Annotated in this window: 100 protein-coding genes and 1 pseudogene (1 of these 101 only partly in view); 72 read left to right on the top strand and 29 right to left on the bottom strand. The window is 68.9% G+C overall.

Annotated features, from left to right (window positions below; translation table 11 throughout):
* Positions 1-123: 123 nt before the first annotated feature.
* From cobT to cobS, 3 genes are read left to right on the top strand one after another with little or no spacing between them, the layout of a single operon-like run.
* Positions 124-1,194, top strand: a complete 1,071-nt coding sequence (gene cobT, locus AC06E6_RS09545; RefSeq protein ID WP_478061101.1) for a nicotinate-nucleotide--dimethylbenzimidazole phosphoribosyltransferase — start codon at positions 124-126, stop codon at positions 1,192-1,194.
* The gene (locus AC06E6_RS09540) at positions 1,191-1,775 is read left to right on the top strand and encodes a histidine phosphatase family protein (RefSeq protein WP_104937959.1); all 585 of its coding nucleotides are present in this window, start codon (positions 1,191-1,193) and stop codon (positions 1,773-1,775) included. The genes cobT and AC06E6_RS09540 overlap by 4 nt, the downstream gene beginning before the upstream one ends.
* On the top strand, positions 1,772-2,515 hold the full coding sequence (gene cobS / locus AC06E6_RS09535; protein WP_478061100.1) for an adenosylcobinamide-GDP ribazoletransferase: 744 nt from the start codon (positions 1,772-1,774) through the stop codon (positions 2,513-2,515). Before AC06E6_RS09540 ends, cobS begins: the two co-directional genes overlap by 4 nt.
* Positions 2,516-2,533: 18 nt before the next feature.
* Here the strand turns inward: cobS and AC06E6_RS09530 are convergent, their stop codons facing one another.
* From AC06E6_RS09530 to queD, 4 genes are all read right to left on the bottom strand, one after another.
* Positions 2,534-2,908: a TfoX/Sxy family protein gene (locus tag AC06E6_RS09530; RefSeq protein ID WP_104937961.1), complete on the bottom strand. Its 375-nt coding sequence runs from the start codon at positions 2,906-2,908 to the stop codon at positions 2,534-2,536.
* Complete coding sequence (locus tag AC06E6_RS09525) at positions 2,905-3,387, bottom strand: GAF domain-containing protein (protein WP_104937962.1); 483 nt, start codon at positions 3,385-3,387, stop codon at positions 2,905-2,907. The genes AC06E6_RS09530 and AC06E6_RS09525 overlap by 4 nt, the downstream gene beginning before the upstream one ends.
* Before the next feature lie 168 nt (positions 3,388-3,555).
* Positions 3,556-3,924, bottom strand: a complete 369-nt coding sequence (locus AC06E6_RS09520) for a phasin family protein (RefSeq protein ID WP_478061099.1) — start codon at positions 3,922-3,924, stop codon at positions 3,556-3,558.
* Between the two features lie 91 nt (positions 3,925-4,015).
* Positions 4,016-4,372 carry a 6-carboxytetrahydropterin synthase QueD gene (gene queD / locus AC06E6_RS09515; protein ID WP_293762350.1) on the bottom strand — a complete coding sequence of 119 codons (357 nt, stop codon included), beginning with the start codon at positions 4,370-4,372 and terminating at the stop codon, positions 4,016-4,018.
* A gap of 176 nt (positions 4,373-4,548) precedes the next feature.
* Here queD and AC06E6_RS09510 point away from each other — a divergent pair, with 176 nt between their 5' ends.
* Both AC06E6_RS09510 and AC06E6_RS09505 read left to right on the top strand, forming a co-directional pair.
* Positions 4,549-7,182 (top strand): TonB-dependent receptor plug domain-containing protein, encoded by a 2,634-nt coding sequence (locus tag AC06E6_RS09510; RefSeq protein WP_478061097.1) that lies wholly within the window; start codon positions 4,549-4,551, stop codon positions 7,180-7,182.
* A gap of 118 nt (positions 7,183-7,300) precedes the next feature.
* Positions 7,301-9,865, top strand: a complete 2,565-nt coding sequence (locus tag AC06E6_RS09505; protein ID WP_478061096.1) for a M14 family zinc carboxypeptidase — start codon at positions 7,301-7,303, stop codon at positions 9,863-9,865.
* A gap of 94 nt (positions 9,866-9,959) precedes the next feature.
* Here the strand turns inward: AC06E6_RS09505 and AC06E6_RS09500 are convergent, their stop codons facing one another.
* Complete coding sequence (locus tag AC06E6_RS09500; protein ID WP_161615289.1) at positions 9,960-11,354, bottom strand: DEAD/DEAH box helicase; 1,395 nt, start codon at positions 11,352-11,354, stop codon at positions 9,960-9,962.
* Between the two features lie 479 nt (positions 11,355-11,833).
* On the opposite strand from AC06E6_RS09500, the gene AC06E6_RS09495 reads away from it, so the two are divergent.
* Both AC06E6_RS09495 and maiA read left to right on the top strand, forming a co-directional pair.
* Positions 11,834-12,823: a fumarylacetoacetate hydrolase family protein gene (locus AC06E6_RS09495; RefSeq protein WP_313256486.1), complete on the top strand. Its 990-nt coding sequence runs from the start codon at positions 11,834-11,836 to the stop codon at positions 12,821-12,823.
* A gap of 143 nt (positions 12,824-12,966) precedes the next feature.
* Positions 12,967-13,623, top strand: coding sequence for a maleylacetoacetate isomerase (gene maiA, locus AC06E6_RS09490; RefSeq protein ID WP_313249395.1), 657 nt, complete (start codon positions 12,967-12,969; stop codon positions 13,621-13,623).
* A gap of 81 nt (positions 13,624-13,704) precedes the next feature.
* Here the strand turns inward: maiA and AC06E6_RS09485 are convergent, their stop codons facing one another.
* Positions 13,705-14,835, bottom strand: coding sequence for a PilT/PilU family type 4a pilus ATPase (locus tag AC06E6_RS09485; protein WP_054662659.1), 1,131 nt, complete (start codon positions 14,833-14,835; stop codon positions 13,705-13,707).
* A 93-nt stretch (positions 14,836-14,928) separates the two neighbouring features.
* Between AC06E6_RS09485 and AC06E6_RS09480 the strand changes: the two genes are divergently transcribed.
* The 7 genes from AC06E6_RS09480 to AC06E6_RS09450 all read left to right on the top strand — a co-directional run bounded on the left by AC06E6_RS09480 (position 14,929) and on the right by AC06E6_RS09450 (position 21,510).
* A complete protein-coding gene (locus AC06E6_RS09480; RefSeq protein WP_104937970.1) occupies positions 14,929-15,315 on the top strand; it encodes a DUF4398 domain-containing protein in 387 nt (128 codons plus the stop codon).
* Positions 15,315-16,196 (top strand): OmpA family protein, encoded by an 882-nt coding sequence (locus AC06E6_RS09475; protein WP_243351301.1) that lies wholly within the window; start codon positions 15,315-15,317, stop codon positions 16,194-16,196. The genes AC06E6_RS09480 and AC06E6_RS09475 overlap by 1 nt, the downstream gene beginning before the upstream one ends.
* Positions 16,197-16,589: 393 nt before the next feature.
* On the top strand, positions 16,590-16,808 hold the full coding sequence (locus AC06E6_RS09470; protein ID WP_478061092.1) for an HP1242/YdcH family protein: 219 nt from the start codon (positions 16,590-16,592) through the stop codon (positions 16,806-16,808).
* Positions 16,809-16,994: 186 nt separating this feature from the next.
* Positions 16,995-18,365 carry a pyridoxal-phosphate dependent enzyme gene (locus tag AC06E6_RS09465; RefSeq protein ID WP_240213371.1) on the top strand — a complete coding sequence of 457 codons (1,371 nt, stop codon included), beginning with the start codon at positions 16,995-16,997 and terminating at the stop codon, positions 18,363-18,365.
* A gap of 70 nt (positions 18,366-18,435) precedes the next feature.
* Positions 18,436-19,623: a cystathionine gamma-synthase gene (locus tag AC06E6_RS09460; RefSeq protein WP_478061090.1), complete on the top strand. Its 1,188-nt coding sequence runs from the start codon at positions 18,436-18,438 to the stop codon at positions 19,621-19,623.
* The gene (locus AC06E6_RS09455) at positions 19,616-20,527 is read left to right on the top strand and encodes a GDP-mannose 4,6-dehydratase (protein ID WP_313228697.1); all 912 of its coding nucleotides are present in this window, start codon (positions 19,616-19,618) and stop codon (positions 20,525-20,527) included. Before AC06E6_RS09460 ends, AC06E6_RS09455 begins: the two co-directional genes overlap by 8 nt.
* 2 nt (positions 20,528-20,529) lie before the next feature.
* Complete coding sequence (locus tag AC06E6_RS09450) at positions 20,530-21,510, top strand: GDP-mannose 4,6-dehydratase (RefSeq protein ID WP_240213388.1); 981 nt, start codon at positions 20,530-20,532, stop codon at positions 21,508-21,510.
* A gap of 209 nt (positions 21,511-21,719) precedes the next feature.
* On the opposite strand, the gene AC06E6_RS09445 is transcribed toward AC06E6_RS09450, so the two are convergent.
* From AC06E6_RS09445 to AC06E6_RS09430, 4 genes are read right to left on the bottom strand one after another with little or no spacing between them, the layout of a single operon-like run.
* Entirely contained in the window at positions 21,720-22,883 is a 1,164-nt protein-coding gene (locus AC06E6_RS09445; protein WP_240213368.1) for a glycosyltransferase, read from the bottom strand.
* 4 nt (positions 22,884-22,887) lie between these two features.
* Entirely contained in the window at positions 22,888-27,252 is a 4,365-nt protein-coding gene (locus tag AC06E6_RS09440) for a glycoside hydrolase family 99-like domain-containing protein (RefSeq protein WP_478061087.1), read from the bottom strand.
* Positions 27,249-28,610 (bottom strand): ABC transporter ATP-binding protein, encoded by a 1,362-nt coding sequence (locus tag AC06E6_RS09435; protein ID WP_240213366.1) that lies wholly within the window; start codon positions 28,608-28,610, stop codon positions 27,249-27,251. The genes AC06E6_RS09440 and AC06E6_RS09435 overlap by 4 nt, the downstream gene beginning before the upstream one ends.
* Positions 28,600-29,436, bottom strand: a complete 837-nt coding sequence (locus AC06E6_RS09430; RefSeq protein WP_240213365.1) for an ABC transporter permease — start codon at positions 29,434-29,436, stop codon at positions 28,600-28,602. The genes AC06E6_RS09435 and AC06E6_RS09430 overlap by 11 nt, the downstream gene beginning before the upstream one ends.
* A 116-nt stretch (positions 29,437-29,552) precedes the next feature.
* On the opposite strand from AC06E6_RS09430, the gene AC06E6_RS09425 reads away from it, so the two are divergent.
* From AC06E6_RS09425 to AC06E6_RS09405, 5 genes are all read left to right on the top strand, one after another.
* Positions 29,553-30,431, top strand: coding sequence for a class I SAM-dependent methyltransferase (locus AC06E6_RS09425; RefSeq protein ID WP_240213364.1), 879 nt, complete (start codon positions 29,553-29,555; stop codon positions 30,429-30,431).
* A gap of 59 nt (positions 30,432-30,490) precedes the next feature.
* Positions 30,491-31,381 (top strand): phytanoyl-CoA dioxygenase family protein, encoded by an 891-nt coding sequence (locus AC06E6_RS09420; protein ID WP_240213363.1) that lies wholly within the window; start codon positions 30,491-30,493, stop codon positions 31,379-31,381.
* Positions 31,382-31,421: 40 nt separating this feature from the next.
* Positions 31,422-31,949, top strand: a complete 528-nt coding sequence (locus AC06E6_RS09415) for a hypothetical protein (RefSeq protein ID WP_240213362.1) — start codon at positions 31,422-31,424, stop codon at positions 31,947-31,949.
* Between the two features lie 83 nt (positions 31,950-32,032).
* Positions 32,033-33,796 (top strand): hypothetical protein, encoded by a 1,764-nt coding sequence (locus AC06E6_RS09410; protein ID WP_478061085.1) that lies wholly within the window; start codon positions 32,033-32,035, stop codon positions 33,794-33,796.
* 85 nt (positions 33,797-33,881) lie between these two features.
* Complete coding sequence (locus AC06E6_RS09405) at positions 33,882-34,898, top strand: glycosyltransferase family 2 protein (protein WP_240213360.1); 1,017 nt, start codon at positions 33,882-33,884, stop codon at positions 34,896-34,898.
* Between the two features lie 303 nt (positions 34,899-35,201).
* On the opposite strand, the gene AC06E6_RS09400 is transcribed toward AC06E6_RS09405, so the two are convergent.
* Positions 35,202-36,137 carry an electron transfer flavoprotein subunit alpha/FixB family protein gene (locus tag AC06E6_RS09400; RefSeq protein WP_104940103.1) on the bottom strand — a complete coding sequence of 312 codons (936 nt, stop codon included), beginning with the start codon at positions 36,135-36,137 and terminating at the stop codon, positions 35,202-35,204.
* A gap of 81 nt (positions 36,138-36,218) precedes the next feature.
* Positions 36,219-36,965 carry an electron transfer flavoprotein subunit beta/FixA family protein gene (locus AC06E6_RS09395; RefSeq protein WP_240213359.1) on the bottom strand — a complete coding sequence of 249 codons (747 nt, stop codon included), beginning with the start codon at positions 36,963-36,965 and terminating at the stop codon, positions 36,219-36,221.
* Between the two features lie 302 nt (positions 36,966-37,267).
* Here AC06E6_RS09395 and rfbB point away from each other — a divergent pair, with 302 nt between their 5' ends.
* From rfbB to rfbD, 4 genes are read left to right on the top strand one after another with little or no spacing between them, the layout of a single operon-like run.
* On the top strand, positions 37,268-38,323 hold the full coding sequence (gene rfbB, locus AC06E6_RS09390) for a dTDP-glucose 4,6-dehydratase (protein WP_478061083.1): 1,056 nt from the start codon (positions 37,268-37,270) through the stop codon (positions 38,321-38,323).
* 13 nt (positions 38,324-38,336) lie between these two features.
* Positions 38,337-39,224, top strand: coding sequence for a glucose-1-phosphate thymidylyltransferase RfbA (gene rfbA, locus AC06E6_RS09385; protein ID WP_054662763.1), 888 nt, complete (start codon positions 38,337-38,339; stop codon positions 39,222-39,224).
* Positions 39,221-39,778, top strand: a complete 558-nt coding sequence (rfbC, locus tag AC06E6_RS09380; RefSeq protein ID WP_226050717.1) for a dTDP-4-dehydrorhamnose 3,5-epimerase — start codon at positions 39,221-39,223, stop codon at positions 39,776-39,778. Before rfbA ends, rfbC begins: the two co-directional genes overlap by 4 nt.
* Entirely contained in the window at positions 39,775-40,674 is a 900-nt protein-coding gene (gene rfbD / locus AC06E6_RS09375; RefSeq protein ID WP_243351320.1) for a dTDP-4-dehydrorhamnose reductase, read from the top strand. Before rfbC ends, rfbD begins: the two co-directional genes overlap by 4 nt.
* A 67-nt stretch (positions 40,675-40,741) precedes the next feature.
* Here rfbD and AC06E6_RS09370 read toward each other — a convergent pair whose 3' ends face one another.
* Complete coding sequence (locus AC06E6_RS09370) at positions 40,742-42,145, bottom strand: mannose-1-phosphate guanylyltransferase/mannose-6-phosphate isomerase (RefSeq protein ID WP_478061080.1); 1,404 nt, start codon at positions 42,143-42,145, stop codon at positions 40,742-40,744.
* 9 nt (positions 42,146-42,154) lie between these two features.
* Positions 42,155-43,501: a phosphohexomutase domain-containing protein gene (locus tag AC06E6_RS09365; RefSeq protein WP_478061079.1), complete on the bottom strand. Its 1,347-nt coding sequence runs from the start codon at positions 43,499-43,501 to the stop codon at positions 42,155-42,157.
* 146 nt (positions 43,502-43,647) lie between these two features.
* On the opposite strand from AC06E6_RS09365, the gene AC06E6_RS09360 reads away from it, so the two are divergent.
* The gene (locus AC06E6_RS09360; protein ID WP_054662778.1) at positions 43,648-44,382 is read left to right on the top strand and encodes a CoA transferase subunit A; all 735 of its coding nucleotides are present in this window, start codon (positions 43,648-43,650) and stop codon (positions 44,380-44,382) included.
* A 1-nt stretch (position 44,383) separates the two neighbouring features.
* On the top strand, positions 44,384-45,016 hold the full coding sequence (locus AC06E6_RS09355; protein ID WP_056930892.1) for a CoA transferase subunit B: 633 nt from the start codon (positions 44,384-44,386) through the stop codon (positions 45,014-45,016).
* Positions 45,017-45,051: 35 nt separating this feature from the next.
* Here AC06E6_RS09355 and AC06E6_RS09350 read toward each other — a convergent pair whose 3' ends face one another.
* Positions 45,052-47,121 carry a glycoside hydrolase family 99-like domain-containing protein gene (locus AC06E6_RS09350; RefSeq protein WP_478061078.1) on the bottom strand — a complete coding sequence of 690 codons (2,070 nt, stop codon included), beginning with the start codon at positions 47,119-47,121 and terminating at the stop codon, positions 45,052-45,054.
* 210 nt (positions 47,122-47,331) lie between these two features.
* On the opposite strand from AC06E6_RS09350, the gene AC06E6_RS09345 reads away from it, so the two are divergent.
* From AC06E6_RS09345 to hemC, 5 genes are all read left to right on the top strand, one after another.
* Complete coding sequence (locus tag AC06E6_RS09345; RefSeq protein ID WP_056930894.1) at positions 47,332-47,637, top strand: DUF3817 domain-containing protein; 306 nt, start codon at positions 47,332-47,334, stop codon at positions 47,635-47,637.
* A gap of 294 nt (positions 47,638-47,931) precedes the next feature.
* The gene (gene mdoH, locus AC06E6_RS09340) at positions 47,932-49,842 is read left to right on the top strand and encodes a glucans biosynthesis glucosyltransferase MdoH (RefSeq protein ID WP_478061076.1); all 1,911 of its coding nucleotides are present in this window, start codon (positions 47,932-47,934) and stop codon (positions 49,840-49,842) included.
* A 904-nt stretch (positions 49,843-50,746) separates the two neighbouring features.
* Positions 50,747-51,412 carry an alpha/beta hydrolase gene (locus AC06E6_RS09335; RefSeq protein ID WP_277434063.1) on the top strand — a complete coding sequence of 222 codons (666 nt, stop codon included), beginning with the start codon at positions 50,747-50,749 and terminating at the stop codon, positions 51,410-51,412.
* A 96-nt stretch (positions 51,413-51,508) separates the two neighbouring features.
* Positions 51,509-52,234, top strand: a complete 726-nt coding sequence (locus AC06E6_RS09330; protein WP_478061074.1) for a LytR/AlgR family response regulator transcription factor — start codon at positions 51,509-51,511, stop codon at positions 52,232-52,234.
* Between the two features lie 22 nt (positions 52,235-52,256).
* Positions 52,257-53,165 carry a hydroxymethylbilane synthase gene (gene hemC, locus AC06E6_RS09325; protein ID WP_478061073.1) on the top strand — a complete coding sequence of 303 codons (909 nt, stop codon included), beginning with the start codon at positions 52,257-52,259 and terminating at the stop codon, positions 53,163-53,165.
* Between the two features lie 78 nt (positions 53,166-53,243).
* On the opposite strand, the gene AC06E6_RS09320 is transcribed toward hemC, so the two are convergent.
* Positions 53,244-54,020, bottom strand: coding sequence for a DUF481 domain-containing protein (locus AC06E6_RS09320; protein WP_054662799.1), 777 nt, complete (start codon positions 54,018-54,020; stop codon positions 53,244-53,246).
* Positions 54,021-54,190: 170 nt separating this feature from the next.
* Between AC06E6_RS09320 and AC06E6_RS09315 the strand changes: the two genes are divergently transcribed.
* Together AC06E6_RS09315 and AC06E6_RS09310 are read left to right on the top strand one after the other, a co-directional pair.
* Positions 54,191-55,156 (top strand): helix-turn-helix transcriptional regulator, encoded by a 966-nt coding sequence (locus AC06E6_RS09315; RefSeq protein WP_054662802.1) that lies wholly within the window; start codon positions 54,191-54,193, stop codon positions 55,154-55,156.
* Positions 55,157-55,255: 99 nt separating this feature from the next.
* Positions 55,256-56,722 carry a UbiD family decarboxylase gene (locus AC06E6_RS09310; RefSeq protein WP_478061071.1) on the top strand — a complete coding sequence of 489 codons (1,467 nt, stop codon included), beginning with the start codon at positions 55,256-55,258 and terminating at the stop codon, positions 56,720-56,722.
* Here the strand turns inward: AC06E6_RS09310 and AC06E6_RS09305 are convergent, their stop codons facing one another.
* A complete protein-coding gene (locus AC06E6_RS09305) occupies positions 56,723-57,202 on the bottom strand; it encodes a DnrO protein (protein WP_478061070.1) in 480 nt (159 codons plus the stop codon).
* A 172-nt stretch (positions 57,203-57,374) separates the two neighbouring features.
* On the opposite strand from AC06E6_RS09305, the gene ubiU reads away from it, so the two are divergent.
* A complete protein-coding gene (gene ubiU / locus AC06E6_RS09300; RefSeq protein WP_240213335.1) occupies positions 57,375-58,373 on the top strand; it encodes a ubiquinone anaerobic biosynthesis protein UbiU in 999 nt (332 codons plus the stop codon).
* Between the two features lie 10 nt (positions 58,374-58,383).
* Positions 58,384-59,256 carry a U32 family peptidase gene (locus tag AC06E6_RS09295; RefSeq protein ID WP_240213334.1) on the top strand — a complete coding sequence of 291 codons (873 nt, stop codon included), beginning with the start codon at positions 58,384-58,386 and terminating at the stop codon, positions 59,254-59,256.
* Between the two features lie 214 nt (positions 59,257-59,470).
* Here the strand turns inward: AC06E6_RS09295 and AC06E6_RS09290 are convergent, their stop codons facing one another.
* From AC06E6_RS09290 to AC06E6_RS09270, 5 genes are all read right to left on the bottom strand, one after another.
* On the bottom strand, positions 59,471-60,889 hold the full coding sequence (locus tag AC06E6_RS09290; protein ID WP_478061068.1) for an L-aspartate oxidase: 1,419 nt from the start codon (positions 60,887-60,889) through the stop codon (positions 59,471-59,473).
* On the bottom strand, positions 60,886-61,914 hold the full coding sequence (nadA, locus tag AC06E6_RS09285; protein WP_240213332.1) for a quinolinate synthase NadA: 1,029 nt from the start codon (positions 61,912-61,914) through the stop codon (positions 60,886-60,888). The genes AC06E6_RS09290 and nadA overlap by 4 nt, the downstream gene beginning before the upstream one ends.
* Before the next feature lie 67 nt (positions 61,915-61,981).
* On the bottom strand, positions 61,982-62,836 hold the full coding sequence (ubiT, locus tag AC06E6_RS09280) for a ubiquinone anaerobic biosynthesis accessory factor UbiT (RefSeq protein WP_478061066.1): 855 nt from the start codon (positions 62,834-62,836) through the stop codon (positions 61,982-61,984).
* Positions 62,829-63,272 carry a putative zinc-binding protein gene (locus AC06E6_RS09275; protein WP_240213330.1) on the bottom strand — a complete coding sequence of 148 codons (444 nt, stop codon included), beginning with the start codon at positions 63,270-63,272 and terminating at the stop codon, positions 62,829-62,831. Before AC06E6_RS09275 ends, ubiT begins: the two co-directional genes overlap by 8 nt.
* A 142-nt stretch (positions 63,273-63,414) precedes the next feature.
* Complete coding sequence (locus AC06E6_RS09270; protein WP_312348874.1) at positions 63,415-64,014, bottom strand: lipocalin family protein; 600 nt, start codon at positions 64,012-64,014, stop codon at positions 63,415-63,417.
* Between the two features lie 131 nt (positions 64,015-64,145).
* On the opposite strand from AC06E6_RS09270, the gene AC06E6_RS09265 reads away from it, so the two are divergent.
* From AC06E6_RS09265 to AC06E6_RS09255, 3 genes are all read left to right on the top strand, one after another.
* Positions 64,146-64,454 carry a hypothetical protein gene (locus AC06E6_RS09265; RefSeq protein ID WP_240213328.1) on the top strand — a complete coding sequence of 103 codons (309 nt, stop codon included), beginning with the start codon at positions 64,146-64,148 and terminating at the stop codon, positions 64,452-64,454.
* A 68-nt stretch (positions 64,455-64,522) separates the two neighbouring features.
* Complete coding sequence (locus tag AC06E6_RS09260; protein ID WP_240213327.1) at positions 64,523-66,622, top strand: prolyl oligopeptidase family serine peptidase; 2,100 nt, start codon at positions 64,523-64,525, stop codon at positions 66,620-66,622.
* Positions 66,623-66,801: 179 nt separating this feature from the next.
* The gene (locus AC06E6_RS09255; RefSeq protein WP_161615300.1) at positions 66,802-67,539 is read left to right on the top strand and encodes a tetratricopeptide repeat protein; all 738 of its coding nucleotides are present in this window, start codon (positions 66,802-66,804) and stop codon (positions 67,537-67,539) included.
* Between the two features lie 79 nt (positions 67,540-67,618).
* Here the strand turns inward: AC06E6_RS09255 and AC06E6_RS09250 are convergent, their stop codons facing one another.
* On the bottom strand, positions 67,619-68,842 hold the full coding sequence (locus AC06E6_RS09250) for a pyridoxal phosphate-dependent aminotransferase (RefSeq protein WP_478061064.1): 1,224 nt from the start codon (positions 68,840-68,842) through the stop codon (positions 67,619-67,621).
* Positions 68,843-68,949: 107 nt separating this feature from the next.
* Between AC06E6_RS09250 and AC06E6_RS09245 the strand changes: the two genes are divergently transcribed.
* The 7 genes and pseudogenes from AC06E6_RS09245 to AC06E6_RS09215 form a co-directional block, all read left to right on the top strand.
* Entirely contained in the window at positions 68,950-71,058 is a 2,109-nt protein-coding gene (locus AC06E6_RS09245; RefSeq protein ID WP_478061062.1) for a S9 family peptidase, read from the top strand.
* A 14-nt stretch (positions 71,059-71,072) separates the two neighbouring features.
* Positions 71,073-71,477: a YbaN family protein gene (locus AC06E6_RS09240; RefSeq protein ID WP_478061060.1), complete on the top strand. Its 405-nt coding sequence runs from the start codon at positions 71,073-71,075 to the stop codon at positions 71,475-71,477.
* 55 nt (positions 71,478-71,532) lie between these two features.
* Positions 71,533-71,733 (top strand): LPS translocon maturation chaperone LptM, encoded by a 201-nt coding sequence (lptM, locus tag AC06E6_RS09235; protein ID WP_240213320.1) that lies wholly within the window; start codon positions 71,533-71,535, stop codon positions 71,731-71,733.
* Positions 71,726-72,577, top strand: coding sequence for a diaminopimelate epimerase (dapF, locus tag AC06E6_RS09230; RefSeq protein WP_478061058.1), 852 nt, complete (start codon positions 71,726-71,728; stop codon positions 72,575-72,577). The genes lptM and dapF overlap by 8 nt, the downstream gene beginning before the upstream one ends.
* Entirely contained in the window at positions 72,574-73,251 is a 678-nt protein-coding gene (locus AC06E6_RS09225) for a DUF484 family protein (RefSeq protein WP_161615304.1), read from the top strand. Before dapF ends, AC06E6_RS09225 begins: the two co-directional genes overlap by 4 nt.
* 13 nt (positions 73,252-73,264) lie before the next feature.
* Entirely contained in the window at positions 73,265-74,155 is an 891-nt protein-coding gene (xerC, locus tag AC06E6_RS09220; protein WP_478061056.1) for a tyrosine recombinase XerC, read from the top strand.
* 101 nt (positions 74,156-74,256) lie between these two features.
* Positions 74,257-74,697, top strand: a pseudogene (locus tag AC06E6_RS09215) (DUF1203 domain-containing protein); the annotation flags it as partial.
* Between the two features lie 44 nt (positions 74,698-74,741).
* Here AC06E6_RS09215 and AC06E6_RS09210 read toward each other — a convergent pair.
* Complete coding sequence (locus tag AC06E6_RS09210) at positions 74,742-75,191, bottom strand: CopD family copper resistance protein (RefSeq protein WP_478061054.1); 450 nt, start codon at positions 75,189-75,191, stop codon at positions 74,742-74,744.
* Positions 75,192-75,332: 141 nt separating this feature from the next.
* Here AC06E6_RS09210 and hslV point away from each other — a divergent pair, with 141 nt between their 5' ends.
* Both hslV and hslU read left to right on the top strand, forming a co-directional pair.
* Positions 75,333-75,884 carry an ATP-dependent protease subunit HslV gene (gene hslV, locus AC06E6_RS09205; protein ID WP_104938016.1) on the top strand — a complete coding sequence of 184 codons (552 nt, stop codon included), beginning with the start codon at positions 75,333-75,335 and terminating at the stop codon, positions 75,882-75,884.
* 131 nt (positions 75,885-76,015) lie between these two features.
* Positions 76,016-77,389, top strand: a complete 1,374-nt coding sequence (hslU, locus tag AC06E6_RS09200) for an ATP-dependent protease ATPase subunit HslU (protein WP_202626506.1) — start codon at positions 76,016-76,018, stop codon at positions 77,387-77,389.
* Positions 77,390-77,461: 72 nt separating this feature from the next.
* On the opposite strand, the gene AC06E6_RS09195 is transcribed toward hslU, so the two are convergent.
* Positions 77,462-78,133, bottom strand: a complete 672-nt coding sequence (locus AC06E6_RS09195; RefSeq protein WP_161615307.1) for a TetR family transcriptional regulator — start codon at positions 78,131-78,133, stop codon at positions 77,462-77,464.
* A gap of 214 nt (positions 78,134-78,347) precedes the next feature.
* Between AC06E6_RS09195 and AC06E6_RS09190 the strand changes: the two genes are divergently transcribed.
* Together AC06E6_RS09190 and smeE are read left to right on the top strand one after the other, a co-directional pair.
* A complete protein-coding gene (locus AC06E6_RS09190; protein WP_161615308.1) occupies positions 78,348-79,520 on the top strand; it encodes an efflux RND transporter periplasmic adaptor subunit in 1,173 nt (390 codons plus the stop codon).
* Between the two features lie 12 nt (positions 79,521-79,532).
* Complete coding sequence (gene smeE, locus AC06E6_RS09185) at positions 79,533-82,679, top strand: multidrug efflux RND transporter permease subunit SmeE (protein ID WP_313249321.1); 3,147 nt, start codon at positions 79,533-79,535, stop codon at positions 82,677-82,679.
* Positions 82,680-82,758: 79 nt separating this feature from the next.
* Here smeE and AC06E6_RS09180 read toward each other — a convergent pair whose 3' ends face one another.
* Positions 82,759-83,010 (bottom strand): hypothetical protein, encoded by a 252-nt coding sequence (locus tag AC06E6_RS09180; protein WP_161615312.1) that lies wholly within the window; start codon positions 83,008-83,010, stop codon positions 82,759-82,761.
* Positions 83,011-83,191: 181 nt separating this feature from the next.
* Positions 83,192-83,644, bottom strand: coding sequence for a nucleoside deaminase (locus AC06E6_RS09175; RefSeq protein WP_240213311.1), 453 nt, complete (start codon positions 83,642-83,644; stop codon positions 83,192-83,194).
* A 92-nt stretch (positions 83,645-83,736) separates the two neighbouring features.
* On the opposite strand from AC06E6_RS09175, the gene ubiE reads away from it, so the two are divergent.
* The 5 genes from ubiE to AC06E6_RS09150 all read left to right on the top strand — a co-directional run bounded on the left by ubiE (position 83,737) and on the right by AC06E6_RS09150 (position 88,221).
* The gene (gene ubiE / locus AC06E6_RS09170; protein WP_054662867.1) at positions 83,737-84,501 is read left to right on the top strand and encodes a bifunctional demethylmenaquinone methyltransferase/2-methoxy-6-polyprenyl-1,4-benzoquinol methylase UbiE; all 765 of its coding nucleotides are present in this window, start codon (positions 83,737-83,739) and stop codon (positions 84,499-84,501) included.
* Between the two features lie 114 nt (positions 84,502-84,615).
* On the top strand, positions 84,616-86,550 hold the full coding sequence (locus AC06E6_RS09165; protein WP_478061052.1) for a M1 family metallopeptidase: 1,935 nt from the start codon (positions 84,616-84,618) through the stop codon (positions 86,548-86,550).
* Between the two features lie 164 nt (positions 86,551-86,714).
* A complete protein-coding gene (locus AC06E6_RS09160; protein WP_478061051.1) occupies positions 86,715-87,455 on the top strand; it encodes a hypothetical protein in 741 nt (246 codons plus the stop codon).
* A 68-nt stretch (positions 87,456-87,523) separates the two neighbouring features.
* A complete protein-coding gene (locus AC06E6_RS09155) occupies positions 87,524-87,982 on the top strand; it encodes a hypothetical protein (protein ID WP_478061050.1) in 459 nt (152 codons plus the stop codon).
* On the top strand, positions 87,982-88,221 hold the full coding sequence (locus tag AC06E6_RS09150; RefSeq protein ID WP_313249313.1) for a hypothetical protein: 240 nt from the start codon (positions 87,982-87,984) through the stop codon (positions 88,219-88,221). Before AC06E6_RS09155 ends, AC06E6_RS09150 begins: the two co-directional genes overlap by 1 nt.
* Before the next feature lie 592 nt (positions 88,222-88,813).
* Here AC06E6_RS09150 and AC06E6_RS09145 read toward each other — a convergent pair.
* Positions 88,814-89,746: a carbohydrate kinase family protein gene (locus AC06E6_RS09145; RefSeq protein ID WP_478061048.1), complete on the bottom strand. Its 933-nt coding sequence runs from the start codon at positions 89,744-89,746 to the stop codon at positions 88,814-88,816.
* A gap of 275 nt (positions 89,747-90,021) precedes the next feature.
* On the opposite strand from AC06E6_RS09145, the gene AC06E6_RS09140 reads away from it, so the two are divergent.
* The 8 genes from AC06E6_RS09140 to AC06E6_RS09105 all read left to right on the top strand — a co-directional run bounded on the left by AC06E6_RS09140 (position 90,022) and on the right by AC06E6_RS09105 (position 100,142).
* Positions 90,022-91,068, top strand: a complete 1,047-nt coding sequence (locus AC06E6_RS09140) for a rod shape-determining protein (RefSeq protein WP_054662886.1) — start codon at positions 90,022-90,024, stop codon at positions 91,066-91,068.
* A 126-nt stretch (positions 91,069-91,194) separates the two neighbouring features.
* Entirely contained in the window at positions 91,195-92,301 is a 1,107-nt protein-coding gene (mreC, locus tag AC06E6_RS09135; RefSeq protein ID WP_478061046.1) for a rod shape-determining protein MreC, read from the top strand.
* Positions 92,298-92,783: a rod shape-determining protein MreD gene (mreD, locus tag AC06E6_RS09130; RefSeq protein WP_161615648.1), complete on the top strand. Its 486-nt coding sequence runs from the start codon at positions 92,298-92,300 to the stop codon at positions 92,781-92,783. Before mreC ends, mreD begins: the two co-directional genes overlap by 4 nt.
* Before the next feature lie 3 nt (positions 92,784-92,786).
* Complete coding sequence (gene mrdA / locus AC06E6_RS09125; protein ID WP_478061044.1) at positions 92,787-94,799, top strand: penicillin-binding protein 2; 2,013 nt, start codon at positions 92,787-92,789, stop codon at positions 94,797-94,799.
* A complete protein-coding gene (gene rodA, locus AC06E6_RS09120) occupies positions 94,796-95,926 on the top strand; it encodes a rod shape-determining protein RodA (protein ID WP_104938028.1) in 1,131 nt (376 codons plus the stop codon). The genes mrdA and rodA overlap by 4 nt, the downstream gene beginning before the upstream one ends.
* Before the next feature lie 549 nt (positions 95,927-96,475).
* Positions 96,476-97,612: a lytic murein transglycosylase B gene (gene mltB, locus AC06E6_RS09115; RefSeq protein WP_313228803.1), complete on the top strand. Its 1,137-nt coding sequence runs from the start codon at positions 96,476-96,478 to the stop codon at positions 97,610-97,612.
* A complete protein-coding gene (locus AC06E6_RS09110) occupies positions 97,609-98,823 on the top strand; it encodes a septal ring lytic transglycosylase RlpA family protein (protein WP_313228806.1) in 1,215 nt (404 codons plus the stop codon). The genes mltB and AC06E6_RS09110 overlap by 4 nt, the downstream gene beginning before the upstream one ends.
* 119 nt (positions 98,824-98,942) lie before the next feature.
* Positions 98,943-100,142 carry a D-alanyl-D-alanine carboxypeptidase family protein gene (locus AC06E6_RS09105; RefSeq protein WP_104938031.1) on the top strand — a complete coding sequence of 400 codons (1,200 nt, stop codon included), beginning with the start codon at positions 98,943-98,945 and terminating at the stop codon, positions 100,140-100,142.
* A gap of 63 nt (positions 100,143-100,205) precedes the next feature.
* Here the strand turns inward: AC06E6_RS09105 and AC06E6_RS09100 are convergent, their stop codons facing one another.
* Positions 100,206-101,264 carry a lipid A deacylase LpxR family protein gene (locus AC06E6_RS09100; protein WP_478061040.1) on the bottom strand — a complete coding sequence of 353 codons (1,059 nt, stop codon included), beginning with the start codon at positions 101,262-101,264 and terminating at the stop codon, positions 100,206-100,208.
* Positions 101,265-101,567: 303 nt separating this feature from the next.
* Between AC06E6_RS09100 and AC06E6_RS09095 the strand changes: the two genes are divergently transcribed.
* The 11 genes from AC06E6_RS09095 to AC06E6_RS09045 all read left to right on the top strand — a co-directional run.
* On the top strand, positions 101,568-102,521 hold the full coding sequence (locus AC06E6_RS09095; protein ID WP_104938032.1) for a CsgG/HfaB family protein: 954 nt from the start codon (positions 101,568-101,570) through the stop codon (positions 102,519-102,521).
* A gap of 168 nt (positions 102,522-102,689) precedes the next feature.
* The gene (locus AC06E6_RS09090; RefSeq protein WP_104940108.1) at positions 102,690-102,968 is read left to right on the top strand and encodes a DUF493 family protein; all 279 of its coding nucleotides are present in this window, start codon (positions 102,690-102,692) and stop codon (positions 102,966-102,968) included.
* A 47-nt stretch (positions 102,969-103,015) separates the two neighbouring features.
* On the top strand, positions 103,016-103,666 hold the full coding sequence (gene lipB / locus AC06E6_RS09085) for a lipoyl(octanoyl) transferase LipB (protein ID WP_240213386.1): 651 nt from the start codon (positions 103,016-103,018) through the stop codon (positions 103,664-103,666).
* Positions 103,667-103,681: 15 nt separating this feature from the next.
* A complete protein-coding gene (gene lipA, locus AC06E6_RS09080) occupies positions 103,682-104,689 on the top strand; it encodes a lipoyl synthase (protein WP_161615593.1) in 1,008 nt (335 codons plus the stop codon).
* Between the two features lie 390 nt (positions 104,690-105,079).
* Entirely contained in the window at positions 105,080-107,254 is a 2,175-nt protein-coding gene (locus tag AC06E6_RS09075) for a carboxy terminal-processing peptidase (protein ID WP_240213302.1), read from the top strand.
* A 95-nt stretch (positions 107,255-107,349) separates the two neighbouring features.
* Positions 107,350-107,895, top strand: coding sequence for a DUF2242 domain-containing protein (locus AC06E6_RS09070; RefSeq protein ID WP_240213301.1), 546 nt, complete (start codon positions 107,350-107,352; stop codon positions 107,893-107,895).
* Entirely contained in the window at positions 107,892-109,157 is a 1,266-nt protein-coding gene (locus AC06E6_RS09065) for a hypothetical protein (protein WP_478061036.1), read from the top strand. The genes AC06E6_RS09070 and AC06E6_RS09065 overlap by 4 nt, the downstream gene beginning before the upstream one ends.
* Before the next feature lie 2 nt (positions 109,158-109,159).
* Positions 109,160-110,074, top strand: a complete 915-nt coding sequence (gene gnd / locus AC06E6_RS09060; RefSeq protein WP_240213300.1) for a phosphogluconate dehydrogenase (NAD(+)-dependent, decarboxylating) — start codon at positions 109,160-109,162, stop codon at positions 110,072-110,074.
* Positions 110,075-110,092: 18 nt separating this feature from the next.
* Positions 110,093-110,479 carry a BON domain-containing protein gene (locus AC06E6_RS09055; protein ID WP_478061035.1) on the top strand — a complete coding sequence of 129 codons (387 nt, stop codon included), beginning with the start codon at positions 110,093-110,095 and terminating at the stop codon, positions 110,477-110,479.
* A gap of 193 nt (positions 110,480-110,672) precedes the next feature.
* Positions 110,673-112,478, top strand: a complete 1,806-nt coding sequence (locus AC06E6_RS09050) for a sensor histidine kinase (protein WP_240213298.1) — start codon at positions 110,673-110,675, stop codon at positions 112,476-112,478.
* A gap of 11 nt (positions 112,479-112,489) precedes the next feature.
* Positions 112,490-112,837, top strand: partial view of a response regulator gene (locus tag AC06E6_RS09045; RefSeq protein ID WP_054662938.1) — the 5' portion only. 93 nt of this gene lie beyond the right edge of the window; only the first 348 of its 441 coding nucleotides appear in the window; its start codon is at positions 112,490-112,492; its stop codon lies beyond the right edge, outside the window.

The raw sequence follows: 112,837 nt of genomic DNA, 5'->3' as shown, positions 1-112,837 counted from the left end.
CCGCGGCGCTGCCCGGCGTGCCGCGCGATGGGCGGCCCACGGCGTCGTGGCGCCCGCCACGGCACATCGCGCCGGCGGCACGCGCCCTACAATGCGCGATTGCAACGCGGTATCGGAACACACGTGACAGACGCATGGTTCACCCGGGCCTGCCCGGCGCCCTCACAGCCGCACCGGCAGCACGCCATCGCCCGCCAGCGGCAACTGACCAAACCCGAGGGGGCGCTGGGGCGCCTAGAAACCCTCGCCATCGAACTGGCCGCGCTGCAGGGGCGCGAGCAGCCGCAGGCCACGCGCGTGCCGGTGCTGGTGTTCGCCGGCGACCATGGCATCGCCGCGCAGGGCGTGTCGGCGTATCCGGCCGAAGTGACGGTGCAGATGCTGCGCAACTTCGCCGCCGGTGGCGCCGCCATTGCGGTGCTGGCGCGGGAACTGGGCGTGCCGCTGCATGTCTGGGACGTCGGCAGCCTGGCCGATGCGCCGGTCAGTGGCGTGACCTGGGACAAGCCGCGTCGCGGCACCGACGATTTCAGTACCGGCCCGGCCATGGCGCCGGCTGACCTCGACGCGGCGTTCGCCGCCGGCCAGCGCGCGGTGGCCGCGGCCTGCGGAGAGGGTGCCGACCTGCTGCTGCTGGGCGAGATGGGTATCGGCAACACCACCTCGGCCAGTGCGCTTGCGGCGGTGCTGGGGCCGTTGCCGCTGGCCGAACTGGTGGGCGCCGGCACCGGCCTGGATGCGGCGCGGATCGCTCACAAGCAGGCCGTGACCGCGCAGGCGTTGGCCCTGCATGGCGCGTCCATCGCCGCCGCCGCCGACCCGGGCCGCGAAGCCATGCGCCGTGTCGGAGGGCTCGAGATCGCGGCGCTGGCCGCGGCCATGATCGCCGCCGCCCAGCGTGGCGTGCCGGTGCTGGTGGATGGCTTCATCGTTTCGGCCGCCGCGTTGGCGGCAGTGCGCATCAATCCGTCGCTGCGGCCGTGGCTGCTGTTCTCGCACCGCTCCGCCGAGCGCGGTCATGCGCGGGTATTGGAGCAACTGCAGGCCGACCCGCTGCTGCAGCTCGACCTGCGGCTGGGCGAGGGTTCCGGCGCGGCGCTGGCGCTGCCGCTGCTGCGCCTGGCCTGCGCGCTGCACAACGGCATGGCCACGTTCGCCGAAGCCGCGGTTGCCGAGCGGAGCGCGGCGCCGTGATCCTGGACCTGATGCGCCATGCCTCCACCGGACGCCAGGGACACCTGGACGGCCGCAGCGATCCGCCGCTGCTCGATGGCGCGGTGGACGCGCTGCTGCAGCGCCACGCCGACGGCCAGTGGAGCCGGGTGATCGCCTCGCCCCGGCGCCGTGCGCTGGATACCGCCACCGCGCTGCTTGCCGGCCGCGAACTGTTCTGCGAAATCCATCCGGACTGGGCCGAACTCGATTTCGGCGACTGGGACGGTCGCCATTACGATGAAATCCCCGCCGAACTGCTGGCCGGGCTGTACGACGCGCCGCATGCGGTGGTACCGCCCAACGGCGAGAGCTGGCAACAGTTCCAGCAGCGCATCGATGCCCAGTTGCAGCGGCTGCTGGACGAGGACGAGGGCGACGGGCCGGTGCTGGTGGTCAGCCACGCCGGGGTGCTGCGGTTGGCGGTGTCGCGCGTGTGCGGCATTCCGCTGGCGGCCCTGTGGGCGATGCGCATCGACTACGGCACCCGCGTGCGCCTGCGCGTGGAGCGCGCGCAGGACGGGCAGGTGTGGGGTGAGCTGCTGGAGCTGTGCCAGCCGTGAGCGTGCGCCGCCTGATCCTGGCCATCCAGTTCCTGACCCGGCTGCCGACGCCGCAGGTGAAGGACTTCCGCGACGACGACCTCAGCCGCGCCGCGGTGTATTACCCGCTGGTCGGCGGGATCATCGGCGCGCTGCTGGCCGCGCCGCTGTACCTGCTCGGCGACCGGCCCTGGCTCGCCGGCGTGCTTGCCTTGCTGGCGTGGGTGTGGGTGACCGGCGCGCTGCACCTGGATGGGCTGGGCGACGTCGCCGATGCCTTCGGTGCCGCGCACCGCGACCCGCAGCGTTTCCTCGAAGTGCTCAAGGATCCGCACCTGGGCGTGTTCGGCGTGGTCACCCTGGCGATGCAGCTGCTGCTCAAGTTCGTGTTGCTGTCCGAACTGTCCGCCAGCCCGCTGTGGTACGGCATCGTGCTGGTGCCGGCGTGGGCGCGCTGGGGCACGCTGTGGTGGAGCCGGTTGTTGCCGTCGCTGCACGCTGCGGGCATGGCCGAACGCTTTTCATGGCAGCTGAGCCTGCGCTCGATGTGGGCGTGGGCGCTGCTGCTGGCCGTGGTCACCGCCTTGGTGGCCTGGCCGCTGCTGCTGGCGCTGCCGCTGGTGGCGCTGGTCGCGGCCTGGTGGCGGCGCCGGCTGGGCGGTATTTCCGGCGACTGCCTCGGCGCCAGCGTCGAGGTCACCGAAAGCCTGCTGCTGCTGGCGCTGGTACTGCTGGGGGGAATCGCCTTGCCGGTGCCGTAGCGGCCCTGGCTGCGGGCATCAGTCCTCGCTGAAACGGATCTCGCCGACCTCGTCGTCGCCGTCGTCAGCGGCCGCGTGCGGCTGCATGTGGGTTTCGTGGACCGGACCGGCCATCTGCCCGGCACGCGTAGCCGGCAGGCCACCGGCCGCGGCTTCGTACTCGGAGACCAGTTGCTGGCGGCGGGCATCGGGCACGTCCTGCCAATGGCAGCCAACCAGCGCGCCTTCCAGCGAGTACAGCAGGTTGAGGCTGGGCTTGAAGCCGGCGCGGCGGACCTTGACGAAGGCGCCGACGGCGCCCACCGCGGCCAGGTCCTCGGCGCTGCGCAACCCGACCTGGCGCAGCCACGCCGCGCTCTTCGGGCCGATGTTGCGCAGCTTCAGCGCACTCACGCCAGCGCCTCGACGAACACCCGGGCGATGGCCTCCAGCCCCGCCTGGTCGTCGGCGTCGAAGCGCGAGGTGACCGGGCTGTCCAGGTCGAACACGCCGACCAGCGCACCGTCGTGGACCAGAGGCACCACCAGTTCCGAGCGCGAGGCCGAGTCACAGGCGATGTGGCCCGGGAACGCATCCACGTCGTCCACGCGCTGGGTCTGGCGGGTGCTGGCCGCCGCGCCGCACACGCCCTTGTGCAGCGGGATGCGCACGCAGGCCGGCAGGCCCTGGAACGGACCGACCACCAGTTCGGTGCCGTCGAAGAAATAGAAACCCACCCAATTGAGCTGCGGCAGCGCGTGGTACACCAGTGCCGACAGGTTGGCGGCATTGGCGGTGCGGTCGGTTTCGCCGTGGACCAGCGCGCGGGCCTGGGCCAGCAGCTGGGCGTACTGTTCCGGCTTGCTGCCGGTGAGCGTGGTGGAACTGAACATGGGGCGAAGTCTAACCGCTGCGCCCGATGTCCGCGCGGCACCGCCGCCGGCATCGCCCCGGGCGTGTGCACGGGGTGCTGAAAAAGAAAGACCCGGCAACGGGAGAGAGCGCGTTGCCGGGTCCGGACAGGGCGCGGGGGAGGGGGATCCGCGCGCTGTTGAGGGGAGTCAGCCGTTCCTGGCGCGCTGGCGCCTGCCGGTGCCCTTCTGGAAGGGCTGCCGTGCCAGTTCGGCCAGCGCCTGTCCGCTCTGCAGCCCGAGTCCGGCGATCTCCTGCCCGGCCGAGGCCAGCCGCTGCAGGTTCTCCCGGGCCACCTGCAGGCCCTTGGGCAGCAGCGCTGGCAGGTCGGCCTGCGGGGTGGGGCGGGCCAGTTCGTCGAGGAAACCGGCGGTCGCGCTGGCATTGCGCTCGAAGGTGCGCAGCTGCACCCCGAATGCGCTCTCCGCGGTCTCCAGTGCCAGCCGGTTGGCGCGATGCGCCAGCGCGGTGAACTGCCGGGTGTAAGCGCCGAAACCTTCGTCGAACCGGGCGGACATGCCGTGCTCCGTCGTTTGTTGCGACGCAGCATAACGTTCGCCATGGCGGCGTGGAAGTCCGGCGCCTGCGGCCGCCGGGGAATCGTTCAGCTCAGACGCCGCGGTAGCGGCAGCCGGAGGTGCAGGTCTCGTGCACGGTCACCGCGCTGAGCTGCGGCAGGGCGGGGCGCAGCCGGTCCCAGATCCACATCGCCAGGCGCTCGCTGGTGGGGTTCTCCAGCCCGGGGATGTCGTTGAGATAGTGATGGTCGAGCTGTTCGTAGAGTGGCTGGAAGGCGGCCTTGATGTCGCCGAAGTCCATTACCCAGCCGGACTCTGCACCGGGCTCGCCGCTCACTTCCAGGCGCACCCGGAACGAGTGCCCGTGCAGGCGCGCGCATTTGTGGCCGGCGGGGACGTTGGGCAGCCGGTGGGCGGCCTCGAGGGTGAAATCTTTGAAGATGTCCATGCCGCGATTGTAGCGCCCGGGCGGGAAATCCTTTGGTAGATTAATTCATCCTTTTATCAAGATGAAGGGATGTTGTTTCTTTTTCGTTATATGCGCATGAAGGGACGTAATTGGCCCGAATCGCGCCGGACTGGCTGAATGCGGGTTGCTTTCCTCCCCTTCGCTTCCGTATCCCGATGTCCAATTTCTCCCCGCTCGTGGTGGCCCTGGCCACCGCCTTGGCCGCGCCTTTGTCCGTCGCCGCCGAATCCGCCGATGCACCCGTCGGTCCCACCCTTTCCGCCGTGCAGGTCACCGGTTCCAACATCAAGCGCAGCGACACCGAAACCGCCAACCCGGTGCAGGTGATCGAACGCCAGCAGCTGGAGGAATCGGGCAAGGCCACGGTGGCCGACCTGCTGCGCTCGATCTCGGCCAATACCGGCAACGCCGCCAACGAAACCAGCAACAGTGGCTGGGCGTCCGGTTCGGCGGGCATCGGCCTGCGTGGCCTGTCGCAGAAGAACACGCTGGTGCTGCTCAATGGCCGCCGGCTGGCCAACTACGGCTTCCCGTCCGGCGGCCTGTCGGACACGTTCGTCAACCTCAATGCACTGCCGCTGGTGGCGGTGGAACGCATCGAAGTGCTCAAGGACGGCGCTTCTGCCGTGTACGGCTCCGATGCGGTGGCCGGCGTGGTCAACATCATCACCCGCCAGGGCTTCGAGGGCGCGGAGGTGGGCGCCAGCGGCGGTACCTCGGACGCCGGCGGCCTGGACCAGCAGAACGTCAAGTTTGTCGGCGGTATCGGCGACCTGGAGAACGATGGCTACACCCTCCTGGTGTCGCTGGAAGGCTACAACCGCGACCGGCTGGACCAGAACCAGCGTGACCTGACCCGCTCGGGCATCTACACCGACAAGGCCGGTGGGCGCTGGAACGGGTGGTCGGCGAAGGGTGCGCGCTTCCTGGTCAATGGCAGGTCCGTGCCGATGCTCGACGCTGCCGGCAACTGCCCGGAGGGCACCGTGCTCACCGCCAGCGCGCCGATCGATGGGCTGGCCGGCGACACCTGCGCCTTCAACCAGGCGCCGTACACCACCCTGATCCCCTCGACCAGGCGCTGGCAGGCCTACCTCAACGGCACGCTGCGCCTGAACGATTCGGTCGATGCCTTCGCCGAGGTGCTCTACAGCGACATCAAGGGCGTGTCCTGGTTCGGCTCCAGTCCATTCTTCACCCTGGAAAACGGGCGCTTCGCACTCAACGCCGATACCGGCCTTGCCGAGCCGGTGCGTTCCACCCTGCCGGCGGCCAGCCCCTACAACCCGTATGGCGTGGACGTGCCGATCGAGTACACCTTCTTCAATCTTGGCGGCACCATCAAGACCAACCGCTCGCAGGCCTATCGTGGTCTGGTCGGCCTGCGCGGGCAGGGTGAGAAATGGGACTGGGAAGTGGGCGCGTTCCAGGCGGCGAGCAAGGAGCGCGAAACGGTCTCCGGTGGCTTCGCCAACCGCTGGGCACTGTACGACGCGCTGGCCACGGGCAGCTACAACCTGCTCAAGCCGTCGGCCACCGATCCGGCGGTGCTCAAGGCCATCGGCCTGAGCACGTTGCGCCCGGCCGATTCGATCCTCAAGGGGCTGGACGCCAAGGTGTCCGGCACGTTGGGCGAAACCCGGGCGGGGCAGGTCGGCTTTGCCGCCGGCGTGGAATGGCGGCAGGAAAAGCTGGATTCGGACAATCCGTGGCAGATCGACGCCGGCCTGCAGGTACGCCCGGCCATCGCCGAGGTGCATGGCGAGCGCAAGGTCACCGCCGCCTATGCCGAAGTGAACGTGCCGCTGCATGGCACGCTGGAATTGCAGGCCGCCGCGCGCGTCGACCATTACAGCGATTTCGGCAATGCGTTCTCGCCCAAGCTGGGCCTGCGCTGGCAGCCTCTGGACGGGCTGCTGGTACGCGCCGCCGCTTCGCGCGGCTTCCGCGCGCCGTCGCTGTCGGAAAACTCGGCCTCGACCAACATCGCCTACGGCTCGGTGGTGGACCCGCACGACCCGGACGTGCCCGGCTCGCGCCAGACCCCGACCTTCTTCACCGTCGGCAACCGCACTCTCGACCCGGAGCGCACGCGCAGCTTCAATGCCGGCGTGGTGCTGTCGCCGTGGGCCAACACCAGCCTGAGCGTGGACTACTACCGCGTCAGGCTCGACAACCTGATCGGCAGCGGCAACACCACCACGCTGGTGGCCGAGAACGACCCGGCCAGCGTGCTGCGCGATGCGCGCGGCAAGCTGCTGGCCGTCTACAACCGCTACCAGAACCTGAGCGAGCTGCAGACCTCGGGCATCGACGTGGAACTGCGCCAGCGCTGGTCCAGCGCCAGTGCCGGCGATTTCGGCCTGTCCTCCGCGTTGACCTACGTCATCGACTACAGGCGCCCACAGGTGATTGACGGTCCGCTGGTGGATTACGCCGGTTCCAACCTCGGCCCATCGCTGCCGGACATCAAGGCCACCACCACCCTGGACTGGACCCTGGGTGACTGGCGCACGGCGCTGACCTGGTACTACACCGGGGGTTACGACCAGGAAGGCAGCGTCGCCGCCAAGGCCGTGCAGAAGGACGTGGCTAGCTACAGCCAGTTCGACCTGTACCTGGGCTACACCGGCATCGACAGGCTCTCGCTGTACGCCAAGGTGCAGAACATCGGCAATCGCCAGCCGCCGCACGATGCCACCTTCCCCGGCGTGCGCGCGCCGTACGACTTCAGCCAGTACGACCTGCGCGGGCGCTACTACACGGTGGGCTTCGACTACCGCTTCTGACCTTGAAGCCCCGCTCCTGTGCCAAGGAGCGGGGCCAGGCCCATCCATCGAATGGGCACCTCACGAAAAGTCCGCAACGGCGGCCCGTCGGCAGGCCGTGCAACGGGAGTTCCGATCCATGTCATTCCGTTTTCTCGCCCTGGCCCTGCTGCTGGCAATCGGTGCCATGCCCGTCTTCGCCCAGAACAGCTACTACTTTCCCGCCGCGCGGCAGTTCGATGCACGAGTGCCATCGCCGCAGCAGTTCCTTGGTTACGACATCGGCAGCCACTACACGCGGCATGACCGGCTGGTGGCGTACTTCAACGAACTGGCGCGCGTCTCCGACCGGGTCAGGGTGGAGGTGATCGGCCAGAGCTACGAACAGCGCCCGCTGCTGCTGGTGACCATTACCTCGCCGCGCAACCACGCACGCAGCGCGCAGATCGCCGCGCAGCGGCAGGCGCTGGTCGACCCTGCGCAACCGCTGCCCGGCGATGACGCGCCTTCGGTGGTGTGGCTGGGCTACAGCGTGCATGGCAATGAAACCTCCAGTGGAGAGGCGGCAATGCTCACCGCCTACTACCTTGCCGCCAACCAGGATGCCGAAACCGCGGTCTGGCTGGAGAATGCGGTGGTGGTGATCGACCCGGCGCAGAACCCGGACGGCCGCGACCGCGCCAGCAACTGGCACAACGCCTGGGGTTCGCGCCCGCCCTCGGCGGACCCCGCCGACAGGGAGCATGTCGAACCGTTCCCCACGGGGCGGGTCAATCACTACTTCACCGATCTCAACCGCGACTGGCTGGCGTTGGCGCAGGCCGACAGCTGGCCCAAGGTGGCGCAGTTCCATCGCTGGTACCCAAACATCCAGATCGACTTCCACGAGATGGGCAAGGACAGCACCTATTACTTCGAGCCCTCGCCGAAGAGCATGGAAAGCCCCCTGCTGCCCAGGTCCTCGTACGAGGCCAACCACTGGCTGGCGCGCTTCCACGCGCAGGCGCTGGACGCGCTGGGTTCGCTGTACTACACCGGCGAGAACTTCGACAACTTCTCGCCGATTTATGGCTCCACGTACCCGGACTTCCATGGCGCGGTCGGCGTGACCGTGGAGCAAGCCAGCTCGCGTGGACGTGTGCAGGAAACGGTGAACGGGCCGCTGCATTTCGACTTCACCATCCGCAACCAGGTGGCCACCGGCCTTGCCAGCGTGCGCGGCGCGGTGGAGGACCGCATGCGCCTGTTCGTCCTGCAGAAGGCGTTCTTCCGCAGTGCCCTGGCCCAGGCGGCCGCTTACCCGGTACGCGACTGGGTGTTCGGCGATGCCGCCGATGCGACCCTCACCCGCAGGCTGCTTGCCCTGTTGTTGCAGCACCGCATCCAGGTGCATGCGCTGGCGCGTGATGTCGAAGTCGATGGCAAGCGCTTCCACGCCGGTTCGGCCTATGTGGTGCCGGTGCGGCAGCCGCAGTTCCGTCTTGCCCATGCGATCTTCGAATTCACCCCGCCGGTGAAGGGGGATGTGTTCTACAGCGGCACCTCCTACGCGGTCGCGCCGGCCTATGGCCTGCGTTATGCCGCCAGTCGCGGGGCGTTGCCGACGGGCGTGAAAGTGGAAGCGGCGCCGGCGGCACAGGGCGGTATCCATGGCGGACGTGCCGGCTTCGCCTATGTGGCCGATGCGCGCGACTTCGGCAGTTACCGCCTGCTGGGTGGCCTGCTGCGGGACGGCGTGCGCGTGCGCACCGCGCACCAGCCGTTTACCGCCGCCACCGCTGCCGGTGAGGTGGCGTTCGGCCATGGCGCGGTGGTGATCCCGGTTGCCGGGCAGGCGCTGGATGCCAGGGCGTTGCAGGCCCGGGTGCTGGCGCGTGCGCAGGAGGCCGGCGTCACCGTGCATGCACTGGACAGCAGCCGTACCGCCAGTGGCATCGACCTGGGCAGCGACAACGTGCGTGTGCTGCGTGCACCGAGCATCGCGCTGGTGATGGGCGAGGGGGTCTCGGCCACCGAGATCGGCTCGGCCTGGTTTGCACTGGATACCGCGCTGGGCCTGCCTGCGAGCAAGCTCGATCCCGCACAACTGGCGAGCGTGGACCTGTCGCGCTACACCTCCATCGTGCTGTCCGCTGGCAGCTACGGCACGGTCGGCGAGGCGGGCGTGACGGCGCTCAAGCGCTGGATCGCCGCCGGCGGCTCGCTGGTGGTGTACGGCAGCGGCGCGCGCTGGGCGATCGACAAGGGCCTGGTCGAGGCCAAGCTGCGCGGGGACGGCAAGGGCGAGGAAGGCCAGCGGCTGGATTTCGGCACGGTGCGCGACGTGTTCGCGCTGGGCCGGGTCAGCGGCAACATCCTCAGTGCCGATATCGATCCCACCCATCCGCTGGGGTTCGGCGTGCAGCAGCGGCGGATCTGGGTGAACAAGGAGAGCGGGCTGGTGTTCGAGCCGGGGAAGAATGCTTTTCTCAATGTGGTCAACATCGACCGCCAGCCGGTGGTGAACGGCTACCTGTCCGATGCCAACCGCGCCCGCGTGGCCGGCTCCAGCTATCTGCAGGTGGTGCCGAGCGGCAGCGGCAACGTGGTGCTGTTCGCCGACGACCCGGCGCACCGCAAGTACTGGCATGGCACCGAGCGCCTGCTGCTCAATGCGCTGCTGCAGGGCAACCACCTCAACACGCCGAAACAGCGCGGGGAGTGACGCGGCGGGGAGGTTGGCGTCCAGAACACCGCAGCAAAGAAAAAGCCGACGCAGCGCGTCGGCTTTTCAGTTACCTCAAACCGGCAGCCCGGAATCAGGCCGTGGTACGGCTCTGCCCCCGGCCACCACCGCGCCGCTGGCCACCGCCGGGGTGTCCGTCGCGCCGCTGCTGGCCGCTGCCCGCATTGCGCTGGCCGCCCGGCTTCTGCTGGCCGCCGCGGCCACCACGCGGTGCATCGCCATTGGACCGGCGCGGGCCATGGCCGCCACTGCCACGGCGCGGCGGACGCTCGCCGCCGGGCTGCTCGGCCTTGCCCGGGGCGCTGTTGCCCCAGCGGATCGGCGTGTGCGGCTCGAAGCCCGGCACGTCGCGGATATCCATGTCGCGGTCCAGCAGGCGCACGATCTGGCGCAGGTACTTTGCATCCTCCTGCGCCACCAGCGAAACCGCCTGGCCGCTGGCGCCGTTGCGGCCGGTGCGGCCGATGCGGTGCACGTAATCCTCGGCCACCATCGGCAGGTCGTAGTTGATGACCTTGGGCAGCTCGTTGATGTCGATGCCGCGCGCGGCGATGTCGGTGGCCACCAGCACGGTGACGCGGCCGGCCTTGAAGTCGCCCAGTGCGCGCAGGCGCTGGCTCTGGCTCTTGTTGCCGTGGATCGCCGCGGTCTTGATGCCGGACTTGTCCAGGAACGTGGCCAGCTTGTCGCTGCCGTGCTTGGTCTTGGCGAACACCAGGGTCTGCTCGCGCGAATCGGCGCTCAACAGGTGCAGCAGCAGTTCGCGCTTGCGCCCGGCGTCGACCGGGTGCACGCGGTGGGCGATGGTCTCGGCCACGGTGTTGCGCGGGGTCACCATGACTTCGCGCGGATTGCGCATGAACTCCAGCGCCAGCTGCTTGATCGGGTCGGCGAAGGTGGCCGAGAACAGCAGGGTCTGCCGGTTCTGCTTGGGCAGCTTGGCCAGGATGCGCTTGATCGAGGGCAGGAAGCCCATGTCGAGCATGCGGTCGGCCTCGTCCAGCACCAGCACCTCGATGCCGGACAGATCGATGCTGCGCCGCTCCAGGTGGTCGATCAGGCGGCCCGGGCAGGCCACCAGCAGGTCCACGCCACGGCGCAGGACGTCCAACTGGTTGCCCATGCCGACGCCGCCGTAGATGCAGGTGCTGGGGATGCGCAGGTACTTGCTGTAGCCGCGCAGGCTGTCATGCACCTGGGTGGCCAGTTCGCGGGTGGGGGTCAGGATCAGCGCGCGCGGCCGGCGCGGGCCGCTGCGCACTTCCTGCGCCGAGGTGGCCAGGTGCTGCAGCAGCGGCAGGCCGAACGCGGCGGTCTTGCCGGTACCGGTCTGCGCGCCGGCCAGCAGGTCGTGGCCCTGCAGCACCAGGGGGATGGCCTGCTGCTGGATCGGGGTGGGGTTTTCGTAACCCTGCTCGGCGAGCGCGCGCAGCAGGAAGGGCGCAAGGCCCAGATCTTCGAACGACATGGAAACTCCGCAATATGGGGAAGCGCCGGCCCGGATGGGCCTGCGCTGCCGGTCGTGGCGACCGGTCGGCTCGGAGCGTTCCCGTAAAACCGCGCTGCGAGATCATGGGTGCGACCAGCGCAAGGCGCGCTGGCCGGAATGCGAGACGAAAGGCGTCGGAATGGGGGCGGGCGGGCGGACCGGGCGACGAGGCCTGCGGTCCTGCGCCGCCGGCGGTCCCGGAAGGGAAACGGACGGCCGCTGGCAGACCGCGATAGTCTAAGGGATGTTCGGGAACGGCACAAAAATCCCTGTTCAGGTACGGTCGGGTGACGCGGGCTCCCGGTCGGCCGGCAGGGCGCGGTACCGTCTCCGGTCGCGGCGGCGCCCTCGCGACGCGTGATCGGGTGGATTACCGGCGCCGCCTGCGCGGCGCTGGTCGCCGCCGGACTATTCGTTACAATCGAAACTTGTTTCCCGCCCCTGGACTGGACGCTCCGATGAAGCTTGGTTCCCTGAAGGAAGGTGGCCGCGACGGCACCCTGATCGTGGTCTCGCGTGACCTGGCCCGCGCCGTGCGCGCCACCGGCATCGCCGCCACCCTGCAGCAGGCGCTGGAGGACTGGTCCAACGTCGCGCCGCGGCTGAACGCGCTGTCCGAGTCGCTCAACCATGGCGATGCCGATGGCGTGTTCGACCTGGACATGCAGGCGCTGGCCGCGCCGCTGCCGCGCGCCTACGAGTTCGTCGATGGCAGCGCCTACCTGCCGCACGTGGCACGGGTACGCAAGGCGCGTGGCGCCGAGGTTCCGGAGACCTTCTACACCGATCCGCTGATGTACCAGGCGACCAGTGCCGGCTTCTACGGCCCGCGCGATGCGGTCAAGGTGGTCAGCGAGGACTACGGCATCGACCTGGAGGCCGAAATCGTGGTCATCACCGACGACGTGCCGATGGCGGTGACGCCGGAGCAGGCCGCCGGCCACATCCAGCTGGTCGGACTGGTCAACGACGTCAGCCTGCGCAACCTGATCCCGGCCGAACTGGCCAAGGGCTTCGGCTTCCTGCAGTCCAAGCCGCGTTCGGCACTGAGCCCGGTATTCGTCACCCCCGATGAGCTCGGCGAGGCGTGGCAGGGCAGCAAGGTCCACCTGCCGCTGGTGACCCACATCAACGGCGAATGGTTCGGCGCCCCGGAAGCCGGCGTGGACATGCAGTTCGATTTCGCCCAGCTGGTCGCGCACGCGGCCAAGACCCGTCCGCTGTCGGCCGGCGCCATCGTCGGCTCGGGCACCATCGCCAACGAGGACACCGCGCTGGGCGCGTCCTGCTTCGCCGAGCGCCGTACCGTGGAGACGCTGCGCGACGGCAAGCCGTCGACGCCGTTCATGCGCTTCGGCGACGTGGTGCGCATCGAAATGTTCGACCGCGCCGGCACCAGCATCTTCGGCGCCATCGAGCAGCGTATCGAGCAGGCCGCGCGGCCCTGACGGCGGCACGGCCCGTCGGTCCGCGGACAGACGCCCACGGCAGCGGCGGCGGCTTCCCGGCCGGCGGCACGATGGACCGACCGGCGGCGCGGGCGTTCCCGTCGCCGCCGGGTATGGTGGCCTGCAGGCACAAGGAAACGGACATGCAACAGGGATTGACGCTCTACAGCTACTGGCGCTCCAGCGCCGCCTATCGGGTACGCATCGGCCTGAACCTGAAAGGGCTGGAGTACGCGACCGTGCCGGTCCACCTGGTGCGCGACGGCGGCCAGCAGCACGCCCCGGCCTACGCCGCGCTCAACCCGCAGGAGCTGGTGCCGACGCTGTGCGATGGCGAACGCGTGCTGACCCAGTCGCTGGCGATCCTCGAGTACCTGGAAGAAACCCACCCGCAGCCGGCGCTGTTGCCGGCGGCAGCGGGCGACCGCGCGCGGGTGCGCGCGCTGGCGCAGCTGGTGGCCTGCGACATCCATCCGCTCAACAACCTGCGCGTGCTGCAGTTCTTCGACCAGGAATGGCACGTACCGCAGTCCGAGCGCGACGACTGGATCCTGCACTGGATGCGCACCGGCCTTTCGGCGCTGGAAACGACGCTGGCGGGCACGGCGCAGACCGGCCGCTTCTGCCATGGCGACGCGCCCGGGCTGGCCGATTGCTGCCTGGTGCCGCAGCTGTACAACGCGCGCCGCTTCCGCCTGGATCTGGATCCCTTCCCGACCCTGCGGCGGATCGAAGCCGCCTGCCTGGCGCTGCCGGCCTTCGATGCCGCCCGGCCGGAGAACCAGCCGGACGCGGCCTGACCCCGCCGCACGGCAACAGCGGAAGCACGAAAAAGCCCCGCCGCGGCGGGGCTTCGTGGAGGGCCAGTGCTGCGCCGCGCCTCAGAACCCGTGGGTGATCGACGCCGGTGCCGCCGCCGAGAAATCCGCATAGGGGTCGTGCTCGCCGCTGGCGCCCTCGGACAGCCGGAACTTGAGCGCCAGGCCATCGCGCGAATCGGCCGCGCGCAGCGCCTCCTCCTGCTCGATCACGCCCTCCTTGGCCAGCCGGAACAGGCACTGGTCGAAACTGTGCATGCCTTCCTCGAGCGACTGCTCCATGGCCTGCTTGATCTCGTGCACCTGGCCGCGGCGCAGCAGGTCGCGGATCATCGGCGTGTTGATCAGCACCTCGGTCGCGGGCCGGCGGCGGCCGTCGGTGCCCTTGACCAGGCGCTGGCTGATCACCGCGCGCAGGTTCAGCGACAGGTTCATCAGCACGTTGCGGTGCGCGCTCTCGGGGAAGAAGTTGAGGATGCGCTCGATGGTCTGGTCGGCGTTGTTGGAGTGCAGCGTGGCCAGGCACAGGTGGCCGGTCTCGGCGAAGGCGATGGCCGCCTCCATGGTCTCGGCGTCGAGGATCTCGCCGATCAGGATCACGTCCGGCGCCTCGCGCATCGCGTTCTTCAGCGCGTTGTGGAAGGCGTGGGTGTCCAGCCCGACCTCGCGCTGGTTGACGATGGACTGCTTGTGCCGGTGCAGGAATTCGATCGGATCCTCGATGGTGAGGATGTGCCCGGTGGTGGTGGCGTTGCGGTGGTCGATCATCGACGCCAGCGAGGTGGACTTGCCCGAACCGGTGGAGCCGACCACCAGCACCAGCCCGCGCGGGGTCATGATCACGTCCTTGAGCACGTCCGGCAGCTTCAGCTCCTCGATCGAGGGGATCCGGTTCTTGATCGCGCGGATGACCATGCCCACTTCGCCGCGCTGCTTGAATACGTTCACCCGGAAACGCCCCACATCGGCCAGTGCGATGGCCATGTTCAGCTCCAGGTCGCGCTCGAACTGCGGCACCTGGCCCTCGTCCATCAGCGAGTAGGCGATCTTCTTGACCATGCCCGGCGGCAGGCCGGTATTGCCCAGGGGGTACAGCTTGCCCTCGATCTTGATGTGCACCGGCGCCCCCGTGGTCAGGAACATGTCCGATGCGTTCTTTTCGGTCATCAGCTTCAGGAAATAGCCGATATCCATGGATGATTCCCCAGGCATTCGCCGCCCAACGTTGCAAGCACGCGGCGGCCTTGACGACAATGGCCGTGCTCACCTTTCCGCGACGGCTCCCCAATGAAACCTAGCTTCGCACACTTACGACGTCTCCTGTATGTGACCGCGTGCGCATCTGCGCTCTGCGCCAGCGCCATGGCGCAGGATCCGGCCGCGGCCGACCTGCTTGCCGCGCAGCAGGCGCTGGAACGCGCCGACCGCGCCGATGCCGACCAGTACGCGCCGGACACCATCGCCCTGGCGCGGCAGCAGCTGGAACAGGCCCAGCGCGCGGCCGGCGACCGCCGCGAGCGCAAGCAGGCGCCCCTGCTGGCGCAGCGTGCCGCGGTCGACGCCGACCTGGCGCGGGCCCAGAGCGAGGAGGCGGTGGCGCTGGCCATGCTCGCCCAGCGCAGGGCCGAGGTGGAGCGCCTGCAACGCCAGCTGGCGACCGGGGAGGGACACTGATGGGCATCCGCATCCTGCTCGTGGCCGGCCTGCTGGCCGCGCCGCTGCTCGTCGCCGCGGCCGAGGATCCGGCGGTGGCGATGTTGAACCAGCGCCTGGTCAGCCTGCAGGCCGACGCGCGCACCACCGACCTGGCGGCGTTGGAGCGCCTGCAGGCGCAGCAGGCGATCGCCGTGCTGGCCAAGGCCAAGCGCAAGGAACTGGACCAGGCGCGCTACCTGGCCGAGCGCCGGGTGGCGATCGCCGAGGCCAGCGCCCGTGCCGAAGCCGCCCGCCGCGAGGTCGACCAGCTCGAACGCACCCGCAGCGAGCTGCTGGTCGAGGCGAGTCGGCGCGAGGCCGCCCGTGCCCGCCAGGAGGCGGAGCGGCTGCGGGTGCAGGCGCAGATCCAGGCCGAGGAAGCCGAGCGCCTGCGCCAGGCGGCCGAGGCCGAGACCCTGGCCCGCCAGGACGCCGAAGCAGCGCTGACCAGCGTGGCCGGCAAGCAGGCCGCGCGGGTCAGCTCGGCCCAGCAGAACGCCGCCAAGCTGGCCCGCGAGGAAGCCGAACTGGTCTCCGGCAAGAAGCTGCCGCCGTCCAGGTTCGACAATCGCGGCGAGGTGTTCACCCTGGCCGGCGACGCCTTCGCCGCTGGCCAGGCGACCCCGTCGGCTGCCGCGCGCGACCAGCTCAAGGCATTGGCCGAGTACCTGAACATCGGCAAGAAGGGGCGGGTGACCATCGAGGGGTACGACAGCGCCAACGGGGTCGGCCAGCGCCGCGCGCAGGCGCTGAAGGACGCCCTGGTGGCGGCCGGTGTCGGCGCCAACCGCATCCAGGCCAGCGGCAAGAAGGCGGCCGCCACCCGCGCCCGCTCCGCCGAGGTGATCGTCGCGCCGTGATGTCCTGACGGCGCCGCCGGCACCCATGGAGTGGGGTCCCACCCCGCTCCGGCACTACTGCTTGTGGTCCCCCGGTATCCGCTACCGGCCACGGCGCGGCGCCGCCGTCGCCGCTGAATGTGCGCCCGTTGCTGAACCTTTTCAGACTCCATCCAGCGCGCTTGCCGGAACTATTTTTCAGGCGTAGGGTCAATTGTCCGGGCGGCATTTTCGTCGCCCGGACAGCGGAGGACCGGGCCAGTGCAACCGTGGCGCGAACCAGCAGCAGACAGCTTCCGGGCAGTGCGCCGGAATGCGGCCTCGGGTTCGGCCGTGCCCCGTCCGGACCTCCATCCCAGAGCGCCCCGTGCCGCAAGGCCGGGGCGTTCGTGTTTCCGCATGTAGGAGGTAGTCATGTTCGAAGGGCAGCCGCAGAGTGAGATCGACGCGTTGATCAAGGTCAACCCCGAGTTCAAGCAGCTCTATCAGCAGCACCAGAAGCTGAACAAGAAATGCATGGATGCGGAACTGGGAGTACTTCCCATCGACGATGTGACCCTGGGGCAGATGAAACGCGAAAAGCTGCTGGCCAAGCAGAAACTGCTGCGGATGTATGAAAACTGGCTCAACTGAACCTTCCCCACGCTGAAAACTTTCCGTCGCGGGCAAGGGCGGCCTCCTCGTCGGCCGCCCTTGCCCGCGTCGCTTGCGCAAAGGCGCGCTGGCAATGATCCAACAACCGATCGTCGCCTGACTTTCGCGCATATCCATCGGATAATCGGGCTCCGGCCGCGGCGCGGCGCGATCCCAAGCATATCGATGGCAATCCACTCCTCCGTACTCGAACTCATCGGGCGCACGCCGATCATCAAGGCCCAGCGCCTGGATGCCGGTGTCTGCGAGCTCTATCTCAAGCTCGAAAGCGCCAACCCGGGCGGCTCCATCAAGGACCGCATCGGCCTGTCGATGATCGAGGCGGCGGAGAAGCGCGGCGACCTCAGGCCGGGCGCGACACTGGTGGAAGGCACCGCCGGCAATACCGGGCTGGGCCTGGCGCTGGTGGCCCAGCAGAAGGGCTACAAGCTGATCCTGGTGGTCCCGGACAAGATGAGCCGGGAGAAGATCTTCAACCTCAAGGCGATGGGCGCCGAAGTGGTGCTGACCCGCTCGGACGTGGCCAAGGGCCACCCCGAGTACTACCAGGACCTGGCCAAGACCATCGCCGAGCGCACCCCGGGTGCCTATTTCGTCAACCAGTTCGGCAACCCCGACAATCCGGCCGCGCACGAATTCGGCACCGGCCCGGAGATCCTCGAACAGATGGACGGCGACCTGGACGCCATCGTGTTCGGCTGCGGCAGTTCCGGCACCATGACCGGGCTGTCGCGCGCCTTCGCCCGGCTGTCGCCGAAGACCGAACTGGTGCTGGCCGACCCGGTCGGCTCGATCCTGGCCGAGTACATCAACGAGGGCACGCTCAACGAGAAATCGGGCTCGTGGCTGGTGGAAGGCATCGGCGAGGATTTCCTGCCGTCGATCTCCGATTTCAGCCGGGTCAGCAAGGCCTATGCAATCAGCGACGCGGAGAGCTTCCACACCGCGCGCGAACTGCTGGGCAAGGAAGGCATCCTCGGCGGTTCCTCCACCGGCACCCTGCTGGCGGCGGCGCTGAAGTACTGCCGCGAGCAGACCACCCCGAAGAAGGTGCTGGTGCTGGTATGCGATACCGGCAACAAATACCTGTCGAAGATGTACAACGACTACTGGATGCTGGACAACGGTTTCCTCGAGCGCCCGCGCTACGGCGACCTGCGCGACCTGATCCTGCGCCCGTACAGCCAGCGCGACACCGTGGTGGTCGGCCCCAACGACCTGCTGACCACCGCCTACCAGCGCATGAAGCTGTACGACGTCTCGCAGCTGCCGGTGATGGATGGCGACCGCCTGGTCGGCATCATCGACGAGAGCGACGTGCTGCTGCATGTCTACGGCGACGAAGCGCGGTTCCGCGATCCGGTGGCCATCGCCATGGTCAGCAAGCTCGACCGGCTGGACGTGAAGTCGCCGATCGAGGCGCTGCTGCCGGTATTCGACCGTGGCCAGGTCGCCATCATCATGGACGGCAACGACTTCCTCGGCCTGATCACCCGCATCGACCTGCTGAACTACCTGCGGCGGCGGGTGCAGTGAGCGCGGCAGCCAGAACGGCCGGTTCAGGTCGTCCCCGTAGAATTTCCCCCCTTACCAGCCGGAAAGCACCATGACGGATCAGCATCCACGCGGCGATGGCGGCGAGCGCAGCCTGTCGCTCGCCACCCTGGCCATCCACGGCGGCCAGTCGCCGGACCCGAGTACCGGCGCGGTGATGCCGCCGATCTATGCGACCTCGACCTACGCGCAGTCCAGCCCGGGCGTGCACCAGGGCTTCGAATACTCGCGCACCCACAATCCCACCCGTTTCGCCTATGAGCGCTGCGTGGCCGCGCTCGAAGGCGGCAGCCGCGGCTACGCGTTCGCCTCGGGCATGGCCGCGACCTCGACGGTGATCGAGCTGCTCGATGCCGGCAGCCACGTGGTGGCGATGGATGACATCTACGGCGGCAGCTTCCGCCTGTTCGAGCGCGTGCGCCGGCGCACCGCAGGGCTGGATTTCAGCTTCGTCGACCTGACCGACCCGGCCGCGCTGGCGGCGGCGATCACGCCGAAGACGAAAATGGTGTGGATCGAGACGCCGACCAACCCGATGCTGAAGATCGTGGACATCGCCGCGGTCGCGGCCATCGCCCAGCGCCATGGGCTGATCGTGGTGGTCGACAACACCTTCGCCTCGCCGATGCTGCAGCGCCCGCTGCAGTTGGGTGCGGACATCGTGGTGCACTCGGCCACCAAGTACCTCAACGGCCACTCGGACATGGTCGGCGGCATGGTCGTGGTCGGCGACAACGCCGAACTGGCCGAGCAGATGGCCTTCCTGCAGAACTCGGTGGGTGGCGTGCAGGGCCCGTTCGACAGCTTCCTGGCGCTGCGCGGGCTGAAGACGCTGCCGCTGCGGATGAAGGCGCACTGCGCCAACGCACTGGCGCTGGCCCAATGGCTGGAAACGCACCCGGCCGTGGAGAAGGTCATCTATCCGGGCCTGGCGTCGCACCCGCAGCATGCGCTGGCGTCGGCGCAGACGAGCGGCTTCGGGGGCATCGTCTCGGTCGTGCTCAAGGGCGGCTTCGAGACGGCGAAGCGCTTCTGCGAGCGCACCCAGCTGTTCACCCTGGCCGAATCCCTCGGTGGCGTGGAAAGCCTGGTCAACCATCCCGCGGTAATGACCCATGCCTCGATCCCGCCGGTCCGTCGCCAACAGCTGGGCATCAGTGACGCGCTGGTGCGCCTGAGCGTCGGCGTGGAGGATGTGGAGGACCTGCGCGCGGATCTGGAGAATGCGCTTGATGCATGAGCTCAGCGGTCGTCGCGTTCTGGTGACGGGCGCCTCCGGCTTTGTCGGCAGGCATCTGATGGGGGCTGCGGCGTTCGCCGGCGTCGAGTTTGCGACCCTGCAGAACGTGGACATCCGCGATCGGTCGGCGCTGCAGGCCGAAGTGGCCTCGATCCGGCCCGATCATGTCATCCACCTGGCAGCGCAGAGCTTCGTACCCCGCTCCTTCGAGGATCCCGCCGGGACCCTTGAGATCAATCTCATGGGGACCCTGCATCTGCTGCAGGCGCTGGACAGCGTGGGCTTTTCCGGGCGCCTTCTCTATGTGAGCTCTGGCGACGTGTATGGAGCGGTGCATGAGTCGCAGTTGCCGGTGACGGAGCAGCACCCTCCGGCACCGAGGAATCCCTACGCGGTTTCCAAGCTGTCCGCGGAACTGCTGTGCCTGCAATGGCACCGATCCAACAGCCTGGATGTAGTGGTCGCGCGTCCGTTCAACCACGTTGGCCCCGGCCAGGACGCAGCCTTCGTGGTGCCGGCTCTCGCTGCCCAGGTGGTAGCCATTGCGCGCGGGCAGAGGGCGCCGGTCATCCGAGCGGGCGATATCGACGTGACCCGTGACTTCACCGACGTGCGGGATATCGTTGCCGGCTATGCCCGCCTGTTGGTCTCCGGTACCTCCGGGCGAACCTACCAGCTCTGCAGCGGCGTCGAGCGCAGCGTCCGTGGAATATTGGAACGGTTGCTCGCGTTGAAGGCAGTGGATGCGGAAATAGAGCAGGATCCTTCGAAATTCCGCCCGGCGGAGCAGCGCAGGATGGTGGCCGACAACACATGGGTGTCACGTGACACCGGCTGGCTCCCCGCCATTCCCTGGGAGAAGACGTTGCAAGACATTATTGAAGAAATGGAGAGCAGGACGTGATCATCCGCGGAAATTCGGCCCTAATTACGGGAATCACCGGCCAGGACGGTGCCTATCTGGCGAAGCTGTTGCTGGAGAAGGGGTACTCGGTCAGCGGGCTGCTGGCGCGGCGGAGCACCGATACGCTGTGGCGTCTCCGCGAACTGGGCATCGTCGACGACGTGAAGTTCATCGACGGTGACCTGACGGACCTCTCCTCGCTCATCCGGGCGATGCAGGTGTCGAATGCGCACGAGGTGTACAACCTGGGCGCGCAGAGCTTCGTCGGTACGTCCTGGCAGCAGCCGTTGCTGACCTCCGACGTGGATGGCCTCGGGGCGCTGAGGGTTCTCGAGGCGGTAAGGCTGGTCAATCCGCAGGCGCGCTTCTACCAGGCCTCGACGAGCGAGATGTTCGGGTTGATCCAGGCGGAGCGCCAGGACGAGGCGACCCCGTTCTATCCGCGCAGTCCTTACGGCGTGGCCAAGCTGATGGCGCATTGGGCAACCGTCAACTACCGCGAAAGCCATGGCATGCATGCGTCGAGCGGCATCCTCTTCAACCATGAATCCCCGCTGCGCGGCATTGAGTTCGTGACCCGCAAGGTGACCCATGCCGTGGCATCCATCAAGTTGGGACGCCAGAAGCAGCTGCGGCTCGGCAACATCGACGCCAAGCGCGACTGGGGATTCGCGGGCGACTATGTCGAGGCGATGTGGATGATGCTGCAGCAGGACGTACCGGACGACTACGTGGTGGCCACCGGCATCACCTCGACCGTCAGGGAGATGTGCCAGATCGCGTTTGCCCACGTCGGACTGAACATGGAGGATCATCTGGTCATCGACGAACAGTTCATGCGGCCGGCTGAAGTGGATGTCCTGCTCGGCAATCCGGCCAAGGCCCAGGCCCGGCTCGGGTGGAAAGCGACCACGTCGTTGCAGCAGCTGATCGAGATGATGGTCGAGGCGGACCTGCGCCGCATCGCCGATGGCCGTGGCTGAGATGTGTATACGGTCCCGGAAGGGCCCGGTGCCGCGAGCGGTCGCCGTTGGCGCCGACACTGCGGTCAACGCGGTGTCGGCCTGATCGGAATGCCAAAGGGGGATCGCATGATCCCCCTTTTTTTCGGCTCAGGCGCCAGCAGGCGCCTGCTCCCCCGGGCAGGCGAGGGGCATGGGTGCCGGTCGGCCGCGGCGATCCGCGAGCAGGATCAGCGTGCCGGGCCTGCCGACTGGCTGGCCCGCGCCACGAATCCACTCTGCAGCGTGTCGCGTATTTCCTGGATGCGCGTCCTGTAGCTCATGCCGACGGTACGATAGCTGACGCGCGCGCGGACGGTGCGCGATGCCCGTCTTCCGAGTTCACGTGCCCGATTCCTGTCCAGGTACAGCTCTGACATGAACCTGGCAGCCTGCTCCACATCCGCGTCTGCCCATACCTGGCCTGCCGCGAACGGGTATTCGCCATCCTTGACCGGCACGAGCGAGAAATCGGTGAGCAATGCCGACTGGGCATCCATGAAATCAAGGTTCCCCGAGTAACCGGTGCAGATCAGCGGCTTCCCCAGGTACATTGCCTCGGCAAGTCCGCGGCCATAGCCTTCGGAGCGATGAAGCGAGACGAAGCTGTCGCAGCAGCGCACAAGGTTCTTGATCTCGTTGTCGCTGATCGTCTTGTTGATGAAGGTCACCCTGCCGCGCAATGGGCTCAGCGTCTTCTGCAGTCGCTCAAACGCCGCCGGATCGGCTTCCGCGCCGTTGGTCTTGACGACCAGGTGTGAGTTGGCGGTGGGCAGCGCCGCACAGTGCTGGAGGAAAGCGTTCACCACCGCATCTGGATTCTTGCGCGCCGCGAACGAGCGGAAATCGAAGAAGAACAGGAACGCGAATGCGCTCTCCGGTATGCCGAAGTATCGACGGGAGAGCATCGACGAAAGCGTCACTTCGCACGCGACCGGAAGATGCCGGGTAGTTGCCCGGGTATGCCCGTTGATGGAATCGAATATGAACCTGGAAGGGCACCACACTTCGTCAAAGCGGTCGAGTGCGCCGATCCAGGGCTCCGGAAAGTGCGACAGTTCCCAGTTCGGATAGAGGATGTTGTAGGAGTCGGCCGGCAGCCTGAGCAGCGACAGCGCGCTGTCGACCTCGTCGGCGTTGAGGTGGAACACGTTGATCCGCCCCAGCTTGTCGGTAAGGGCGGGCGCGAACTCGCGTTCCGCGTCAGGCTCGGGCTTGAAGTGGCCATATACATCGAGCAGCAGCGGTGCCAGCGCGACGGAGCGGAATGCGCGATACGAACAGCGCAGGCTTTCGCCGCAACCGATGGGTGCGAAAGGGTGGCCAATCAGGACGATGTCGGATCCGTGGTTCATGTATTCAACCGGGGAAGGAGGTCTTGCGCTCGACCAGGTGCTCGGCTTCCAGCGCGTTCAGATGGGCCTGCAGGAAAGAGTGGCCGAAGCGCCTGTCGGGTTCCAGGTATGCGCCTTCGGCCCATTCGTTCCATGCGTTGATGAACACGATCTGCTCATCGCCGCTGTATTGCTGGCGGGTACGCTTGACCGACGTCTCAAGCCAAGCCTGGAACGCGCCCGGGCTGGAATGTTCGAAGCTGTAGCTGTTGTTCTGCCTGCGCGCGGTGTTGTCCCATCCCGGCATTACGCCCATGAATCGCTTGTAGGCAGGGAGCTCGCGGGTGGCATAGCGCACGGCCAGGTCGCGATAGTCCGCGACCGCACCGGCGAAGTTCTGATTGATGATCTCACCCGAAGGCTGGCGCGGCTCCGCCATGCCCTGCGGCGGGAACTCGACGGCGGCATCGCACCCCAGGTCTTCCGGGTGGATGCCGGCGCTGGCCAGTTCGAACGACTCCACCTGTGCCAGGTAGATCTCGCCAATGCCGTTCTCCCGGCAGTACTTGCGCCACAGCGAGGACGTGCGGGCAAAATCGGGGAAAAGCGTCACGCGATAGACCAACAGCAGCGGCTTGCCATTGATGCGGATGTAGCTGGGGCTGCGGAAATAGCGGGCCAGGTCCTCGATGACCGCCAGGTCGTCCTCGTCCGAATGCTGCTGGGCCATCAGCACGTCCTGCTCCTGCCCATCCCAGCGCCGGGTCCAGTTCTCGTTGGCCCAGCACAGGCAGAACGGGAAGTCCGGTTCGCCCGACGCCAACATCTGCTCGATCGGCCGCTCCAGCAGCCTGTGGCCCGCGAACCAGTAGTAATAGAAGCAGAAGCCGCCGATACCATAGCGGCGTGCCAACTCGGCCTGCTTGCTCATCACTTCCGGAACGCGGAGATCGTAGTAGCCGAGATCGGCGGGGATCCTGGGCTGGTCGTGGCCCACGTAGTTCGGGCGGGCCTTGGTGACATTGGTCCATTCGGTGAAGCCTTCGCCCCACCACAGGTCGTTCTCCGGAATCGGGTGGAACTGCGGAAGGTAGAAGGCGATGGTGCGGACCTGCTGCAACGCATCCAGCTCTTCGCGCCACTTCCCGCTGAAGACTCCAAGGTTGCGGGTGATGCAGCTGAGCTTGTAGTCACTGGGCAACGAGTCCGAAGTGACACTCAGATGGTGGACGACTTCCGCGGCTGCGCAGAACACGATCCGCCTGCCGTGCTTTCGCAACTGCATGCACAGGTCAGCATCCTCGCAGTACGCGGGCGCCAACTGGTCATCGAACCCGCCGAGCGCGACAAAGTCGTCGCGCCTAACCAGCAGGCACGCCCCGGAACAATAGTCCACGTCGCGGTCATACGAGTACGCCGGTCTGTCGGGCAGGCTGTTCAGGCCGATCATCTCTGCGGTCCCATCGGGGTGCAGGCGGGTTCCCGCGTCCTGCAGCCAGCCGCTGGGGTAGACGATCTTCGGGCCGACGGCGCCGATGCTGGGGTCGGAATCGAGGCAGGTCCACATCGCCTTGAGCCAGCCTGGCTTCACCTGCACATCGTTGTTGAGGAAGAGCAGGGTTCTGCCGCTTGCCTGTGCGGCGGCCCGGTTGCAGTTCCGCAGGAAGCCCAGGTTCTCCGTCTGCCGCACGAAACGAACGCCGGCAACGCGGGATACCGCGAGCGCGGATGCGTCGGTGGAAGCATCGTCGGCGACGATGATCTCGATCGTCGGCCCCGACGGATCGTGACATTCCGCGATCGATGCAAGGCATTCGAGCGTGCGTGCGGCATGGTTGTATGCCGGTATCACGATGCTGACGTCGGGCGACTCGACCGGGGCGGGCAGTTTCAGCTGTCCGGCGATCGTCTCCAGATCCCGGTTGCTGAATTCATGCATCTTGACGCTGGCCGGTTCACGGTCATGCCGTGCATGCAGTGCTTCGGCGATCCTGCGCTTGACGTCGCCATAGTCGCTCCATTCGGCCACGCCGTCCGCCACGTACAGGGCGGATGCCGCGCCGGGCGCATCCAGCATATGGGGTTGCGCAATGGGGGCGTATGCGTGGACATCTGCTCCATGGGTCGCGACATGGGCCTTCCAGCGCCTGTACGCGTTGGTCCGCGAGAACAGAATCGGGAAATTCTGGAACAGCGCGTTCTTGATCGCCAGCTTCAGGTGCATGGAAACCGGCAGCCTGCGATACAGCTTGCGGGCGCCGCCCGTCGCGCCTTGGACGGATGTGCGCAGCGAACGGCGGACAAACGCCTTCGTGGTCCTGAGCGGGCGGGTGATGCGCCAGCTTGCCGAGTTCCTGGTCGCCTCCAGTTCCGCTGCGACGCTTTGCCGTTCCGCCGCGACGCTCTCCAGCTCCTGTTGCAGTGCAGCTGCCGCGGCATTGGCCGTGAGCAACGCGGAGGACGCATCGGCAAGAGCCAGCGCCTGCTCCTGCAGCCGGCTGTTGCAGGATGCGAGCTCGCTATCGCGGAGCGCGACTGCATGCTCCACCTCCTCGGCTCTGCGTCGCAGGCAATCACGCTCGTCCTGCGCGCTCTCGAGATCGGCCTTGCGCCGTGCCAGTGTTTCAACCACATCGGCAGGCAGGCATGCCTGGTTGCCATGCAGGAGTGAGGTGATATCCGGCGTGGACGCGAGCACGTAGGCCTCATACTGTGCGAGCGTCAGCGGCCTGGCCAGCTTTCCACGGACCTCGCTCTCGAATGCGGCATCGAAGTCGAGGTAATCAAGAATGTCCGATGCCGTTACGACCATGCCCAGTTGCCGCAGGCAGGCCCGGAACAGCGTCGGTACATGCAGAAGCTCGGTTTCTGCCGGCTCCGCCACGCAGGTAACCGAGGCCAGGCTTACGTTGAAGGCGCGGAACATGAGGTAGCCCAGGCTTATGGGATGGCGCAGCTCCCATTCCTGGTCGAAGAAGACCCACTCGCCATCGGCGGCTTTGATCAGATTCCTGGGCACCGCGTCGATCAGGTTGCCCGGCAGTTGCGTGTGCAGCGAGATCCGCTCGCCAATGTCGTGCCCGGTGGCTTTGAGCTGCAGTGCATCCATCCACTGGCGCAGCCAGCCTGCCACGTCATCCACGTTCCAGCCATGCCGGCTCAGGACAAGGTCAAGCTCATCCACCCAATGCCTGCCGGGCACGTACGGCTCGCTGCGCACTGCATGGGAAAGCAGTGGCGACGCCATGCCCGGCGCATTCCCGGCCAATGGTTGCCTGCGGACCTCGATCGATCCGGACTGCTCCACGATGGTGGTGGCGGTGGCGTAGCGCGGCGTTCGTTCGACGGCATAGTGGTGCGCCAGGATGCCAGGCGAGAACCCGGCAAAGCGGGGGGCGCCCTCGGTCGCCTGCGCGAGCACCAGGAACGAGTTCGAAAGATCGGCGATCAGACCGTTGCGTTGCGCTACCGCAAAGGCCTGGCCAGTCGAGAACAGGAGCGGGTGGTTGAGCTGCCGGTCGCTGCGCGTGGCCTGCCCGGCAAGGGTGGCGCAATCGAAATGCGCGTGGTTGTCCCAACCCGCGGGAAGAACCAGATTGCTTGGAAGCTTGTAGTCGGGGAATGGCAATGCGAATTCGCAGGACGTGAAACCCGCGGCCAGGATGCGATCGGACAGCTCGCGACGACCGAACGTCACCACGCCATCGGGCGCGTAGTGATCCTGGATGCCCTCCATGGCGCGGCCCAGGTGGTCTTCGTGCATCCCGGCGAAATACTTCAGCCCCAGCTGGTTCTCGATCGCAACTATGAGCACCCCGCCTTCGCCCAGCAGCGACCTCGCCTTGCGCAGGGTGGTCGCGATGCCATCGGGTCCGGATGAATACTTGCGGGCATACTCCAGTACCCCGATCAAGGTCACCACATCGAACCGGGGTCCGTCCGGAAGTTCGTCGAAGCTGCTGTTGACGACGGTGACGTTGTCCATGTCACGGCAGCGGCTTGCGGCGATCGCCGCGCGTCGCTCGCTGCCTTCCAGTGCCAGCAACTCACAGCCCTGTTCGCCGAGGTATCGACTGATGGCCCCACAGCCGGCCCCGATCTCCAGGACTTTCCTGCCTCCAAGGACGGGCTGAAGAGGGCGCAGCAGGTTGGCGCGCACCGGACTCAGGTGGTAAGTGGATGCCCAGTCGGTCTGGTGCTCCGCCAGCTCCGCTGAAAACAGCGAGACATCATTACTGGTGGCGATGGCCCTGGCGATCCTGTTCTCGACCTCGTCGCCGTCGCTGTAGTCGAAGCTGGTGCCCGGTCCGCGCGACCATACTCCCGTGTCATCATTCCTGCGCAGGCCATTGCGGCTCAGGAAATCGGAGTAGTTGTTGTTGGTAGTCAAGACCGTAGTTCCTTGATGCTGAAAGTCATCGGTAGCTTGGTGAAGCCGAAGCACTCGTCGTCCGTGACGGTGAAGTGTATGGAGTCATAGCGCCGGTCGTGGGGGATGATCTCTTCGCCACTCCGGCTGGCCAGGCCGACCGATATGAAGTAATCACCTGGGCCAAGATTGCATTCGAAGTGGATATCCACCTGCATTTCCGTGCCTTCCGCGACCGAGCCGGGCAGGCCGGCGAAACGGCTCAGTTCCGAGTTCGTCCCGAAGACGGTGACACCGTCCTTCGACTTGATCGTCAGGCCCATGATCGGGCGGCTGATGGCACGTTCGAACGATATTCCAAGCAACAGCTGCAGCGAAGTACCCGCGGGAATGATCTGCGCTGCCTCGGTGCCATTGGCGAGCAGCCTGAAATCGGCGATGCATGCCGCACCGTCGCCCCACCTGAATTCATAGGGGTTGTAGTGGGGCTGGTCGACGTACCGGTTGCCCCGCGTTTCCGGCGCGGGGGTGCCGCCAGTGTGCGCTGGCGTCGTGGGTCGGGGTGCCTGTCCCGTCGCCGGCGTGGATGCCGGCGGCTTGCCGAACAACAGGTCCAGGTAAGTGTGGACCACGTCCTTTGGTTGCCCGCGCTGCCGCAGCCGCCCGCCTTCTATCAGGATGGCGTCATCGCAGTGGCTGACGATCTGTTCGGTGGAGTGGGATACGAACAGGATGGACGTTCCCGTTTCCTTCAGGGCCTCCAGCCGGGCAAAGCATTTGGACTGGAACTTCGCATCGCCTACGGCCAGTGCTTCGTCGACGATGAGTATCTCCGGGTCGACCTGCGCCTGCACCGCGAACGCAAGGCGAACCATCATGCCCGAGGAGTAGGTCTTGACCGGCCGGTTGACGAAATGGCCGATATCGGCGAACGCGAGGATGGAGTCCATCCGTGCATCGATCTCTTCCGGGGAAAGCCCCAGGATCGCGGCATTGAGCCGGGCATTCTCGATGCCGTTGAACTCGGGATTGAAGCCGGACCCCAGCTCCAGCAGTGCGGCGATTCTCCCGCTGACGTCGACCGTACCCTGGCTGGGTGCGAGCGTGCCGGCAATGATCTGCAGCAGTGTGGATTTCCCGGCGCCGTTGCGCCCGACAATGCCCGTGGTATGGCCGCGCATGACCTCGAAACTTATGTCGTCGAGCGCGGTGAACTCCTGGACCGCGGCCTGGTCGCCCGCCAGTTGCGGGAGCCCGAACGTCCTGAGCAGGTTGTTCGCACGGATGCCGAGCGCGTGAGTGAGGCGCTTTGCCGGGTTGGAGTACGCGCGGAATACCTTGCTGACGTGGTTGACGCGCAGTGCGATCTCAGAGGACATCTGCGAAGCCCCTGCGGGTGAACTGGAACCATACGAACCCGAGATAGCAGACGAGCGCGGACATTCCGGTGAATGCGATCAACTGTTGCCAATCCGGCTGCAGGCCGAGGATGAGTATCCGCCGGGTCTGCTCGACCAGAAAGGTCAGCGGATTGAGGTAGAAGAACGCACGGAACTTTTCCGGGATCGCGGTTATCGGGTAGAAGATGGGGGACAGGAACATCGTCACCATCAGCAGGTGCGCGATCAGCTGGCTGATGTCGCGGATGAAAACGCCCAGCGATGAGATGAACCAGGTGGCGCCGAGGGTAAGCAGCAGCAGGGGGATGGCGATGACCGGGAACAGCAGGGTGGTTGCCGGCGGCGCTCCCTTGGTCACCGTGAATACCAGCAGCAGCAGCGCGAGGCCAATCATGAGCTGGAACAATCCGCTGATGACCGCGACCGGTGCGGATATTTCAAGGGGAAATACGATCTTCTTGACCAGATTCGGGTTGCCGGTAATCAAGTGCGGCGCGCGTGACAGGGTCTCGGAGATGAATCCGAAGATTATCATTCCGGTGAACAGCATCAGTGCGAAATCCAGTGGGTGGTCCAGCCCGCCGCCCCAGCGCATGCGGAATATCTCGCTGAAAACGAATGTATAGATGGCGAGCATCAACAGCGGGTTTATCAGCGACCAGAAAACCCCAAGCACCGATCCCCGGTATTTGCTCTGTACCTCGCGCCTGGCCAACGCCCTGATCGTGGCGCGGTGATGCCAGATCGACGCGCAAAGCGCCAGCGGCGATATGGATGAGGCGGAAGTGGGTCCTGAACGGAGCATTAAGTTACTGTCCTAGGCTGGCGTAGCCGGCGTCTGTCCGGGCGGGCCTTGTATCGGCACGTGCAAACGGCCAATTATAGGCGAGAACCGCTTGCCCATCGTGCGAAGGAGATGTGATGCAGGTTGCAGATGAATCCATGCGCGGTTTCGATGGCATGTCATCGCTGGGTATCGCGATGGAGGCTCTGTCGCCGGTGGCGCACATGCTGGAGACGCGGGCACTGGATGAAGGGCGGGCGTTCGGCTTCTGCAGGGGATGTGGCATCTGGGGCTGGTTCTTCCAACCGGCCCAGGCGGAAGGGTGGTCGAACCTGTCCGAGGGCATGCTGTGCGCGTGCGGCCTGAACGGGAGGATGCGGGGTGTGCTTGGCGTCGTCGATGATGTGCTGGCCCGCATGCGGGGCGTGCCGCGGGCGGCAGTGTTCGAACGGCTCACCCCCCTGTTCGAAGCCCTGTTCCGGCGTGTTCCTGGCGTGACAGGAAGCGAATTCCTCGGCGACAAATGCCGCCCCGGGGAGCTGGTGGATCGTGGTGGCCGGCAGGTGCGCCACGAAAGCATGGATGACGCATCGTATGCGAGTGAGTCGCTGGAACTGGTGATGCACTTCGACGTCCTTGAGCACGTGCCCGATCCGCTGGCCGCGTTGCGCGAATGCCATCGGATTCTTGTGCCTGGCGGAAGGTTGGTCTTTTCCACACCGTTCTATGAGGGATTGAATGCATCCATCAGGCGGGCGCGGCTACGCGATGGTGTGCTGGTGCATGACCTGCCTGCTGCCTATCATGGCAATCCGGTCGACGAAGGAGGAGCCCTGGTCTTCATCCAGTTCGGGCAGGACCTGTTCGACATGGTGGCGGCATCGGGCTTTTGTCGCATTGAGGCGTGGTTGGCGTTCAATCCTGTCGAGGGGGTGTTCTCGAATGGGTGCCCTTACCCCGATGGGCATGCCTGGCCTGTGGTTTTCGTCGCCACCAAGCCAATGGCTGCGGCCTGAAGCCCCGGTGCGGCTCTCCGGGCTTTTCACTTCAACTGCAAGTTGATCAGGAGTGGGCAATGGAAGGATTGTGGCTGGATCAGGCGGATGCGGTCGCCCAGTTGCAGGGACGGGCGGCAGGAGACGTGCAGCTGGAGGCGATCGGTTCGCGCATGATCAAGGACGGGTTCGTGGTGCTTCCGTCGGCGATAGCGGGTACGGAATGCGACACGGTGGTCAGCGATTATCAGCGCTTCATCGACGATCTCGGCACCGAAGTGGAACGGCACAAGGATGCCGGCGGGCGCCTGCTGCGGGTGGTCAACTTTCATCTGTCCTCGGGCGCGGCCGCGAACATCGGGTGCAACCCGCGGTTGATGGCGATTCTTGATTTCCTGCTGGGGGACGAGGCCTCGGTCTATTCTTCGTTGTATTTCGAACATGGGAGCCAGCAGCCGATACACCGTGATTCCCCCTTCTTCGAAACGTTCCCGCGCAACCTTTTCTTCGGTGTGTGGGTTGCGCTCGAGGACATCTCGGTCGATGCGGGTCCGCTCATGTATGTTCCGGGAGGGCATCGTTTTGAGTGCGACCCTCACCGGATCTATGACGCCGTCGCGGCTCGCATGCCCGCAGCACAGCGTAGTGCGCTGATCAATGAAGCACTGGAGCAGTACTACGGTGAAGTGATCAGGGCCGCCTCCGGCGTTGGCGCACCGGCCGTGGTGGCACTGAAAAAGGGTGATGTCGCGATCTGGCATCCGCAGTTGCCCCACGGCGGGAGCCTGGCCACGGATCCTGGCCTTACCCGGCGGAGCATGGTTTTCCATTGTGTTCCGTCGTCGCGTCAGGTATATCAGCACGACGTTTTTTTCGCGCACCGCGGGCCGGCTCCGGCACCGCGCTACGGCTTTACCCGTGTCAACGGGAGGCATGTCGCGCTTTCAGGGGCGACGGCTTTCCAGCATTGACATGGCCCGATGTGAATCACCCGCCATCCAGAGAGTGAACATGAAGCGTTTCGTCTCCCTCGCCCTGCTTGCTCTCGTGGCTGCCTGCAGCCGTCCCGAGCCCGTTGCGTCCGGCGACCAGGCCAATGCCGACGCGGAAGGGAAACAGGGCCTGGTCGCCGAGGTTTCGTCCGGCATCGCGCCGATCCTCTCCAGCGCCTGCAACATCGAGGCGGTGGATGGTGTCGTCGTGCAGGACATGACTCCGATCGTGCTCAAGAACAGGCGCTTCGTGGTCGCGGGATGGCTGGTCGACGAAGCCGGTGCCGACGCGCCTGCCGCGCTGGTGATCCGCGTCGCGTCGCAGTCCGGCGATGGTCGCGTCTGGCAGCACGGGGTGGTGCCCACGATGGAGCGACCGGACGTCCAGCAGGCCCACGGCGGGGCCGCTGGCGCGCTGAAATCGGGCTTCTCCAGCGAGATCGATGCATCGGGCCTGGATGCCGGCACTTATCGCCTGACGCTCTCCTACGATCGCGGTGGACAGAAAGTCGTGTGTGACAATGGCCGGGCCGTGATTATCAAGTAACCGGTGCGGGCTTTTTTTCTCGAATGTGATCCAGCAGGTGCCCGGTTTCCGGGTTTCCGGCTTGCCGTCAGGTGGATTGTCCTATGAAGCATTTCTGGCGGCAGCCGCTGGTCACGCCGGTGCCTAAAGCGTTGCTGGTGGCGATGTTCGTTGCCTTCGTCATCCTGGTGGCCCGCGTGGTTTCGACCGAATCGCCGGTCATGGCCAGTGACGAGTATGCCTACTTCATGGGGGCGAAATACGCGGCTCAGGGACAGGAGCTGTATCGCTACGATCCGGCGATGCAGCCGATCGACAACAAGCTGTATCGGGTTCTTTTCGAGGCGTGGACACTGGTTTCGACCGAGCGCGTGGCACTCGTGGGGCGCCTGTGCAACGCGCTGCTGTTCGTCCTGTCATCATTGCTGGTGTTCTGGCTGGGCAGCAGGGTTTTTGACCGGAAAACCGCTGCCATCTCGTCCATAATCTACCTGCTGTTTCCATTCTCCTTCTATTCGACGCTTCTTCTCCCCGAGGTTGAATTCCAGGCGCTGGTCTATGCCGGGGTCGCACTGGCTCTGTGGGCGGCGGGGCGGGGGTCGGTCTGGGCGGTATTGCTTCCGGCGCTGGTGTCTGCGGCCGCCTATTTTGCCAAGCCGCACGCGGCGGCCCTTGTGGTCGGTACCGCCGCGTTCTTCATGGTGGCCGATCTGGCAGGCCAGGTCGGTAGCAGGTGGGCGGGGATCAGGTCGGGCATGGCGCGCGCGGCGCTCTACCTGGTCGCGACCGCCGGGCTTGTCTACATGGTGCGCCTGCTCGCCGGTGACGCCGGCGGTGGTGCGGGCGGGGTGGTTTCAAACTTCTATGCCTATTATCTGCAGCGGCTGTCCTCGCCGGCGTATCTGCTGAGCAATGCCTGGTCGATGCTGGACTATGTTGTCGGCCACGCGTGGGTGCTGATGCTGATGTTCGCGCCGGGCTGCCTGGTGATCGCCGGGGAGTGTTGGAGGGCGGCAAGGTCGCTGGCGACGGGGCGTAGCGAGGCGCCACTTGCCGGTGACGCGCTTCAGCGGAGGCGGTTGGCGGTATTCGTCGCGCTGCTGGGCATTGCGTTCCTGGCCATGATCGGCGCGTTCACCAATACCGCTTCGCAGGTGAGTGAATTCGAGAAGTACCGCCTCCACGGCCGCTACCTGGAGCCGTTGCTGCCGCTGCTGCTGCTGTTCTCGGTATGGGGCGTGTACGCCTCGCGAAGGTTGAAGGTGATGGGCACGGCGCTGCTGGTTTCGGTGCTCATGTTCTGCTTCTACCTGCGTTTCCAGTACCGCATCTATCCGTGGGACTATCCCGATATCTTCGTTTTCTTCACCTCGGGCCTGAAGCATTGGTCGCTTCCCGGGGTGAACAACTGGCTGATGTGGTTGGTGGTGCTCGCGGCAGTCGCTTTTTTTGTCTGCGCTCTCCGCGACAGGTTCGCGGCCAGATCCTACCTGGTCTACCTCGTGCTCCTGATGCTCGGCAGCCATGTGCAGATGGCCAACTGGCTGCGGCAGAGCGCACGGGACAACCGCGCGATGATCGAGGCCGGGGACATGCTTCGGGAGTGCCTGGTGGGCGCGCGGCCGGGAAGTGGCCTGGTCCTTGTCGACGATCGTTATGGCCGGTCTTCGTTCTTCCTCATGCAGTTCGCCAACCTGCAGCATGTCCGTAGCATAGGCAAGGCGGCCGATTTCGCTGGCGAGCTGCCACCGGGCGTCAACTGGATCATTGCCCCGTCCGACGTGCATGTCGCGCGGGAGGCGGCCGGGCGTTTCGATTTTGGCCCCCAGAGCCTCTATCGCTTCGACCAGGCGGGGGCGTGCCAATGACCGGAAGCGCCGATCTTGTCGCCGCGTAGAGCGGTGTTGGCGGAGAATCCCGGGTTGAGTGTCCATGCCCGCGGCGCGGACGGCCATGAATATGGGTAATTTCACTATGGAATCATTGGAGTCTGGCGACGTCATTGCGGTTGTCATCCCCTGCTACAAGGTGCGCAGGCACGTGTTGCAGGTGATCGATGCGATCGACGACCGGGTGAGTCTTGTCTATTGCGTCGACGACGCCTGCCCCGATGGCAGTGGTGATCTCATCGCGCGTGAATGCAACGATCCGCGGGTGACCGTGGTACGCCACGCGGTCAATCAGGGCGTTGGTGGAGCGATGCTCACCGGATACCAGCGTGCGGTGGCCGATGGCGCCACCATCGTGGTCAAGCTCGATGGCGACGGCCAGATGGACCCCGCGCTGCTGTACCAGTTCGTGCGTCCCATCATGCTGGGAGAGGCTGATTACACGAAGGGGAACAGGTTCTGGGATCTCGGCGAGATCCGGCAGATGCCGATGCTTCGCCGCATCGGAAACCTGGGGCTGTCCTTCATGTCAAAGGCGTCGACCGGCTACTGGGACGTGTTCGACCCCACCAACGGCTACACCGCCATTCATGCGCGGATAATAGAACGGCTTCCGGTCAATTCGATCAGCAGGCGCTACTTCTTTGAAACCGACATGCTGTTCCGCCTGAACACGATGCGGGCGGTGGTGGTGGATATACCGATGGACGCCAGGTACGGCGATGAGGAAAGCAGCCTGAAGATATCCCAGGTGGTGGGCGAATTTTCAGTGAAGCATGCCAAGAATTTCTTCAAGCGGATCGTGTACCGCTACTACCTGCGTGACCTTTCGGTTGCGTCGCTGGAGCTGGTGGCTGCCCTGGTGCTGCTGACCGGCGGGCTCGCCTACGGCGGTGTGCACTGGTGGATCTCCAGCCGTTCCGGTGTGGCGGCATCCACCGGTACCGTGGTCCTGCCGGCCTTGGCGATCATCAGTGGGCTCCAGTTTCTCCTGGCGTTCCTGGGGTATGACATCCAGACGGTACCCAAACGCCCGATCCATCGGTCGCTTTCCAGGCTGTCAGCAGTGTCCCGAACCTAGGGCGCAGCTCCTTCCGGCCGCTCCTGCAGGCGCCCGCTCCGGTTGGCTGCGCGGCGGCGGCCCAGGCGGGCGGCGGCCCCCATGTGGCGGTACTCGGGCACGATGCATGGTTGAGCCGGTGTCGTTGCGCTGATGCCGCTGTCAGGAGCGCCGGCAGCGAATGCACGGAGACGGCCGCCACATCTACGCGCGATGCCCTCGTCCGTGCGCAGACGGACCCAGCGACGCGAAAGTACAGGCGCCCGCGCGACCCGGCGGCATGACGGTGGCGGCAACCGCTTCCGGTTGCCGCCACGCGCGGCGTCAGAGCGCCGCTTCCAGCTCCGGCAGGAGGGTGAACAGGTCGCCCACCAGGCCGATGTCGGCCACTTCGAAGATCGGCGCGTCGCCGTCCTTGTTGATCGCCACGATGGTGCCGGCATCCTTGATGCCGGTCAGGTGCTGGATCGCGCCGGAGATGCCCACGGCGATGTACAGCTCGGGAGCGATGATCTTGCCGGTCTGGCCGACCTGCATGTCGCTGGGCACGTAGCCGGCATCGACCGCGGCACGCGAGGCACCGACGGCGGCACCGAGCTTGTCGGCCAGCTGGTAGATGACCTTGAAGTTCTCTTCCGAACCCACGCCGCGGCCACCGGATACCACGCGCTTGGCGCTCTGCAGGTCCGGGCGGTCGCTCTTGCCGGCGGCCAGGCCGACGAAGCGGGTGTGCGCGGGCAGCGCGACATCGACGCTGATCGCTTCGACCGGCGCGCTGTTGCCCCGCGCCGCTTCCGGCCACGAGGCGGCGCGCACGGTGGCCACGACCACCTGGTCGGCCGGCACCTCGACGGTGATGATGGCGTTGCCGGCGTAGATCGGGCGCTTGAAGGTATGCGGGCCGTCGACGGCCATCAGGTCGGAGACCTGGTTGACGCCCAGCAGCGCGGCCACCGCGGGCATCAGGTCCTTGCCGGTGGTGGTGGACGGGCCGAGCACGTGGCTGTAGCCGGCGGCGGCCTTGGCGATCTGCGGGGCCTGGACCTGGGCCACGGCGTGTTCGTTGGCCGGGTTGGCGAGGGTCAGCACCTTGCCGACGCCGGCGATCTGCGCGGCTTCGGCGGCGATGGCGGCCGGATCGGCGGCCAGCACCAGCACGTCGATGTCGCCGCCGATGGCGGCCGCGGCCGACACGGTCTTGGCGACGGCGCTGTTGAGCTTGCCGTCCAGGTGTTCGGCGATCACAAGAATTTTAGACATCGGAACTTCCTTCAAATGGGGCGCAAGGCTTCGGCATTGGAAAGTCCGGCCACGGATGGCCGGGCTCTTGATCAGGGATGATCACAAGAGCCCCTTCTGCTTGAGTGCGGCCACCAGTTCGGCGGCATCCTTCACCATCACGCCCTTGCTGCGCTTGGCCGGGGCGGCGTAATGGGTGGTCTTGAACGTATCGGCGGCTTCGACGCCCAGGTCGGTCAACTGCAGGGTCTCCAGCGGCTTGGCCTTGGCTTTCATGATGTCCGGCAGCTTGATGAAGCGCGGCTCGTTCAGGCGCAGGTCGGTGGTGATCACCGCCGGCAGGTCCACTTCCAGCGTTTCCAGGCCGGCGTCGACTTCACGGGTGACCGTGGCCTTGCCGTCGGCGATCTCCACCTTGGAGGCGAAGGTGGCCTGCGGGCGCGCCCACAGCGTGGCCAGCATCTGCCCGGTCTGGTTGGCGTCGTCGTCGATGGCCTGCTTGCCGAGGATGACCAGGTCCGGCTGTTCCTTTTCCACCAGCTTGAGCAGGGTGCGGGCGGCGGTCAGCGGCTGGATCGCCTGGTCGGTGACCACGTGGATGGCGCGGTTGGCGCCCATGGCCAGGCCGTTGCGCAGGTGCGCCTGGGCGTCGGCCGGGGCGATGGTGGCCACCACCACTTCGCTGGCGATGCCCTTGTCGCGCAGGCGCAGGGCTTCTTCCAGCGCGATTTCGTCGAACGGGTTGGGCGAAAGCTTGACGCCGTCGGTGACCACGCCGGAACCATCCGGCTTGACCTGAATGCGGACGTTGTAGTCCACCACGCGCTTGTACGCGACGAGGATTTTCATGTGCTGCGGGATCCTTCGGTTGCAGGGGGCCGGCGCCAGTGCCGGACAGATGAGGGCCCGATTCTAGCGGCTGGGGGAGTCCCGTGCGAATGCGTATGGATGTGCCCGCCCCGCGTTCCGCTGGGGCGGGGGCCATCATCGGCCGTGGGTCCATCGCCTGCCTGCACCCGGGCGCACGTGCATCGTCCGGCGTTCAGTGGCGGCAAAGCTGGCGCGGCAGGGCTGCCTGTATCCTGTGCCGCTTGGAGCAAGCCTCGGATCGCGGAGATCCGGGCGAATGGACGTCACAGGAGACAAGAATAGTGCCCACCTGGCTAGTGACCGGCGGTGCCGGCTTCATCGGCGGCAATTTCGTGCTGGAGGCGGTCGCCCGCGGCATCAAGGTCGTCAACCTCGATGCCCTCACCTACGCGGGAAACCTGCGCACCCTGGCGAGCCTGGAAGACAACCCGGCCCATGTTTTCGTCCAGGGCGACATCGGTGACCGCGCCCTGGTCGAGCGCCTGCTGGCCGAGCACCGGCCCGACGCGGTGCTGAACTTCGCCGCCGAGAGCCATGTCGACCGCTCGATCGACGGCCCCGGCGCCTTCATCCAGACCAACGTGGTCGGTACCCTGGGCCTGCTCGAAGCGGTGCGCGACTACTGGAAGGGGCTCCCGGCCACCGAGGCCGGGGCGTTCCGGTTCCTGCACGTGTCCACCGACGAGGTCTACGGCACGCTGGGCGAGACCGGCAAGTTCACCGAGACCACCCCGTATGCGCCGAATTCGCCGTACTCGGCGTCCAAGGCCGCCTCGGACCACCTGGTGCGCGCGTTCCACCACACCTACGGGCTGCCGGTGCTGACCACCAATTGTTCCAACAACTACGGTCCGTACCACTTCCCCGAAAAGCTCATCCCGCTGGTGATCGCCAAGGCGCTGGCCGGCGAGCCGCTGCCGGTGTACGGCGATGGCAGGCAGGTGCGCGACTGGCTGTTCGTCACCGACCACTGCGAAGCGATCCGCACGGTGCTGGCCAAGGGCAGGGTGGGCGAGACCTACAACGTCGGCGGCAACTCGGAGAAGCAGAACATCGAGGTGGTGCAGGCGATCTGCGCACTGCTCGATGCCCGCCGCCCGCGCGAGGACGGCAAGCCGCGCAGCAGCCAGATCACCTACGTGGCCGACCGCCCGGGCCACGACCGCCGCTATGCGATCGATGCGTCCAAGCTGAAGGACGAGCTGGGCTGGGAGCCGGCCTACACCTTCGAGCAGGGCATCGCCTTCACCGTGGACTGGTACCTGGACAACCAGGCGTGGGTCAACGGCGTGCTCGACGGCAGCTATCGCCTGCAGCGCATCGGCACCGCTGCCTGACACCGGAGACGACATGACCCAACGCAAAGGCATCATCCTCGCCGGCGGTTCCGGCACGCGGCTGTATCCGATCACCAAGGGCGTCAGCAAGCAGCTGCTGCCGGTGTACGACAAGCCGATGATCTACTACCCGCTCAGCGTATTGATGATGGCCGGCATCCGCGAGGTGCTGATCATCAACACGCCGCATGAGCAGGCGCTGTTCCAGGCGTTGCTGGGCGATGGCTCGCAGTGGGGCATGGACATCCGCTACGCGGTGCAGCCGAGCCCCGACGGGCTGGCGCAGGCCTACCTGATCGGCCGCGATTTCGTCGCCGGCAAGCCGAGCTGCCTGGTGCTGGGCGACAACATCTTCCACGGCCATGGCCTGCGCCAGCTGCTGCGCAGCGCCGACGCGCGCGATACCGGTGCCACCGTGTTCGGCTACTGGGTCAATGACCCGGAGCGCTACGGCGTGGCCGAGTTCGACAAGGACGGCAAGGTCGTCGGGCTGGTCGAGAAGCCGGAGAACCCGCGCTCCAACTACGCGGTCACCGGGCTGTATTTCTATGACGGCAATGCCAGCGACCATGCCGCCGGGCTCAGGCCCTCGCCGCGCGGCGAGCTGGAGATCACCGACCTGAACAAGTGCTACCTGGACGCCGGTGCGCTGTACCTGGAGCAGCTGGGGCGTGGCTACGCCTGGCTCGACACCGGTACCCACCAGTCGCTGCTGGAGGCGTCCAACTTCATCGAGACCATCCAGACCCGCCAGGGCCTGCAGGTCTGCTGCCCCGAGGAAATCGCCTACGGGCAGGGCTGGATCGGCGCGGCCGAGCTGGAGGCGCTGGCTGCGCCGCTGCTCAAGAACGGCTATGGCCAGTACCTGCAGAAACTGCTGCAGCGCGGGGTCGTGCCATGAAGGTCATCGAAACCTCGCTGCCCGGCTGCGTGGTGATCGAGCCGGCGGTGTTCGGCGACGCCCGCGGCATGTTCTTCGAGACCTGGAATGCCGAGCGCTTCGCCGCGCACGGGCTGCCGACGAAGTTCGTGCAGAGCAACGTCTCCACCTCGGTCAAGGGCGTGCTGCGGGGCCTGCACTACCAGTGGCCGCGGCCGCAGGGCAAGCTGGTAAGCGTGCTCGAGGGCGAGGTCTATGACGTGGCGGTGGACATCCGCCGCGGCTCGCCGACCTTCGGGCGCTGGGAAGCGGTGCTGCTCAGCGCCGGGAACCACCGCCAGTTCTGGATCCCCGAAGGCTTCGCGCACGGTTTCGCGGTGCTCTCCGAGCGGGCGGTGTTCAGCTATCTGTGCACCGATGTCTACGTCAAGGAAGCCGATGCCGGCGTGCGCTGGAACGATGCCGACATCGCCGTCGACTGGCCGATCAGCGCGCCGACGCTGTCGGCCAAGGACGAGAGCGCGCCGTTCCTGGCGGAGATCGCCGAGGAGCGGCTGCCGGTGTACATGCCATGACGGTACTGGTGTTCGGCGGCAACGGCCAGGTCGGCCGGGAGCTGCTGCGCGCGCTGGCGCCGCTGGGCACGGTGGTCGCCACCACCCGCAGCGGCACGCTGGCCGACGGCAGTGCCTGCGAGGTGGCCGATTTCGACCGGCCCGACAGCCTGCCGGCGCTGCTGGACCGCCTGCAGCCGGCGGTCGTGGTCAATGCCGCGGCCCATACCGCGGTGGACCGTGCCGAGCAGGAGCCGGAGGCCGCGTTCCGCGCCAATGCGCAGGCCCCGGGCGTGCTCGCGCGCTGGTGCGCCGCCCATGACGTGCCGCTGGTGCACTATTCCACCGACTACGTGTTCGACGGGCAGGGCGGCACGCCTTACCGCGAGGACGCGCCGACCGCGCCGCTGGGCGTCTACGGCACCAGCAAGCGCGACGGCGAGGACGCGGTGCGCGCCGCCGGCGGACGCCACCTGATCTTCCGCACCGCGTGGGTGTATGCCGCGCATGGCGGCAATTTCCTGCGCACCATGCTGCGCCTGGGCGCCGAGCGCGACCAGCTGCGCGTGGTCGCCGACCAGATCGGCACGCCGACCCCGGCGGGGCTGATCGCCGACGTCACCGCGCAGGCGCTGCGGCACCCGGGTGGCCTGTCCGGCACCTGGCACCTGACCGCATCGGGGCAGACCAGCTGGCACGGTTTCGCCGAGGCGATCTTCGCCGAGGCGCAGGCTGCCGGGGTGCTGGCGAAGACGCCGGTGGTGGATGCCATCGCCAGTTCGGACTACCCGACGCCGGCCAGGCGTCCGGCGTGGTCGGTGCTGGACAACCGCCGGCTGCAGCAGGACTTCGGCATCGTACTGCCGGCCTGGCAGGATGGCCTGAAGCGGGTGATGGCGGAAATCGCGGCCGGTTGATCCGGGCCGCACCCGATGCGCGCGGGACCCCCGGCCGGTGGCCGGGACGTTCCTGCGCCAGGGCGCCTCAGCTGCGCCCGTAGGTATCTTCGAAGCGCACGATGTCGTCCTCGCCGAGATAGCTGCCGGACTGCACCTCGATCAGCTCCAGCGGCAGCTTGCCGGGGTTGCGCAGCCGGTGCGTCACCCCCAGCGGGATGTAGGTGCTCTGGTTCTCGCTGAGCAGCAGCACCTCGTCGCCACGGGTGACTTCGGCGGTACCGCTGACAACCACCCAGTGCTCGGCGCGGTGGTGGTGCATCTGCAGGCTCAGCGTGCCGCCGGGCTTGACCGTGATGCGCTTGACCTGGAAACGCTCGCCGTTGTCGATGGAGTCGTAGGCGCCCCACGGGCGGTAGACCTTGCGGTGCCAGGCGGCCTCGCTGCGGCCCTCGGCCTTCAGCCGCGCGACCACGTCCTTGACCTCCTGCATGCGGTCGGCCCGGCCGACCAGCACCGCGTCATCGGTCGCCACCACGATCACGTCATCCAGCCCGACCAGCGCCACCAGCCGTTCGCCGTAGGCGTAGGTGTTGCGACAGTCGATGGCGATCACGTCGCCGTGGTGGGCATTGCCCTCGCCATCGCGCGGGGTGACGTCGCGCAGCGCGGTCCACGAGCCGACATCGCTCCAGCCCGCGTCCAGCGCCACCACCACCGCGTCGGCGGTCTTCTCCATCACCGCATAATCGATCGAGTCCGACGGCACCGCCGCGAACGCTTCGGCGTCGAGCCGGGTGAAATCGGCATCGCGGCGGGCGTTCTCCCAGGCGCTGCGGCTGCGTTCGAGCATGGCCGGGTTGAAGCGGGCAAGTTCCTCCAGGTAGCGCGATGCACGGAACAGGAACATGCCGCTGTTCCACAGGTACTGGCCGCTGGCGACATACGCGGTGGCGGTGTCCAGGTCGGGCTTCTCGACGAAGCGCTCGACCGGGCGGGCGCCACTGCCCGGCGCTGCCTTGATGTAGCCGTAGCCGGTTTCCGGGCCGGTCGGGACGATGCCGAACGTCACCAGCTTGCCGGCGTCGGCGGCCGCCGATGCCAGGCGCACGGCGGCATGGAAGGCCGCCTCGTCGGCGACCACATGGTCCGAGGGCAACACCAGCAGCAGCGGATCGTCGCCCTGGCGGCTGGCTTCCAGCGCGGCCACCGCGATGGCCGGCGCGGTGTTGCGCCCCATCGGTTCGAGGATGATCGCCTGCGGCTCCGCGCCTGCCTGTTGCAGCTGTTCGGCGGCCACGAAGCGGTGCGCCTCGTTGGCGATCACCAGCGGACCGTGCGCGGCGACGGCCGCGACCCGGTGCCAGGTCGACTGCAGCATGGTCTGCGTGCCGGTCAGCGCCAGGAACTGCTTGGGGTAGGTCTCGCGCGAGAGCGGCCACAGGCGGGTGCCGGAGCCGCCGGACAGGATGACGGGCGTGATGTTGCTCATGCGGGAGCCTCAGGCCGAAAGCAGGGTGGAGATTTCGTCGGTGCGCGCCTGCAGCAGCGCCGCATCGCCGCGCGTCTCGACATTGAGCCGCAGCAGCGGCTCGGTGTTGGAACTGCGCAGGTTGAAGCGCCAGTCGCCGAAATCGGCGCTGACGCCGTCGGTGTGGTCCAAGGTGGGCGATTGCGCGGCGAAGTGGCGCATCACGCGTTCGACCGCAGCCTTGGCATCGGCCACCTTGAAGTTGATCTCGCCACTGCAGGGATAGGCGGCCATGCGGTCCTCGACCAGTTCGGCCAGCGACTGGCCGCTGGTGGAAACCAGTTGCGCGATCAGCAGCCATGGAATCATGCCCGAATCGGCATAGGCGAACGCGCGGAAATAGTGGTGCGCACTCATTTCGCCGCCGTAGACGGCGTTCTCCGCGCGCATCTTCTCCTTGATGAAGGCGTGGCCGCTCTTGCACAGCACCGGCACGCCGCCGGCCGCTTCCACCATTTCCACGGTGTTCCAGACCAGGCGCGGATCGTGCACGACCCTGCCGCCGGGATTGCGCGCCAGGATCGCCTTGGCGAGCAGGCCGACCAGGTAGTAACCCTCGATGAAGCGGCCGTTGTGGTCGAAGAAGAAGCAGCGGTCGAAGTCGCCGTCCCAGGCAATGCCGAAATCGGCGCCATGCGCGCGCACCGCGTCGGCGGTGGCGGCACGGTTCTCCGGCAGCAGCGGATTGGGGATGCCGTTGGGGAAGCTGCCATCGGGTTCGTGGCAGATGCGCACGAACTCCAGCGGCAGGTGCGGGGCAAGCAGGTCGATGATGGCGCCGGCGCCGCCGTTGCCGGCATTGACCACCAGCTTCAGCGGCCGCAGCGTGGCCACGTCCACATAGGACAGCAGGTGCGCGATGTAGGCGCTCTTGTCGTGCCGCTGCACCTGCCCGGCGCGCGGCGCCTGCGCCGGTGCGGCATCGGCTGCCACCGCGTCGGAAATGGCGAACAGGCCGGTATCCGAGCTGATCGGCCGCGCCTGCGCCTTGACCAGCTTCATGCCGTTGTAGTCCATCGGGTTGTGGCTGGCAGTGACCATCACCCCGCCGGCCGCGCCCAGGTGGTCGGTCTGGAAATAGACCTCCTCGGTGCCGCACAGGCCGATGTCGATCACCTCGCGGCCCTCGCCGCGCAGTCCGGCGGCCAGCGCGTCCTGCAGGCCCGGGCTGGTCAGGCGCACGTCGTGGCCCAGCACCACCGGACCGTCTTCGAGCCGGGCCGACAAGGCCTTGCCGATCCTGCGCGCGAGGTCCTCGTTGAGTTCCTCGGGCACGCGGCCGCGGATGTCGTAGGCCTTGAACGCGGGTAATGGCATGCGGGCAACCTGTCGAAGCGTGGAAAGGCGCCCAGTTTAGTCGCTTGGCGGTTAGCGGGCCGTTCGCGGCTGGACGAAGGTCCAAGAGGGCCACCGCTGGACTGGGGCTAGAATGCCGCCATCCTTATGACTGTGGGCATGATGCGATGAGCGATCCTTCAACCCTGGACGGGCGGCGCGGCAAGGTGGTGGCCAGCGCGGCCCTGGCGCTGGACGGCGTGGTCGCCGACGGCCAGACCCTGGCGGTCGGTGGCTTCGGCCTGTGCGGAATTCCCGAGGCGCTGATCGCGGCGCTGCGCGATTCCGGCGTGACCGGCCTGACCGTGATCTCCAACAACGCCGGCGTCGACGGCTTCGGCCTCGGCCAGCTGCTGGAAACCCGCCAGATCCGCAAGATGATTTCGTCCTACGTGGGCGAGAACAAGGAGTTCGAGCGGCAGTTCCTGGCCGGTGAGCTCGAGCTGGAGTTCAACCCGCAGGGCACCCTGGCCGAGCGCCTGCGCGCCGGCGGCGCGGGCATCCCGGCATTCTTCACTGCCACCGGCTACGGCACCGTGGTGGCCGAGGGCAAGGAAACCCGCGAGTTCGACGGCAAGCACTACGTGATGGAGACCGCGCTCAAGGCCGATGTCTCGCTGGTCAAGGCGTGGAAGGCCGACGCGGCCGGCAACCTGGTGTTCCGCAAGACCGCGCGCAACTTCAATCCGGCCTGCGCCATGGCCGGCAGGGTCTGCGTGGTCGAAGTGGAGGAGATCGTGCCGGTGGGCGCGATCGACCCGGACCAGGTGCACCTGCCGGGCATCTACGTCGACCGCATCGTGTTGAACGCCACGCCGGAGAAGCGCATCGAACAGCGCACCGTGCGTCAGGAGGAGAACTGAAATGGCCTGGACCCGTGACGAGATGGCGCAGCGCGCCGCGCGCGAACTGACCGACGGCGCGTACGTGAACCTGGGCATCGGCCTGCCGACGCTGGTGGCCAACCACATCCCCGAGGGCATGGATGTGTGGCTGCAGTCGGAGAACGGCCTGCTGGGCATCGGTCCGTTCCCGACCGAAGCCGAAGTCGACGCCGACCTGATCAACGCCGGCAAGCAGACCGTGACGGCCCGCGCCGGCGCCAGCTACTTCGGCAGCCACGATTCGTTCGCGATGATCCGCGGCGGCCATATCGACCTGGCCATCCTCGGCGCCATGCAGGTCACCGCCAAGGGCGACCTGGCCAACTGGATGGTGCCCGGCAAGATGGTCAAGGGCATGGGCGGCGCGATGGACCTGGTGGCCGGCGTGCAGCGCGTGGTGGTGCTGATGGAGCACACCGCCAAGAACGGCGAGCACAAGATCCTGCCCGAATGCACGCTGCCGCTGACCGGCGTGGGCGTGGTCGACCGCATCATCACCGACCTGGCGGTGTTCGACGTCACCGATGCCGGGCTCGCCTTGGTCGAAGCCGCCCCCGGGGTGGACATGGAAGAGCTGAAGGCCCGCACCGGCGTGCCGTTCGCGCACGCCTGAAACATGCCGCGGGGCCACCACGTGGCCCCGCCTGCTCAGTGGCGGCGGGCGTAGGCGTAGGGCGCGGCCGCATCCACGGGCAGGCCGAGCAGTTCGGCGGCCGTGGCCTGGCTGAAGCCCGCATCGCGCGCGGCCAGGGTGAAGATCCGCTCGATCGCGTGCGCCAGCGTGCCGTCCACCTGCGCGGCCTCGGCCTCGAACTGCGATGGCTGCAGATGACCGTCTAGCAGCGGGCGCAGTGCCGGCAGGCGTACCCAGAACATGCTGCCGGCAATGAACGTGTCGCGCTCGAGGTCAGGCTGCGCAATGCCCAGGCGGCCGAGCAGGGCGCGCACGTTGTCCTGGTTGGCGCCCCAGTAGAAATGCAGTGGCTGCACATGGCCTTCCGGTGCGACCAGCCCGAGGCCGGGCTGCTCGCCGAACGCACGCACGATGGCCGCCGCCCTGTCCGGCGCCAGCAGGCGCCCGATCAGCTCGTTGCGCCACTGCTCGCCGTCCTGGCGGTGCGTGGAGCGCTTGGTATGCAGCTTGAGCACCACGTCCTCGCCCTCGTCGAGCAGGCGCCCGGCGACGTGCAGGAACGGCAGGATGTCGCGGCCGCGGTTGGCGAAGGCGTGCACCTCCACCTGCATGCCGCGCGCGCGCGCGATGCGTTCGATCTCGTCCTTCCGCTCCGGCGGCGTGGTGGCCACGACCCGCCAGCTCAGGCCGCTGGATTGCAGGGCCTGCAGCAACGCGTCGAAGACGTCCGGGTACCAGGCATGGATGACCGCGCACGGGCGGGTGCCGGCCCGCGGGGCGTCGCATGGCGCCAGCGCCTGCCGCGTGGCCTCCAGCCAGGCGTGGCCCAGCCGCGCATCGGGTTCCAGCACCGCCCCTTCGGCCCATTCGTTCCATGCGTTGACGAACACCAGGCGCCGCTCGGTGGGCACCGTGGCCAGGCGCTCGTGCACGGTCGTGCGCAGCCAGTCGCGGTAACCGCGCGGCGAGGCATGCACGAAGATGCGTCCCGCGCCCGGGCGCCGCGGCTCGTTGTCCCAGCCGGGGTTCACCCCGGGATACAGCGTATAGGCGGGCAGCGGCCGTGCCGCCGCCTCGCGTGCGAGCTCGCGCCAGTCGCGCACGTCGCCGGCGAAGTCCGGGTTGATCAGCCACTGTTCGGCGGCCAGTGAGCGTGGGTTGCTCATGTTCGGCGGGAACTCGACCGCTGCGTCGAAGCCGATCTCGCGCGGATCGGGGCGTTCGAAGCCCTGCACATAGGCCAGGTGCAGCTCGCCGATGCCGTTGTCGCGGCACCACTGGCGCCAGCGCTGCGCGGTGGCGCGCGGGTCGGGCAGCAGGTGCGGGCGGTAGACCAGCAGCATCGGCCGGCCGTCGACCTTCAGCGCGCGGCGGTCGCGCAGGTAGGGGGCGACGTGGGCGATGAAGGCCAGGTCGTCCGCGGCGCTGTGCTGCTGTCCGATCAGGATCTCGCCGTCGCGCCCGTCCCAGCGCCGGGTCCAGTTCTCGTTGGCCCAGCACAGGCAGAACGGCAGGTCGATGTCGTCGTCGGCCAGCCATTGCCGCAGCGGATCCTCCATCAGGGTGCGGCCGCTGAACCAGTAGTAGTAGAAGCAGAACGCGCCAATGCCGTACTCCGCGGCCAGGCGCGCCTGGTCGCGCATCACCTGCGGGTTGCGCAGGTCGTAGAAGCCCAGGTCCGCCGGCAGCCGCGGCTGCGCATGGCCTTCGAACTGCGGCAGCGCCCGGGTGACGTTGCGCCACTCGGTGAACCCTTTGCCCCACCAGGCGTCGTTCTCGGCGAACGCATGGAACTGCGGCAGGTAGAACGCCACCAGCGTGGCCGGCAGCGGGCTGGGCAGGGCCGCCCTGGAGTAGGGCACATGGCCGATCGCCGGCTCATCGGCGCGGTGCATGGGCCGGATGATGCGTGGTGAGGCTCCCGCTTCCGGCGCATGCCCGCGTGGCGGCGGCGGCAACAGCCCGCCAAAACGCTCCAGCAGGCGGTTGCGCCACCTGTCGCGGCGGGCGTCGGAGATCGGAAGGGCGCGGAACGCCTGTCGCAGCAGCTGGTGAAGCGCCTGGTGCAGGGAAGGGAAAGGCATCGATCGAGGCATCGCCGGCGACGGGAACGGGGCGCGGTGGTGTGGGGACGCAGCGCCTGCCTTCACCACCGCCATCGGGGATTCTAGGCCAATGCGCCACCGGCCCGCCGCCACGCCACTCCGGCGCACCCTCCAGCCGCTGCCATCGGCACATCGCCTACAATCCGCGTCCTTCCGTTCGATGACGATGTGCTGATGCCTGCAAACCCGATGTCCGCCGCTGGAAAGCTGTTCGCCGTCGCCGCCCTGGTCGAGGGCGCGACCTGGGCCGGGTTGCTGGTCGGCATGCTGCTCAAGTACGGCACGCAGACGACCGAGCTGGGCGTATGGCTGTTCGGGCGCCTGCACGGGCTGGCGTTCCTGTTCTACGTGGTCGCCAGCGTGTACGTCGGGGTGCGCCAGCGCTGGCCGTCGTGGGCGCTGCTGCTGGCCCTGCTGGCGGCGGTGCCGCCGCTGGTCACGGTGCCGCTGGAGTGGTGGTTCCGGCGTCGCGGGCTGCTGTCGCCGCTGCGCTGAGCCGGGCGCAGGGCGCGGTCGACCCGCGACGGTGTGGCCCAGGGGCGCGGCGGCCACTACGATGATGCCGGGCCCGCGGGCCAGGCACCGGGCCCAGTGTCCCGGCAGGCGCGACCGGCCGCGGGCACCGGGCATGTTCGCAGCCTGTTTAGGTTCGATCTTCTAGCTTTGGCGCCTGTCTGCCCCCCCGGAGAGCCCCGTGCACCACGCACCCCCTGTTGCCGCCGTTTCCGACCGCCTGCCCGCGGCGGCGCCTGCCTGTTGCCCGGCGCGGCCCGGCACGCGGTGGATTCCATGACCGGTACACCCGTTGCCGCGCGCGATGCCGGCATCGCCGTACTGCCGCCGGAAAGCCCGCTGCCCATGCCCGTGCAGTCGCTGCGCGAGGGGCGCCTGCAGGGGCGGCGGCAGGACACGTCGCCGCCGAACATCGTGCTGCGCCGCCTGTACGTGTTCGGCAGCACCGCGGCAATGACCGCGGTGGCGACGTGGATGATGGCGCGGGTCCTGGCCAACGGCGGCATCAACGTGCTCGAAGCCTGCCTGCTGGCCCTGTTCGTGCTGTTGTTCGCCTGGATCGCATTTTCCTTCGTCAGCAGCCTGGCCGGCCTGCAGGCGCTGCTGCGCGGACGGCGCAAGCTGGGCATCCACCCGGACGCGCCGCTGCCCACGCTGCACAGCCGCACCGCGCTGCTGATGCCCACCTACAATGAGGATCCGCGGCGGATGATGGCCGGGCTGCAGGCCATCTACGAATCGGTGGCGGCCACCGGCCAGCTCGACCGCTTCGATTTCTTCGTGCTCAGCGATACCACCCGCGATGCCATCGGCCGCGCCGAGGAGCAGGTGTTCGCGCGCCTGGTCGAGACCACCGGCGGCCGTGGCCGATTGTTCTACCGGCGCCGCGCCGACAACGCCGGGCGCAAGGCCGGCAACATCGCCGACTGGGTACGCCGCTTCGGCGGCGCCTATCCGCAGATGCTGATCCTGGACGCGGACAGCCTGATGACCGGCGAAGTGATCGTGCGTCTGGCCTCGGCCATGGAAAAACACCCCGACGTCGGCCTGATCCAGTCGCTGCCGGCGGTGGTCGGCGGGCGTACCGCGTTCGCGCGCATGCAGCAGTTCGGTGGCCGCGTCTATGGCCCGGTGATGGCCTACGGCGTGGCCTGGTGGCACGGCGCCGAGAGCAACTACTGGGGCCACAATGCGGTGATCCGTACCCGCGCCTTCGCCGAGCAGGCCGGGTTGCCTGAGCTGCCGGGGCGCAAGCCGTTCGGCGGGCACGTGCTCAGCCACGATTTCGTCGAGGCCGCGCTGATGCGCCGTGGCGGCTGGGCGGCGCACATGGTGCCCTACCTCCAGGGCAGCTACGAGGAAGGGCCGCCGACGCTGACCGACCTGCTCATCCGCGACCGCCGCTGGTGCCAGGGCAACCTGCAGCACTCCAAGGTGGTCACCGCCGCCGGCCTGCACTGGATCAGCCGGGTGCACATGCTGGTCGGCATCGGCCACTACTTCACCGCACCGATGTGGGCGATGCTGATGCTGATCGGCATGGCGATCCCGCTGATCCATGGTGGCATCGACCTGGCCGAGGAGCTGCACCTGCGCTTGTCGCCGGCGCACTACTGGCGCGGGCTGGACCAGCAGGGCGTGCTGTGGGTGTTCGCGGTCACCATGGGCGTGCTGCTGGCGCCCAAGGCGATGGGCTACGTGGCCATGCTCAGCGCGCGCAGCGAGCGGCAGGGCTGCGGCGGCGCGCTGCGCGCATTCGTCTCGATGCTGCTGGAAACGCTGCTTGCGGCCCTGATGGCGCCGGTGGTGATGTACGTACAGTCGCGCGGCGTGGCCGAGGTGCTGGCCGGCAAGGACTCGGGCTGGGACGCGCAGCAGCGCGACGACGGCCGGGTGTCATGGATCGCCTTGCTGCGCAGCTACGGCGGGCTGAGCGTGTTCGGCCTGATGATGGGGGCGATGGCCTACGCCGTGTCGCCGTCGCTGGCGGCGTGGATGGCGCCGGTAGTGATCGGCATGGTGCTGGCGGTGCCGGTGGTAGGGCTGACCTCCTCGCGCAAGATCGGCGACTGGCTGCGCCGGCACCGGTTGCTGTCCATTCCCGAGGAGAGTGCACCGCCGCCGGTGCTGGTGCGTGCGGCGGAACTGCGTGCGGCGGCGATGCAGACGCCGCTTTCCGTGGAGTAGCACGGCGTTCCCCGTTCTGCCGAAGGGCTGGGGCTTCTGATTTCGCGTCTGTGGACGGACCGGGTGTGAAACGGGTCGAAGCGGGAGGATGCCTTCGCCTTCGCCTTCGCCTTCGCCTTCGCCTTCGCGGTTGCTCGTGCTTTTGCTTCTGCGCTTTTGATTTCCGGGTCCCCCTTCCGCAGCGACGGAGCCGACGGACAAGACCCCGCAGGGGCGACGTGCAGGGATGCACGTCGTTTTTCGACGAGACAGGGATGTCTCGTCGAAAAATCCCGGCGGCGGAGTGGCCCCGCGGCACGCAGTGCCGTGGGTGCGGAGGCAGGGGCGTGTTTCTCTTGGTTACTTCTCTTTGCACGAGCAAAGAGAAGTAACTCGCTCCTGCGAAGCAGGGGCGAAAGCTCTGCTTTCAAGCTTCCGCTTTCATACTTGCCCCTGGCCCATTGGACTTCCCAGCTATCGCCTTGGCCATCGCTCCTGTCGGCTTGAGAGGCCAAGCTAAGGTTGGAGCAGGATCCAGGGCTTTCGCTCTCCTTCGGGGCGCGAGCCACCTTTCTTTGCTCGTACAAGGAAAGGTGGCCCAAAGAGGCGCTTTTCAACAGCCGAATGGCTGGTCAACACGCCCTGCCTAAGCGCCCTCCGTGCTACGCACTCCGGGTCCACTCCACCGACGGGATTTTTCTACGCGACATCCATGTCGCGTAGAAAAACGACGCACATCCATGTGCGTCGCCCTTCGGGCTATTCCCGCCGGCTCCGTCGCTGGGGAAGGGGGCCCCGGAAGGCAAAAAGTCCAAGACGGCAGCAAAATCCCAGGCAGCAACAGCAACGGTGAACAACCACGGCATCGGCTTGGCCTCCCGCCTGCGCAGGCATAATGCGTCCCGGTCCCTTGGAGTCGCATGCAATGCTGGAAACAGTGGAACAGGAAACCGGCGCGGCGCCGGAATGGTCGGTGATCTGGCTGCACGGGCTGGGTGCCGATGGCCATGACTTCGCGCCGATCGTGCCGGAGCTGGTGCGGCCGCACTGGCCGGCGATCCGCTTCGTGTTCCCGCATGCGCCCAAGCGTCCGGTCAGCATCAACAACGGCATGCCGATGCGCGCGTGGTACGACATCGTCAGCCTGGACTTCCGCAGCCGTGCCGACGCCAGCGGCGTAGCCGAATCCGTGGCCCAGGTGGAGGCGTTGATCGCCCGCGAACAGGCCCGTGGCACGCCGCGCGAACGCATCCTGCTGGCCGGCTTTTCGCAGGGCGGCGCCATCACCCTGTCCACCGGCCTGCGGCAGCAGTCGCCGCTGGCCGGGCTGGTCGCGCTGTCCACCTACCTGCCGGAAGTGGATGCCGCCGCCGCGCAGCTGGCCGCAGGCGCCACCGCGCAGCCGGTATTCATGGCCCACGGCAGCGGCGACCCGGTGATCCCGGTACAGGTCGCCGAGCACAGCCTGCAGGTGCTCCGGCAACTGGGGTTCGGGGTGGAGTGGCACCGCTATGCGATGGCGCACCAGGTCTGCGCCGAGGAAATCCAGGCCCTCGGCGACTGGCTGCAGGCGCGCTTCGCGGCGGGCTGAATCCCGGGCAGGTGGGGGGGGCTGGCGGCTGCCGGAGCGCGCCGGGGTTGGCTACCATGCGTCATCCGGGGAGCAATGCAGGGCAGGGGAGTGGCGATGAAGGTACTCATTGCCGATGACGAGCCGCTGGCGCGCGAACGCCTGCGCATGCTGTTGTCCGCGCACGGCGACGTGGCGGTGGTGGCCGAGGCCGGCGATGGCCAGGCGACGCTGGATGCCTGCGCGCGCGCGCGGCCGGACGTGGTGCTGCTGGACATCGCCATGCCGGGCATCGACGGCCTGGACGTGGCGCGGCACCTGGCGCGGCTCGAGCCGCGCCCGGCGGTGGTGTTCTGCACCGCCTACGAGTCGCATGCGCTGTCGGCGTTCGAGGCGGCGGCCATCGATTACCTGATGAAGCCGGTGCGGGCCGAACGGCTGGCGGCCGCGCTGGAGCGGGCCCGTACCTTCCTGGCCGGACGGGTCGGCGGGGCGGCCCCCGCCGCGGGCGGACGCCGGGTGCTGTGTGCGCGGCTGCGCGGCAACCTGCGGGTGATCCCGCTGGAGGACGTGTTCTACCTGCAGGCCGAGGAGAAGTACGTGGTGGTCCACCACGTGCACGGCGAGGACCTGATCGAGGAATCGCTGCGCTCGCTGGAGGAGGAGTTCGGCACCCGCTTCGTGCGCATCCACCGCAATTGCCTGGTCTCGCGCGAACGCCTGCAGGAGCTGCGGCGGACCGCGGCGGGGCAGGTGCAGGCGGTGCTGCGCGGGGTGGCGCAGCCGCTGGAGGTCAGCCGCCGCTGCGTGGCGGCGTTGAAGGCGGAACTGGCCGGCACGTGAGTCCTGCGCCGATAATGGCGCCATGAACATGCTGCGCATCGCCACCCGCAAGAGCCCGCTCGCCCTGTGGCAGAGCGAACACGTCGCCGCCCGCCTGCGCCAGGCGCACCCGGGCCTGTCGGTCGAGCTGGTGCCGATGAGTACGCGCGGCGACGAGGTCCTGGACCGCTCGCTGGCCGCCATCGGCGGCAAGGGCCTGTTCCTCAAGGAGCTGGAACTGGCGATGCTGCGCGGGGAGGCCGACTGTGCGGTGCACTCGCTCAAGGACGTGCCGATGGAACTGGATGCGCCGTTCGCGCTGCCGGCGATCCTGGAACGCGCCGATCCGGCCGATGCCTTCGTTTCCAACCGCCATGCCACCCTGGACGCGCTGCCGCACGGCGCGGTGGTGGGCACCTCGTCGTTGCGCCGCCAGGCGCAGTTGCGCGCGCTGCGCCCGGACCTGCAGGCGCGCGACCTGCGCGGCAACGTCAATACCCGCCTGGCCAAGCTCGACGCCGGCGATTACGACGCCATCATCCTGGCCTGCGCCGGTCTCGAGCGCCTGGAGCTGGGTACGCGGATCCGCGACCGCCTGCGCGCACCGCAGTGGCTGCCGGCGCCGGCGCAGGCAGCAGTGGCGGTGGAATGCCGCGCCGATGCGGCCGACGTGATCGCGCTGCTGGCGGTGCTGGACCATGCCGGTACCCGCGCCTGCGTGGAGGCCGAGCGGGCGATGAACCGCACGCTGGACGGAAGCTGCCACGTGCCGGTGGCCGGGCTGGCGCAATGGCGCGGCGAGGACCTGTGGCTGCAGGGGCTGGTCGGCGGTGTCGCCGACGGGCGCGCGGTGCGCGCGCAGGCCCAGGGCCCGGGCAATGATCCGGAAGCGCTGGGCCGGGATGTCGCGCGCCAGTTGCTGGACGGCGGCGCCGGCGAACTGCTGCGCTGAGACCGCGGCGTCGGCGGGAACGGCGGCCCGCCGCCGGCGGTCAGCCGCCGGCCCGGGCCACCCCCGCGTCGTGCTCGCTTACTTGAAGCTGTAGACCACGTTCATCGTGGCCAGGGTGTCGGTCTTGCGCTTGTCCTCGGCCACGTCGCTGTTGTAGCGGGCCTGCCAGCCGGCCTTGAGCGCGAAATGGCGGTTCATCGCCACCGAGACGCCGAAATCGTTCTGCGCGAAGGTGTTGTACGAGCCGGATTCGACCAGCAGGGTGTTCACCAGGTCGGTGTTGTCGGTGAGGCCGAACTTCAGGTCGAACAGGCCGCGGCCGATCAGCCCGGTGCGGTTCTCGTCGGTCTCGGAGTTGTGCGAGCGGCGCACGCCGGGGCCGATCTGGGTGTCCAGCACCAGGCGCTCGCCGTCGATCAGCCGGGTGCCGTAGCCGAGACCGAAGCTGCCCTGGCGGTCGTAGGTCGCGAAATCATCGCTTTCGTAGCGCACCGTGGCGGTCAGCTGGCGGTGTTCGCCCAGCTGCAGGGCGCTGCCGGCGCCCGCGGTATAGCGGTTGGCGGTGGTCTGGCGCTCGCGGTAGGTGTTGCCGTTGTCGTCGGTCTGCTTGTACTCGGCGCTGGAGCGCAGGCCGAACAGGTCCATGCTGTGCACCCAGTCGTCGTCGGTGTAACGCAGCTTGAGGCGGCCATTGAGGCTTTCGGTGGAGCTGTTGCCACGCGCCGAGGCGAACCCGAGCTCGCCGCCGCTGCCGCTCCAGGGCGAGGTCATCGCGGCAGGGTCGGAAGCATCGTCCGCCCACGCCATCGGGGCGCACAACAGCAGCGGCAGGAGCAGGGAAACACGCAGGGACATCGGGAAGTCTCCAGGGAGAAGGCAGGAACGGGAACCGTTTTCATGATACCGGATGACCCCGCCGCGCCCGCCGCGCCCGCTGCGCCCGCCGGGCGGCGCTTGGCCCACGGTTAAGCCTGGCGCCATGCCCGCTGCGCGCCATTCACCTCCGAGTCGGACATAATCGGGCCATGGACCGCTATGAACGCATCAACGCACTGCATCGCCTGCTCAAGTCCGCGCGCTACCCGATCACGGTGGCGCGCCTGCAGGAGGAACTGGGCTGTTCACGGGCCACGGTCTACCGCGACTTGGCCTTCCTGCGCGACGCCCTGATGGCGCCGGTGGAGGGCGACGGCGAGGCGGGTTTCCGCTACCAGAGCGGGGAAAGCGACCGTTTCGAGCTGCCCGGGCTGTGGCTGAGCTCGGAGGAGCTGCATGCGCTGCTGGCGTCCCAGCACCTGCTGGCACGCACCGGCGGCGGCGTGCTGTCCTCGGTGCTGGCACCGCTGCAGCAGCGCATCGAAAGCCTGCTGGCGGCCCAGGCCGGTGCGTCGACGTGGCCGGTGGAGCGGGTGCGGGTGATCCCGCATCGCGGCCGCAAGCTCGACGAGGCCAGCTTCCGCACGGTGGCTTCGGGCGTGCTCGAGCGCCGCCAGCTGTCCTTCGATTACCGGGCGCGTTCCACCGACGAGGTCACCCGGCGCACGGTCTCGCCGCAGCGCATCACCCATTACCGCGACAACTGGTACCTGGATGCCTGGGACCATGGTCGCGAGGCGCTGCGCAGCTTCGCCGTGGACCGCATCCACAAGGCGCGGGTGATCGACCAGGCCGCGCGCGACATCGATGACAGCGAACTGGACGCGCAGCTGGGCGCCGGCTACGGCATCTTCTCCGGCGCGCCCAAGGGCTGGGCGACCATCGTGTTCAGCGCCAAGGCGGCGCGCTGGGTGGCCGACGAGCACTGGCACTCCAGGCAGCAGGGCCGCTTCCTGGCCGACGGCCGCTATGAGCTGAAGGTGCCGTACAGCGTGTCGCGGGAACTGCTGATGGACGTGCTGCATTACGGCTCGGACGCCGAGATCGTCGAGCCGCAGTCGCTGCGCGAGCAGGCCAAGGCGCTGCTGTCGCTGGCGCTGAGCAACTACGACTGACCCGGCCCGCGCCGCAAAGCCGGCGCGCTTGACCCAGGTCATGGGGCGATGCCGGCCGCGTCGCCAGAATCGGTGTCCCCGATGGCCCGGAGCCGCCGCATGGCCTTCCACGATCTGCGCGGTTTCCTGCAGCACCTGGGCGCCTGCGGCCAGTTGCGCGAACTCGCCGTGCCGGTGGATCCGGAACTGGAAAGCACCGCGCTGTGCCTGCGCGCGCTGCGGGCGCAGGGGCCGGCGCTGCTCATGCCGGCAACCGGCTCGGCGCACCCGCTGCTGGGCAACCTGTTCGGGCACAGCCGCCGGATCGAGCTGGCCCTGGCCGGGCGCCCGCTGGCCTCGCTGCGCGAACTCGGCGAACTGCTGGCCGCGGTCAAGGAGCCGCGCTGGCCCGGCAACCTGCGCCAGGCGCTGGCGCACTGGCCGGAACTGGCGCAGCTGGCGCACGTGGCGCCGCGCCGGGTGGACGAGGCCGCGTTCGACGCGGACGTGCGCAGCGGCGAGGACGTCGATCTGGGCGTGCTGCCGGTGCAGCGCTGCTGGCCGCAGGACGCGGGCAAGCTGATCACCTTCGGCCTGGTGGTCACCCGCGGCACCCGCCAGCCACGGCAGAACGTGGCCATCTACCGCCAGCAGGTGATCGGCCGCAACCGGGTGATCATGCGTTGGTTGCCGCACCGCGGTGGCGCGCTGGACTTCGCCGACTGGCAGGCTGCGCACCCGGGCAGGCCGTTCCCGGTGCTGGTGGCGATCGGCGCCGACCCGGCGACCCTGCTGGCCGCGGTGGCGCCGGTACCCGACACGCTGTCCGAATACGAGTTCGCGGGGCTGCTGCGTGCATCGCGCACCCGGCTGTGGCGCAGCGCCCTGACCGGGCTGGACGCACCGGCCGGCGCGGAGATCCTGCTGGAGGGCTTCATCCACCCCGGTGACACCGCGCTGGAAGGTCCGTTCGGCGACCACACCGGCTACTACAACGCGCAGGACACCTTCCCGGTGCTCACCGTCGAACGCATGCGCATGCGCACCGGCGCGATCTACCACGGCAGCTACATGGGGCGCGCCCCGTACGACGAGCCCTCGGTGCTGTCGATGGCGCTGAACGACGTGTTCGTGCCGATCCTGCGCAAGGTGTTCCCCGAGATCGTGGATTTCTACCTGCCACCTGAGGCATGTTCGTACCGGATCGCGGTGGTGGGCATCCGCAAGCAGTACGCGGGCCACGCGCGGCGGATCATGATGGGCATCTGGTCCTACCTGCGCCAGTTCACCTACACCAAGTTCGTGATCGTCACCGACGACGACATCGACGTGCGCGACTGGTCGCAGGTGATCTGGGCGATCTCGACGCGGGTGGACCCGGCGCGCGACAGCATGCTGGTGGAGAACACGCCCATCGATTACCTGGACTTCTCCAGCCCGACCCCGAACCTGGGGTCCAAGCTGGGACTGGATGCCACCCACAAATGGCCGGCGGAAACCTCCCGCACCTGGAGCCGGCCGATCCAGCCCGACCCGGAGGTGGAGCGCCGCGTCGACGCGCTGTGGCGCGCGGTGATCGCGCACTGATCAGTCGGTGGCGGCATCCCATGCCGGGTCGTCGAACAGCTGCGGGTAGCGTGCCAGCGCCGCGCGCATGGCGGCGATCTCCGCCACCGGCACCTGCTGCGACGTGCGCACCGCCTCGGCACCGGCCAGGAACCGTGCCAGCAGGCCATGCAGTGCCACGTCGGCTTCGGGCTCGAGCCTGCAGTTGGCGAAGATGTCGTTGACCGCGGTATCGATCAGCGCCACCGTGCTGCTCGCCTGGGCGATGCCCATGTGGCCGTGCTCGTAGTGCTCCAGCGCCTGCACCGCCACGCGGATGGAACGCATGCCCTCGCGCAGCGGCGCGTCGCTGGCCCAGCGCTGCGCGGGTGCCGGCGCCGTCGCGGTGGTCGGCGCATGCGCGGCATGCCCCTCGTGGGCTGACTGCGCGGCGGCGGTCGCGGAGGAAAGCGCGCCGGCGAGGATGAGCAGCAGGGCGCAAGGCAGGGTCGTGCGTCGCATGGTGTTCTCCGGAACGATGGGCCGATGCCCATCCGTGCCGCAGCATCACACGCAGGCGCGCCGGCGCCCATGATCCACGTCAACGGCGGGCGGGCGCGGCGCTTGACCCACGTCAAGGACGCATGTGGCTGCCCGCAGGATCATGCCGGCTCCCCCGGGCCGGAGCCTCCGCATGCAACTGGTATGTCCCGCCGGCAACCTGCCGGCCCTGCAGGCGGCGGTGGATGCGGGAGCCGACGCGGTGTACGCGGGCTTCCGCGATCAGACCAATGCGCGTGCGTTCCCCGGCCTGAACTTCTCGGACGACGAACTGCGTGCCGGCATCCGCTATGCGCATGCGCGCGGCGCATCCGTCTATCTGGCGTTGAACACCTATCCCGACAGCGCGCGCCTGGGCGACTGGTACGCGGCCGTGGACAAGGCAGCCGCGCTGGGCGCCGACGCCATCATCGCCGCGGAGATGGCGGTGCTCGATTACGCCATGCGCACGTACCCGCGGCTGCCGCGCCATCTGTCCGTGCAGGGCTCGGCCACCACCGCGCCGGCGCTGCGCTATGCCTACGAGCGCTTCGGCATCAGCCGCGCGGTGTTGCCGCGGGTGTTGTCCATCCAGCAGGTCGAACGCCTGTGCGAAAGGTCCCCGGTGGCGCTGGAGGTGTTCGCCTTCGGCAGCCTGTGCATCATGGTCGAAGGCCGCTGCCAGCTGTCCAGCTACGTCACCGGTGCCTCGCCGAACCGGCATGGCGTGTGTTCCCCGGCCAAATTCGTGCGCTGGGACGAGCACCCCGACGGCAGCCGCAGCGTGCGCCTCAACGACGTACTGATCGACGCGTTCCAGCCGGATGAAGCGGCCGGCTACCCGACCGTGTGCAAGGGCCGCTTCGCGGTCGGCGACGAGGTCTTCCATGCACTGGAAGAGCCGACCAGCCTCAACACCATGGAACTGCTTCCGCGGCTCAGGCAGATCGGCGTGGCCGCGCTGAAGATCGAGGGCCGCCAGCGCGGCGTGGCCTACGTCGGTCCGGTCACGCGCACTTGGCGCAGGGCCATCGACCAGCTCGCCGCCGATCCCGCGCACTGGCGGCCGCGGCCTGAGTGGCAGGCCGAACTGGCGCGCCATGCCGAAGGCCACCAGACCACGCTCGGCCCGTACCACCGCGCCTGGCATTGAAGGAGCGACGATGAAACTCAGCCTTGGCCCGCTGCAGTACTTCTGGCCGCGCGAGCGCACGCTGGCGTTCTACCGCGAGGCGATCCACTGGCCGCTGGACGTGGTCTACCTGGGCGAGACCGTGTGCAGCAAGCGCCGCGAACTGCGCACCGCCGACTGGCTGGCGCTCGCCGCGGAGCTGGCCGCTTCCGGCAAGCAGATCGTGCTGTCGACGCTGGCGCTGATCGAGGCCGAGTCGGAACTGGGCGTGCTTGACCGCCAGGTGTCGCACGGCGGCTTCTGGATAGAGGCCAACGACCTGTCCGCGGTGCAGCGGTGCCGGGAGAAGGGCCGCCCGTTCGTGGCCGGCCCTTCGCTCAACGTCTACAACCATCGTGCGCTGGCGATGCTGGCCGAGGACGGCATGCGCCGCTGGGTGCCGGGCGTCGAGCAGGGGCGCGTGTTGATCGGCGAGCTGAAGCAGGCGTTCGTCGCCGCCGGTGGCGCGATGCCGGAGCTGGAGGTGACCGCCTGGGGACGCTTGCCACTGTCGTACTCGGCGCGCTGCTTCACCGCGCGCGCGCTGGACGTGCCCAAGGACCACTGCGGCTTCCGCTGCATCGACCATCCCGACGGCATGCCGCTGGCCACCCGCGAGGGCCGCCCGTTCCTGCGCATCAACGGCATCTCGGTGCAGGGCGAGGAAACCACCGACCTCGGCCCGGAGCTGCCGGAGCTGCGCACGCTGGGCGTGGACATCCTGCGCCTGTATCCGCAGGCCGAAGGCATGGAAGCGGTGGTGCGGCATTTCGATCAGGCGCGCACCCATGCGACGGTGCCGCCGCGGCTCGGCCAGCGCAACGGCTACTGGCACGGCGAGCCGGGCATGCGCATGCCGGCCTGAGCCGGCATCCGCCGCCGCGTTGCCGCACCGCAATGCGGGGAGCGGCCCACAGGCCGCGCGCATCGGCCTGGATGGGCAGTGCGCCGGCCACGACGGGGCGCGCCGGATCTGGGATGCGGGGCGCGATGGTCGCGCCAGCCGCCCCAGCTGTCACTGCATGCGTGGTTCGGTCCCGCTGACGCCAGCCATGGGCAGCGGGCATGTCGGCTCGGGCTCAGTCGGCCAGGAAGTGCGCGCCCAGGCTCTGCGTGCGGCGCAGCGCCGCCGCCAGCAGCGCGCGCGCCAGCCCGCCCTGCCACCCGTCCGCTGCCGGGTACTGCTGCAGGGCCGCCCGCAGGGCTTTGCCGCTGCGCACCGGCCCCAGGGCCTGCATCATGGTTTCGCGCAGGCCGGCAATGCGGATGGCATCGAGCGATGGACCGCGCCGCACCAGGGTGCATCCGCCGTGGCTTGCGCCGGTGCCCGGCAGTGCGCCCAGCAGCGCCCCCAGCCGGCGGCCGAACACAACGCCTTCCAGCAGGGAGTTGCTGGCCAGGCGGTTGGCCCCGTGCACGCCGTTGCAGGCCACTTCGCCCACCGCGTACAGGCCGGGCAGCGAACTGCGGCCATCGGTATCGACGGCGATGCCGCCCATGTGGAAATGCGCGGCCGGTGTCACCGGGATCGGCTGCAGGCGCGGGTCGATGTCGTGCTGCATGCAGGCAGCGAACACGGTGGGGAAGCGCGCCGCAAAGGTCGTGCCGATGCCCCGTGCATCCAGCCATGCGCCGCCCTCGCGGCAGGCCTGCCAGACCTGCCGCGCGACGACATCGCGCGGCGCCAGGTCGGCCAGCGGATGCACGCCGTCCATCAATGGCCGGCCTTCGGCGTCGAGCAGCCGAGCGCCGGCGCCGCGCAGCGCCTCGGTCACCAGCGGCAGGCGGTGCAGCCCGGGCAAGGCAAGCGCGGTGGGATGGAACTGCACGAACTCCAGGTCGCGCGGCGCGGCGCCCGCGGCCAGGGCCAGCGCCAGCCCGTTGCCGTCGGCATCGGCCGGGTTGCTGGTCCGTGCGAACAGCCCGCCGATGCCGCCGGTGGCAAGCACCACCGCGCACCCGTGGATCCGCTCGGCATGGCCAAAGGCATCGAGCGCGTGGACGCCACAGGCGTGGCCATCGCGCAGCAGCAGGCCGGTGACATCCAGGCCCGCGCAGCGATGGATGTGCGGTGCGCGGCGCGCGGCCGCGACCAGGGCCTGCATCACCTTCGCGCCGGTGGCGTCGCCGCCGGCATGCACGATGCGCGCGCGGTCATGGCCGCCTTCGCGGCCCAGTTGCAGGGTGCCGCTGGCGTCGCGGTCGAAGGCCACGCCCTGGTGCTGCAGCCACTGGACCGCGGCCACCGCGTCGCCGGTCAGCCGCGCGACTGCGGCGCGGTCGTTGTGCTGGCTGCCGGCCACGCAGGTGTCGTGCGCATGGGCCTGCGCGGTGTCGCCATCGCCGACCGGCGCGGCGATGCCGCCCTGCGCCAGCGTGCTGGCCACATCGCTGCCTTCACGCGCACGGGTGAGCAGCAGTACCGGCGCTGGCGCGGCGGCCAGCGCCGTCGCCAGCCCGGCGATGCCCCCGCCGACGATGAGGATGGGCGCGTTCACACCGGGTCGCGACGGCCCACCGCCAGCATCCGTTGCAGTGCCTTGCGCGCGCGCCGGGCGATGTCCTCGGGCACCGTCACCTCGTGGCGCAGCTCGCGCAGGCAGGCATGGATGTTGGGCAGGGTGATCCGCTTCATGTGCGGGCACAGGTTGCAGGGCTTGATGAACTCCACCTGCGGGAACTGGTTGCGCAGGTTGTCGGCCATCGAGCACTCGGTGATCATCGCCACCCGCGCCGGCTTTTCCTGGGCCAGCCAGCGCCCCATCGCACTGGTCGAGCCGACGAAATCGGCCTCCGCCAATACGTCCGGCGGGCATTCCGGGTGCGCCACGATCTTCGCGTCGAAGCGCTCGCGGGTGTGCCGGGCTTCGATCGCGGTGAACTTCTCGTGCACCTCGCACTGGCCGTTCCACAGCACCAGTTCGACACCGGTCTGCCGCGCGACCCAGGCGCCGAGGTAGCGGTCGGGCAGGAAGATCACCTTGCCGGTGCCGAACTCGGCGGCCATGGCTTCGACCACCTGCGTGGCGTTGGCCGAGGTGCAGCAGGCGTCGGATTCGGCCTTCACCGCCGCGCTGGTGTTGACGTAGCTCACCACCGGCACGCCGGGATGCCGCGCGCGCAGGGCGCGCACGTCGTCGGCGGTGATCGAGGCGGCCAGCGAGCAGCCGGCGTCCGGGTCGGGAATCAATACGGTCTTGCCGGGGGCCAGGATTCTGGCGCTTTCGGCCATGAAGTGGACGCCGCACAGCACGATCAGCTCGGCGTCGCAGTCGGCCGCCGCCTGCGCCAGCGCCAGCGAATCGCCAGTGACGTCGGCCACGCCGTGGAAGATCTCCGGCGACTGGTAACTGTGCGCCATGATCACCGCGCCGCGCTGGCGCTTGAGTTCGCCGATGGCGTCGATCCACGGCAGGTGCAGCGGTACCTCCAGGCACGGGATCAGCCGTTCCAGAGTGTCGACCAGCGCTGCGTAGCGCACTTCGAGTCCGGGGTGCCAGGCGGGCGTGGTGGAGGTGTTCATGCGGTACCGGGGTGGGAGGGAGGGCTCCCGCGCGGTGCCGGCGCGGGCATCGGAAGCGCGCCGGTGCTCAGGCCCGCGCCTGGTGCGCGCTGCGTGCCGCGCGGGCCAGGCGTGCGCTGCGGTTGAGCGCGATGCGCAACCCCAGCGGCACGCTTTCCCACGGCAGGCGGTCGAGCAGGTTGCGTGCGGTCAGGCCCAGCTCGACATCGCCGGTGAGCCGCAGTCGCCGCTGGAAGAACAGGGTGTCGGCGTCTTCCAGCCGCCCGGTCAGCAACAGCAGGTCGGTGGCGCTGCCGCACACGCTGGCTTCGGCGGCAGCGTCGTCGACAACCATCAGGCGCTGGCCCTGCAGCGCCACCACCCAGCGCAGGCCGAGGTCGCTGACCTCGATCCCCAGCCGGCGGCCGGCCATGAAGTCGAGCGTGCCGTCGCGCAGCGGCGCGGCCAGCACTTTGGCCATCGCCTGCTCCAGCAGGCGCCTGTGCACCGCAGGTGGTACCGCACGCAGCAGCGGGGCGATGCGGCGCGGCGGCGGCAGCAGCCGCAGCAGGGTGTGCGCCGGTGTCGGCGGGTAAGCGTCGTGGGTGTGCATCATGGGGGCGATGATCGCGGCATTGCCCGCGGTTGCTCCTTGATCCAGATCAGGTTGCAGCCCTTGCGTGCGGCAGGCGTCGCCGATGGCCAGCGCCAGCACGCCGCTGGCGGTCGCCGGCGGTACTCCCAGCATCGAGGCCAGGCGCTCGGCCCGATGGCGCACGCGCTGTTCGCGCGCACCATCGCGGCCCTGGACCCCGGCACGGGCCTTGATGCATCCGGCCAGCCGCGCCAGCCGCGTGCGCGCGGCCAGCAGCAGCACCAGCCCGTCGTCCACGCCATCGATGGCCAGCCGCACCGGCGCCAGCCCACGTGCCTGTTCAGCCATGCGTTTTTTCCTGGTTGAGCGCCCGCACGGCCGCCAGCACCTGCGTGGCATGGAGCGCTTCGGCCCCGGTGGCATCGAAATCGGCGTGCCTGTGCTGCTTCACCCCGTGATTGGACAGGACGAGGTGAGTGCCGGCGACCGCGCCCGCGTTCGCCCGGCAGGCGCAAACGCACTGCAGCACGCCGCCGTCCAGGGTGAGGATGCGGCGTCGGCTGCGTGCGGTGCGGACCCGACCGGCAACGCCGCCCCCGATCCCGGCGATGCAGGACATCCCCGCCTGGCCGGCGCGGTCCGGCCGCAGCGCCAGGTGGTTTGCCACCTGCGTCGCGCGGGAGCAGCCCGGGCATGAATACAGCAGCGGCCGCGCGCGGCCCACGCCGTCGCCTGCGTGCCGTGGGAATGCCGGCGTACCGCGGCGCTGCAGCTGCGCGTTCATCGCCGTCGCGCCGGCCGGGGAGCGCAAGGACGGGCAGGGGCATTGGGCATGGCGTTGTCCCGGTCGAAGGACAGCCATGCTAGGCCGCGGCCGGCGCGCGGCGATTGACGCAGGTCAAAGCCCCCGGCTCCGGCGGCGCCGCTCAGTCGCGGTTGGGCACCTCGAAGCCGAGCTTGCCGACCTGCGACGGATGCTGCGGCACCCGCTTGAGCTTGTCGGTGTTGACCTCGTAGCGGTCGCGCAGGCGCAACGCCAGCTGCCGGTACAGCGCGGCGTCCATGTCCGGCTCGCGGGCGAAGATCCACGCCATTTCGCGGCCCGGGTAGCCGATCAGCGCCCAGGAATAGTCCGGCGCCACTTCCAGCACGCGGGTGTGGGTGGGCACCACCTTGTAGAACCAGGTGCGCCAGCGGCGGTTGCCGCTGTCCTCGTCCACCCGCGCGCGCAGGTCGAGCTCCTCCTCGGGCGCGGTGAAACCATCGCGGTACTGGTAGCGGATCGAGACCCGGTCGTCGCCGCGCAGGGTGTAGGTGTTGACGCTGGCCACATGCCCGCGCTCGACGAAGTTCGGCACCCGTCCGATCACGTACCAGCGCCCCATGAACCTCTGCAGGTCGATCGGGCCGTCGGCAATGCCCTCGGCCTGGGGAGCGGCCGCCGCGGCGTCCTGTGCGAGGGCCGGCGCCAGCGGCAGGGTCAGGCTCAGCAACAAGGCAGACAGGAACGCAGGAATGGGTCGCATTGCGGAGTGGAGCGCCGTGGTGGATGACGCCAGCATGTTCGATGGGCGGCGATGGACGCGTCAATGCCCGGTCGCACCCCCTGAGATGGATGCCCGGCAGCATGCGCCCGAACCCGTTACCGGAGAATGTCATGGCTGTCTCGTCCCGCCGTACTTCCGATGAACATCCCGATCCGCGCGTGTTGCGCTGCGTCAGGCAGGCCGCGCTCGCGGGGCTGGCCCTGGTGCTGGTGTGGCCGGCCATGCGCGGCAGCAATGCCTGGATCGGCTGGCTGCCGCTGTGGCTGCTGGGCATGCCGTTGAGCGCATGGTGGGCGCTGTACCGGTTCCGCCTGCCCGCGGCCTGGCGCAACCGGCGGCAACGCAGCGGCAGCCGGCAGCGGCCGCAGGCGCGGCGCCTGCGCCGGGCGCGCCCGGCCGCCGCGGTACGCGCGGCCTGACCTTCGACAGGGGAAGCCCGCGGGGCGGCTGTGCTAGCGTGCGCGGCCTATGACCGCATGGAGCCATCATGTCCCGACTCTCTTCCGCCTGCCTTGCCGCGGGCCTGTTCACCGCCAGCCTGTCCGGAGCCGCCATGGCCGCCGATGAAGGCCAGGATAAATACGCCTGGCTGGAAGACGTCACCGGCGACAAGCCGCTGGCGTGGGTGAAGGAACAGAACGCCAAGGCCGAGGCGCGGCTGGCGCAGAGCCCGCAGTTCAAGGAGATGGAGGCCGGCATCCGCGCGGTGCTGGATTCGGACGCCAAGATCCCCGGCGTCGAGAAGATCGGCGACTACTACTACAACTTCTGGAAGGACAAGCAGCATGAGCGCGGCGTGTGGCGCCGCACCACGCTGGTCGAGTACCGCAAGGCCGAGCCGCTGTGGGAGACCGTCCTGGACCTGGACGCGCTGAACAAGGCCGAAGGCGAGAACTGGGTATGGCACGGCGCCAACTGCCTGCGCCCGCAGTACACCCGCTGCCTGATCGCGCTGTCACGCGGCGGTGCCGACGCCGACGTCACCCGCGAGTTCGACCTGTCGAAGAAGGAGTGGATCAAGGACGGCTTCTTCCGCCCGGAGGCCAAGGGCGGCCTGGGCTGGATCGACCAGGACACCGTGTTCGTCTACACCGATTTCGGCGACGGCTCGATGACCACGTCCGGCTACCCGCGCGTGGTCAAGCGCTGGAAGCGCGGCACGCCGATGTCGGCGGCCACCCCGGTGTACGAAGGCACGCCGCAGGACATGTACATCGCGGCGATGCATGACGACACCCCGGGCTTCGAGCGCGACTTCGTCAGCCGCACCATCGCCTTCTACAACAACGAGCTGTTCCTGCTCGGTGCCGACGGCAAGCTGGCCAAGGTCGATGCGCCCAATTCGGCCGAGAAGGGCGTGCGCCGCGAGTGGCTGACCCTGGAACTGCGCGAGCCGTGGACCGTGGGCGGCAAGACCTACGCCGCCGGCTCGCTGCTGGCGACGAAGTTCGACGACTTCATGGCCGGCAAGCGCGAGTTCGACGTGCTGTTCGCGCCCACCGACAGCACCTCGCTGGCCGGCGCCGCCTGGACCCGCAACCATGTCGTGCTGAACGTGCTCGATGACGTCAAGAACCGGCTGCAGGTGCTGACCCACGGCAAGGATGGCTGGACCCGCAGCGATTTCGTCGGCGCCCCGGCGTTCGGCACCATCGGCGTCGGCGCGGTGGATCCGGATGAAAGCGACGCGGTGTGGATGACCGTCACCGATTACCTGACCCCGACCACGCTGTCGCTGGCGCAGATCGGCCAGCAGCCGGAAGTGCTCAAGACCATGCCGGCGTTCTTCGACGCCAGCGGCAAGGTGATCGAGCAGCACTTCGCCACCAGCAAGGACGGCACCCGCGTGCCGTACTTCGTGGTGCACGGCAAGGACATGAAGCGCGACGGCTCCAACCCGACCCTGCTGTACGGCTACGGCGGTTTCGAGATCTCGCTGACCCCGTCCTATTCCGGCGGCATGGGCCGCGCATGGCTGGACAAGGGCGGTGTGTATGTCGTGGCCAACATCCGCGGCGGCGGCGAGTACGGCCCGCGCTGGCACCAGGCCGCGCTGAAGCAGAACCGGCACAAGGCCTACGAGGACATGGCAGCCGTGGCCAGCGACCTGGTCGCGCGCGGGATCACCAGCGCCAGGCACCTGGGCGTGCAGGGCGGCAGCAATGGCGGCCTGCTGACCGGCAACATGCTCACCCAGTATCCGGAGCTGTTCGGTGCGGTGGTGGTGCAGGTGCCACTGCTGGACATGAAGCGCTACAGCCACCTGCTGGCCGGTGCCTCGTGGATGGCCGAGTACGGCAACCCGGACACCGCGGACTGGGAGTTCATCAAGACCTTCTCGCCGTACCACCTGTTCGACCCGGCGAAGAACTACCCGCCGGTGCTGTTCACCACCTCCACCCGCGATGACCGCGTGCACCCGGGCCATGCCCGCAAGATGGCGGCCATGATGATCGACGCCGGCAAGAACGTGACCTACTACGAGAACATCGAAGGCGGCCACGGCGGCGCGGCCAACAACGCGCAGGCCGCGCATATGTCGGCGCTGGCCTATAGCTTCCTGTGGGAGCAGCTGGGCGGTAAATGAGGTATCAAGCCGACGCCACCGCAAGGGGGCGTCGGCTTGTCCGGCTCTGGATCGCAATTCCAATGTGCGGCACTCTGGGCCAATGTGGTTCGCCCTGCGCAGTCAGGTTCTCGATGCGAGCGACGCCTAAAACGTGATGCCACTCCATGTCCCTGGTAGTAGGAAACGGGAGGCGCAATATGCTGGTGAATATGAAGCCATCGTTGTGGCTCCTGTTGATTGCAGGGGCGGTTGCCGCCGCGCATGCCCAGCCTTCGGTATCTGCGTCTGAAGATCCGGCGCCAGCCCTCGAATGCAACGGGGCGGTCTACCGGTTTCTACCCGGAGAAGTCAATTATTGCCTTGCCCTCAAGATGTGGGAAAAGGGTGACTATCGGCGAGGTGAAGAGTTTCTTCTGCTCGCCGCGGGCTGGGGCAGCAAGCCCGCTCAATACTCCCTTGGCCTTGCCTATTTCAACGGCGAGGGAGTCGCGAAGGATCGACCCCTGGGCTTGGCATGGCTGACACTGGCTGCGGAGCGTGATGATCCGACATTCAAGGCTGTCATGAGATCGGTGTATGCCGCCATGCCGGTCGATGAGCGAGGCAGGGCGGAAGTGCTCTACGCCAAGCTGCGGGAGCAATACCGGGACGATGTCGCGGCGGTACGTGCCAAGACGAGGTACGACCGTGAAATAAGGGCGGTTGCCGGCAATGCGGCGTACAGCCCCCGGCTATGCATTGCCGGGCTTAACTCGGGCGCATTGGCAGGCGACGTTGACGCGGTCAGTCAATCATGTCCGCCTGCAACTCGGGCCGTGGAGACGCTCAACAAAATGTCGGAACAGTATTTCAAGGGATGGCGGAGTCGCGTGGATGTCGGTCCGTTGCAGGAAGTCAGGGAGCCCGAGGTGCGTCCCCATGATCCTGCAGGTTGATTCACCCGATCCCTGAGCGCTTTGGCATGCTGACGCACCGCGCGCAGGCCGGTTGGCGTGGGGCTGCTTTGACTCCCCCTCACTTCTGTTCACCCGCTCCTCGTCCCGGGCGCTGGGCCTTCCAGCGTTCCAGCCCGCGCGCGATCCGCGTCACCGCCTCCTGCAGCCGCGCCACGTCCTGGGTATAGGCGATGCGCACATGCTGGCGGGCGCGGTGGTGGCCGAAGTCCAAGCCCGGGGTGAATGCCACGTGCTCGGTCTCCAGGAAGTGGGCGCAGAACGCCTGCGCATCGTCGGTGAATGCGCTTACGTCGCAGTACAGGTAGAACGCGCCCTGCGGCTCCACGTCGATGCGGAAGCCAAGGCTGCGCAGCGCCGGCAGCAGGTAGTCGCGGCGCTGGCGGAACTGTTCGCGGCGCTGCTCGAAGATGGCGATGGTTTCCGGCTCGAAACAGGCCAGTGCCGCGTGCTGGGCCATCGACGGCGCGCTGATGTACAGGTTCTGCGCCAGCTTCTCCAGCTCGGGCACCGCCGCCGGTGGCGCCACCAGCCAGCCCAGGCGCCAGCCGGTCATGCCGAAGTACTTGGAGAAGCTGTTCAGCACGAACGCCTCGTCGTCCACTTGCAGCACGCTGGGCGCGTCGAAGCCGTAGGTCAGGCCGTGGTAGATCTCGTCCACCACCAGGTGTCCGCCGCGTGCCTTCAGCGTGGCCGACAGCGCGGCCAGCTGCGCGGCATCGAGCGTGGTGCCGGTGGGATTGGCCGGCGAGGCGACCAGTGCGCCGACGCTGTCATCGTTCCAGTGCCGCTCGACCAGCGCCGGGGTCAGCTGGTAGCCGCTGTCCGGGCCGGCCGGCACCAGCTGCGCGGCACCTTCGACCAGGCGCAGGAAATGGCGGTTGCACGGATAGCCCGGGTCGGCCAGCAGCCAGTGCCGGCCCGGGTCGACCAGCAGGCTGGAGGCCAGCAGCAGCGCGCCCGAGCCGCCCGGGGTCACCAGGATCCGCTCCGGATCGATGCGCAGCCCGTAGCGGCCGCGGTAGAAGCCGGCGATGGCCTCGCGCAGCGCCGGCAGGCCGCGCGCGGCGGTGTAGCGGGTATGGCCGGCGGCGAGCGCGGCCTGGCCGGCGCGGATGATCGGCGCGGCGGTGGTGAAATCGGGTTCGCCGATCTCCAGGTGGATCACGTCGTGGCCGGCCTGCTCCAGCGCATTGGCGCGGGCCAGCAGGGACATGACATGGAACGGGGCGATCTCGTGGCTGCGCCGGCTGTAGCCGGACGGGGTGGGGGCGGCGGTGTTCATCGCCGCCATCATAGGCCGCCGCGCGCAGGCCGTGCCCGCGGCGACGTCCATGGCACACTGTCGGCCATCGCCCGGGCGGCAACGTGTCCGTCCATGGAGCCCGTGCCGTGAAACCTGTCCTTTGCCTGTTGGTCGCAAGCCTGATGATGAATACCGCCGCCGCTTCCCCGCCCGTCCCCCCCGATGCTGAAAAGCGTCCCCACCAGGTCAGGGCGCCGTTCGGCGCGGTCCGCGAGGACGTCTACTACTGGCTGCGCGACGACGCACGCAAGGACCCGGCGATGCTGGCTTACCTCAACGCCGAGAACGCCTACACCGATGCGCTGATGGCGCCGCTCAAGCCGTTGCAGGACACGCTGTATGCCGAGATCGTCGGCCGCATCAAGCAGGACGACGCCAGCGTGCCGTACCGCGAGCGCGGCTACTGGTATTACACCCGCTACGAGACCGGCAAGGACTACCCGGTCCACGCCCGCCGCAAGGGCGACATGCAGGCGCCGGAGGAAGTGCTGCTGGACCTGAACGCCATGGCCGAGGGCAAGGGCTACTTCGCCGTCGACGACATGGAAGTCAGCCAGGACAACCGCCTGCTGGCCTGGGCCGAGGATGACGTCGGCCGCCGCCAGTACGTGATCCGGTTCAAGGACCTCGCCACCGGGCAGCTGCTGCCGGACGTGATCCACGGGGTGTCGCCGAACGTGGTGTGGGCCGACGACAACCGCACCCTGTTCTATGTCGAGAACGACCCGGAGACCCTGCTCACGGTGCGCGTGAAGAAGCACGTGCTCGGCACCCCGGCCAGCAGCGACGCGCTGGTCTACGAGGAGGACGACGACAGTTTCTACATGGGCGTGGGCCGCACCCGCGACGACCGCTACATCACCATCGGCGTGGACAGCACCGTGTCCTCCGAGCTGCGCTACGCGCCGGCCGCCGACCCGGCGGTGTTCACCGTGCTGGCGCCGCGCGAGCGCGACGTGGAGTACGACGCCGACCATTTCGATGGGCGCTGGGTGATCCGGACCAATGCCGACGGCGCCAAGAACTTCAAGCTGGTCACCGCGGCGGACGGCGCCACCTCGCGCGCGCAATGGCGCGACTGGGTGAAGCACGACCCGCAGGTGCTGGTGGAAGGCTTCGAGCTGTTCGACGGCTTCACCGCCATCGCCGAACGCGCCGAGGCGCTGGAGCGGGTGCGCCTGCTGTTCGCCGACGGCCGCAGCGAACTGGTCAGGGCCGACGAGCCGGCGTATTCGATGGGCCTGTCGGTCAACGCCGAACCGGACACCGACTGGCTGCGCTACAGCTACACCTCGCTAACCACGCCGGCCACCACCTACGAACTGAACGTGAAGACCGGCGAGCGGCGCCAGCTCAAGCAGCAACCGGTGATCGGCTACGACCGGTCGCTGTACCAGACCGAGCGGGTGTGGGTGACCGCGCGCGACGGCGCCCGGGTGCCGGTGTCGCTGGTCTACCGCAAGGGCTTCCGCAAGGACGGCACCGCCGCGCTGTACCAGTACGCCTACGGCAGCTACGGCATGTCGATGGATCCGCATTTCAACCAGAGCGTGGTCAGCCTGCTGGACCGCGGCGTGGTCTATGCCATCGCCCATATCCGCGGCGGCGAGGAGATGGGCCGGCACTGGTACGAGGACGGCAAGCTGCTGCGCAAGCAGAACACCTTCAACGACTTCATCGACGTCACCCGCGCGCTGGTGGCGCAGGGCTACGCGGCGAAGGACCGGGTGGCCGCGGCCGGCGGCAGCGCCGGCGGCCTGCTGATGGGCGCGGTCGCCAACCAGGCGCCGGCCGACTACCGGGTGATGGTGGCGCAGGTGCCGTTCGTGGACGTGGTCACGACCATGCTCGACGCCAGCATCCCGCTGACCACCAACGAGTATGACGAGTGGGGCAACCCCGAGCAGAAGCCCTACTACGACTACATGCTCGGCTACTCGCCCTATGACAACGTGCGGGCGCAGGCCTATCCGGCGCTGTTCGTCGGTACCGGGCTGTGGGATTCGCAGGTGCAGTACTGGGAGCCGGCCAAATGGGTGGCGCGCCTGCGCGACGTCAACACCGGCACCCATCCCATCGTGTTCCGCACCAACATGGAAGCCGGCCATGGCGGCAAGTCCGGCCGCTTCCAGCGCTACCACGAGCTGGCCGAGGCCTACGCGTTCGTGCTGTCGCAGCTGGACGTGGCGCACTGACGGCAGCGGCGTACGTGCCGGAGCCGCCCACCCCGCGCGGACCGCGCCCGCCACGCCTGCGCTGGGCATGGTGGCTGCTGGCCTATGCCAGCCTCGGGGTGGGCATCGTCGGCATCTTCATGCCGGGGTTGCCGACCACGGTGTTCGTGCTGATCGCGGCCTGGGCCGCCTCGCGCGGCTCCGCCCGGCTGCACCGCTGGCTGCTGTCGCATCCGCGCTTCGGCAAGGCCATCGCCGACTGGCAGGCGCACGGCGCGGTCAGCCGCAGGGGCAAATGGATGGCCACCCTCACCATGCTGGCCTGCGCGTTGATCATGTTGTGGTGCGTGCCGCTGGCCTGGGTGAAGGGGATTTCGATCGGCAGCATGGCCTGCGTCTGCACCTGGCTGTGGACGCGCCCGCTGCCGCCGGCGGAGTGAGCCCGGGTGCGTGGGCGCGCGGCTGTGTTGACCGCCGAGTGGATATACTCGGGCCATGAACAAGACGTCCCGCCTTCCGATGCTCGTTGCAGCCGCCTGTGCGCTGTTGGTCCTCACCGCCTGCGGCAACAAGGGGCCGCTGGTGATGCCGCAGAAGCCGGTGCCGGTGGAAGAGCAGGAAGTGAAGCCCGCCCCGCAGCCGCAGGCCGACGGCCCCGCACAGGACGCGAAGGCCGACGGCCACGATCATGAATAGGGCGGCCACGCCGCGCCTGCGTTTCAGCAAGATGCACGGTGCCGGCAACGATTTCGTGGTGCTGGACCTGCGTGACGGCACCCCACCGCCCGATGCCGGGCTGGCCGCGCGCCTGGCCGACCGCCACCGTGGCGTCGGCTGCGACCAGATCCTGACCATCGAGCCGCCGCGCGCCGCCGGCTCGGTGGCCTCATACCGGATCTGGAACTCCGACGGCTCCACCTCCCAGCAGTGCGGCAACGGCGCGCGCTGCGTGGGCGCCTGGCTGGTACGCGACGGCGCGGCGCAGGGGGAAGAATTCCTGATCGACAGCCCGCTGCGCACGCATGTCGTGCAACGGCTGGACGCCGGGCATTACGCGGTGGCGATGGGCCGGCCCGAGTTCGCGCCGGCGTCGATTCCGCTGATCGGTTTCCCGCGCGCGCGCGAGGAATACGTGGTGCCGCTGCAGGGCGAGAACGTGCGCTTCGGCGCGGTGTCGATGGGCAACCCGCACGCGGTGCTGGAAGTGGGCCTGATCGACGCCGCCCCGGTGGAGCGGATCGGTCCGCTGCTGCAGCAGCATGCCTCGTTCCCGGAGTCGGTGAACGTCGGCTTCGTCCAGGTGCTGGACAGCGGGCATATCCGCCTGCGGGTGTTCGAGCGCGGCGTCGGCGAGACCCTGGCCTGCGGCAGCGGCGCCTGCGCCGCGGCGGTGGTGCTGATGCAGCGTGGCCGGCTGGCGCGCGATGCGGTGGTGTCGCTGCCCGGCGGCGACCTGCGCATCCAGTGGCCGGCCGATGACGCGCAGATCGTGATGTCCGGCCCGGCGGCCTTCGTATTCGATGGAGAATGGATGGGATGAACGAAACCCTGGAGAAGATCGGCGCGCATGAAGTCGCGGCCTGGCTGCGGCGTCATCCAACCTTCCTCAAGCAGTTCCCCGACCTGGCGCTGACCCTGGTGGTGCCGCGTGATGACGGCCCGACCGCGTCGCTGGCCAGCTACCAGCTGGAAGTGCTGCGCGACAAGAACCGCGAGTTGTCGCGGCGGCTGGCCGAGCTGGGCGCCAACGCGCAGGTCAACGAGCGCCTGGCGGTGCGCACCCACCAGCTGACCCTGGCGCTGATGCGCCAGGGCAGCGCCGCCGACACCCTGCGCGCGATGGCCGCGTCGCTGGAGGAGGACTTCGCCGGCGACCTGGTGCGCATCGTCAGCCTGCAGCCGGTGGCGGAACTGGAACAGGCGCCATGGCTGCAGGTCATCGCCGCCGGCGACGCGCGGCTGGCGCCGTTCCACGACTGCCTGCAGGATGGCGAGCCGATCTGCGGCCGCCTGCAGCCGGAGAAGAACGAGGTGCTGTATGGCGAGCGGGTCGGCGAGGTGATGTCCACCGCGCTGCTGCCGCTGCCGGGCGTCGGCCTGATCGCCGTCGGCAGCCACGACCCCAACCGCTTCTATCCCGGCATGGGCACGCTGTTCCTGCGCATGATGGGCGAATCGCTGGTGGTGGCGCTGCAGCGGTTCCGCGCCGGCTGAGATGGCCGCGGCGATGAACGCCGTTGAAGCTTTCCTGTCCTACCTGCAGGTCGAGCGGCGCATGTCCGCGCACACCCTTGATGCGTACCGGCGCGACCTCGCGGCGCTGGCGCAGTGGTGCGATGCGCAGGGGGCCGGCGAACCGCTGGCGCTGGCAACCGACCAGCTGCGCGCATTCATCGCCGCCGGGCACCGCCGCGGCCTGTCGCCGCGCAGCCTGCAGCGGCGCCTGTCGGCGATCCGCAGCTTCTACGCCTGGCTGCTCAAGCGCGGCGCGATCGGCAGCAGCCCGGCGGCCAGGCTGCGCGCGCCCAAGGCGCCGCGCAAGCTGCCGCAGGTGCTCGATGCCGACGAGGCGGTGCGCCTGGTCGAGCTGCCGACCGACGCGCCGCTGGGCCTGCGCGACCGCGCGCTGCTGGAACTGTTCTATTCCTCGGGCCTGCGCCTGAGCGAGCTGTGCGCGCTGCGCTGGCGCGATATCGACCTGGCCAGCGCGATGGTGCTGGTGCACGGCAAGGGCAACCGCGAGCGCACCGTGCCGGTCGGTTCGCACGCGCTGGCGGCACTGCTGGCGTGGCGCAAGGACAGTGGCGGCAGCAACGACGGCCCGGTGTTCCCCGGCCGCGGTGGCGGCGCGATCAGCCAGCGCGCGGTGCAGATCCGGATCAAGCAGCTGGCGCAGCGCCAGGGGCTGTTCAAGCATGTGCATCCGCACATGCTGCGGCACAGCTTCGCCAGCCACATCCTGGAGTCGTCCGGCGACCTGCGCGGCGTGCAGGAACTGCTTGGCCATGCCGACATCGCCACCACCCAGATCTACACCCACCTGGATTTCCAGCACCTGGCCAAGGTCTACGACGCGGCGCATCCGCGCGCCAAGCGGCGCAGCTCCCCGTCGGACTGAGCAGCGCTTCCGCACGGACGCAATGCCGCGTCTGGATAGGGCCGGCCGGGGTGCCATCGCGGCGGCATCCTGCGTACCTGTCCCGCTTCCCGTTGAGCGCCATGGCCCCTTTGGTGCTGTCCGGCATCGATCCCGCATCGCTGCGGCCATTGTTCGATCCCGATGACGCCGGGCTGGCGGCGCACCACGCCGTGCGCCGCATCGCCGACAGCGCGCGCGGTTTCCCCTGTCGCGTCAGCCTGCGCGACGCCACGGTCGGCGAGGAGCTGCTGCTGGTGCCGTACTGGCACCGGCCCGCGGCGTCGCCGTACCGCGCCTGCGCGCCGGTGTTCATCCGCCGCGGCGCGATGCCGGCGCGGTTGGCGGCCAACGAGGTGCCGCCGCATGTCGCGCACCGGCTGCGGTCGGTGCGCGCCTGCGACCCCGCCGGCTGCCGGGTGGCCGCCGTGGTGACGGAGGGCGTGCAGGTGGGGGCGTGGCTGGGCAGCCAGCTGGACGACCCGGGCATCGCGCAGGCGCACCTGCACAGCGCCCGCCATGGCGGCTGCCTGTGCCATGCCGGGCGTGCCGGCGCGGATCCACGCACTCAGCTGAGATGGAACATCGCCTTGGCCAGCAGCACGATGCCGAGCATGTGGCAGAACACGCTGAGGTGGATGCGCCGGAAGCGGCGTTCGATGCGCGGGCCGTGGCCGTGCGTGGCCATCGCCACGGCGAAGTGGCCGAGCACGCTCAGCGCCAGTGCGATCTTCAGCGTGAGCAGCAACGCGAAGCGGCTGGCCAGCGGCTGTGCCAGCGCCGCGCGGTAATGCCAGGCCATGCCCAGGCCACTGGCGTACAGGACCGCCAGTACCCACGGCATCACCCGGCGTGCGCGGCGGGCGATGGCCGCCGCGATGCGCTGCCGGGTCGCCGCCGACACCTGTGACAGGGCGCTGCCGAGGATCAGCACCTCGAAGAACACCGCACCGACGAACATCAGTGCGGCGAACAGGTGCGCGGTGAGCAGCAGCGGGTAGGGAATCACGGTGTTCATCGGGTGGCCGGGCCACGCCGCCATGAGGGTGGGGCCGCCGCGGCCGCCGCTTGACCTGAATCAAGCTGTGGCCGCCCGCGGGCGGCTGCTTGAACCGTCGGCCACTGCCCCCATTGTTGCCGGGACACCCCGGAGGCCCCAATGGATCCCAGCCAGAACCCGAATGTTTTCCACGCCACCACCATCTGCTGCGTGCGTCGCGGCGAGCACGTGGCGATCGCCGGCGATGGCCAGGTCACGCTGGGCCACACGGTGATGAAAGGCAATGCGCGCAAGGTGCGCCGGCTCGGCCGCGACGGCCAGGTGCTGGCCGGCTTCGCCGGTGCCGCCGCCGATGCCTTCACCCTGTTCGAGCTGTTCGAGGCCAAGCTGGAGAAGCACGGCCAGCTGACCCGCGCGGCGGTGGAGCTGGCCAAGGACTGGCGTACCGAACGCCGTCTGGGCAAGCTCGAGGCGCTGTTGGCCGTGGCCGACCGGGAAACCTCGCTGATCATCAGCGGCACCGGCGACGTGATCGAACCGGAAGACGGCATCATCGCCATCGGCTCCGGCGGTTCCTACGCCCTGAGCGCGGCGCGCGCGCTGCTGGCGCATACCCAGATGGACGCGCGCGCGGTGGCCACCGAGGCGATCAACATCGCCGGCGGCATCTGCATCTATACCAATACCAACGTGGTGGTCGAAGAACTCTGAGGGTACCTGCCGGACGCGACCCGCAGGCGGCTGGGGCCCACGTGCGGCATCCCGCTTCCACTGCGTCCGGCATCCCCTGCAGCCCGCGACTCCCGCCCCCCCTCCGGCGCCCTCGTTTTCCAGGTAGAGCCATGACCCACAAGATCGAAGTTTCCTCCGCCACCATGACCCCGCGCGAGATCGTGCAGGAGCTGGACCGGCACATCGTCGGCCAGCACGACGCCAAGCGCGCGGTCGCCATTGCCCTGCGCAACCGCTGGCGGCGCATGCAGCTGCCGGCCGAGCTGCGCAACGAGGTGATGCCCAAGAACATCCTGATGATCGGCCCCACCGGCGTCGGCAAGACCGAGATCGCGCGGCGCCTGGCGACGCTGGCCAATGCGCCGTTCGTCAAGGTCGAGGCGACCCGCTTCACCGAAGTCGGCTACGTCGGCAAGGACGTGGAGCAGATCATCCGCGACCTGGCCGACACCGCGGTCAAGCTGTACCGCGAGCAGGCCAAGGTGCGGGTGCGCACCCAGGCCGAGGAGAAGGCCGAGGACCGCATCCTCGACGCGCTGCTGCCGCGGCGCAGCGTCGGCATCGGCTTCGATGCGGAGGCCGCGCGCAACGAGCCGTCGGCGGCCGACAGCGAGACCCGTATCAAGTTCCGGCGCATGCTGCGCAACGGCGAGCTGGACGAGCGCGAGATCGAGCTGGAGATGTCCGCCAACGTGAGCATGGACATCATGACCCCGCCGGGCATGGAGGAAATGGGCCAGCAGCTGCGTTCGATGTTCGCCAACCTGGGCGGCGCCAAGTCGAACAAGCGCACGCTGACGATCAAGGCCGCACGCCCGCTGCTGGTCGAAGAGGAGGCCGGCAAGCTGGTCAACGAGGACGACATCCGCACGGCCGCGATCGAGGCGTGCGAGCAGCACGGCATCGTGTTCATCGACGAGATCGACAAGGTCGCCAAGCGTGGCGACAACGTGGGTGGGGGCGATGTTTCGCGCGAAGGCGTGCAGCGCGACCTGTTGCCGCTGGTGGAAGGCTCCAACGTGTCCACCAAGTACGGCACGGTCAAGACCGACCACATCCTGTTCATCGCTTCCGGCGCGTTCCACCTGGCCAAGCCCAGCGACCTGATCCCGGAGCTGCAGGGGCGCTTCCCGATCCGCGTCGAGCTGGGCGCGCTCAGCAAGAACGACTTCGTGCGCATCCTTACCGAGCCGAAGGCGGCGCTGACCAAGCAGTACGAAGCACTGCTGGCCACCGAGGGGGTCAAGGTGAGCTTCACCGCCGACGCCATCGAGCGCCTGGCCGAGATCGCATTCCAGGTCAACGAGCGGCAGGAGAACATCGGCGCCCGCCGCCTGCACACGGTGCTGGAACGGCTGCTGGACACGCTCAGCTACGAGGCGCCGGACCGCGACGGCGAAACCCTGGCCATCGACACCGCTTACGTCGACCGGCACCTGGGCGAACTGGTGCAGGACCCGGACCTGAGCCGCTACATCCTGTAACCCCACCGCCTGTGCGACGACGGCGCCCCCTGTGGGCGCCGTCGTCGTTCCGGGCGCCGCCAGGGCGGGGCGTCAGGTATCCCAGCCCGCGCTGTCGTCGTGCGCCGGGAACACGCCCGGCTGGAACACCCCCTCGCGGACGTAGGCCTGCAGCACCACGTCCATCACCATCAGCCCGTCGCGCTCCAGGTCGTACTCTTCCGGCTGCGCCATGGCGTTGTACAGCGCGCCGGTCAGGCTGATGTGCAGCATGCGGCTGGCGGTGGCCGCGTCGACCCCGGGGCGCAGCTGCCCCAGTTCGCGCGCGCGCTCCAGGGTGCGGGTGACCATGTCCAGCTCCTCCTGCGAGTTCTGGCGCTGCATCGCCTGGATGCTCAGGCTTTCGCTGGACTGCTCGCTGCGCAGCAGGATCTCCATCAGGCTGCGTTGCCGCGGGTCGCCGGCCAGTTCGGCGAGCGAAACGCGGATGACCTCGCGCAGGTCCAGGATCGGCGTCTGCCGCTGCGGTGCGTAGGTGCGCTGCAGGCGCTGCACGAACGGCATGCGGTCGCGCTCGATCATCGCCTCCAGCACTTCGGTCTTGTTCCGGAAATGCCAGTACACCGCGCCGCGGGTATAGCCGGCGCGGGTGGCGATCATCGCCAGCGTGGTGCCCACCACCCCGTGTTCGTGGAAACAGGCGATCGCCGCGTCGAGGATGCCCTCGCGGGTCGCCTGTGCGTCCTCTTTGCTCTTACGCGCCATCGCAGTGCCGTTGCACACAACTGACATGAAACATGTCTGAATTCTACCAATTTACAAACAGACATGCATGTATGTATTCTTCCGCGCTCTTTTGCCGTCATTCGATCGCGGTAACGTGCGCAGGCCCTTCCTGTGCGCCGCCGCGGGTGGCCGCCGTCCAGGGCGGGCCGGCCCGGTCGCATGGCCTCCTTCCTTACTGCCGAGTTTCCCCGCCATGAGTCGATCGATTCTCCGCCCCGTCCTCCTGTCGCTGCTGGTCGCCGGCGCACTGGCCGCCTGTGGCGGGCAGCCGCCGCAGCAGGGTGGTGGCCCCGGGCAGGTCACCGTCGTCACCCTGAAGGCCGAGCCCGTCACCCTGACCCGCGAACTGGTCGGCCGTGCCACCGGCTACCAGGTGGCCGAAGTGCGGCCGCAGGTCAGCGGCATCGTCGCCCGGCGCCTGTTCACCGAGGGCAGCGTGGTCAAGCAGGGCCAGCCGCTGTACCAGCTCGACGACGCCGCCTACCGTGCCCAGGCCAACAGCGCGCGGGCGCAGCTGGCGCGCGCCGAAGCCAGCGCCAACGCCGCGCGGCTGGCCGCGCGGCGCAGTACCGAGCTGGTCAAGAGCCGGGTGATCAGCGTGCAGGACGACGAGAACGCGCAGGCGGCCTGGAAGCAGGCCGAGGCCGACGTCGGTGCCGCCCGCGCCGCGCTGGACGCGGCCAACGTCACCCTGGGCTATGCCCGCATCACCGCGCCGATCAGCGGCCAGATCGGCAAGTCCAGCGTCACCCAGGGCGCGCTGGTCAATGCCGGCCAGGCCGAAGCGCTGGCCACCATCAACCAGCTGGACCCGATCTACATCGACGTCAGCCAGTCCTCGGCCGAGCTGCTGCAGCTGCGCCGCGAGCTGGCCGCCGGGCGCCTGCAGGGCGCGACCGGGCTGCCGGTGGACATCGTGCTGGAAGACGGCAGCACGTACGCGCACAAGGGCACGCTGGAGTTCTCCGAGGTCAGTGTCGACCCCGGCACCGGCAGCTATGGCCTGCGGGTGCGGGTGGACAATCCCGAGCAGGTGCTGATGCCGGGCATGTTCGTGCGTGCGGTGCTGGGCAGCGGCGTGCGCCAGGACGCGCTGCTGGTGCCGATGCAGGGCATCACCCGCGACCCCAAGGGCAATGCGAGCGCGATGGTGGTCGATGGCGAGGGCAAGGTCGCCCAGCGCGCGGTCACCGTCAGCCGTGCCATCGGCGACAAGTGGCTGGTCGAGGACGGCCTGAAGGCCGGCGACAAGGTCATCGTCGAGGGCCTGCAGAAGATCGGCCCGGGCATGCCGGTGCAGGCCACCGAGAAGGGTGCCGAGCCCGCCAAGCCCGCGGCGCCCGCCGCGCCGGCCGCCCAGCAGTAAGCGGAGACATCCATGGCTCGCTTCTTCATTGATCGGCCCATCTTCGCGTGGGTCATCGCCATCATCATCATGCTCGCCGGCGCGCTGGCGATGCTCAAGCTGCCGGTCTCGATGTACCCGGAGGTCGCGCCGCCGGCGGTATCGATCTCGGCCAGTTACCCGGGTGCGTCGGCCAAGGTGGTCGAGGACTCGGTGACGCAGATCATCGAGCAGAACATGAAGGGCCTGGACGGGCTGATCTACTTCTCGTCGAACAGCTCTTCCAACGGCCAGGCCAGCATCACCCTGACCTTCGAGAGCGGCACCAACCCGGACATCGCCCAGGTGCAGGTGCAGAACAAGCTGCAGCTGGCGATGCCGCTGCTGCCGCAGGAAGTGCAGCGCCAGGGCATCAACGTCGCCAAGTCCAGCTCGGGCTTCCTCAACGTCGTCGGCTTCGTGTCCGAGGACGGCAGCATGGACGAGCACGACATCTCCGATTACGTCGGCTCCAACGTCCTGGACCCGCTCAGCCGGGTGCCGGGCGTGGGCTCGATCGAGGTGTTCGGCGGCAAGTACGCCATGCGCATCTGGCTGGACCCGAACAAGCTGCAGACCTACCGAGTCTCGGTGGACGAGGTGAGCGCGGCGGTACGCGCGCAGAACGCGCAGGTGGCCGTGGGCCAGCTGGGCGGCGCGCCGGCGGTGAAGGGCCAGCAGCTCAACGCCACCATCAACGCGCAGGACCGGCTGCAGACCCCGCAGCAGTTCCGCGACATCGTGCTGCGCATCGAGGCCGACGGCTCGACGCTGCGGCTGGGCGACGTGGCGCGGGTGGAACTGGGCGCGGAAACCTACGACTTCGTGACCCGCTACAACGGCAAGCCGGCCTCCGGCCTGGCCGTCACCCTGGCCACCGGCGCCAACGCGCTGGACACCGCCGAAGGCGTGCGCAAGACCCTGGACGAGCTGGCGGCCAATTTCCCGCACGGGCTCAAGGCGGTGATCCCGTACGACACCACGCCGTTCGTGAAGGTGTCGATCAAGGGCGTGGTCAAGACGCTGCTCGAGGCGATCGTGCTGGTGTTCCTGGTCATGTACCTGTTCCTGCAGAACTTCCGCGCCACGCTGATCCCGACGATCGCGGTGCCGGTGGTGCTGCTGGGCACGTTCGGCATCCTTGCCGCGCTGGGCTTCTCGATCAACATGCTGACCATGTTCGCCATGGTGCTGGCGATCGGCCTGCTGGTGGACGACGCCATCGTGGTGGTGGAGAACGTCGAGCGCATCATGTCCGAGGAAGGGCTGTCGCCGCTGGAGGCCACGCGCAAGTCGATGGGGCAGATCACCGGCGCGCTGGTCGGCATCGGCCTGGTGCTGTCGGCGGTGTTCGTGCCGATGGCGTTCATGAGCGGCTCCACCGGCGTGATCTACCGCCAGTTCTCGGCGACCATCGTCTCGGCGATGGCGCTGTCGGTGCTGGTGGCGATCGTGCTGACCCCGGCGCTGTGCGCGACCATGCTCAAGCCGCTGAAGAAGGGCGAGCACCATGTCGCCCACCGCGGCCTGGCCGGGCGCTTCTTCAACGGCTTCAACAATGGCTTCGACCGCACCAGCGCGACCTACCAGCGCGGCGTGCGCGGGATCCTGGCGCGGCCGTGGCGGTTCATGGCGGTGTTCGCGGCGCTGGCGGTGGCCATGGCGGTGCTGTTCATGCGCCTGCCCAGCTCGTTCCTGCCCAACGAGGACCAGGGCATCCTGATGGCGCTGGTGCAGGCGCCGGTGGGCGCCACCCAGGAGCGCACGCTGGAGTCGATCTACAAGCTGGAGGACCACTTCCTGCAGAACGAGAAGGACGCGGTGGAATCGGTGTTCTCGGTGCAGGGCTTCAGCTTCTCCGGCATGGGCCAGAACTCGGGCATGGCGTTCGTCAAGCTCAAGGACTGGGACGAGCGTACCGCCGACCAGGGCGTGGGCCCGGTCACCGGGCGGGCGATGGCCGCGCTGGGGCAGATCAAGGACGCCTTCATCTTCGCCTTCCCGCCGCCGGCGATGCCGGAGCTGGGTACCGCCTCGGGCTACACCTTCTTCCTGAAGGACAACACCGGGCAGGGCCACGAGGCGCTGGTCAACGCGCGCAACCAGCTGCTGGGCATGGCCGCCAGGAGCAGCAAGCTGGCCAACGTCCGCCCCAACGGCCTGGACGATACCCCGCAGCTGCGGCTGGACATCGACGTGGCCAAGGCCGGCGCCCACGGGCTGTCGCTGGATGCGATCAACAGTACCCTGGCCACCGCGTGGGGCTCGAGCTACGTCGACGATTTCATCGACCGCGGCCGGGTCAAGCGCGTGTACATGCAGGCCGACGACGGCTTCCGCATGAACCCGGAGGACTTCAACCTGTGGACGGTGAAGAACAGCGCCGGGCAGATGGTGCCGTTCTCGGCCTTCGCCAGCCAGCGTTGGGACTACGGTTCGCCGCGGCTGGAGCGCTACAACGGCGTGTCCGCGCTGGAAATCCAGGGTGAGGCCGCGCCGGGCGTGGCCTCGGGCGACGCCATGGCCGAAGTGGAGAAGCTGGCCAGCCAGCTGCCGCCGGGCTTCAGCATCGAGTGGACCGCGGTGTCCTACCAGGAGCGCGAGGCCGGGGCGCAGACGCCGCTGCTGTACACCCTGTCGCTGCTGATCGTGTTCTTGTGCCTGGCCGCGCTGTACGAGAGCTGGAGCGTGCCGACGGCGGTGCTGCTGGTGGCGCCGCTGGGCATCCTCGGCGCGGTGCTGGCCAACACCTTCCGCGGCATGGAGCGCGACGTCTATTTCCAGGTGGCGATGCTGACCACGGTGGGCCTGACCTCGAAGAACGCGATCCTGATCGTCGAGTTCGCCAAGGAGCACCTGGAGAAGGGCGCGGGCGTGATCGAGGCGACGATGCATGCGGTACGCGACCGCCTGCGCCCGATCGTGATGACCTCGCTGGCGTTCGGCCTGGGCGTGCTGCCGCTGGCCATCGCTTCGGGCGCCGGTTCCGGCGCGCAGCGCGCCATCGGCACCGGCGTACTGGGCGGCATGATCGCCGGCACCGTGCTTGGCCTGTTCTTCATCCCGCTGTTCTTCGTGGTGGTGCAGCGCCTGTTCAATCGGCGCCGCCTGGCCGCGAACGGGGAACCGCCGCAGGCCTGACCGCTGCGCGGCGCTGGTCGCCGCGCCGGCATGGCGCCGCCGGGGCATGCCCCGGCGGCGTCGTCACGTGCCCTGGCGGTCAGTCCGGGCGGACCGCCGCATCCACCAGCTGCGCCTCCTCCACCGCCCCCAGGCGCTGGGCGAAGGCGGCCATGCGGTTGCACAGTTCGGCGCGGTGCTCGGGGAAGGCGGCGGCCAGCTCGTTCTGGATCTGCTGGTAGGCGTCCCAGAAGGCGGCGGAGCGGCGATGGCGGGCATAGTGGGCGCGCAGGCGTTCGCCGGCCTGGCGCAGCGATTCCCGATGGCGTCCGTGTACGGGCGGAATATGCATCGCGTCACCTTGATGGCAGTGCCCCCTGCATGATCGAGCATAGCCGGTGTCGATGACGCCGGGGTGGCAGTGCGATGGCGGAACTGCCTGGATGTGGACTGCGTCACACCCGGCGCGCTGGCGGCCGAACGGAGCAGCCGCGCGCGGCGCGGCCGCGGTCCTGCGCGGGCGCCGTGGCACCTTACTCGCCGATGTCCTCGTTCCAGACCTCGGGGTTGTCGGCGATGAAGCCGCGCATCATCGCGATGCAGCCGGCATCGTTCAGGTCGATGACCCTGACCCCGTTCTCGCGCAGCCAGTCGATGCCGCCGGCGAAGGTGACCGATTCGCCGACCACCACGGTGCCGATGTTGAACTGGCGCACCAGCCCGGAGCAGTACCAGCACGGGGCCAGGGTGGTGACCATGATGGTGTCGCGGTAGCCGCGCTGGCGGCCGGCCTTGCGGAAGGCGTCGGTTTCGCCGTGGATGGAGGGGTCGCCCTCCTGCACCCGGCGGTTGTGGCCGCAGCCGAGCAGGCGGCCGTCGTTGTGGTACAGCGCCGCGCCGATCGGGATGCCGCCCTCGGCCAGGCCCTGGCGGGCCTCGGCGATGGCGGTGTCGAGCAGGGCGCGGTAGTCGGGGGTGGCGATCATCGGGGCAGGGATCCGTCGGGTGGCCGGCCATGATAACGGCGCCTTCCCGGAGCCCGCCGCGCCGCCGCCGCGGGAGTGCGATAATCGGCCGCATGAGCGAATCCCCCTACAAGAGCGGCACCACCCACTTCGGCTTCCGCGACGTGCCGGCCAAGGACAAGCAGAAGCTTGTCGGCCAAGTGTTCACGTCGGTGGCCGACAACTACGACCTGATGAACGACCTGATGAGCCTGGGCATCCATCGGTTGTGGAAGCGCTACTTCGTGGCCACCGCCCAGGTGAAGCCGGGCGACCGCGTGCTCGACCTGGCCGGCGGCACCGGCGACATCGCCGTGCTGCTCAAGGAGCGGCTCGGCGCCGAGGGCAGCGTGGTGCTGGGCGACATCAATGCCGGCATGCTGTCGGTGGGCCGCGACCGCCTGACCAACCGCGGCCACGTGTCCGGCTTCGAGTGGGTGCAGCTCAACGCCGAGGCGCTGCCGTTCCCGGACCAGAGCTTCGACCTGGTGACCATTTCCTTCGGCCTGCGCAACGTCACCGACAAGGACGCCGCGCTGCGCGAGATGTACCGCGTGCTCAAGGTCGGCGGCCAGGCGCGCGTGCTGGAGTTCTCCGAAGTCACCGCCGACTGGTTCAAGCCGATCTACGACTTCCACTCGTTCAAGGTGCTGCCGCGGCTGGGCAAGCTGTTCGCGCGCGGCGACGGCGACAGCTACCAGTACCTGGCCGAGAGCATCCGCAAGCATCCGCCGCAGGAAGAACTCAAGGCGATGATGGCCGAGGCCGGCTTCGCGCGCTGCCATTACAAGAACCTCAGCGGCGGCATCGTCGCCATCCACTCCGGCTACAAGATCTAGGAGTGAGTGAAGAGGAGTGAGCAGCAAGAGACAGCGGATTTGCCCGCGCTCCTGCTTCTGCCTTCTCTCACATCTCACTCCTCTTCACTCACTCCTCAGCTCCCTAGGAATCCCATGCGTTCACCCTTCCTGATGCTGCCCCTGGCCGTCGCGCTCGCCGCCGGCTGCGCCAAGGACCCCGCCGCCCCCGTCGCCGCCCCCGTCGCCGAGAAGCCCGCCGCCGCCGTGAACACCGTCAGCCGCAGTCACGATGAAAGCTCCTACGCCGAGCCGGACAAGGTGGTCATCAAGGACCTGGCGCTGGACCTGAAGGTCGATTTCGAGCAGAAGCAGATCGGCGGCACCGCCACCTATGCGCTGGAGTGGAAGGACAAGGCCGCCAGGCAGCTGGTGCTGGACACCCGCGAACTGAGCATCGCCAAGGTCGAGGCGCTGGCCGCCGACGGCGCCGCCACGCCGCTGCAGTTCGAGCTGGCGCCGGCGGACAAGGTGTTCGGCAGCAAGCTGACCATCCAGGCTCCGGAGCAGCCGGCCAGCGTGCGCATCACCTACCACACCGCGCCGACCGCCTCGGGCCTGCAGTGGCTGGAGCCGTCGATGACCGAGGGCAAGAAGCTGCCCTTCATGTTCAGCCAGTCGCAGGCCATCCACGCGCGTTCGTGGGTGCCGCTGCAGGACACCCCGAGCGTGCGCTTCACCTACAGCGCGCACGTGGCCAGCCGCCCGGACGTGATGGTGCTGATGAGCGCCGACAACGACCCGAAGGCGGCCCGTGACGGCGACTACACCTTCAAGATGCCGCAGCCGATCCCGTCCTACCTGCTGGCCATCGCCGCCGGCGACCTGGTGTTCGAGCCGATCTCGCTGCGCTCGGGCGTGTGGGCCGAGCCGGCCATGGTCAACAAGGCGGCCAAGGAGTTCGAGGACACCGAGAAGATGATCGGTGCCGCCGAGAAGCTGTACGGCGAATACCGCTGGGGCCGCTACGACATGCTGGTGCTGCCGCCGTCGTTCCCGTTCGGCGGCATGGAGAACCCGCGCCTGACCTTCGCCACCCCGACCGTGATCGTCGGCGACAAGTCGCTGGTCTCGCTGGTCGCCCATGAGCTGGCGCACAGCTGGTCGGGCAACCTGGTGACCAACGCCAGCTGGAAGGACATCTGGCTCAACGAAGGCTTCACCACCTACGTGCAGGCGCGCATCACCGAAGCGCTGTACGGCCAGGAGGCGGCCGAGATGGAGCGCGAGATCGACCAGACCGACCTGCTCAACGAAGTGAAGGACATGAGCCCGGCCGACCAGGCGCTGGCGCTGCCGCCGCTGACCGAGCGCGACCCGGACGACGCGCTGAGCCAGGTGGCCTACGTCAAGGGCGCATGGTTCCTGCAGTTCCTGGAGCAGCGCTTCGGCCGCGAGGTGTTCGATCCGTTCCTGCGCGGCTGGTTCGATGACCATGCCTTCCAGAGCGCCAACACCGACCAGTTCGTCGAGTATCTGAAGAAGAACCTGCTGCCGAAGAACCCGACCGCGGTGAGCGACGCCGAACTGCACGCGTGGCTGGAAGAACCGGGCATCCCGTCGTTCGCACCGAAGGCGCGCTCGCGCGGCTTCGCCGTGGTCGATACCGCGCGCATCGCCTGGCTGGGCAGCGAGCAGCTGCCGAGCAACCAGGTGACCAGCCAGTGGACCACCCAGGAGTGGGTGCGCTTCATCGACGGCCTGGGCAAGACCGTGCCGGTGGCCAAGCTCGAGCAGCTGGACAAGGGCTACCACTTCACCGGCACCCCGAACGGCGAGATCGCCATGCGCTGGTATCCGCTGGCCATCCGCAGCGGTTATACCCAGGCCCAGCCGGCCGCCGGCGAGTTCATCCAGAAGGTCGGCCGCCGCAAGCTGATCCTGCCGATCTACGCCGAGCTGCTGAAGACCCCCGAAGGCCTGGCCTTCGCCAAGGAGGTATTCGCCAGGGCCAAGCCGGGCTATCACCCGATCACCACCGCCTCGGTGGCCGACATGATCGCCAAGGCCGAGGCCGCGCCCAAGCCGTAACCGGCGCATAGCGGCAGCACCGACAACGGCGGGCCCCCGGGCCCGCCGTTTCTGTCTGGGCCAGGGCGGGCACCGCAGCGGCAGGGCTGGGGTTCGCGGCAGCGGATGTTTAAAGTGGGCGCCACCGCGCGGCATTGCCGCGCCTGTCCACGCGGAGTCGCTCGATGAAACCCCTGACCCTTGGCGCCCTGTGCGTCGTCGCCCTGGCCGCCTGCAGCAACCCGGAAGCGGAGCGCCAGCAGCAGGCCGCCGCCGCCGCCCAGGAGCGTGCCCGGCGCGAGGCTGATGCCGACGGCATCGCCAGGCTCTACGACGCGGCGGTGACCGCCACCGAATGGGAGAAGGCGCGCGTCCATGGCGCCGCGCTGCTCGACCAGTTCCCCGACTCGGACGCCGCCCGCCGCATCGAACCCGGCTTCGCCGAAGTGAAGGAAAAGGCCGAGGCCGCGCGCGAGCTGCGTCGCATGCAGGGCCTGTGGAGCTACAACCAGGTATCGGTGGGCAGCAAGGGCGTGCAGCGCTCGGCGCTGATCCAGGGCAAGGAGCGGGTCGATGTCGACGGCAGCGGCCCGAAGGTGGTGCAGCTGGTGTTCCGCGACCATCCCGAATGGAAGCGCCACGCCTACCTGGTGCTGCAGAGCGGCGACTTCGCCAAGGCCTGCTACGGCAGCTGCCAGGTCACGGTGACGGTGGACGACCAGGCGCCACGGCGGATGGCCGCGTACCGCCCGGATACCGACGAGGCGATCGCCATGTTCATCACCGACAACCGTGGCCTGTGGCGGCTGGCGCGCAAGGCCACGGCGGTGCGCATCGAATTCCCGGTGAAGGCCGGCGGCACCCGCACCGCGGTCTTCGAGACCGGTGGCCTGGATGGCAGCCAGATGCCCGCGGGCTGGGATTGAGCGGCATGCGCAGGGATGCCGGCTGCATGCCGCGACGCCGTGGCGCGCCGCGCGCGTACTGGCCATGCGTGCTGATCGCGCTGCTGTGGCTGCCGCAGGCGCCGGCGTTCGCCTGCGGCAGCCTGCCCGCCGACATGCAGCGCCGGCTCGTGGCCGGGGACCTGCGACAGCAACAGGCGTTGGCCGCCGCGCTGGCCGCCGAGGCCGACGCCATCGTAATCGCCGACGTCGTGGCGCTCACTCCGGGCGATGCCCGGGTGCATGTACGCCAGTGGATCAAGGGGGCAGGGGATGCGGCGCTGCAGGTGGCGCCGGCGAACCGGTTCGACGCCATCGGCTGCCTGCCGTCGGCGGAGTTCCGTAACGTCGCGCTACGTTCCGGGGAGGCCTACCTGCTGTACCTGGCCGGCGGCGGCGTACTGCGTGCGGGCCACCTGCGGCGCGGGCCTCGGGAGCTCACCCTGGAACAGGAGCTGGCGCAGGTGCGTGGGGCGGGGGTGTTGCCGGCAACGACGGAGGTGCGGTGATGGATCTGGCGATCGTGCTCGTGGTCAGCCTGCTGGCCATTGCCCTGCACGTGGCGTTGTACCTGCTGTTCCGGCGCTGGATGGACCGTGACCTGGCGCTGTCGCTGGCCGGCGACGACGCCGGCAAGCGTTGCTACATGCTCGATTGCCTGCAGCGGGCCAGGCGCGACGGCGTGCGCAGGCGTGACCTGCCGGCCTGGCTGGAGCATGAGGCCGCCCGCTACGAACCGCGCGCATGAGTCCTGGCCGCGCGGCCAGAACGCGGGCCCGGAGGTGATCCGTAGGTGCGGGGCTTGCCCCGCACGGGGACTTTGCGGGTAATGGCCCCGTGCCGGGCAAGCCCGGCACCTACACGAATGGCGGCGCCCTTTCCGCAGGTGTGTCCCGGCCTCGCGGTCAGAACGCGGGCCCGGAGGTGATCCGTAGCTGCGGGGCTTGCCCCGCACGGGGGCTTTGCGGGTAACGGCCCCGTGCCGGGCAAGCCCGGCACCTACGCGAAGAGCGGCGCCCTTTCCGCAGGTGTGCCCCGGCCTCGCGGTCAGAACGCGGGCCCGGAGGTGATCCGTAGATGCGGGGCTTGCCCCGCATGATGGCTTTGCGGGTAAGGGCCCCGTGCCGGGCAAGCCCGGCACCTACACGAATGGCGGCGCCCTTTCCGCAGGTGTGTCCCGGCCTCGCGGTCAGAACGCGGGCCCGGAGGTAGTCCGTAGGTGCGGGGCTTGCCCCGCACGGGGGCTTTGCGGGCAATGGCTGCGTGCCGGGCAAGCCCGGCACCTACCACGAAAAACGGCGCCTTCCGGCGCCGTTTCCGCAGGCGGCCTGGCGGCCGGGTCAGAGTGCGTAGCCGAACTGCTGCTTGAACTGCTCGTTGAACTCGTCGAAGTCGAAGCGCTGGTTCTGGGTGCCGGGGTGCTCCACCTTCAGCGCGCCCATCAGGTTGCCCATGCGGCCGATGGTCAGCCAGTCGTAGCCCTTCTGGATGCCGAAGATCAGGCCGGCGCGGAAGGCGTCGCCGCAGCCGGTCGGGTCGACCACGCGGCGCTCGTGCGCCGGCGGGATGTCGTAGCTCCTGTCCGGGGTGTGGATCACCGCGCCCTTGGGGCCGCGGGTGGTGATGTAGGCCTTGACCCGGCCGACGATCTCCTTCTCGTTCCAGCCGGTGCGCTCCTGCAGCAGGTTGGACTCGTAGTCGTTGACCACCACGTAGTCGGCCTGCTCGATGAAGGTGCGCAGTTCCGGGCCGTTGAACAGCGGCATGGCCTGGCCCGGGTCGAAGATGAACGGCACGCCCATCTCCTTGAATTCGATGGCGTTCTGGATCATGCCTTCGCGGCCGTCGGGGCCGACCAGGCCCAGGGTCACGCCCTGCACGTCCTTCACGTGGTTCTCGTAGGAGCGCATCATCGCGCCCGGGTGGAAGGCGGTGATCTGGTTGTTGTCGTGGTCGGTGGTGATGAACGCCTGCGGAGTGAACAGCTCCTCGATCACCCGCACCCGGCTCAGGTCGATGCCCAGCGCGTCGAAATGCTCGCGGTACGGGCCGAAGTCCGAGCCCACGGTGCCCATCGGGATCGGGTTGCCGCCGAGCAGGTGCAGGTTGTAGGCGATGTTGCCGGCGCAGCCGCCGAACTCGCGGCGCATGCGCGGCACCAGGAAGGACACGTTCAGGATGTGCACCTTGTCCGGCAGGATGTGGTTCTTGAACTGGTCCGGGAACACCATGATGGTGTCGAAGGCAAGGGAACCACAGATCAGAGCGGACATCGCGAACGGGCCTATACGGGTAAAGGGGAACCGCCGCCGTGCGGGCGCAGGCGGGGTGGCGCGGGCGCGCGCCAAAGTGCATAAGGGTACCGGCTGCGGCGGCGCGCGACCAGAAGCACGTGTCGCCGGCGAACCCCGGCGAGTGCCTCCAAACCCGCTGCGGGCATGGATTTTCCTTGCCCGTGCCGGGGTGGGTTGATAGGCTAGCCAACCTCGTTTTCTGCCCATTTTTTCGCCATCCGGCGTGGGCGCGCGCCCTCAGGATCACTCCCCAGATGTTCAAGAAGCTCCGCGGCATGTTCTCCAATGACCTGTCCATCGACCTGGGCACGGCCAACACCCTCATCTACGTGCGCGGGCAGGGGATCGTGCTGAACGAGCCGTCGGTCGTGGCCGTGCGCCAGGACCGCGCCATCGGCGGTACCCGCTCGGTGGCCGCCGTCGGCGCCGAGGCCAAGCAGATGCTCGGCCGTACCCCGGGGCACATCACCACCATCCGCCCGATGAAGGACGGTGTCATCGCCGACTTCACCTACACCGAGGCGATGCTCAAGCACTTCATCAAGAAGGTGCACAAGTCGCGCGTGCTGCGCCCGAGCCCGCGCGTGCTGGTGTGCGTGCCGGCCGGCTCGACCCAGGTCGAGCGCCGCGCCATCAAGGAATCGGCCGAGGAGGCCGGCGCGCGCGACGTGTACCTGATCGAGGAGCCGATGGCGGCAGCCATCGGCGCCGGCATGCCGGTCACCGAGGCGCGCGGCTCGATGGTCATCGACATCGGTGGCGGCACCACCGAGGTGGCGGTGATCTCGCTCAACGGCATCGTCTATTCGGCCTCGGTCCGCATCGGCGGCGACCGCTTCGACGAGTCGATCACCAACTACGTGCGCCGCAACCACGGCATGCTGATCGGCGAAGCCACCGCCGAGCGCATCAAGGTGGAACTGGGCTGCGCCTACCCGCAGGCCGAGGTGCAGGAGATGGAAATCTCCGGCCGCAACCTTGCCGAGGGCGTGCCGAAGATGATCAAGATCAGCTCCAACGAGGTGCTCGAGGCCCTGCACGAACCGCTGTCCGGGATCGTCTCGGCGGTCAAGCTGGCGCTGGAGCAGACCCCGCCGGAACTGTGCGCCGACGTCGCCGAGCGCGGCATCGTGCTCACCGGCGGTGGCGCCCTGCTGCGCGACCTGGACCGGCTGATCTCCGAGGAAACCGGCCTGCACGTGCAGGTGGCCGACGACCCGCTGACCTGCGTGGCGCGTGGCGGTGGCCGCGCGCTGGAGCTGGTCGACATGCACGGCAACGAGTTCTTTGCGCCGGAATAAGCCGCACCGGCCCGCTACCGCGCCCGCGCCTCTGCGGCGCGGTGCCCATGGCGCGCAGGCGCCGGGCATCGCACCGCCGGGGCGTCGTCGCATCCTTCTCCCGTATTTTTCCAGCTGAAGTCCGTCGTGCCGCCCTATGCCGGTCCCCCCGTAGCCTCCCGACAGGGCGACGCCAGCAGCACCCTGCGGTTACTGGCCTATCTGGCCCTGGCGATCACCCTGATCGTGCTGGACGACCAGGGCGGCTGGCTGTCGCGCCTGCGCACCCAGGCCGCGGTGGCGGTGCAGCCGGTGTGGGCGCTGGCCGGCCTGCCCGGGCGCCTGGGCGCCTCGGTGCGCGACAACGCCGCCAGCCACAACCAGCTGGTCGCCGAGAACCGCGAACTGCGCAACCAGCTGCTGCTGGCCAACGCGCGCCTGACCCGGCTGCAGACCGCGGCGCTGGACAACGCCCAGTTGCGCGAGCTGCTGAACGTGGCCGAGCGCGCCGGGCTGGACGTGCAACTGGCGCCGATCCTGGACATCGACCTGGACCCGGTGAAGCAGCGCCTGGTGCTGGATGCCGGCAGCCGCGAAGGCGTGCACATCGGCCAGGCGGTGATCGATGCCGGTGGCCTGATGGGGCAGGTGATCGCGGTGACCCCGCTGCATTCGACCGTGCTGCTGCTGACCGACCCCGACCACGCGGTGCCGGTGACGGTCGCGCGCAACGGCGTGCGCCTGATCGCCTATGGCCGCGGCGACCGCCTCGAACTGCGTGACATCCCGCTCAGCGCCGGGGTCGAGGTGGGCGACGAGATCGTCACCTCCGGGCTGGGCGGGCGTTTCCCGGCCGGTTTCCCGGTGGGCAGGATCGTGGAACTGCGGCCGGACGATACCCATGCCTTCCTGGTTGGCGCGCTGGAGCCGGCGGCCAAGCTGGACCGCGGCCGCGACGTGCTGCTGCTGCGCTCGGTGCCGCAGATCCCGCGCATGCCGGTGACCAGCGGCCTGGAGCCGCCGGGCGGCGGCGACACGGTGCCCGGCCCGCGTCCGGCGCCGGACAACGGGACATCCGGGGGGGCTGGCCCGCGTCCCGCGGCCGCGGCAACGCAGGGCGGCGCGGCCGATGCGCCGCGCCCGACCCCGCCGGCGCCGGCGCCGGAAAACGCCCCGCCCGCCGCCAACCCGCCTTCGCCCCGCCCCGCGACCTCCGGCCCCGCGCCCACGCTTCCACAGGAGACCCGGCCATGAGCCGCCTGCGCAACCGCGGCTGGGTACTGCCCGCCAGCATCGCGCTGGCCCTGCTGCTGGGGCTGGTGCCGTTGCCGGAACTGCTGCAGCCCATCCGCCCGTACTGGCTGGCGCTGGTGCTGGGCTACTGGGTGATCGAGACCCCGGAGCGGGTCGGGCTGGGCTTTGCCTTCATCATCGGCCTGCTGGCCGACCTGCTGTATGGCGGGATCCTCGGCGAGCAGGCGCTGCGGCTGGTGGTGTTCGCCTTCATCCTGCAGCGCTTCCGCGCGCGCATCCGCTTCTTCCCGCTGTCGCAGCAGGCGCTGGCGATCGGCGGGCTGCTGCTCAACGACCGCATCATCAGCGCCGCCGTGCACCTGTTCACCGCCGAGCCGCTGCTGCCGTGGAGCTACTGGTGGGCGCCGCTGCCGGGCATGCTGCTGTGGCTGCCGATCTACGTGCTGCTGGACGCCGCGCGGCTGGGCAAGCGCGGGCCCTGAGCCATGTACGGGCGGCGCCAGCACAAGAACCCGCAGGCCGAGGTCGAGCAGTTCCGGCGCCGTGCGGCGGTTGGCTTCCTCGGCGTGCTGCTGGGGCTGGGCGTGCTGGCCGGCTGGTACTTCAAGCTGCAGGTGCTGGACCACGACGTCTACGCCACTCGTTCGGAAGCCAACCGCATCAAGGCGCGGCCGGTAGTGCCGGGGCGCGGCTTGATCTACGACCGCAAGGGCCGCCTGCTGGCCGAGAACGTGCCGGCGTTCCGCCTGGACGTGACCCCGAACAAGGTCCAGGACATGGCCGCCACGCTGGCCGGGCTGCGCGCGATCTTTTCGTTGAGCGACGAGGACATCGAGCGCTTCAACCAGTCGCGCAAGGCGCGGCGCAGCTTCATGCCGGTGACGCTGAAGCTGCGCGTCAGCGAAGAGGAAATGGCGCGCTTCGCGGTCGACCGCTGGCGCTACCCGGGGGTGGAGCTGGAGCCGTACCTGACCCGCCGCTATCCCTATGGCGACCTGCTGGCGCATGTCATCGGCTATGTCGGCCGGGTCGACGACAAGGACCTGCAGGAGCTGGGCGAGGGCAATGCGGCGCTGACCCATATCGGCAAGTCCGGGCTGGAGCGCTATTACGAGGACCGGCTGCGCGGCAGGATCGGCTACGAGCGGGTGGAGACCAACGTGCAGGGCCGGGCGATCCGCACGCTCGGCCGGGTACCGGCGCAGTCCGGCGCCGACCTGCGGCTGTCGATCGACGTCGACCTGCAGCAGGCGATGGTGACCGCGTTCGGCGAGCAGGAAGGGTCGGCGGTGGCGATCGACCCGCGCACCGGCGAGATCCTGGCCATGGTCAGCCTGCCTTCGTACGACCCCAACCTGTTCGTCAACGGCATTTCCCACGCCGACTTCAAGCGCCTCAACGAAAACCCCTCGCGGCCGCAGTTCAACCGCCTGGTGCTGGGCGGCGTGGCGCCGGGCTCCACGGTCAAGCCGTTCCTGGGCCTGGCCGGGCTCGACAGCGGCCTGCGCCGGCCCGAGGACAAGATCCTCTCGCGCGGCATGTTCTACCTGCCGGGCGTGAGCCGCGGCTGGGGCGACGCCAATCGCGGCGGCCACGGCTGGACCGACCTGCGCAAGTCGATCTCGCAGTCGGTGAACACCTACTACTACCAGCTCGGCGTGGACATGGGCGTGGAGCGCTATGACCAGTACATGGGCGGCCACTACGGCTTCGGCCAGCCCACCGGCATCGACCTGGCCGGCGAGATCGGCGGCATCCTGCCGTCGCCGGCGGCCAAGGCGCGGCTGCGCAACGAGCGCTGGTATCCCGGCGACATGGTCAACGCCAGCATCGGCCAGGGCCTGTGGAAAGTGACCCCGCTGCAGCTGGTGCGCGGCGTCGGCGGGCTGGCCTCCGGGCAGTTGCGCCGGCCGCACCTGGTGGTCGAACAGAAGGTCGGCTTCGACCATGACTGGACGCCGCTGCCGCAACCCGCACCGCGGCCGATCAGCCCCAATCCCGGCAACCTGCAGGCCGTGCGCGAAGGCATGATGGGCACCATGCAGCCGGGCGGCAGCGGCTGGCGGGTGGCGGCCGGCGCGCCGTACCTGATGGCCGGCAAGACCGGTACCGCGCAGGTGGTCAGCCGCAGGGGCACCGCCGCGGTGAACCCGAAGAGCCTGCCGATGCACCTGCGCCACCGCGCGTTGTTCATCGGCTTCGCCCCGGCCGAGGACCCGCGCATCGCCATCGCGGTCGCGGTCGAGGGCGGCGGCTATGGCGGCGCGGCGGCGGCGCCGATCGCGCGCAAGGTGTTCGATGCGTGGCTGCTCGGGGTGATGCCGGACGTGCAGCAGGCCGTCGATGCCAGCGGCGTGGTCGAAGGGGCGGCCAATACCGGTTCCGCCACCTCCGCCTCCGCTCCCGCGGTAGTGCCGGCGGGCGAGCCGTCCCCGACACCGGTACCGGCGCCGTCACCGGCATCGTCGCCGGAACCGGTACAGGAGGAACGGCGATGAGGGACTTCCTGCGCTGGCTGCTGGAAATGGCGCAGCGCCTTACCCGTGGCCTCGACTGGCCGCTGCTGCTGGCGCTGTGCGCGCTGATGGGCATGGGCCTGGCGGTGCTGGACAGCGCCGGCGGCAGCGGCCTGGTGATGGCCCAGGGCGCGCGCTTCGCGGTGGGCCTGGTGGCGATGTGGGCGATCGCGCGGGTGCCGGTGCTGCGCATCCGCGCCTGGACGCCGATGATCTACGCGCTGTCGATGCTGCCGTTGCTGGCGGTGTTCGTGCTGGGCACCGGCAAGTATGGGCGCCAGTGGCTGGACCTGAAGCTGTTCTACCTGCAGCCGGCCGAGCTGCTCAAGGTGAGCATGCCGATGATGGTGGCGTGGTACCTGCACCGGATGCCGTTGCCGCCGCGGATACCGGTGGTGCTGGTCGCCGGCCTGATCATCGGCGTGCCCACCGCGCTGGTGATGCTGCAGCCGGACCTGGGTACCGCCATGCTGATCGCCGCCAGCGGCGTCTTCGTCCTGTACCTGTCGGGCATGCCGTGGTGGTGGTTCATCACCGCCGGCACCGTCGGCGGCAGCGCGCTGGCGGTAGTGCTGTTCGCGCCGATCTCGTGGTTCTCGTTCCTGCGTCCCTACCAGCAGGATCGCATCCTCACTTTCCGTGATCCGGACAACGATCCGCTGGGCGCTGGCTGGAACATCATCCAGTCCAAGATCGCCATCGGCTCGGGCGGATTGACCGGCAAGGGCTGGGGGCTGGGGTCGCAGTCGCACCTGAACTTCATTCCCGAGCAGACCACCGACTTCGCGTTCTCGGTGCTGAGCGAGGAATTCGGCTGGCTGGGCGTGGCGATCGTGATCGCGCTGTACATCTTCATCATCGGCCGCTGCCTGTGGATCGCGGCGCAGTCGCGCGATGGCTTCTCGCGGCTGGTCGCCGGCGCCACCGGCCTGTCGTTCTTCGTCTATGCGCTGGTCAACGGCGGCATGATTTCGGGCCTGCTGCCGGTGGTGGGCGTGCCGATGCCGCTGATCAGTTACGGCGGTACCGCCGCGGTGTCGCTGCTGGCCGGGTTCGGCCTGGTGATGGCCGCGCGCAGCTACAACCCGGTGCACGGCGGCCACGGCTGAGCCGGCGGAAACTGCGACGCCGGTCCGGCCGGGGTTGATCACGATCAAACACCGGAATTAACAAAAGCGTCACAATGCTCCCCGCCACCGGACGCGTCGCGCCGTGGCGGCCGGCCTGCGAATCCGCGGGACGGCAAGGCCGGGATCCGCCGGCCGGGCGTGGGGAGACGCCCGGCACGTGTCGCGATCCGGTCCGGGCACCGGCTGCACCCACTGGGATGGGGGGTGCAGCCGGTGCCCAGATTTTTTCTGGCGTCCGCTGGCGTGGTGCGGCGCGTTCGGGCACGCACGTGGCCGGCAGGAAACGTGCGCTCGGTCGCGGCAGGTGCGGACAGGCCGGTGCATACAGCGGGCCGCCCTCCGCGCCGGGTGCGGAGGGGAGCGGGCAGGGCGCCGCGCCGGTACTTTCCGCTGGCAGCGCATTCAGTTGCCGGGTGGCGGCATGGGCCGCCACCGGCTCCCGGGCCGCCCGTCCCGGGCACTTCCAATCCCTTTGCGATTCATGGTGTTATTGATGGAAATTCATCAATGACCTGTTAATCTCGGCTGATGATTCGACGTGTTCTGGTCTGCTGTCTCACCCTGGGCATGGTCGCCTGCGCGACCCAGCCCCAGGCGCCTGCTCCCGCTCCGCTCGCGGCGGGCAAACCGATAGGCACCGGCGGTACGCCGGCCGAAGCCGTCCCCGAGCGCAGGTCCGACCTGCCGCCGGTGGACCTGACCCCGGTGCCGTTCGAGACCGCGCGCGCCAACTTCGTACGCGATACCGCCGCGCGCTACCGGCTGGACCCGGCCTACATCGAATCGGTGCTGGCGCAGGCGCAGATCCGCGAACCGATCATCGCCGCCATGGCGCGCCCGGCCGAACGGGTCAAGCCGTGGAACGAGTACCGGCCGATGTTCATCAGCCAGGCGCGCATCGACGGCGGCCGCAGGTTCCTGGCCACGCACCGCGATGCCCTGCAGCGCGTGCAGGCGCGCAGCGGCGTGCCGGCCGAGGTGATCGTGGCGATCATTGGCGTGGAGACCAGTTACGGCGCCAACACCGGCAACCACCGCGTGCTCGATGCGCTGTACACGCTGGCGTTCAAGTACCCGCGCAGCGGCGACCCGGAGAAGCTCGAGCGCGAAGTGCGCCGTGAACTGTTCTTCCGCGACGAACTGGCCAAGCTGTTCGAACTGGCCGCGCAGGAGAAGCTGGACATCGCCGCGCTCAAGGGCAGTTACGCCGGCGCGATGGGCATGGGCCAGTTCATGCCGTCCAGTTACCTGGACTATGCCGTGGATGGCGACGGCGATGGCCGCCGCGACCTGTTCACCAGCTACGACGACGTGTTCGCCTCCATCGCCAACTACTTCGTGAAGAAGGGCGGCTGGGTGCGCGGCGGCACGGTCGCGGTGCCGGCCACGCTCGACGCCGGCCGCGAGGAACTCAACCCCGTCGACTGGACGCCGACCCTGGGCCTCGACGCCCTGGCCGCCCGCGGCTACCACCCGCGGGTGCCGGTACGCGCGGCCGGGGCCACCGCCACCCCGATCACCCTGGAAGGCAGCGACGGCAAGCAGTACTGGCTGGGCTTCCAGAACTACTACGCGATCACCCGTTACAACCTTTCCAAGATGTACGCGATGGCCGTGTTCCAGTTGTCGCAGGCCATCGCCGGACAGGAGTTGCCGCCGGCATGAACAGCAAGTGGCTGGTCCCTGCGTTGATCGTCCTCGGGCTGGCTGCCTGCAGCAGCGCGCCACCGAAGTCCAAGTCCGCCGGTAGCGGCCATGGCGCCACGCACGGCAGCGTGGTGCAGGGCCGCGGCGGGCGCCCCGCGCATTGCCCCGAGGGTTCGCCCTACGCCAAGGCACAGGAGGATCCCGGCACGCGCGGCCACTACAGTGCCGGCGGCCTGTACCGCCCGGGCGTCAAGGACAGCACCCCCGATTACGTGCCCGACGTGGCCTGCATCCCGGAACCGGTGGTCAGCGACGAGCCGCGCTCGGCCATCGGCAACCGCTCGCCGTACGTGGTGCTCGGCAAGGAATACCGGGTGATGGAGCGGGTCGACGATTACGTCGAGCAGGGCACGGCTTCCTACTACGGCGCCAAGTTCCACGGGCGCCTGACCTCCAACCGCGAGGTCTACGACATGTACCAGTTCACCGCCGCGCACAAGACGTTGCCGCTGCCCAGCTTCGCCCGCGTCACCAACCTGGACAACGGCGAGTCGGTGATCGTGCGGGTCAACGACCGCGGCCCGTTCCATGATGGCCGCGTGATCGACCTCAGTTATGCCGCCGCGGTGCGGCTGGGCATCACCCAGCGTGGCACCGGCCGGGTGGAAGTACGCGGGCTGACGCCCGGCAGCGACAACCTGCTGGCCTCGCGCGAGACGCGCCGCCCGGCGCGCGCGCGCGCCGCGGCGACGGCCGGCAGCACCGCCGCCGCGCCGCCGTCGCCCAGCCGCATGGACCAGCTGGTCCAGGCGCTGCCGGCCGCCGCGCCGGCACCGGCAACGCCGCGGCCGGCCGAAGTCCACGCCGCCGGTCCGGCGCTGCAGGCGGTGGCCGTGCAGGCGTTGCCGGCGGCCCCCGGCCCATCGTCATCGGCGGCGCCGGTTGGCGCCGCACCGGTGGCGGCCACGCCCGCGCCCGATGCCGCGGCACGCGCGCTGGGCGCGATCCTGCTGCAGGTCGCCAGTTTTTCCAGCCGCGACAACGCCGCCCGCGCGCTGGGGCAGTTGAGTGCGGCCGGCATCGCCGGCGCCACGCTCAGCGACGTGGTCAGTGGCGGACGCACCCTGTGGCGCCTGCGCGTGCCGGCCGACGACGTGGCCAAGGCGGCGGAACTTGCCGGCCGCATCACCGGTCTGGGCTTCGGCAGGCCACAGATCGTCCGCGACTGACTGCGATACACGGCATGGAAGCCACGCTGATCGGGCGCTGATGCCGGTGCGATGCCGCCACCACGCCCTACAATGACCGCCTGTTTTCCATTCCTTGTCCCGACAGGAACCGCTTTCCGATGAAATTCCGCTTTGCCGCCGCCGCCATGGCCACGACGTTCGCCATCGGCCTGGCCTCCGCCCAGACGCCCACCCCGGCCCCGGCGCCGGCCGCCGCCCCCGCCCAGGTGGCGATCCCGCCCGCGCCGGCGCCGTCCACCTCCACCGCGTGGGTGCTGATGGACTACGCCTCCGGGCAGGTGCTGGCCGGCGAGAACATCCACATGCCGCTGCCGCCGGCCAGCATCACCAAGGTGATGACCTCCTACGTGCTGGCCGCCGAGACCCGCAACGGCAAGATCAAGCCCGACGACCAGGTGATGATGAGCGAGCGCGCCTGGCGCGAGGGCGGCGCCGGTACCGATGGCAGCTACAGCGGGTTCCCGGTCAACCAGACCGCGCGCCTGGAGGACATGGAAAAGGGCATGGCGATCCAGTCGGGCAACGATGCCGCCATCGCCCTGGCCGAGCATGCGGCCGGCAGCCAGGAAGCCTTCGCCGCGCTGATGAACAACTATGCCGCCAAGATCGGCATGAAGGACTCGCACTTCGTCAACGCCCACGGCCTGACCGCCGACGGCCACCAGTCCAGCGCCTACGACCTGGCGCTGCTGGGCCGTGCCTTCGTGCGCGATTACCCGGAAACCTACGCCTACAACAAGATCAAGGAATTCACCGTAGGCAACATCACCCAGCCCAACCGCAACCTGCTGCTGTGGCGCGACCCGAGCGTGGACGGCATCAAGACCGGGCATACCTCGGCGGCCGGCTACTGCCTGCTGAGTTCGGCCCAGCGCGGCGACCAGCGGCTGATCGCGGTGCTGATGGGCGGCGCGTCGGAGAAGCAGCGTGCCGATGACAGCCTGGCGCTGCTGAACTGGGGCTTCCGCTTCTTCGAGACCCACCGCCTGTACGAGACCGGCAAGGCCGTGACCACCCAGCACGTGTGGAAGGGCGCCGCCGACGAGGTGCAGCTGGGCGTGGCGCAGCCGCTGCTGGTCAGCGTGCCGCGCGGCCGCTACGCCGACCTCAAGCCGAGCATGGACGTGCCCAAGCAGCTCGTCGCACCGATCGCCGCCGGCCAGCAGATCGGCACGGTGAAGGTGACGCTGGACGGCAAGGTCGTCGCCGAATCGCCGCTGGTGGCGGTGCAGGCGGTGGAAGAGGGCGGCTTCTTCAAGCGCCTGTGGGACGCCTTCATGATGTGGTGGAAGTCCTGACCCTGTCCACGAAAAAGCCGGCGCAAGCCGGCTTTTTTGATGGGCCGGCGCCGGCCGTGGCGATCACAGCGTGCGGCTGATGGTGAAGCTGCCGAACACCGGCCGCTGCTTCTGCCCCTCGAATTCGCGGCTGCGGTGGTAGCGGGCCAGCGCGAACTTCCACTTGCCGCGCATCAACGCCACGCCGTAGCCGATCTCGCCGACCAGTGCGCGCTTGTCCACGCGGTGGCTGTCGCGGAAGGTGTTGCCGTCCAGGGTGATGTCGCGCAGCACCCAGCGCGCATCGGCGGTCGCGAACAGGTGCCCGGACCAGCCGGCCGCCCTGCCGCCGCGCGTCGGCGCGGTGTTCTCGCCCGCCGGACGCAGCGGCGAGCTGCCGAAATCGTCCGGCAGCTGCCAGCCGAAGCGGACTTCGCCGCCGCCGTTGCCGTAGGTCGCCAGGTTGCCGAGGGCGCCGCCCCAGTGGCTGATCGCGTCCCAGCCCCAGCCGGCGGCGTTGTTCGCCGGCCAGCGCCGCATCCGTTCATGCAGCAGGCGCAGCACCGGCTCGTCGTGCAGTTGGTTCTTCCAGCCCCTGAATTTCTCGTCGCCGAGCACGCCGTGCACGGCATCCTGCACCTGCCTGCCCTGTGCGGACGGGCCGACCATGCCCAGCGCGAGCTGGGTGGTGCGCAGGCGGTCGCCGTTGCGGGCGTTGTAGCCGAAGTTGACCAGCAGCACGCCGGCATAGGGGCGGTCGTCGGCGATCAGGTCGGCGCGGCTGCTGTCGGTCGGCGTGAACAGCCCCTGGCCGACACTGAAGATCATGTTCTGCTGCTCGAACCCGCCCGGCTGCAACCGCTCCAGGTGGCGGTTGATCCAGCGTGCCGGCGCCGGCAGGCAGGAGTCGTCGGTGTAGTCGGCCAGGTTCGGCGAGACCAGGGTCAGCATGGCCCCGTTGGTATAGCCCTGGTCCTGGTGGGCACCACCGAACAGGTCGTTGTCCACGCGGAAATTGACCGCGGGCGGGTGGTCGTGCAGCGCGCTGCCGCTGCAGGTATCGGGCGGCGGGGGCGCGGCGCTGACGGGGCTGCCGGCCAGCGCCAGGGACAGCGCCAGGGACAGCCGGAGGCGGGTGTGCATGCGCTCGGATCCGGGTCGTTGAAGTGCGCGCAGCTTAACGGCGCGGGCCGGGTGGGCGCAGTGGCGATCGCGGATCACATCGTTGCAGCGCCGCCGGCGGGCGCCGCGAACCGTGACCGGTGCCGGTTGGAAAGCGTCATGGCCCTGCGGTAGCATCGCCGCCGACCACTCCGCGCTTGCCATACTGGCTGCCTGCAAGGACCAGGACCCTGTCGCTGGGTTTTCAGACCAAAGGAACGCGCCCGCCACGCGGCGCAGGTTAACGGGGAATACAACACTATGCGTAATGTCTTTTCGCCGCTGATGGCGGCTGCCCTGACCGTGGGTGTCGCCGCGGTCCTGTCCAGCCAGCCGGCGCAGGCGTCGTTCAAGAACACCGGTACCCAGGCGCAGGAGCAGCGCAAGCAGGCGGCCGCCCAGATCCCGGTGTGCCAGCGCCCGATCGGCACCATTTCGGTGATCGAGCCCGAAGACGCCACCAACTGGTGGACCGGCCAGCAACTGCCGGCGCCGTCGCGGCTGATCAAGGTGTTCGTCAGCCGCTCGCGCTGCTTCACCCTGGTGGACCGCGGCGCCGGCATGGCCGCCGGCCAGTTCGAGCGTGAGCTGGCCGCCAGCGGCGACCTGCGCGGCCGCTCCAACGTCGGCAAGGGCCAGATCAAGGCCGCCGACTACGTGATGATCCCCGACCTGGTGTCCCAGAACAGCAACGCCGGCGGCAACGCCATCGGCGGCCTGCTGGGCGGCCTGATCGGCGGCAAGGCCGGCGCGATCGTCGGTGGCCTGAACTTCCGCAGCAAGACCGCCGACGTGGTGCTGACCGTGACCGACGTGCGCTCCTCCGAGCAGGTGGCGATCTCCGAGGGCTCGGCGCGCAAGAGCGACATCGGCTTCGGTGCCGGCGGCGGCCTGTTCGGCGGCGGCGGCTTCGGTGCGGCCGGCGTCGGCGGCTATGCCAATACCGAAATCGGCCAGGTGATCACCATGGCCTACCTGCAGGCCTATACCGACATCGTCGCCCAGCTCGGCGGCCTGCCGGAGAACGCCTCGGCGGCCAACGCCCAGCAGGCGGTCACGGTGACCCGCCCGGGCCGCCTGCTGGCCAACGCCAAGGGCACCGGCGCGCCGGTGCGCTCGCTGGATCCGGGCATGATGCTGTACCCCACCGGCAACAAGGAAGGCGTGATGTGGGAAGTCGAGGACGAGCTGGGCAACAAGGGCTGGGTCTCCTCGACCCTGCTGGAGCTGTCCAAATAAGCGAGGGTACCGGCCGCGGCCGGTACGCTTCGGGTAGGTGCCGGCCGTTGGCCGGCACATGCACCGGCGCCAGCGACAACGCAGCTTTCCACGGAAGGGCCGCCCGCAGCGGCCCTTCCGCGTTCCCGGACCTTGGGTTTGCCGGCCCGCGCCCCGATAATGGCGGGCATGGAAATCAAGTCCGACAACCCCGAACACGGCTTCCAGTTTCCCGGCACCTTCGAGTTGAGCGCCATGGGCGCGGCCAACATCGGGCTGGAGCACGAGCTGCCGCGGCTGCTGCTGCAGGCGGGCGTGGATGTGCTCAACGAGCGCATCAGCTGGAAGCACTCGTCCAACGGCAAGTACGTGTCCGTGCGCATCGCCTTCAAGGCCGACAGCCGCGCCCAGTACGACGCCGCGCACGTGGCCCTGCGCAACCACCCGGAAGTGAAGTGGACGCTGTAGGCGCCTGCGCGGCCGCGGCCGCGGCGGCAGGCGGCGGCAGGGTCCGCGTGGCGACGCTGCGCGACCTCGGCCGCCAGGCCTATGCGCCGGTCTGGCACGCGATGCAGCGCTTCACCGACGCCCGCGACGACGCCACCGTCGACGAAGTGTGGGTGGTCGAGCACGACCCGGTGTTCACCCTGGGCCAGGCTGGCAAGGACGAACACGTGCTGGCGCCGGGCGACATCCCGGTGCTGCACGTGGACCGCGGCGGCCAGGTGACCTACCACGGCCCCGGCCAGATCGTGGTCTACCCGCTGCTGGACCTGCGCCGGCTGGGCATCGGCGTGCGCGACTACGTGTGCCGCATCGAGCAGGCCATCATCGACACCCTGGACGAGTGGAACATCGTCGCCGAACGCCTGGAAGGCGCGCCCGGCGTGTACGTCGGCGGCGCCAAGATCGCCGCGCTCGGCATCCGCGTGCGCCGTGGCTGCAGCTTCCACGGGCTGGCGTTCAACGTCAGCCTCGACCTGGAGCCCTTCCACCGCATCAATCCCTGCGGTTATGCCGGGATGCAGGTGACCTCGGTGCTAGACTTGGGCGGTCCTTCGGGCATCGCGGCGGTCAAGCCGGTGCTGCTGTCCCACCTGGCCCGGCAGTTCGGGCTGGACCTGCGCGACGATCCCGGACTGCCCGACCTGACCATGCGGCCCTGACGCCGCCGGAACGCCATGAACGAATCCTCCCACCGCTCCATTCCCCTGCAGGTCCTGCAGGGTGACACCCCGTCCGCGCCGCTGCAGGCCGGCGCCAAGCAGCTCGGTGGCGACAAGATCAACCGTTCGCCGGTGCAGTTCGCCGAGGCCCCGGTGCTGCGCAAGCCGTCGTGGATCCGCGTGCGCATCCCCTCCGGCAACGCCGTCCAGCAGCTCAAGGCCAAGCTGCGCGAGAACCGCCTGGTGACCGTGTGCGAGGAGGCCAGCTGCCCCAACATCCACGAGTGCTTCGGCCACGGCACCGCCACGTTCATGATCCTCGGCGAGGTCTGCACCCGCCGCTGCTCGTTCTGCGACGTCGCCCACGGCCGGCCCAAGCCGCCGGACGCCGCCGAGCCGCTGCACCTGGCGCAGACGGTCAAGGACATGGGCCTGAAGTACGTGGTGGTCACCAGCGTCGACCGCGACGACCTGCGCGATGGCGGCGCCGGCCATTTCGTCGACTGCATCAGCGCCATCCGCGAGTTCAGCCCGGGCACCCGGATCGAGATCCTGACCCCGGATTTCCGTGGCAAGGGGCGCATGGAGCGCGCGCTGGAGATCCTGGCGGCCAATCCGCCGGACGTGTTCAACCACAACATCGAGACCGTGCCGGACCTGTACCGCAACGTGCGCCCGGGCGCGGACTACCAGTGGTCGCTGACCCTGCTGCAGAAGTTCAAGGCGCAGCACCCGGGCGTGCCGACCAAGTCCGGCATCATGCTCGGCCTCGGCGAAACCCTGGAGCAGGTGCAGGCCACCCTGCGCGACCTGCGCGCCCACGACGTGGAAATGGTCACCATCGGCCAGTACCTGCAGCCCACCCCGCATCACCACCCGGTGCTGCGCTACTGGACACCGGACGAGTACAAGGCGCTGGAGGAGTACGGCTACGCGCTGGGCTTCCACCACGTGGCGTCCGGGCCGATGGTGCGTTCGTCCTACCACGCCGACCGCCAGGCCGCCGGCGCCGGGGTCGGCTGACCCGCGTCCGGCGCACGCCGCCGGCCGTTGACCCGTGCCACCCTGCGGTGGCACGGCGCCGTGCCGCCGCCGGTACCCGCGCCGCGCGGCCCGGCCACGTGGCACAGGCCTGCTTTTCCGGTTCCGCCGCCCCGGCCGCGCCCTGGCCCGGGAGCCTCGCCCCGGCCGCCGGGCGATCGCCGGGCACCGCGCTTGCCCTTGCGGGAACGACCACTGTGGCCGTGGCCGGGGTGGCCGCCGCCGCGGTGCCCCGGCACGGTTCACGTTGCGCTACGGTCGGGCCGCTAGGCTGTGGGCGGTCCGGATGACAAGCGCTGCAACTTCCGGCACTGTCCCGTTGTCCGAGTCATCCGCAGTCTCATTCCACCGCCCGGTGCCACGAGTATTTTGATGAACTACCGAGTACCCGCTTTCCTGCTGGCCTTCGCGCTGACCGCACCGGCCGCGCTGCTGGCGCGCGCCGACACCTCGGCGCTGCCGTCCGCCGCGACGCTCGACCAGGCCACCACCTCCAAGCTGGTCTACGGGCTGCTGTCCGACAGCCGCTACGCCTACCGCCCGCGTCCGCTGGACGCGGCGACCGCGCAGGATGTGTTCAAGCGTTATCTGGAATCGCTGGACAGCGGCAAGCAGTTCTTCACCCGCGAGGACGTGGAGCGCTTCGCGCCGCTGGCCGAGCGGACCGGCGCGGCGATCCGCACGGGCGAACTCGACCCGGCGTTCCAGGTGTTCGCGGTCTACCGCCAGCGCGTGAGCGAACGCGTCGCCTATGCGCGGCGCCTGCTCCGGCAGGAGCCGGACTTCACCAGCAACGAGCGCTTCGACTACGACCGCAAGGACGTGCCGTGGGCGAGCAGCGCCGAGCTGGACGAGCTGTGGCGCAAGTCGGTGAAGAACGACTGGCTGCGGTTGCGCCTGGCCGGCAAGCCGGCGGCCGACATCCGCAAGACCTTGGACAAGCGCTACGCGACGCTGCTCAAGTCGGTCAACGAGGTGAAGGGGGAGGACGTGTTCTCCTTCTTCATGAACGCCTACACCCGCGCGGTCGACCCGCACACCGATTACTTCACCCCGCGCACGGCCGAGAACTTCAACCAGGCCATGTCGCTGTCGCTGGAAGGCATCGGCGCGCAGCTGCAGCGCCAGGACGACGTGGTGGTGATCCGCGAGATCATCGCCGGCGGCCCGGCCTCGGTGGACGGCACGCTCAAGCCGGGCGACCGCATCGTCGGTGTCGGCCAGGGCCGCTCGGGCCCGGTCGAGGACGTGATCGGCTGGCGCATCGACGACGTGGTGGCCAAGATCCGCGGCGCCAAGGACACCCAGGTGCGGCTGGAGTTCATTCCCGCCGCCGAAGGCCTGGACGGCAAGCACCGCATGGTGACCCTGACCCGGCAGAAGGTGCGCCTGGCCGAACAGGCCGCCAAGGGCGAGACCATGACCATCCCCGGCGCGGCCGGCGAGCCCGCGCGCCGCATCGGCGTCGTCAAGCTGCCGACCTTCTACCAGGATTTCGAAGGCCGCCGCCGCAACGCCAGCGACTACGCGTCGGCCACCCGCGACGTGGCGCGCCTGTTGGCCGGCTTCAAGGCCGACAAGCTCGACGGCGTGGTGCTGGACCTGCGCAACAACGGCGGCGGTTCGCTGGACGAGGCGATCGAGCTGACCGGCCTGTTCATCGAACAGGGGCCGGTGGTGCAGGTGCGCGAATCCGGCGGCCGGGTCACCGTCAACAGCGACCGCAACCCGGCCGTGGCCTGGGACGGGCCGCTGGCGGTGCTGATCAACCGCGGTTCGGCTTCAGCCTCGGAGATCTTCGCCGGTGCCATCCAGGACTACGGCCGTGGCCTGGTCATCGGCGAGACCACCTTCGGCAAGGGCACCGTGCAGAACGTGGTGCCGCTGGACCGCTGGCCGGCCAGCGAGAAGGAGCGCTTCGGCCAGGTCAAGCTGACCATCGCCCAGTTCTTCCGCGTCAGCGGCTCGTCCACCCAGCACAAGGGCGTGGTGCCCGACCTGGCGTTCCCGGCCAGCGTCGATGCCAGCGAGTTCGGCGAGAGCACCTACGACAACGCGCTGCCGTGGACCCGCATCGCCGCGGTGCCGCACACCCAGTACGGCAACTTCGCGCCGATCCTGCCGAAGCTGGAAACCCGCCATGCCGCGCGCATCCGCGGCGACCGCGAGTTCCAGTGGTGGGAAGAGGACGTGCAGCAGTTCCGCACCGAAGCGGAGAAGAAGTACGTCTCGCTCAACGAGGCTGAGCGCCGTGCCGAGCGTGACAGGCAGGACGCGCAGCGCAAGCAGCGGCAGGAAGTGCGCCGGCAGCTGGGCCTGCCGCTGGACCCGCTGGCCGACGATGGCAGCGACGACGGCCTGACCGGCAACGAGCGGGACATCGTCAAGGACGCCGCGCGCGAGAAGGCCGCCGAGAAGCGCCCCGATCCGCTGCTCAAGGAGTCGGCGTCGATCCTGGCCGACGCGGTGAACCTGCTGGAAAAGGACCGGCCGCTGTCGGCGCAGGTACTGCCGCAGTCCACCGGCCCTGGCCGCTGGGCCGACTGAGCGCGGGGCGGGGCGCCCGCCCGCGTTCAAGCCGCCGTCAGCGTGCCTGCACGCCGGCGGCGTTATGCTCGGGGCCTTCGGCAAGTGGAGGCGCCATGCACAGGCATCGTTCACGCGTCGTGCTGGTCCTGGCCTGCTGCGCCGTCCTCGGCGGCTGCGGTGGCCGCGCGGCCGACACCACGCTGCTGCGCGAGTCGTTCGACTCCGGCGACACCTATACCCGCGACATCGACGCCAGCCCGGCGCAGGCGTGCGAAGCCGCGCGCCGCGCGTTGCTGGGGCAGGGGTATGCGATCACCCGCGCCGGCGCCGACAGCGTCGAGGCCAACAAGAACTTCCAGCCCCGGGAAGAACTCCACGAGCAGCTGGTGCTGCGGGTGTCCTGCGCGGCGCATGGCGATGGCCGCGCGCAGGTGTTCGCCAGCGCGGTCCAGGACCGCTACGCGTTGAAGAAATCGCCGACCTCGGCCAGCGTCGGCGTCGGCGCGCTGGGCTCGGTGTCGCTGCCGTTCGGCGGCAAGGACGATTCGCTGGTGCGGGTGGCCAGCAGCACCGTGCAGGATCCGGTGTTCTACCGCCATTTCTTCGATCGCCTGCAGCAGTACCTGGCCCCGGCGGCTCCCGGGGACGCCACGCGGTGAGGCGTGTCCGTCGTGTCCCGGCCTGGTTGGGCGGCTGCGCGCTGGCGCTGGGGCTGGCGCCGCCGGCAACGGCCGCCGATGGCGCCGCATGCCTGCCGTCGCTGCTGCAGCGGCTGGGCTGGCAGATACGCGAAAGCGACGTGACCGCACCGGTGGTGCACGGGGGCGAACCCTGCCGGCGCGCCTCGCTGGACGACGCGCGCCGCCATGGCGACCTGCAGGTACAGGTGCCGCGCGGCTACGCCGGTGCGTCGCGTGAGCGCCTGCAGCGCGACCTGCTCGGGCATCCCGCGACCCTGTGCGCCTACGCCTTCCAACTGGGCGATGCCGCCCGCCGCGCCGCCACGCAGCTGCAGGACAACCGCGGGTATCGCTTCTCCGCGCTGCAGCTGGGCTGGATCGGCTTCGGGCCCGGCGGCGCCCGCGCGCAGGGCTGGCAGCGCTTCCGCAGCTTCGGCCGCGGCTATGCGCCGGCCGGTTCCAATTCCGCAGCGATCGAGGCGTTCTACAGCGGCCGCGTGCGCTCGGAATGCGGCGTCGGCCGCCAGGTCGCACAGCTGGCCACCCAGCGCGAGCTTTATGGCGACGCCGGCTTCGACCGCGAATTCGCCCCGGGCGAGCTGTCGATCGGCACTTTCCTCACCCTGCACGACACGCCCAGCATCCTGCTGGGGGCCAACGCGGGCGAGTTCTTCGCCGACGGCAAGGCGGTGCGCACCGCGCGCCTGGGGCGGCAGGCGTTCATGGGCGTGCCCGGCTTCATCGAGCACGTGTTCGACAAGCGCTACCTGGACGACATCAACAACCAGGCCGAGAACTTCGTCATCACCGACGTCAGCGCGCAGGCGGCCGACGCATTGGCGCGGCACGGCGGCTTCAGCTACTACGACGGGCAGAACCGGCGCCTGTGGGAACTGTCGCGGCAGCTGCCCCGCGCCGGCCGGCGTTATTTCGAGCGGCTGCTGCACGAACGCGACCCGGCGCTGCGTGACGCCGTTCCCGAAGCGCAGCGGCCGCTGCTGGCGCAGATGGACCAGGTGCTGGCCGACCCGGTCTACGCCGGGCTGATGCTCTACGTGCACCCCAAGGGCATCCGCCCGCTGGGCTACCACATCGCGCGCCTGCTCGACCGCAACCCGCGCACCCCGTACAGCATCGACCTGGCGCTGCACAATCTGCACACCACGCTGTACCACCGCTGGCTGCAGGCGCAGTTGCGCGACTGTGCGCCGGTACCCGCTGACATCGACGAACGAGGTTGAACATGGAACTGGGCATGATCGGGCTGGGGCGCATGGGCGCCAACATGGCGCAGCGCCTGCACCGTGGGGGCATCGGCGTGACCGGGTTCGACCCCGGGCTGGCCGCGCGCGAGCGCATGGCCGGGGCCGGCGTGGCCACGTCCGCCTCGCTCGAAGCGCTGGTGCAGGCAATGCCGGCACCGCGCGCGCTGTGGCTGATGGTGCCGGCGGGCGCGGTCGACGCGCTGCTGGACCAGCTGTTGCCGCTGCTGTCGCCGGGCGACCTGGTCGTGGACGGCGGCAATTCCTGGTATCGCGATTCGCTGCGCCGCGCGCAGCGCTGCCAGCAGGCGCGGGTGGCGTTCGTCGACTGCGGCACCAGTGGCGGCGTCTGGGGCCTGCAGGAAGGCTACTGCCTGATGCTGGGCGGCGAGCCGGCGGCACTGGCGCGGTTGGCGCCGGCGCTGCGGGTGCTGGCACCGGCAGCGGAGCGTGGCTGGGCGCACGTGGGGCCGGTTGGCGCGGGGCACTTCTGCAAGATGGTCCACAACGGCATCGAGTACGGAATGATGCAGGCCTACGCCGAGGGCTTCGCGCTGATGCAGAAGAAGCGCGAGTTCGACCTGGACCTGGCGCAGGTGGCCGAGACCTGGCGGCACGGCAGCGTGGTCCGCTCGTGGTTGCTGGACCTTGCCGCCGATGCGCTGCGGCACAACCCGCAGCTGGAAGGCATCGCGCCCTATGTCCAGGATTCCGGCGAGGGCCGCTGGACGGTCAGCGAGGCGATCGAGCTGGACGTGTCGGCGCCGGTCATCACGCTCTCGCTGCTGGAGCGGCTGCGCTCGCGCGAAGCCAACTCCTTCGCCGACCGGATGCTGGCGCAGATGCGCAGCGGGTTCGGCGGGCATGCGGTGAAGGCGGCCAACGATGCTGAATGAATGCGGAGGAGCGGGACGATGAGCACGCACGCGCGCACGTGGATGCTGTTGGCCGCACTCGGGTGCGGCCTGTCGCTGGCATTGCCGTTGCAGGCGCTGCCAGCGCCGGGGCCGTTGCCGCTACCGCCAGCGCCGGGGCCGTTGCCGCTACCGCCAGCGCCGGAAACCGACCCGATGAGCGATGCCTGGATCACCACGCGGATCCGTGCGGCGCTGGTACCGCTGCAGCGCGATGCCGCGGTCGACGTGCGGGTGAACACGACGGCGGGCATCGTCACGTTGGAAGGCGTGGTCGACAGCCCACTGGCCCGCGAGCGCGTGCTCGAGCGGGTGGCCGCGGTCAGGGGCGTGCGCGGCGTCGAGGCGCAGGCGCTGCGGATTGCCGGGGCAGCGCCGCAGCCGTGACGACCACCGCGTGCGCCGCGTTCACTCCGGCGCCGAATCATGCAATGCTTGCGTACCGGTTCGCATGCACTCGGCCGGCTCCAGTCCCAGGGGAGCCGTGCCCGCGGCACTGCCTGCCAACGGCCTGGCGTCCCTGGGAAACCGTTCACGCTGATCCCGGTTTTCGTACCGGCCACAGGCTTAAGGAATGAGGATGGCTTATCGATTCACCGACGAGGGCTGGGACCGCTGGCGCTTTGCCGGCCTGGCGCTCGCCGCGCTGCTGATCGTCGTGGTGCCCTCGTTGCTGTTGCTGCAGCTTTCGCGCGACAGCGTCAATGCCGCCAACTGGGTGGCGCACACCCAGGCGGTGAGCGCGCGGCTGTACGTGCTGCAGGCCGACATCCGCGACGTGGAGTCGGCCGCGCTGACCATGTCCAAGGGCGTGTCGTCGGACGCGCTGCGGCAACGCCTGCGGCGCGCCGATGACGTCGGGCAGACCGTCGGCGAGCTGTCCAGCCTGGTCAGCGACAGCCCCGAGCAGCTGGTGCGCATCGGCCGCATCACCTCCATGCTGGAACGGCGCATGGCGCTGGCCAAGCAGATCGCCGACAGCGTCGATTCGCCGCGCCAGCGGCAGTTGATCGAGGAAATGACGTTCAGTTATCCGATCCGCGACATCGTCGTCGAGCTGCAGCGCCACGAGGAGCAGCTGCTGGCCAAGCGCGTGGCCGCGGCGCAGCGCCAGCAGCGTCTGTCCACCCTGGTGACCTGGAGCACCCTGGCCGCGCAGCTGCTGCTGCTGGGGCTGGTGTTGTGGCTGCTGAAGCGGCAGATCGGCCGCCGCACCCGCGCCGAGCAGCGGTTGCTGCAGGCCAGCGCCCGCGCCAGCGCGGTGCTGCAGACGGTGCGCGAACCCATCGTGCTGCTCAACGCCGAGCAGCGCATCGTGCTGCACAACGCCGCGTTCGCCGAGCTGTACGGCGTCGAGGGCCGCGATGCCAACGGCCAGCTGCTGCAGTCGATCGGCGATGGCGCCTGGGCCGACCCCATCATCCACCAGCGCCTGGCCGACGTGCTGCTGCGCGGCCGCGAGCTGTGGGACTACGAGCATGAACAGCGGGGCGTCGACGGCCTGGTGCGGATCATGCTGGTCAATGCCAGGCGCATGCCGCTGCCCGACAGCGACGACGAAGTGGTGCTGATGACGGTCAGCGACATCACCCTGCAGCGTGCCGTGCAGCTGCGGGTGGAGGAGCTGAACCGGCAGCTGGAAGGCAAGGTCGAGCAGATGGCCGAGGTCAACCGCGAGCTGGAGGCGTTCAGCTATTCGGTGTCGCACGACCTGCGCGCGCCGCTGCGGCACGTGGCCGGCTTCTCCGACAAGCTGGCGCGGCACCTGGGCGAGGACGCGGACGAACGCTCGCGCCACTACCTGCAGGTGATCGGCGACTCGGCGCGGCGCATGGCGGCGCTGATCGACGACCTGCTGGTCTATTCGCGGCTGGGCCGTGGCGCGATGCGCCTGCAGGCGGTGGACATGCAGTCGCTGGTCGCCGACACCCGCGCGCTGCTGGATTCCAACCTGCGCGCCGAAGCCGGTGCCGACGGCGCGGTGCGCGACGTGCAGTGGAACATTGGCCCGCTGCCGGTGCTGGTGGCCGACGAGAACATGATGCGGCAGGTGTGGCTGAACCTGCTCGGCAACGCGGTGAAATACACCGCCGGCCGCGAACATGCGCTGATCGAGGTGTCCGCGCAGCAGTTGCCCGACGGCAGCCACCAGTTCACGGTGCGCGACAATGGCACCGGCTTCGACATGCAGTACGCCGGCAAGCTGTTCGGCGTGTTCCAGCGCCTGCACAAGGCCAGCGACTATCCCGGCACGGGCATCGGCCTGGCCAGCGTGCGCCGCGTGCTCACCCGCCATGGCGGCCGCATCTGGGCCGAGGCCCAGGTCGACCAGGGCGCCACCTTCCATTTCATCCTGCCACCCCCTGCGCCCGAGGCGCACAGCTGAGGTCCACCCGAATGAGTCCCCTGCGTACCATCCTCATCGCCGAAGACAGCCCCGCCGACGCCGAAATGGCGATCGACGCGCTGCGCGACGCGCGCCTGGCCAATCCCATCGTGCACGTGGAGGACGGCGTGGAGACGCTGGATTTCCTGATGCGCCGCGGGGCGTATGCCAACCGCGAGGAGGGCCTGCCGGCGGTCCTGCTGCTGGACATCAAGATGCCGCGCATGGACGGGCTGGAAGTGCTGCAGCGCATCCGCGCCGAGGACGAGCTCAAGCGCCTGCCGGTGGTGATCCTGTCGTCCTCGCGCGAGGAAAGCGACCTGGCGCGCAGTTGGGACCTGGGCGTCAATGCCTACGTG

Source organism: Stenotrophomonas sp. Steno-Z10-HUANG (assembly GCF_056393075.1).
This window is presented reverse-complemented; position numbering and strand designations above follow the sequence as displayed.

Excerpts from the sequence above, each read along its gene's own strand:
- AC06E6_RS09525 (WP_104937962.1), bottom strand. The coding sequence starts at position 3,387 with ATGTTCAGTTCCACCACGCTCACCGGCAGCAAGCCGGAACAGTACGCC.
- AC06E6_RS09520 (WP_478061099.1), bottom strand. The coding sequence starts at position 3,924 with ATGTCCGCCCGGTTCGACGAAGGTTTCGGCGCTTACACCCGGCAGTTC.
- queD (WP_293762350.1), bottom strand. The coding sequence starts at position 4,372 with ATGGACATCTTCAAAGATTTCACCCTCGAGGCCGCCCACCGGCTGCCC.
- AC06E6_RS09510 (WP_478061097.1), top strand. The coding sequence starts at position 4,549 with ATGTCCAATTTCTCCCCGCTCGTGGTGGCCCTGGCCACCGCCTTGGCC.
- AC06E6_RS09505 (WP_478061096.1), top strand. The coding sequence starts at position 7,301 with ATGTCATTCCGTTTTCTCGCCCTGGCCCTGCTGCTGGCAATCGGTGCC.
- AC06E6_RS09500 (WP_161615289.1), bottom strand. The coding sequence starts at position 11,354 with ATGTCGTTCGAAGATCTGGGCCTTGCGCCCTTCCTGCTGCGCGCGCTC.
- AC06E6_RS09495 (WP_313256486.1), top strand. The coding sequence starts at position 11,834 with ATGAAGCTTGGTTCCCTGAAGGAAGGTGGCCGCGACGGCACCCTGATC.
- maiA (WP_313249395.1), top strand. The coding sequence starts at position 12,967 with ATGCAACAGGGATTGACGCTCTACAGCTACTGGCGCTCCAGCGCCGCC.
- AC06E6_RS09485 (WP_054662659.1), bottom strand. The coding sequence starts at position 14,835 with ATGGATATCGGCTATTTCCTGAAGCTGATGACCGAAAAGAACGCATCG.
- AC06E6_RS09480 (WP_104937970.1), top strand. The coding sequence starts at position 14,929 with ATGAAACCTAGCTTCGCACACTTACGACGTCTCCTGTATGTGACCGCG.
- AC06E6_RS09475 (WP_243351301.1), top strand. The coding sequence starts at position 15,315 with ATGGGCATCCGCATCCTGCTCGTGGCCGGCCTGCTGGCCGCGCCGCTG.
- AC06E6_RS09470 (WP_478061092.1), top strand. The coding sequence starts at position 16,590 with ATGTTCGAAGGGCAGCCGCAGAGTGAGATCGACGCGTTGATCAAGGTC.
- AC06E6_RS09465 (WP_240213371.1), top strand. The coding sequence starts at position 16,995 with ATGGCAATCCACTCCTCCGTACTCGAACTCATCGGGCGCACGCCGATC.
- AC06E6_RS09460 (WP_478061090.1), top strand. The coding sequence starts at position 18,436 with ATGACGGATCAGCATCCACGCGGCGATGGCGGCGAGCGCAGCCTGTCG.
- AC06E6_RS09455 (WP_313228697.1), top strand. The coding sequence starts at position 19,616 with ATGCATGAGCTCAGCGGTCGTCGCGTTCTGGTGACGGGCGCCTCCGGC.
- AC06E6_RS09445 (WP_240213368.1), bottom strand. The coding sequence starts at position 22,883 with ATGAACCACGGATCCGACATCGTCCTGATTGGCCACCCTTTCGCACCC.
- AC06E6_RS09435 (WP_240213366.1), bottom strand. The coding sequence starts at position 28,610 with ATGTCCTCTGAGATCGCACTGCGCGTCAACCACGTCAGCAAGGTATTC.
- AC06E6_RS09430 (WP_240213365.1), bottom strand. The coding sequence starts at position 29,436 with ATGCTCCGTTCAGGACCCACTTCCGCCTCATCCATATCGCCGCTGGCG.
- AC06E6_RS09425 (WP_240213364.1), top strand. The coding sequence starts at position 29,553 with ATGCAGGTTGCAGATGAATCCATGCGCGGTTTCGATGGCATGTCATCG.
- AC06E6_RS09420 (WP_240213363.1), top strand. The coding sequence starts at position 30,491 with ATGGAAGGATTGTGGCTGGATCAGGCGGATGCGGTCGCCCAGTTGCAG.
- AC06E6_RS09415 (WP_240213362.1), top strand. The coding sequence starts at position 31,422 with ATGAAGCGTTTCGTCTCCCTCGCCCTGCTTGCTCTCGTGGCTGCCTGC.
- AC06E6_RS09410 (WP_478061085.1), top strand. The coding sequence starts at position 32,033 with ATGAAGCATTTCTGGCGGCAGCCGCTGGTCACGCCGGTGCCTAAAGCG.
- AC06E6_RS09405 (WP_240213360.1), top strand. The coding sequence starts at position 33,882 with ATGAATATGGGTAATTTCACTATGGAATCATTGGAGTCTGGCGACGTC.
- AC06E6_RS09400 (WP_104940103.1), bottom strand. The coding sequence starts at position 36,137 with ATGTCTAAAATTCTTGTGATCGCCGAACACCTGGACGGCAAGCTCAAC.
- AC06E6_RS09395 (WP_240213359.1), bottom strand. The coding sequence starts at position 36,965 with ATGAAAATCCTCGTCGCGTACAAGCGCGTGGTGGACTACAACGTCCGC.
- rfbA (WP_054662763.1), top strand. The coding sequence starts at position 38,337 with ATGACCCAACGCAAAGGCATCATCCTCGCCGGCGGTTCCGGCACGCGG.
- rfbC (WP_226050717.1), top strand. The coding sequence starts at position 39,221 with ATGAAGGTCATCGAAACCTCGCTGCCCGGCTGCGTGGTGATCGAGCCG.
- rfbD (WP_243351320.1), top strand. The coding sequence starts at position 39,775 with ATGACGGTACTGGTGTTCGGCGGCAACGGCCAGGTCGGCCGGGAGCTG.
- AC06E6_RS09370 (WP_478061080.1), bottom strand. The coding sequence starts at position 42,145 with ATGAGCAACATCACGCCCGTCATCCTGTCCGGCGGCTCCGGCACCCGC.
- AC06E6_RS09365 (WP_478061079.1), bottom strand. The coding sequence starts at position 43,501 with ATGCCATTACCCGCGTTCAAGGCCTACGACATCCGCGGCCGCGTGCCC.
- AC06E6_RS09360 (WP_054662778.1), top strand. The coding sequence starts at position 43,648 with ATGAGCGATCCTTCAACCCTGGACGGGCGGCGCGGCAAGGTGGTGGCC.
- AC06E6_RS09355 (WP_056930892.1), top strand. The coding sequence starts at position 44,384 with ATGGCCTGGACCCGTGACGAGATGGCGCAGCGCGCCGCGCGCGAACTG.
- AC06E6_RS09350 (WP_478061078.1), bottom strand. The coding sequence starts at position 47,121 with ATGCCTTTCCCTTCCCTGCACCAGGCGCTTCACCAGCTGCTGCGACAG.
- AC06E6_RS09345 (WP_056930894.1), top strand. The coding sequence starts at position 47,332 with ATGTCCGCCGCTGGAAAGCTGTTCGCCGTCGCCGCCCTGGTCGAGGGC.
- mdoH (WP_478061076.1), top strand. The coding sequence starts at position 47,932 with ATGACCGGTACACCCGTTGCCGCGCGCGATGCCGGCATCGCCGTACTG.
- AC06E6_RS09335 (WP_277434063.1), top strand. The coding sequence starts at position 50,747 with ATGCTGGAAACAGTGGAACAGGAAACCGGCGCGGCGCCGGAATGGTCG.
- AC06E6_RS09330 (WP_478061074.1), top strand. The coding sequence starts at position 51,509 with ATGAAGGTACTCATTGCCGATGACGAGCCGCTGGCGCGCGAACGCCTG.
- hemC (WP_478061073.1), top strand. The coding sequence starts at position 52,257 with ATGAACATGCTGCGCATCGCCACCCGCAAGAGCCCGCTCGCCCTGTGG.
- AC06E6_RS09320 (WP_054662799.1), bottom strand. The coding sequence starts at position 54,020 with ATGTCCCTGCGTGTTTCCCTGCTCCTGCCGCTGCTGTTGTGCGCCCCG.
- AC06E6_RS09315 (WP_054662802.1), top strand. The coding sequence starts at position 54,191 with ATGGACCGCTATGAACGCATCAACGCACTGCATCGCCTGCTCAAGTCC.
- AC06E6_RS09310 (WP_478061071.1), top strand. The coding sequence starts at position 55,256 with ATGGCCTTCCACGATCTGCGCGGTTTCCTGCAGCACCTGGGCGCCTGC.
- AC06E6_RS09305 (WP_478061070.1), bottom strand. The coding sequence starts at position 57,202 with ATGCGACGCACGACCCTGCCTTGCGCCCTGCTGCTCATCCTCGCCGGC.
- ubiU (WP_240213335.1), top strand. The coding sequence starts at position 57,375 with ATGCAACTGGTATGTCCCGCCGGCAACCTGCCGGCCCTGCAGGCGGCG.
- AC06E6_RS09295 (WP_240213334.1), top strand. The coding sequence starts at position 58,384 with ATGAAACTCAGCCTTGGCCCGCTGCAGTACTTCTGGCCGCGCGAGCGC.
- nadA (WP_240213332.1), bottom strand. The coding sequence starts at position 61,914 with ATGAACACCTCCACCACGCCCGCCTGGCACCCCGGACTCGAAGTGCGC.
- ubiT (WP_478061066.1), bottom strand. The coding sequence starts at position 62,836 with ATGGCTGAACAGGCACGTGGGCTGGCGCCGGTGCGGCTGGCCATCGAT.
- AC06E6_RS09275 (WP_240213330.1), bottom strand. The coding sequence starts at position 63,272 with ATGAACGCGCAGCTGCAGCGCCGCGGTACGCCGGCATTCCCACGGCAC.
- AC06E6_RS09270 (WP_312348874.1), bottom strand. The coding sequence starts at position 64,014 with ATGCGACCCATTCCTGCGTTCCTGTCTGCCTTGTTGCTGAGCCTGACC.
- AC06E6_RS09265 (WP_240213328.1), top strand. The coding sequence starts at position 64,146 with ATGGCTGTCTCGTCCCGCCGTACTTCCGATGAACATCCCGATCCGCGC.
- AC06E6_RS09260 (WP_240213327.1), top strand. The coding sequence starts at position 64,523 with ATGTCCCGACTCTCTTCCGCCTGCCTTGCCGCGGGCCTGTTCACCGCC.
- AC06E6_RS09255 (WP_161615300.1), top strand. The coding sequence starts at position 66,802 with ATGCTGGTGAATATGAAGCCATCGTTGTGGCTCCTGTTGATTGCAGGG.
- AC06E6_RS09250 (WP_478061064.1), bottom strand. The coding sequence starts at position 68,842 with ATGAACACCGCCGCCCCCACCCCGTCCGGCTACAGCCGGCGCAGCCAC.
- lptM (WP_240213320.1), top strand. The coding sequence starts at position 71,533 with ATGAACAAGACGTCCCGCCTTCCGATGCTCGTTGCAGCCGCCTGTGCG.
- dapF (WP_478061058.1), top strand. The coding sequence starts at position 71,726 with ATGAATAGGGCGGCCACGCCGCGCCTGCGTTTCAGCAAGATGCACGGT.
- AC06E6_RS09225 (WP_161615304.1), top strand. The coding sequence starts at position 72,574 with ATGAACGAAACCCTGGAGAAGATCGGCGCGCATGAAGTCGCGGCCTGG.
- xerC (WP_478061056.1), top strand. The coding sequence starts at position 73,265 with ATGAACGCCGTTGAAGCTTTCCTGTCCTACCTGCAGGTCGAGCGGCGC.
- AC06E6_RS09210 (WP_478061054.1), bottom strand. The coding sequence starts at position 75,191 with ATGAACACCGTGATTCCCTACCCGCTGCTGCTCACCGCGCACCTGTTC.
- hslV (WP_104938016.1), top strand. The coding sequence starts at position 75,333 with ATGGATCCCAGCCAGAACCCGAATGTTTTCCACGCCACCACCATCTGC.
- hslU (WP_202626506.1), top strand. The coding sequence starts at position 76,016 with ATGACCCACAAGATCGAAGTTTCCTCCGCCACCATGACCCCGCGCGAG.
- AC06E6_RS09195 (WP_161615307.1), bottom strand. The coding sequence starts at position 78,133 with ATGGCGCGTAAGAGCAAAGAGGACGCACAGGCGACCCGCGAGGGCATC.
- AC06E6_RS09190 (WP_161615308.1), top strand. The coding sequence starts at position 78,348 with ATGAGTCGATCGATTCTCCGCCCCGTCCTCCTGTCGCTGCTGGTCGCC.
- smeE (WP_313249321.1), top strand. The coding sequence starts at position 79,533 with ATGGCTCGCTTCTTCATTGATCGGCCCATCTTCGCGTGGGTCATCGCC.
- AC06E6_RS09180 (WP_161615312.1), bottom strand. The coding sequence starts at position 83,010 with ATGCATATTCCGCCCGTACACGGACGCCATCGGGAATCGCTGCGCCAG.
- AC06E6_RS09175 (WP_240213311.1), bottom strand. The coding sequence starts at position 83,644 with ATGATCGCCACCCCCGACTACCGCGCCCTGCTCGACACCGCCATCGCC.
- ubiE (WP_054662867.1), top strand. The coding sequence starts at position 83,737 with ATGAGCGAATCCCCCTACAAGAGCGGCACCACCCACTTCGGCTTCCGC.
- AC06E6_RS09165 (WP_478061052.1), top strand. The coding sequence starts at position 84,616 with ATGCGTTCACCCTTCCTGATGCTGCCCCTGGCCGTCGCGCTCGCCGCC.
- AC06E6_RS09160 (WP_478061051.1), top strand. The coding sequence starts at position 86,715 with ATGAAACCCCTGACCCTTGGCGCCCTGTGCGTCGTCGCCCTGGCCGCC.
- AC06E6_RS09150 (WP_313249313.1), top strand. The coding sequence starts at position 87,982 with ATGGATCTGGCGATCGTGCTCGTGGTCAGCCTGCTGGCCATTGCCCTG.
- AC06E6_RS09145 (WP_478061048.1), bottom strand. The coding sequence starts at position 89,746 with ATGTCCGCTCTGATCTGTGGTTCCCTTGCCTTCGACACCATCATGGTG.
- AC06E6_RS09140 (WP_054662886.1), top strand. The coding sequence starts at position 90,022 with ATGTTCAAGAAGCTCCGCGGCATGTTCTCCAATGACCTGTCCATCGAC.
- mreD (WP_161615648.1), top strand. The coding sequence starts at position 92,298 with ATGAGCCGCCTGCGCAACCGCGGCTGGGTACTGCCCGCCAGCATCGCG.
- mrdA (WP_478061044.1), top strand. The coding sequence starts at position 92,787 with ATGTACGGGCGGCGCCAGCACAAGAACCCGCAGGCCGAGGTCGAGCAG.
- rodA (WP_104938028.1), top strand. The coding sequence starts at position 94,796 with ATGAGGGACTTCCTGCGCTGGCTGCTGGAAATGGCGCAGCGCCTTACC.
- mltB (WP_313228803.1), top strand. The coding sequence starts at position 96,476 with ATGATTCGACGTGTTCTGGTCTGCTGTCTCACCCTGGGCATGGTCGCC.
- AC06E6_RS09110 (WP_313228806.1), top strand. The coding sequence starts at position 97,609 with ATGAACAGCAAGTGGCTGGTCCCTGCGTTGATCGTCCTCGGGCTGGCT.
- AC06E6_RS09105 (WP_104938031.1), top strand. The coding sequence starts at position 98,943 with ATGAAATTCCGCTTTGCCGCCGCCGCCATGGCCACGACGTTCGCCATC.
- AC06E6_RS09100 (WP_478061040.1), bottom strand. The coding sequence starts at position 101,264 with ATGCACACCCGCCTCCGGCTGTCCCTGGCGCTGTCCCTGGCGCTGGCC.
- AC06E6_RS09095 (WP_104938032.1), top strand. The coding sequence starts at position 101,568 with ATGGCGGCTGCCCTGACCGTGGGTGTCGCCGCGGTCCTGTCCAGCCAG.
- AC06E6_RS09090 (WP_104940108.1), top strand. The coding sequence starts at position 102,690 with ATGGAAATCAAGTCCGACAACCCCGAACACGGCTTCCAGTTTCCCGGC.
- lipA (WP_161615593.1), top strand. The coding sequence starts at position 103,682 with ATGAACGAATCCTCCCACCGCTCCATTCCCCTGCAGGTCCTGCAGGGT.
- AC06E6_RS09075 (WP_240213302.1), top strand. The coding sequence starts at position 105,080 with ATGAACTACCGAGTACCCGCTTTCCTGCTGGCCTTCGCGCTGACCGCA.
- AC06E6_RS09070 (WP_240213301.1), top strand. The coding sequence starts at position 107,350 with ATGCACAGGCATCGTTCACGCGTCGTGCTGGTCCTGGCCTGCTGCGCC.
- gnd (WP_240213300.1), top strand. The coding sequence starts at position 109,160 with ATGGAACTGGGCATGATCGGGCTGGGGCGCATGGGCGCCAACATGGCG.
- AC06E6_RS09055 (WP_478061035.1), top strand. The coding sequence starts at position 110,093 with ATGAGCACGCACGCGCGCACGTGGATGCTGTTGGCCGCACTCGGGTGC.
- AC06E6_RS09050 (WP_240213298.1), top strand. The coding sequence starts at position 110,673 with ATGGCTTATCGATTCACCGACGAGGGCTGGGACCGCTGGCGCTTTGCC.